General features: G+C 57.5%; 110 protein-coding genes, 1 tRNA gene and 1 riboswitch (2 of these 112 cut by a window edge). Of the genes, 59 read left to right on the forward strand and 52 right to left on the reverse strand.

The window, feature by feature from the left end; translation table 11 throughout:
- Positions 1-757, forward strand: the 3' portion of a protein-coding gene (locus tag ACYZTZ_RS03640) for a DMT family transporter (protein ID WP_461997239.1). The gene continues 128 nt to the left of window position 1, outside the view; only the last 757 of its 885 coding nucleotides appear in the window; the start codon falls outside the window, past its left edge; it ends in the stop codon at positions 755-757.
- Positions 758-899: 142 nt separating this feature from the next.
- Here the strand turns inward: ACYZTZ_RS03640 and ACYZTZ_RS03645 are convergent, their stop codons facing one another.
- The 3 genes from ACYZTZ_RS03645 to ACYZTZ_RS03655 are packed head-to-tail and all read right to left on the reverse strand — an operon-like array spanning position 900 to position 3460.
- A complete protein-coding gene (locus ACYZTZ_RS03645) occupies positions 900-1949 on the reverse strand; it encodes an alkene reductase (RefSeq protein ID WP_056739351.1) in 1050 nt (349 codons plus the stop codon).
- A gap of 21 nt (positions 1950-1970) precedes the next feature.
- Positions 1971-3137, reverse strand: a complete 1167-nt coding sequence (locus ACYZTZ_RS03650; RefSeq protein WP_008152916.1) for an MFS transporter — start codon at positions 3135-3137, stop codon at positions 1971-1973.
- Positions 3138-3139: 2 nt separating this feature from the next.
- On the reverse strand, positions 3140-3460 hold the full coding sequence (locus ACYZTZ_RS03655) for an ArsR/SmtB family transcription factor (RefSeq protein ID WP_056739353.1): 321 nt from the start codon (positions 3458-3460) through the stop codon (positions 3140-3142).
- Positions 3461-3630: 170 nt separating this feature from the next.
- Between ACYZTZ_RS03655 and ACYZTZ_RS03660 the strand changes: the two genes are divergently transcribed.
- Positions 3631-4203, forward strand: coding sequence for an acyl carrier protein phosphodiesterase (locus ACYZTZ_RS03660; RefSeq protein WP_461997240.1), 573 nt, complete (start codon positions 3631-3633; stop codon positions 4201-4203).
- A 78-nt stretch (positions 4204-4281) separates the two neighbouring features.
- On the opposite strand, the gene ACYZTZ_RS03665 is transcribed toward ACYZTZ_RS03660, so the two are convergent.
- Together ACYZTZ_RS03665 and olsB are read right to left on the reverse strand one after the other, a co-directional pair.
- Positions 4282-5076, reverse strand: coding sequence for a lysophospholipid acyltransferase family protein (locus ACYZTZ_RS03665; RefSeq protein WP_461997241.1), 795 nt, complete (start codon positions 5074-5076; stop codon positions 4282-4284).
- Positions 5076-5831: an L-ornithine N(alpha)-acyltransferase gene (gene olsB / locus ACYZTZ_RS03670; protein ID WP_008152922.1), complete on the reverse strand. Its 756-nt coding sequence runs from the start codon at positions 5829-5831 to the stop codon at positions 5076-5078. The genes ACYZTZ_RS03665 and olsB overlap by 1 nt, the downstream gene beginning before the upstream one ends.
- 154 nt (positions 5832-5985) lie before the next feature.
- Between olsB and ACYZTZ_RS03675 the strand changes: the two genes are divergently transcribed.
- The 9 genes from ACYZTZ_RS03675 to ACYZTZ_RS03715 all read left to right on the forward strand — a co-directional run bounded on the left by ACYZTZ_RS03675 (position 5986) and on the right by ACYZTZ_RS03715 (position 15393).
- Positions 5986-6873 carry an acyl-CoA dehydrogenase middle domain-containing protein gene (locus ACYZTZ_RS03675; RefSeq protein ID WP_461997242.1) on the forward strand — a complete coding sequence of 296 codons (888 nt, stop codon included), beginning with the start codon at positions 5986-5988 and terminating at the stop codon, positions 6871-6873.
- Positions 6874-7029: 156 nt separating this feature from the next.
- On the forward strand, positions 7030-8124 hold the full coding sequence (locus ACYZTZ_RS03680) for a serine hydrolase domain-containing protein (RefSeq protein ID WP_461997243.1): 1095 nt from the start codon (positions 7030-7032) through the stop codon (positions 8122-8124).
- Positions 8121-8450, forward strand: a complete 330-nt coding sequence (locus tag ACYZTZ_RS03685; RefSeq protein WP_461997244.1) for an amidase — start codon at positions 8121-8123, stop codon at positions 8448-8450. Before ACYZTZ_RS03680 ends, ACYZTZ_RS03685 begins: the two co-directional genes overlap by 4 nt.
- Before the next feature lie 153 nt (positions 8451-8603).
- Complete coding sequence (locus ACYZTZ_RS03690; RefSeq protein WP_461997245.1) at positions 8604-9779, forward strand: M20 aminoacylase family protein; 1176 nt, start codon at positions 8604-8606, stop codon at positions 9777-9779.
- A gap of 81 nt (positions 9780-9860) precedes the next feature.
- Positions 9861-11162: a citrate-proton symporter gene (locus ACYZTZ_RS03695; protein WP_461997246.1), complete on the forward strand. Its 1302-nt coding sequence runs from the start codon at positions 9861-9863 to the stop codon at positions 11160-11162.
- 4 nt (positions 11163-11166) lie between these two features.
- Positions 11167-12615 carry an amidase gene (locus ACYZTZ_RS03700; RefSeq protein ID WP_461997247.1) on the forward strand — a complete coding sequence of 483 codons (1449 nt, stop codon included), beginning with the start codon at positions 11167-11169 and terminating at the stop codon, positions 12613-12615.
- A gap of 69 nt (positions 12616-12684) precedes the next feature.
- On the forward strand, positions 12685-13455 hold the full coding sequence (locus ACYZTZ_RS03705; protein ID WP_140677485.1) for an IclR family transcriptional regulator: 771 nt from the start codon (positions 12685-12687) through the stop codon (positions 13453-13455).
- 188 nt (positions 13456-13643) lie between these two features.
- The gene (locus ACYZTZ_RS03710; protein WP_461997248.1) at positions 13644-14234 is read left to right on the forward strand and encodes a YceI family protein; all 591 of its coding nucleotides are present in this window, start codon (positions 13644-13646) and stop codon (positions 14232-14234) included.
- 1 nt (position 14235) lies between these two features.
- Positions 14236-15393 carry a phospholipase D-like domain-containing protein gene (locus tag ACYZTZ_RS03715; RefSeq protein ID WP_461997249.1) on the forward strand — a complete coding sequence of 386 codons (1158 nt, stop codon included), beginning with the start codon at positions 14236-14238 and terminating at the stop codon, positions 15391-15393.
- A gap of 107 nt (positions 15394-15500) precedes the next feature.
- On the opposite strand, the gene bglX is transcribed toward ACYZTZ_RS03715, so the two are convergent.
- Entirely contained in the window at positions 15501-17792 is a 2292-nt protein-coding gene (gene bglX, locus ACYZTZ_RS03720) for a beta-glucosidase BglX (RefSeq protein ID WP_461997250.1), read from the reverse strand.
- A 236-nt stretch (positions 17793-18028) separates the two neighbouring features.
- Between bglX and ACYZTZ_RS03725 the strand changes: the two genes are divergently transcribed.
- From ACYZTZ_RS03725 to ACYZTZ_RS03740, 4 genes are all read left to right on the forward strand, one after another.
- Complete coding sequence (locus tag ACYZTZ_RS03725) at positions 18029-18640, forward strand: LemA family protein (protein ID WP_046055770.1); 612 nt, start codon at positions 18029-18031, stop codon at positions 18638-18640.
- Between the two features lie 43 nt (positions 18641-18683).
- The gene (locus ACYZTZ_RS03730) at positions 18684-19439 is read left to right on the forward strand and encodes a TPM domain-containing protein (protein WP_150654923.1); all 756 of its coding nucleotides are present in this window, start codon (positions 18684-18686) and stop codon (positions 19437-19439) included.
- 33 nt (positions 19440-19472) lie between these two features.
- The gene (locus ACYZTZ_RS03735; protein ID WP_008152943.1) at positions 19473-20090 is read left to right on the forward strand and encodes a TPM domain-containing protein; all 618 of its coding nucleotides are present in this window, start codon (positions 19473-19475) and stop codon (positions 20088-20090) included.
- A 251-nt stretch (positions 20091-20341) separates the two neighbouring features.
- Positions 20342-21568, forward strand: a complete 1227-nt coding sequence (locus tag ACYZTZ_RS03740) for a class I SAM-dependent methyltransferase (protein ID WP_461997251.1) — start codon at positions 20342-20344, stop codon at positions 21566-21568.
- On the opposite strand, the gene ACYZTZ_RS03745 is transcribed toward ACYZTZ_RS03740, so the two are convergent.
- Positions 21558-22472 carry a DMT family transporter gene (locus ACYZTZ_RS03745; RefSeq protein ID WP_461997252.1) on the reverse strand — a complete coding sequence of 305 codons (915 nt, stop codon included), beginning with the start codon at positions 22470-22472 and terminating at the stop codon, positions 21558-21560. The two genes, ACYZTZ_RS03740 and ACYZTZ_RS03745, sit on opposite strands and share 11 nt — an antisense overlap.
- A 288-nt stretch (positions 22473-22760) precedes the next feature.
- Between ACYZTZ_RS03745 and ACYZTZ_RS03750 the strand changes: the two genes are divergently transcribed.
- Genes ACYZTZ_RS03750 through ACYZTZ_RS03760 form a run of 3 tightly spaced genes read left to right on the forward strand, consistent with a single transcriptional unit; the run spans position 22761 to position 24064 of the window.
- Complete coding sequence (locus ACYZTZ_RS03750) at positions 22761-23342, forward strand: DJ-1/PfpI family protein (RefSeq protein ID WP_008152949.1); 582 nt, start codon at positions 22761-22763, stop codon at positions 23340-23342.
- 14 nt (positions 23343-23356) lie between these two features.
- A complete protein-coding gene (locus ACYZTZ_RS03755; protein ID WP_008025707.1) occupies positions 23357-23662 on the forward strand; it encodes a ribbon-helix-helix domain-containing protein in 306 nt (101 codons plus the stop codon).
- 57 nt (positions 23663-23719) lie between these two features.
- Entirely contained in the window at positions 23720-24064 is a 345-nt protein-coding gene (locus ACYZTZ_RS03760; RefSeq protein WP_461997253.1) for a YegP family protein, read from the forward strand.
- A 143-nt stretch (positions 24065-24207) separates the two neighbouring features.
- On the opposite strand, the gene ACYZTZ_RS03765 is transcribed toward ACYZTZ_RS03760, so the two are convergent.
- Positions 24208-25095 carry a dihydrodipicolinate synthase family protein gene (locus tag ACYZTZ_RS03765; RefSeq protein ID WP_461997254.1) on the reverse strand — a complete coding sequence of 296 codons (888 nt, stop codon included), beginning with the start codon at positions 25093-25095 and terminating at the stop codon, positions 24208-24210.
- Positions 25096-25124: 29 nt separating this feature from the next.
- Positions 25125-25907 carry an aldolase gene (locus tag ACYZTZ_RS03770; RefSeq protein ID WP_461997255.1) on the reverse strand — a complete coding sequence of 261 codons (783 nt, stop codon included), beginning with the start codon at positions 25905-25907 and terminating at the stop codon, positions 25125-25127.
- 159 nt (positions 25908-26066) lie between these two features.
- On the opposite strand from ACYZTZ_RS03770, the gene ACYZTZ_RS03775 reads away from it, so the two are divergent.
- Positions 26067-26609 (forward strand): helix-turn-helix domain-containing protein, encoded by a 543-nt coding sequence (locus tag ACYZTZ_RS03775; protein ID WP_461997256.1) that lies wholly within the window; start codon positions 26067-26069, stop codon positions 26607-26609.
- Between the two features lie 87 nt (positions 26610-26696).
- Here ACYZTZ_RS03775 and ACYZTZ_RS03780 read toward each other — a convergent pair whose 3' ends face one another.
- Complete coding sequence (locus ACYZTZ_RS03780) at positions 26697-27716, reverse strand: DUF4917 family protein (RefSeq protein WP_461997257.1); 1020 nt, start codon at positions 27714-27716, stop codon at positions 26697-26699.
- Between the two features lie 156 nt (positions 27717-27872).
- On the opposite strand from ACYZTZ_RS03780, the gene yiaY reads away from it, so the two are divergent.
- Positions 27873-29021: an L-threonine dehydrogenase gene (gene yiaY / locus ACYZTZ_RS03785; protein ID WP_461997258.1), complete on the forward strand. Its 1149-nt coding sequence runs from the start codon at positions 27873-27875 to the stop codon at positions 29019-29021.
- On the opposite strand, the gene ACYZTZ_RS03790 is transcribed toward yiaY, so the two are convergent.
- Together ACYZTZ_RS03790 and ACYZTZ_RS03795 are read right to left on the reverse strand one after the other, a co-directional pair.
- Entirely contained in the window at positions 29018-30184 is a 1167-nt protein-coding gene (locus ACYZTZ_RS03790) for an MFS transporter (RefSeq protein WP_461997259.1), read from the reverse strand. The genes yiaY and ACYZTZ_RS03790 overlap by 4 nt on opposite strands.
- Positions 30185-30205: 21 nt before the next feature.
- Positions 30206-31441, reverse strand: a complete 1236-nt coding sequence (locus tag ACYZTZ_RS03795) for an aminotransferase class I/II-fold pyridoxal phosphate-dependent enzyme (protein ID WP_461997260.1) — start codon at positions 31439-31441, stop codon at positions 30206-30208.
- A gap of 239 nt (positions 31442-31680) precedes the next feature.
- Here ACYZTZ_RS03795 and ACYZTZ_RS03800 point away from each other — a divergent pair, with 239 nt between their 5' ends.
- From ACYZTZ_RS03800 to ACYZTZ_RS03815, 4 genes are all read left to right on the forward strand, one after another.
- Positions 31681-32589, forward strand: a complete 909-nt coding sequence (locus ACYZTZ_RS03800) for a LysR family transcriptional regulator (RefSeq protein WP_461997261.1) — start codon at positions 31681-31683, stop codon at positions 32587-32589.
- Positions 32590-32695: 106 nt separating this feature from the next.
- Complete coding sequence (locus tag ACYZTZ_RS03805) at positions 32696-33889, forward strand: CaiB/BaiF CoA transferase family protein (protein ID WP_461997262.1); 1194 nt, start codon at positions 32696-32698, stop codon at positions 33887-33889.
- A complete protein-coding gene (locus ACYZTZ_RS03810; protein WP_461997263.1) occupies positions 33886-34812 on the forward strand; it encodes a hydroxymethylglutaryl-CoA lyase in 927 nt (308 codons plus the stop codon). Before ACYZTZ_RS03805 ends, ACYZTZ_RS03810 begins: the two co-directional genes overlap by 4 nt.
- A gap of 187 nt (positions 34813-34999) precedes the next feature.
- Positions 35000-36331, forward strand: a complete 1332-nt coding sequence (locus ACYZTZ_RS03815) for an MFS transporter (RefSeq protein WP_461997264.1) — start codon at positions 35000-35002, stop codon at positions 36329-36331.
- Between the two features lie 78 nt (positions 36332-36409).
- On the opposite strand, the gene ACYZTZ_RS03820 is transcribed toward ACYZTZ_RS03815, so the two are convergent.
- Positions 36410-36898, reverse strand: a complete 489-nt coding sequence (locus ACYZTZ_RS03820) for a DMT family transporter (protein ID WP_461997265.1) — start codon at positions 36896-36898, stop codon at positions 36410-36412.
- A gap of 77 nt (positions 36899-36975) precedes the next feature.
- On the opposite strand from ACYZTZ_RS03820, the gene ACYZTZ_RS03825 reads away from it, so the two are divergent.
- Entirely contained in the window at positions 36976-37887 is a 912-nt protein-coding gene (locus ACYZTZ_RS03825; protein ID WP_461997266.1) for a LysR substrate-binding domain-containing protein, read from the forward strand.
- Positions 37888-37918: 31 nt separating this feature from the next.
- Here the strand turns inward: ACYZTZ_RS03825 and ACYZTZ_RS03830 are convergent, their stop codons facing one another.
- Positions 37919-38203: a type II toxin-antitoxin system RelE/ParE family toxin gene (locus tag ACYZTZ_RS03830; RefSeq protein ID WP_461997267.1), complete on the reverse strand. Its 285-nt coding sequence runs from the start codon at positions 38201-38203 to the stop codon at positions 37919-37921.
- Positions 38193-38432 (reverse strand): CopG family ribbon-helix-helix protein, encoded by a 240-nt coding sequence (locus ACYZTZ_RS03835; protein ID WP_223433530.1) that lies wholly within the window; start codon positions 38430-38432, stop codon positions 38193-38195. The genes ACYZTZ_RS03830 and ACYZTZ_RS03835 overlap by 11 nt, the downstream gene beginning before the upstream one ends.
- Before the next feature lie 166 nt (positions 38433-38598).
- Here ACYZTZ_RS03835 and ACYZTZ_RS03840 point away from each other — a divergent pair, with 166 nt between their 5' ends.
- The 6 genes from ACYZTZ_RS03840 (at position 38599) to ACYZTZ_RS03865 (ending at position 42740) form a co-directional block, all read left to right on the forward strand.
- On the forward strand, positions 38599-39333 hold the full coding sequence (locus tag ACYZTZ_RS03840; protein WP_461997268.1) for a PA3715 family protein: 735 nt from the start codon (positions 38599-38601) through the stop codon (positions 39331-39333).
- Between the two features lie 35 nt (positions 39334-39368).
- The gene (locus tag ACYZTZ_RS03845) at positions 39369-39701 is read left to right on the forward strand and encodes a hypothetical protein (RefSeq protein WP_461997269.1); all 333 of its coding nucleotides are present in this window, start codon (positions 39369-39371) and stop codon (positions 39699-39701) included.
- A gap of 112 nt (positions 39702-39813) precedes the next feature.
- On the forward strand, positions 39814-40452 hold the full coding sequence (locus ACYZTZ_RS03850; protein ID WP_461997270.1) for a LysE family translocator: 639 nt from the start codon (positions 39814-39816) through the stop codon (positions 40450-40452).
- 85 nt (positions 40453-40537) lie between these two features.
- Positions 40538-41887 carry a sensor domain-containing protein gene (locus tag ACYZTZ_RS03855; RefSeq protein WP_461997271.1) on the forward strand — a complete coding sequence of 450 codons (1350 nt, stop codon included), beginning with the start codon at positions 40538-40540 and terminating at the stop codon, positions 41885-41887.
- Positions 41888-42004: 117 nt separating this feature from the next.
- The gene (locus tag ACYZTZ_RS03860; RefSeq protein ID WP_010462447.1) at positions 42005-42163 is read left to right on the forward strand and encodes a KGG domain-containing protein; all 159 of its coding nucleotides are present in this window, start codon (positions 42005-42007) and stop codon (positions 42161-42163) included.
- Positions 42164-42236: 73 nt separating this feature from the next.
- Entirely contained in the window at positions 42237-42740 is a 504-nt protein-coding gene (locus ACYZTZ_RS03865; protein WP_046046166.1) for a DUF4142 domain-containing protein, read from the forward strand.
- A gap of 45 nt (positions 42741-42785) precedes the next feature.
- On the opposite strand, the gene ACYZTZ_RS03870 is transcribed toward ACYZTZ_RS03865, so the two are convergent.
- Complete coding sequence (locus ACYZTZ_RS03870) at positions 42786-43196, reverse strand: low affinity iron permease family protein (RefSeq protein WP_008152989.1); 411 nt, start codon at positions 43194-43196, stop codon at positions 42786-42788.
- A gap of 302 nt (positions 43197-43498) precedes the next feature.
- Between ACYZTZ_RS03870 and ACYZTZ_RS03875 the strand changes: the two genes are divergently transcribed.
- On the forward strand, positions 43499-44584 hold the full coding sequence (locus ACYZTZ_RS03875) for a type I restriction endonuclease (protein ID WP_461997272.1): 1086 nt from the start codon (positions 43499-43501) through the stop codon (positions 44582-44584).
- Positions 44585-44828: 244 nt separating this feature from the next.
- Here ACYZTZ_RS03875 and ACYZTZ_RS03880 read toward each other — a convergent pair whose 3' ends face one another.
- Complete coding sequence (locus ACYZTZ_RS03880) at positions 44829-45368, reverse strand: AidA/PixA family protein (RefSeq protein ID WP_461997273.1); 540 nt, start codon at positions 45366-45368, stop codon at positions 44829-44831.
- A gap of 124 nt (positions 45369-45492) precedes the next feature.
- A complete protein-coding gene (locus ACYZTZ_RS03885; protein WP_046046162.1) occupies positions 45493-45996 on the reverse strand; it encodes an inclusion body family protein in 504 nt (167 codons plus the stop codon).
- 440 nt (positions 45997-46436) lie between these two features.
- On the opposite strand from ACYZTZ_RS03885, the gene ACYZTZ_RS03890 reads away from it, so the two are divergent.
- Complete coding sequence (locus ACYZTZ_RS03890) at positions 46437-46766, forward strand: YXWGXW repeat-containing protein (RefSeq protein ID WP_461997274.1); 330 nt, start codon at positions 46437-46439, stop codon at positions 46764-46766.
- Between the two features lie 102 nt (positions 46767-46868).
- The gene (tam, locus tag ACYZTZ_RS03895) at positions 46869-47639 is read left to right on the forward strand and encodes a trans-aconitate 2-methyltransferase (protein WP_461997275.1); all 771 of its coding nucleotides are present in this window, start codon (positions 46869-46871) and stop codon (positions 47637-47639) included.
- A gap of 79 nt (positions 47640-47718) precedes the next feature.
- On the opposite strand, the gene ACYZTZ_RS03900 is transcribed toward tam, so the two are convergent.
- Positions 47719-48057: a hypothetical protein gene (locus ACYZTZ_RS03900; protein ID WP_056742598.1), complete on the reverse strand. Its 339-nt coding sequence runs from the start codon at positions 48055-48057 to the stop codon at positions 47719-47721.
- A gap of 442 nt (positions 48058-48499) precedes the next feature.
- On the opposite strand from ACYZTZ_RS03900, the gene ACYZTZ_RS03905 reads away from it, so the two are divergent.
- From ACYZTZ_RS03905 to ACYZTZ_RS03925, 5 genes are read left to right on the forward strand one after another with little or no spacing between them, the layout of a single operon-like run.
- Positions 48500-49972, forward strand: coding sequence for a cytochrome c oxidase subunit II (locus ACYZTZ_RS03905; protein WP_461997276.1), 1473 nt, complete (start codon positions 48500-48502; stop codon positions 49970-49972).
- 50 nt (positions 49973-50022) lie between these two features.
- Entirely contained in the window at positions 50023-51798 is a 1776-nt protein-coding gene (gene ctaD / locus ACYZTZ_RS03910; RefSeq protein WP_046046158.1) for a cytochrome c oxidase subunit I, read from the forward strand.
- Positions 51795-52487, forward strand: coding sequence for a cytochrome c oxidase subunit 3 (locus ACYZTZ_RS03915; protein WP_461997277.1), 693 nt, complete (start codon positions 51795-51797; stop codon positions 52485-52487). The genes ctaD and ACYZTZ_RS03915 overlap by 4 nt, the downstream gene beginning before the upstream one ends.
- Before the next feature lie 6 nt (positions 52488-52493).
- A complete protein-coding gene (locus ACYZTZ_RS03920; protein ID WP_461997278.1) occupies positions 52494-53207 on the forward strand; it encodes a heme-copper oxidase subunit III family protein in 714 nt (237 codons plus the stop codon).
- A gap of 13 nt (positions 53208-53220) precedes the next feature.
- Positions 53221-53538 carry a cytochrome C oxidase subunit IV family protein gene (locus ACYZTZ_RS03925; RefSeq protein WP_192406592.1) on the forward strand — a complete coding sequence of 106 codons (318 nt, stop codon included), beginning with the start codon at positions 53221-53223 and terminating at the stop codon, positions 53536-53538.
- Positions 53539-53569: 31 nt separating this feature from the next.
- Here the strand turns inward: ACYZTZ_RS03925 and ACYZTZ_RS03930 are convergent, their stop codons facing one another.
- The gene (locus tag ACYZTZ_RS03930; RefSeq protein WP_461997279.1) at positions 53570-54130 is read right to left on the reverse strand and encodes a magnesium transporter; all 561 of its coding nucleotides are present in this window, start codon (positions 54128-54130) and stop codon (positions 53570-53572) included.
- Positions 54131-54539: 409 nt separating this feature from the next.
- Positions 54540-54857 carry a helix-turn-helix domain-containing protein gene (locus tag ACYZTZ_RS03935; RefSeq protein ID WP_461997280.1) on the reverse strand — a complete coding sequence of 106 codons (318 nt, stop codon included), beginning with the start codon at positions 54855-54857 and terminating at the stop codon, positions 54540-54542.
- A 159-nt stretch (positions 54858-55016) separates the two neighbouring features.
- Between ACYZTZ_RS03935 and ACYZTZ_RS03940 the strand changes: the two genes are divergently transcribed.
- Entirely contained in the window at positions 55017-55949 is a 933-nt protein-coding gene (locus ACYZTZ_RS03940; protein ID WP_461997281.1) for a hypothetical protein, read from the forward strand.
- Positions 55950-56520: 571 nt separating this feature from the next.
- Here ACYZTZ_RS03940 and ACYZTZ_RS03945 read toward each other — a convergent pair.
- Both ACYZTZ_RS03945 and ACYZTZ_RS03950 read right to left on the reverse strand, forming a co-directional pair.
- Entirely contained in the window at positions 56521-58275 is a 1755-nt protein-coding gene (locus ACYZTZ_RS03945) for a relaxase family protein (RefSeq protein ID WP_461997282.1), read from the reverse strand.
- Positions 58272-58694, reverse strand: a complete 423-nt coding sequence (locus ACYZTZ_RS03950; protein WP_461997283.1) for a plasmid mobilization protein — start codon at positions 58692-58694, stop codon at positions 58272-58274. Before ACYZTZ_RS03950 ends, ACYZTZ_RS03945 begins: the two co-directional genes overlap by 4 nt.
- A 747-nt stretch (positions 58695-59441) precedes the next feature.
- Here ACYZTZ_RS03950 and ACYZTZ_RS03955 point away from each other — a divergent pair.
- On the forward strand, positions 59442-60983 hold the full coding sequence (locus tag ACYZTZ_RS03955; RefSeq protein ID WP_461997284.1) for a methyltransferase regulatory domain-containing protein: 1542 nt from the start codon (positions 59442-59444) through the stop codon (positions 60981-60983).
- Positions 60984-61200: 217 nt separating this feature from the next.
- On the opposite strand, the gene ACYZTZ_RS03960 is transcribed toward ACYZTZ_RS03955, so the two are convergent.
- From ACYZTZ_RS03960 to ACYZTZ_RS04040, 17 genes are all read right to left on the reverse strand, one after another.
- A complete protein-coding gene (locus ACYZTZ_RS03960; RefSeq protein ID WP_461997285.1) occupies positions 61201-62997 on the reverse strand; it encodes a replication endonuclease in 1797 nt (598 codons plus the stop codon).
- A gap of 159 nt (positions 62998-63156) precedes the next feature.
- Positions 63157-63453 (reverse strand): hypothetical protein, encoded by a 297-nt coding sequence (locus ACYZTZ_RS03965; protein ID WP_461997286.1) that lies wholly within the window; start codon positions 63451-63453, stop codon positions 63157-63159.
- On the reverse strand, positions 63453-63620 hold the full coding sequence (locus tag ACYZTZ_RS03970; protein WP_310395056.1) for a helix-turn-helix transcriptional regulator: 168 nt from the start codon (positions 63618-63620) through the stop codon (positions 63453-63455). Before ACYZTZ_RS03970 ends, ACYZTZ_RS03965 begins: the two co-directional genes overlap by 1 nt.
- Before the next feature lie 336 nt (positions 63621-63956).
- On the reverse strand, positions 63957-64253 hold the full coding sequence (locus ACYZTZ_RS03975; protein WP_461997287.1) for a hypothetical protein: 297 nt from the start codon (positions 64251-64253) through the stop codon (positions 63957-63959).
- Between the two features lie 22 nt (positions 64254-64275).
- Complete coding sequence (locus tag ACYZTZ_RS03980) at positions 64276-65547, reverse strand: tyrosine-type recombinase/integrase (RefSeq protein WP_461997288.1); 1272 nt, start codon at positions 65545-65547, stop codon at positions 64276-64278.
- A gap of 164 nt (positions 65548-65711) precedes the next feature.
- Positions 65712-65785 (reverse strand) — tRNA-Gly (locus tag ACYZTZ_RS03985).
- A 180-nt stretch (positions 65786-65965) separates the two neighbouring features.
- On the reverse strand, positions 65966-66850 hold the full coding sequence (locus ACYZTZ_RS03990; RefSeq protein ID WP_461997289.1) for an alpha/beta fold hydrolase: 885 nt from the start codon (positions 66848-66850) through the stop codon (positions 65966-65968).
- Positions 66851-67163: 313 nt separating this feature from the next.
- Positions 67164-67856: a pseudouridine synthase gene (locus ACYZTZ_RS03995; protein ID WP_056742585.1), complete on the reverse strand. Its 693-nt coding sequence runs from the start codon at positions 67854-67856 to the stop codon at positions 67164-67166.
- Between the two features lie 56 nt (positions 67857-67912).
- Entirely contained in the window at positions 67913-68107 is a 195-nt protein-coding gene (locus ACYZTZ_RS04000) for a cysteine-rich CWC family protein (protein WP_008153014.1), read from the reverse strand.
- Between the two features lie 6 nt (positions 68108-68113).
- The gene (locus tag ACYZTZ_RS04005; RefSeq protein ID WP_461997290.1) at positions 68114-69601 is read right to left on the reverse strand and encodes a sensor domain-containing diguanylate cyclase; all 1488 of its coding nucleotides are present in this window, start codon (positions 69599-69601) and stop codon (positions 68114-68116) included.
- Positions 69602-69884: 283 nt separating this feature from the next.
- Entirely contained in the window at positions 69885-71663 is a 1779-nt protein-coding gene (gene atzF, locus ACYZTZ_RS04010; RefSeq protein WP_461997291.1) for an allophanate hydrolase, read from the reverse strand.
- A gap of 25 nt (positions 71664-71688) precedes the next feature.
- On the reverse strand, positions 71689-75336 hold the full coding sequence (gene uca, locus ACYZTZ_RS04015; protein ID WP_461997292.1) for an urea carboxylase: 3648 nt from the start codon (positions 75334-75336) through the stop codon (positions 71689-71691).
- Positions 75337-75643: 307 nt separating this feature from the next.
- Positions 75644-76285: an urea amidolyase associated protein UAAP2 gene (locus tag ACYZTZ_RS04020; protein WP_076030050.1), complete on the reverse strand. Its 642-nt coding sequence runs from the start codon at positions 76283-76285 to the stop codon at positions 75644-75646.
- 11 nt (positions 76286-76296) lie between these two features.
- Positions 76297-77022 carry an urea amidolyase associated protein UAAP1 gene (locus tag ACYZTZ_RS04025; RefSeq protein WP_461997293.1) on the reverse strand — a complete coding sequence of 242 codons (726 nt, stop codon included), beginning with the start codon at positions 77020-77022 and terminating at the stop codon, positions 76297-76299.
- 12 nt (positions 77023-77034) lie between these two features.
- On the reverse strand, positions 77035-77823 hold the full coding sequence (locus tag ACYZTZ_RS04030; RefSeq protein ID WP_461997294.1) for an ABC transporter ATP-binding protein: 789 nt from the start codon (positions 77821-77823) through the stop codon (positions 77035-77037).
- Complete coding sequence (locus ACYZTZ_RS04035) at positions 77820-78635, reverse strand: ABC transporter permease (RefSeq protein WP_046046146.1); 816 nt, start codon at positions 78633-78635, stop codon at positions 77820-77822. Before ACYZTZ_RS04035 ends, ACYZTZ_RS04030 begins: the two co-directional genes overlap by 4 nt.
- 16 nt (positions 78636-78651) lie before the next feature.
- The gene (locus tag ACYZTZ_RS04040; protein WP_223432991.1) at positions 78652-79719 is read right to left on the reverse strand and encodes a putative urea ABC transporter substrate-binding protein; all 1068 of its coding nucleotides are present in this window, start codon (positions 79717-79719) and stop codon (positions 78652-78654) included.
- A 61-nt stretch (positions 79720-79780) separates the two neighbouring features.
- A riboswitch (guanidine-I (ykkC/yxkD leader) is annotated at positions 79781-79881 on the reverse strand.
- Positions 79882-80158: 277 nt separating this feature from the next.
- Between ACYZTZ_RS04040 and ACYZTZ_RS04045 the strand changes: the two genes are divergently transcribed.
- From ACYZTZ_RS04045 to ACYZTZ_RS04065, 5 genes are all read left to right on the forward strand, one after another.
- Positions 80159-80401 carry a hypothetical protein gene (locus ACYZTZ_RS04045; RefSeq protein WP_461997295.1) on the forward strand — a complete coding sequence of 81 codons (243 nt, stop codon included), beginning with the start codon at positions 80159-80161 and terminating at the stop codon, positions 80399-80401.
- Positions 80402-80568: 167 nt separating this feature from the next.
- The gene (locus ACYZTZ_RS04050) at positions 80569-81021 is read left to right on the forward strand and encodes a hypothetical protein (protein ID WP_461997296.1); all 453 of its coding nucleotides are present in this window, start codon (positions 80569-80571) and stop codon (positions 81019-81021) included.
- Positions 81022-81323: 302 nt separating this feature from the next.
- A complete protein-coding gene (locus ACYZTZ_RS04055; RefSeq protein WP_461997297.1) occupies positions 81324-82550 on the forward strand; it encodes a glycosyltransferase family 4 protein in 1227 nt (408 codons plus the stop codon).
- A 22-nt stretch (positions 82551-82572) separates the two neighbouring features.
- Complete coding sequence (locus ACYZTZ_RS04060; protein WP_461997298.1) at positions 82573-83430, forward strand: hypothetical protein; 858 nt, start codon at positions 82573-82575, stop codon at positions 83428-83430.
- Between the two features lie 2 nt (positions 83431-83432).
- Positions 83433-88955, forward strand: a complete 5523-nt coding sequence (locus ACYZTZ_RS04065; protein WP_461997299.1) for a calcium-binding protein — start codon at positions 83433-83435, stop codon at positions 88953-88955.
- A gap of 176 nt (positions 88956-89131) precedes the next feature.
- Here ACYZTZ_RS04065 and ACYZTZ_RS04070 read toward each other — a convergent pair whose 3' ends face one another.
- The gene (locus ACYZTZ_RS04070; protein ID WP_461997300.1) at positions 89132-90235 is read right to left on the reverse strand and encodes an enoyl-CoA hydratase/isomerase family protein; all 1104 of its coding nucleotides are present in this window, start codon (positions 90233-90235) and stop codon (positions 89132-89134) included.
- 132 nt (positions 90236-90367) lie between these two features.
- On the opposite strand from ACYZTZ_RS04070, the gene ung reads away from it, so the two are divergent.
- Complete coding sequence (gene ung / locus ACYZTZ_RS04075; protein WP_056742570.1) at positions 90368-91060, forward strand: uracil-DNA glycosylase; 693 nt, start codon at positions 90368-90370, stop codon at positions 91058-91060.
- A gap of 103 nt (positions 91061-91163) precedes the next feature.
- On the opposite strand, the gene ACYZTZ_RS04080 is transcribed toward ung, so the two are convergent.
- Genes ACYZTZ_RS04080 through ACYZTZ_RS04100 form a run of 5 tightly spaced genes read right to left on the reverse strand, consistent with a single transcriptional unit; the run spans position 91164 to position 96540 of the window.
- The gene (locus ACYZTZ_RS04080; protein WP_461997301.1) at positions 91164-92204 is read right to left on the reverse strand and encodes an AbrB family transcriptional regulator; all 1041 of its coding nucleotides are present in this window, start codon (positions 92202-92204) and stop codon (positions 91164-91166) included.
- Positions 92197-93711 carry a tripartite tricarboxylate transporter permease gene (locus tag ACYZTZ_RS04085; RefSeq protein ID WP_461997302.1) on the reverse strand — a complete coding sequence of 505 codons (1515 nt, stop codon included), beginning with the start codon at positions 93709-93711 and terminating at the stop codon, positions 92197-92199. The genes ACYZTZ_RS04080 and ACYZTZ_RS04085 overlap by 8 nt, the downstream gene beginning before the upstream one ends.
- Before the next feature lies 1 nt (position 93712).
- Positions 93713-94171 carry a tripartite tricarboxylate transporter TctB family protein gene (locus tag ACYZTZ_RS04090; RefSeq protein ID WP_056742564.1) on the reverse strand — a complete coding sequence of 153 codons (459 nt, stop codon included), beginning with the start codon at positions 94169-94171 and terminating at the stop codon, positions 93713-93715.
- A 59-nt stretch (positions 94172-94230) separates the two neighbouring features.
- Positions 94231-95208, reverse strand: coding sequence for a Bug family tripartite tricarboxylate transporter substrate binding protein (locus ACYZTZ_RS04095; protein ID WP_461997303.1), 978 nt, complete (start codon positions 95206-95208; stop codon positions 94231-94233).
- Positions 95209-95247: 39 nt separating this feature from the next.
- On the reverse strand, positions 95248-96540 hold the full coding sequence (locus tag ACYZTZ_RS04100) for an OprD family porin (protein WP_461997304.1): 1293 nt from the start codon (positions 96538-96540) through the stop codon (positions 95248-95250).
- 234 nt (positions 96541-96774) lie between these two features.
- On the opposite strand from ACYZTZ_RS04100, the gene ACYZTZ_RS04105 reads away from it, so the two are divergent.
- Both ACYZTZ_RS04105 and ACYZTZ_RS04110 read left to right on the forward strand, forming a co-directional pair.
- Entirely contained in the window at positions 96775-97446 is a 672-nt protein-coding gene (locus ACYZTZ_RS04105; RefSeq protein WP_008153060.1) for a response regulator, read from the forward strand.
- Entirely contained in the window at positions 97439-98824 is a 1386-nt protein-coding gene (locus ACYZTZ_RS04110; RefSeq protein ID WP_056742559.1) for a sensor histidine kinase, read from the forward strand. The genes ACYZTZ_RS04105 and ACYZTZ_RS04110 overlap by 8 nt, the downstream gene beginning before the upstream one ends.
- 117 nt (positions 98825-98941) lie before the next feature.
- Here ACYZTZ_RS04110 and ACYZTZ_RS04115 read toward each other — a convergent pair whose 3' ends face one another.
- Together ACYZTZ_RS04115 and ygfZ are read right to left on the reverse strand one after the other, a co-directional pair.
- A complete protein-coding gene (locus tag ACYZTZ_RS04115) occupies positions 98942-99763 on the reverse strand; it encodes an HDOD domain-containing protein (protein ID WP_461997305.1) in 822 nt (273 codons plus the stop codon).
- Between the two features lie 34 nt (positions 99764-99797).
- Positions 99798-100739, reverse strand: a complete 942-nt coding sequence (gene ygfZ, locus ACYZTZ_RS04120; RefSeq protein ID WP_461997306.1) for a CAF17-like 4Fe-4S cluster assembly/insertion protein YgfZ — start codon at positions 100737-100739, stop codon at positions 99798-99800.
- Positions 100740-100888: 149 nt separating this feature from the next.
- On the opposite strand from ygfZ, the gene ACYZTZ_RS04125 reads away from it, so the two are divergent.
- Positions 100889-101143, forward strand: a complete 255-nt coding sequence (locus tag ACYZTZ_RS04125) for an FAD assembly factor SdhE (protein ID WP_033054070.1) — start codon at positions 100889-100891, stop codon at positions 101141-101143.
- Positions 101127-101579, forward strand: coding sequence for a protein YgfX (locus tag ACYZTZ_RS04130; RefSeq protein ID WP_461997307.1), 453 nt, complete (start codon positions 101127-101129; stop codon positions 101577-101579). Before ACYZTZ_RS04125 ends, ACYZTZ_RS04130 begins: the two co-directional genes overlap by 17 nt.
- On the opposite strand, the gene nadB is transcribed toward ACYZTZ_RS04130, so the two are convergent.
- The gene (nadB, locus tag ACYZTZ_RS04135) at positions 101548-103164 is read right to left on the reverse strand and encodes an L-aspartate oxidase (RefSeq protein ID WP_461997308.1); all 1617 of its coding nucleotides are present in this window, start codon (positions 103162-103164) and stop codon (positions 101548-101550) included. The two genes, ACYZTZ_RS04130 and nadB, sit on opposite strands and share 32 nt — an antisense overlap.
- Positions 103165-103722: 558 nt before the next feature.
- Here nadB and rpoE point away from each other — a divergent pair.
- The 4 genes from rpoE to ACYZTZ_RS04155 all read left to right on the forward strand — a co-directional run bounded on the left by rpoE (position 103723) and on the right by ACYZTZ_RS04155 (position 107493).
- Positions 103723-104304 carry an RNA polymerase sigma factor RpoE gene (gene rpoE, locus ACYZTZ_RS04140; protein WP_007944079.1) on the forward strand — a complete coding sequence of 194 codons (582 nt, stop codon included), beginning with the start codon at positions 103723-103725 and terminating at the stop codon, positions 104302-104304.
- Positions 104305-104334: 30 nt separating this feature from the next.
- Positions 104335-104922 (forward strand): sigma-E factor negative regulatory protein, encoded by a 588-nt coding sequence (locus ACYZTZ_RS04145; protein ID WP_033054066.1) that lies wholly within the window; start codon positions 104335-104337, stop codon positions 104920-104922.
- Between the two features lie 8 nt (positions 104923-104930).
- The gene (locus ACYZTZ_RS04150) at positions 104931-105884 is read left to right on the forward strand and encodes a MucB/RseB C-terminal domain-containing protein (protein WP_461997309.1); all 954 of its coding nucleotides are present in this window, start codon (positions 104931-104933) and stop codon (positions 105882-105884) included.
- Between the two features lie 181 nt (positions 105885-106065).
- Positions 106066-107493: a DegQ family serine endoprotease gene (locus tag ACYZTZ_RS04155; RefSeq protein ID WP_461997310.1), complete on the forward strand. Its 1428-nt coding sequence runs from the start codon at positions 106066-106068 to the stop codon at positions 107491-107493.
- A 76-nt stretch (positions 107494-107569) separates the two neighbouring features.
- Here the strand turns inward: ACYZTZ_RS04155 and ACYZTZ_RS04160 are convergent, their stop codons facing one another.
- Positions 107570-109003, reverse strand: coding sequence for a M48 family metalloprotease (locus ACYZTZ_RS04160; protein ID WP_461997311.1), 1434 nt, complete (start codon positions 109001-109003; stop codon positions 107570-107572).
- A 98-nt stretch (positions 109004-109101) separates the two neighbouring features.
- Here ACYZTZ_RS04160 and ACYZTZ_RS04165 point away from each other — a divergent pair, with 98 nt between their 5' ends.
- Entirely contained in the window at positions 109102-109341 is a 240-nt protein-coding gene (locus tag ACYZTZ_RS04165; RefSeq protein WP_020300476.1) for a sulfurtransferase TusA family protein, read from the forward strand.
- Between the two features lie 31 nt (positions 109342-109372).
- Positions 109373-110443, forward strand: a complete 1071-nt coding sequence (locus ACYZTZ_RS04170; RefSeq protein ID WP_046046124.1) for an AI-2E family transporter — start codon at positions 109373-109375, stop codon at positions 110441-110443.
- A 134-nt stretch (positions 110444-110577) separates the two neighbouring features.
- On the opposite strand, the gene ACYZTZ_RS04175 is transcribed toward ACYZTZ_RS04170, so the two are convergent.
- A complete protein-coding gene (locus ACYZTZ_RS04175) occupies positions 110578-111051 on the reverse strand; it encodes a peroxiredoxin (RefSeq protein WP_008153083.1) in 474 nt (157 codons plus the stop codon).
- A 10-nt stretch (positions 111052-111061) separates the two neighbouring features.
- Positions 111062-111622 carry a glycine cleavage system transcriptional repressor gene (locus ACYZTZ_RS04180; RefSeq protein ID WP_008034925.1) on the reverse strand — a complete coding sequence of 187 codons (561 nt, stop codon included), beginning with the start codon at positions 111620-111622 and terminating at the stop codon, positions 111062-111064.
- Between the two features lie 329 nt (positions 111623-111951).
- Between ACYZTZ_RS04180 and dapA the strand changes: the two genes are divergently transcribed.
- Both dapA and bamC read left to right on the forward strand, forming a co-directional pair.
- On the forward strand, positions 111952-112830 hold the full coding sequence (gene dapA / locus ACYZTZ_RS04185; protein ID WP_046046122.1) for a 4-hydroxy-tetrahydrodipicolinate synthase: 879 nt from the start codon (positions 111952-111954) through the stop codon (positions 112828-112830).
- A gap of 17 nt (positions 112831-112847) precedes the next feature.
- Positions 112848-112914, forward strand: the beginning of a protein-coding gene (gene bamC / locus ACYZTZ_RS04190; protein ID WP_461997312.1) for an outer membrane protein assembly factor BamC. 1049 nt of this gene lie beyond the right edge of the window; only the first 67 of its 1116 coding nucleotides appear in the window; it begins with the start codon at positions 112848-112850; its stop codon lies off the right edge, out of view.

The following is a 112914-nucleotide window of genomic DNA, read 5'->3' on the forward strand; positions in this document are numbered from 1 at the left end:
GATCGTGATGGTGGTTTGGGCGCGCTACGTGGTGCACACCTTGTTGATGCTGGTGATTTTCGTACCGCGCAGTGGTTTTTTGGCGGTAGTGCGCACCAAGCGTCCCGGACTGCAGTTATTACGCGCCCTGTGTTTGATCGGCACCAGCTTGTTTTTCACCACCGGTCTGCGTTACATCCCCTTGGCTGAGGCCACGGCCGTCACCTTTCTTGCACCGTTATTAGTAACCGCATTGTCTGTACCGTTGCTGCATGAGCGGGTAACACGCAATCAGTGGCTGGCGGTACTGGGTGGATTTGTCGGCGTGTTGATCGTCGTGCGGCCCGGCGGCGCTCTGTTCACCCCGGCGATCTTGTTGCCACTGTGCTCGGCCTTGTGTTTTGGCTTCTATCAATTGCTCACCCGCCTGCTCAGCGGTATCGACAGCCCGACCACCAGCAACTTTCTGACCGGCATTCTCAACAGTCTGATCATGAGTGCGCTGTTGCCGTTCTTCTGGAGTACGCCGACGTTGCTGCACGGCCTGTTCATGATTGGCCTGGGCACTTGCGGCATGCTCGGCCACATGTTGCTGACCCAGGCCTTCCGCCATGCGGCACCGGCGATGCTGGCCCCCTTCAGTTACGGACAGATCCTGTTTGCCGGGATGTACGGGTATTTGATCTTTGACCATACCCCGGACAGCTTCGGCGTGATCGGGATTGCGGTGATTTGCCTCAGCGGTCTTGCGGTGGCCTGGGGACAGCGCAAGCGCTGACAAGATCGCAGCCTTCGATAGCGCCTGCATTATTCGAATGGCGTACACCCTGTAGCTGCCGAAAGCAGCGATCCTTTGATCTTCCATATGCAAAAGCCCCGGCTCTTTCGAGTCGGGGCTTTTGTGTTTCAAGGGGGGGCGCTTACAACACCGGGTAGTCGATGTAGCCGACCGGGCCCTTGGCGTAGAACAGTTCAGGACGCGCCTCGTTCAGCGGCGCATCGGCCTTCAACCGTGCCGGCAAGTCAGGGTTGGCAATGAATGGCACGCCGAAGGCCACCGCATCAGCCCTGCCGCTGGCGAGCCAGGCGTTGGCGCTGTCTTTGGTGAAGCGTTCGTTGACAATGTATGGGCCGCCGAATGCTTCTTTCAATTGTGGACCCAGGCTGTCGCCATCTTCTTTCTCGCGGGAGCAGATGAAGGCGATGCCACGTTTGCCCAGTTCGCGAGCGACGTAAGTGAAGGTCTCGGACAGGTTGTCGTCGCCCATGTCATGGAGATCGGCACGGGGCGACAGGTGCATACCAACGCGGCCAGCGCCCCAGATTTCGATCGCGGCATCGGTCACTTCCAGCAACAGACGCGCACGATTTTCCACGGAACCGCCGTAGTTGTCGGTGCGCTGGTTGGTGCTGCTTTGCAGGAACTGGTCGAGCAGGTAACCGTTGGCGCCGTGGATTTCCACACCGTCAAAACCGGCCGCCTTGGCGTTCTCGGCACCGACGCGGTAGGCGTCGACGATGTCGGCGATTTCAGCGGTTTCCAGGGCGCGTGGGGTTGGGAAGTCGGCCAGTGGGCGAACCAGGCTGACATGACCTTTTGGCTGAATGGCGCTCGGTGCGACCGGCGCTTCACCGCCCAGGTACGACCCGTGGGAAATACGGCCGACGTGCCACAGTTGCAGGAAAATCTTGCCGCCCGCGCCGTGGATCGCCTTGGTGACGTTAGCCCAGCCACGCACCTGATCGTTGGACCAGATACCCGGAGTGTCCGGGTAGCCGACGCCCATCGGCGTGACCGACGTGGCCTCGCTGAGGATCAGGCCGGCGGAGGCGCGTTGTACGTAGTACTCGGCCATCAGCGCGTTTGGCACGCGGCCTTCGTCGGCGCGGCAACGGGTCAGCGGCGCCATGATAATGCGGTTGGCCAACTCAAGGTCGCCCAGTTTGATCGGATCGAAAATAGTCGTCATGAAATAGCTCTCTTGTAGAGATCAGTTGGTAGCAGGGGCCAGTTCGGGATTGCCGCTCTGACGGAAAGTAATCAGGGTCACCAGCAGGGCGAGTACCGCCAGTGCGGCTGCCGCGAGAGGAACGCTGGTCAAGCCGAAACCGTGGGCGATGACGCTGCCACCGACCCAGGCACCCAGTGCGTTGCCGATATTGAAAGCGCCGATGTTCAGGGTCGACACCAGGTTCGGTGCGGCCTTGCCGTAGGTCACCACGTTCACTTGCAGGGCGGGCACGGCGGCAAAGCACGCGGTGGCCCAGAGGAACAGGGTGATTTCGGTAGGAATCAGCGCAACGCTGGTCCAGGTCAGTACGGTCGAGATCACCGCCATCGAGATAAAGACGCCGATCAACGTTGCGGCCATGCCTTTGTCAGCCAGCTTGCCGCCGATGATGTTGCCGACCGTCAGGCCCAGGCCGATGAGCATCAGGGTCCAGGTCACGCCTTTGGGCGAGACGCCAGTGACATCGCCGAGCAGCGGGGCGACGTAGGTGAACAGGGTGAATACGGAAGCTGCGAACAACGCGGTCATGCTCAGGGACAGCCAGATCCCGGCGCCTTTGAGGGCACGCAGTTCGGCGCGCATGTCGAGTTTCTCTTCATCGCGCTTGGCCGGCAGGAAGCGGATCAGGCCGATCAACGCGATCACACCAATCACGGTCACCGCCCAGAAGGTCGAACGCCAGCCGGCTTCCTGACCGAGCGCGGTGCCCAGTGGAACGCCGAGTACGTTGGCCAGGGTCAGGCCGGTGAACATCAGGGCCACGGCCGAAGCACGTTTGTTTGCAGGCACCAGACCTGCTGCCACCACCGAACCAATGCCGAAGAACGCACCGTGGCAGAGGGCGGTCACGACACGGGCGAACATCAGCACGTTGTAGTCGGTCGCCATTGCGCAGAGCAGGTTGCCGACGATGAAAATCCCCATCAACGCTACCAGCGCGGCCTTGCGCGGCAATCGAGAGGTGGCCAGTGCCATGAACGGCGCACCGATGGCCACGCCCAGGGCGTAACCGGTCACCAGCCAGCCGGCGCCGGGGATCGACACACCGAGGTCGGCCGCCACATCGGGCAGCAAGCCCATGATGACGAACTCGGTGGTGCCGATGGCGAAGGCGCTCAAGGCCAGAATGAGTAGCGAGAGGGGCATTGTTAATTCCTTGCCGGAGCGCTGAGCTCCTTGACGATGGCATCGAGGAACGCCTGAATCACGTCCTCGTTGCGTTTGAAGAAGTGCCATTGACCGGCTTTCTGGCTGCTGATCAGTCCCGCACGTTGCAAGTTCGCCAAATGGGCGGACACGGTCGACTGCGACAGGCCGCAGCGTTGATCGATCTGTCCGGCGCAAATGCCGTACTCGTGGTTGTGGATCTGTTCCGGGAACTGGGCTTTGGGATCTTTCAGCCAGATGAGGATGTCTCGGCGTACTGGGTGTGCCAGGGCTTTTATTATTTCGTCGAGGTCGATGGTCATGGTTTGGGCTCGTGATGAGTAAAACGCTATATCGCGATGAGGCGAACTTTAAATCGGTACTTCGCGATATACCAATATGATTTTGGTCTGACGACCTAGTAATTCGGTATATCGAGTTATAACGATATGTTGAGTGTAACGATACACAGGCGCAGTGCTAAGCTGCGCCCATGAACTATCTCGCACATCTGCACCTCGGTGGCCAGCGCCCCGGTCAATTGCTCGGCAGTCTTTATGGCGATTTCGTCAAAGGGCGGCTGCAAGGGCAGTTCGATCCGGAGATCGAAGCGGCCATCCAGCTGCATCGCAGCATCGATGTCTTTACCGACCGCCATCCGTTGGTGGACGTTTCGTTGTCACGGTTTTCCATGACCCGCAGGCGTTACGCCGGGATCGTGCTCGACGTGTTTTTTGACCATTGCCTGGCCCGGGACTGGACGCTGTACGCCGATCAGCCACTGGAACAATTCACTTCGGGGGTGTATCGGGTGTTGTCCGCCGAGGCGCAATTGCCGGAACGTCTGGCGCAGATCGCGCCGCACATGGTGGCCAATGACTGGTTGGGTTCTTATCGGGAATTCGCGGTGCTTGAGCAAGTGCTGCGGGGGATTTCACGGCGGCTGACGCGGCCCGAGGAACTGGCCGCAGCGATGCAGGAATTGCGGGTGTTGTATGAACCGTTAAGCGATGACTTCAGATTGTTCTATCCGCAGCTTCAGGATTTCGTGGCGCAGCGTGTGTAGCCAGGATCAAAAGATCGCAGCCTGCGGCAGCTCCTACAGAGATCGGCGTAGGAGCTGCCGAAGGCTGCGATCTTTTTTTCAGGCAGCGATCAACTCACCGGCACGTCGCGGTTCGGCAGGTTTGGCCACTTCCCCAAACAACGCCTTCTGCACCGCCTGCTGTGCCTCGAACGCCAATGCCGCACGCTCCCGACCTTCACACGCGATCGGCTTGAGCAAATGAATCTCCACCTCACCCCGATCATGGGCAAACAAGCGCATCAAGTGCGAGAGCAAATCATCATCGCCAATGAACGGCGCCAGTGAATCGAGCTTTCCGTCGCGCAGATAACGAATCGCCACCGGTTGCAACTTCACTTCGGAGTCGATCGCCGCAGACAGCAATCGACCGTGGAAAGTGCGCAACGAACGGCCATCGGTGGTGGTGCCTTCCGGGAACATCAGCAGCGGATGGTCCTGCTCCAGATGACGGGTCATCTGTTTGCGAATCAACTGGCTGTCGCCTGACCCGCGACGAATGAACAAACTGCCGGCCTTGGCCGCCAGCCAGCCCGCCACCGGCCAGGTGCGCACTTCGGCCTTGGACAGGAATGACAGCGGCGTGAGCATGCCCAGCAGCGGAATGTCAGTCCAGGACACATGGTTGCTGACCCAGAGCATCGGCGCCTTCGGCAATTCACCGTGCAGGGTCACGCGAAAGGGCAGGGCATTGCTCAGGCGCGCCATGAAAAATCGCGACCAGCGTTGGCGACGGACCATCGAATGAGCAATCCCCAAACGTTCGAACAACCCGAACAGACTGGCCATGCTCAAACCCAGCGCCACCACCACCAACACTCGCACAATCCGCGCGTACACCCGTAACTGACTCATCACACGGCCGCCTTGAAGTGCTTGGCATAACGCGGGCAGAGCTCGTCGCGCTTGAGCAGGATGAACACGTCGGCGACCTGGAAGTCTTCGTCCCAGCAAGGCTCGCCGCAGATCTTCGCGCCAAGACGCATGTAGGCCTTGAGCAGTGGTGGCATCTCTGCAATGACGTTGGATGGGATGTCGAGGCTCGGCAGCGGCTTTTTCGGTTCGGCCCGCAGGTGTTCAGTGCACAGGTAGCGTTCGCGCAGGCGCTGCATGATCGCGTGGGCCTGAATGCCGCCGTCCTGCATCGGGATGCTCGCGCAACCCATCAAGTAGCTGTAGCCGCCCTGGTTCAGCACTTCGGCCAGTTCGCCCCAGAGTACGGCGATGGTGCCGCCGTTGCGGTAGGCCGGGTCGACGCAAGTGCGGCCGATTTCCAGGATCGGGCCTTTCAGATGGACCAGGCCATGCAGGCTGAATTCTTCTTCGCTGTAGAACTTGCCCAGGCTGCTGGCGGCCGTGTGGTCGAGCAAACGGGTGGTCGCCACCAGACGCCCGGTGTTCAAGTCACGCACGCCGATGTGGGCGCAGTGAACATCATAGTCATCCATGTCCAGACCCAGCTCCGCGCCTTTCAGTTTGGCGTTGAATTCGCCGCTGAACACGTTGAAGCGCAAGGCCTGGGCTTCCTGCAAGGCCTCGGCGCCCACCAGGCGTTCGGCTTGCAGGCGGCGTTCATTGCCGGTGTCGCTGATGCGGGCGATCTGAGTCATTGCGAATCTCCGTACGGGCCGTTCACCCGTCGTGGGTTGCAGCCGATCGACTTTCTTTATGCAGCCGTGTTGTGCAAAGTCAGGCTATGTAGCCCCGGTGTCATCGCCATGAAGCTTTGGTGATGCTTATATGACAGCCCACGAGGAGCCTCTTATGCCCTGGCAAAACCTGCTGCGCCGCCGCGATCGTCTGCCCGCCAACCCGGATCTGGGCGAGGGTTTCGCGACCTTGTTGCACCAGTTGGGCAACGTCACGCCGTTCGAACTGGCGGTGGCCGGCGGGCGTTTGATGTCGACGCCGGGACTGGCGTTTCTGGTGGGCTATCAGGCGGCGTTGCGCGTGCTTTGGCCGAGCGCGCCGCTGAGCCTCGGCGCCTTGTGCGCGACCGAACAGCGCAGCCTGCGGGTGACGGACATGCAGACCCGTCTGCACGATTTGCGTCTGAGCGGGCGCAAGGATTTTGTCACCGCAGGCGATGCCGCTGATTGGCTGCTGATCGCGGCCCGCAGTGAAGCTCCCGACGAAAAACCGCGCCTGAGTCTGGCGGTGGTCTATCCCGATGAGCCGGGCGTGCGTCTGGAGAAACTGCCGGCGATCCCGTTGATGCCAGACATCAGCCATGGCCGGCTGTTTCTCGATAACGCTCAGTGCGAACTGTTGGCGGGGGATGGCTGGGATGCTTACATCAAACCGTTCCGCACCCTTGAAGACATCTATGTGCTGAGCGCCATGACCGCCTGGCTGTACGGCGTCGGTCAGGACAGCGACTGGCCGCAAGCCTTGCAACTGCGGTTGCTGGCGCTGTTGGCCGGGTGTGCGGAAGTCAGCCGGCAGGCGCCGAATAATCCGTCCGGGCATGTGTTGCTCGGTGGCTTGTTTGCGCAGTTCGATGGGTTCAAGGCTGAGGTGGCTCAGGCACTGGCCGATGGCCCGCAGCATTGGGCGGCGATGTGGCAACGCGATCAGGGCGTGTTGGATTTGGCGGCGGGTGCGCGGGGGAAGCGATTGGCCAAGGCTCTAGCGGGATCTTCGCTGGATTGACTGGCCCCTTCGCGAGCAAGCCCGCTCCCACATGGGACTGCATTTCAAATGTGGGAGCGGGCTTGCTCGCGAAGGCGGCCTGACGGGCGATACAAATTTCAAAACTGTCATCAACCGCGACTAGGCTCAGCAGGTTCATCCCTCCGAGCCCCCACCATGTCCAAAGGCTTGTCCCTGATTTTCGGGCTCCTGCTCAGCCTCTCGGCCCACGCCGAATACTGGCCTGCCGAGCAATGGTCGACCGGCCCGACAGTCACCGGGCCGGCGCTTCAAGCGCTGGAAACTTACGCCTTCCCACCCCGTGATGAGACCACCCGAAAAGGCATCCGCACTGACGCCTTGCTGGTGATCCGCGACGGTCAACTGATCTACGAACGCTACGCCGGCCCGACCACCGCCGACACCCCGCACCTGACCTGGTCCATCAGCAAAAGCCTGATGGCCACGGTCCTCGGCGTGGCCTATGGCGAAGGTCTGTTCAAGCTCCAGGACCCGGTGCAGAAATTTTATCCACCGCTGGAAAAGCACCCGACGATGACCATGGCCGACCTGCTGCATTGGGCCTCGGGGCTGGACTGGCAGGAAGACTATGAATACGCGCCGTTGAAATCCTCGGTGGTCGCGATGCTCTACACCCGCGGTCACCCGGACATGGCCGCGTTCACCGCCGATCACAGTGAATACGCCAAACCCGGTCAGGCATTCCGTTACTCCAGCGGTGACAGCAATCTGTTATCCGCTGCGCTGAAAACCATCGTCGGCCCGAGCCGTTATCCGGACTATCCATGGACGGCTCTGTTCGAGCCTTTGGGGATTCGCCACGCCGTTTGGGAAACCGACGCCACGGGGACCTTCGTCGCTTCATCCTATGCCTACCTCACCGCCAGGGATCTGGCCCGAGTCGGTCTGTTGATGGCCCGCGACGGTCGTTGGGGCGAGCGGCAGTTGCTGCCCAAGGATTGGGTCACGTTCAACCGCGAACCGTTCGCCCGCTATCAAGCCAATCAGGACGACGCCGTGCCCGGTGGCCATTGGTGGCTTAACCGCGCGGTGGATGGCGCGGCAAAACCCTGGCCCGCTGCACCCGCCGACACCTTCGCCGCGCTGGGCCATTGGGGTCAGGCGATGTACGTGATTCCCAGCGAAAACCTGGTGATCGTGCGCTACGGCGATGACCGCGACGGCAGCTACCGGCACAACGATTTGCTCAAACTCGCGCTCAAGGCATTTGCCGCGAAGGTGCAGCCATGAGCCGTCGCAGCTTTGTTCGTCGCCGACCGTTCAGCTCGCTGTTGTTGATCCTGGTGGTCGCCTTGCTTGGCTGGATCTGGCAGGAGCGCGTGGCGCTGTGGGCGTTCCCGGACATCATCAGCGCCTACACCGCCAAGGAATATTGTTCGTGCCGTTACGTGATGAACAACCCGGCCGAGTACTGCCACAGCTATGTGAAGCAGTGGCTGCCGACCAGTGGCTTTACCGATGACACTGCCAGCAAGCGCGTCACCGTCAGCGGCATGGGCCGCAGCAACAGCGCCGTGTGGATTGGTGAACGCCAAGGCTGCCGCCTGAATCCCTGAAACCCTTCTCAGGTTCCACGTGGTGGAACCACATTCGATTGTCCTCGCGTCGAACTCGCGGTTATCTGGCGGTGAGCGCGACCTGCCTTGATGTGTCGCGAAATCACTGCGAACAAAAAGAACGGGAATACACCCGGCCCGAGGACAATCGTCATGACCCGACATCAGCACATTCTTGCCTGGCTCAACGACGTGGCCAGCGACCTGCACGCCACACGCCAGGATATCCACGCCCACCCGGAACTTGGCTTCGAGGAAAACCGCACCTCGGCGCTGGTGGCCAAATCCCTCGCAGAGTGGGGTTATGAAGTTTACACCGGGATCGGCAAGACCGGCGTCGTCGGCGTCCTGCGCAACGGCAGCAGCGCACGCAAACTGGGGCTGCGTGCGGACATGGACGCCTTGCCGATCCTCGAGAATACCGGCGCGGCTTACAGCAGTCGGCATCAGGGCTGCATGCACGCCTGTGGTCATGACGGCCACACCACGATGTTGTTGGGCGCTGCGCGCTACCTCGCCGCGACCCGTCAGTTCGACGGCACCCTGACCCTGATTTTCCAGCCCGCCGAAGAAGGCCAGGGCGGCGCCGAAGCGATGCTCGCCGATGGCCTGCTGGAGCGGTTTCCCTGCGACGCGCTGTTCGGCATGCACAACATGCCGGGCTTGCCGGCCGGGCATCTGGGCTTCCGTGAAGGGCCGATGATGGCGTCCCAGGATTTGCTCACGGTGGTCATCGAAGGCGTGGGCGGACACGGCTCGATGCCGCATCTGGCGGTGGACCCGCTGGTGGCGGCGGCCAGTGTGGTCATGGCCCTGCAAACCGTGGTCGCGCGCAACATCGACGCGCAGCAGGCCGCCGTGGTGACCGTTGGTGCCTTGCAGGCCGGGGAGGCCGCCAACGTCATTCCGCAACAAGCCATCTTGCGCCTGAGCCTGCGCGCACTGAACGCCGACGTCCGCGAGAAAACCCTCGACCGCGTGCGCGCGATCATCGAATCCCAGGTCCGCAGCTTCGGTTGCAGTTCGAAAATCGAACATCGCCCGGCCTACCCGGTGCTGGTCAACCACGCCGCCGAAACCGAGTTCGCCCGGCAGGTCGGCGTCGAGCTGCTCGGTGCCGACGCGGTGGACGGCAACACGCCCAAACTGATGGGCAGCGAAGACTTTGCCTGGATGCTGCAACGCTGCCCCGGCGCCTACCTGTTCATCGGCAATGGCGTTTCGCGGCCGATGGTCCACAACCCCGCTTACGACTTCAACGACGACATCCTGCTGACCGGCGCGGCGTATTGGGGCGCGCTGACCGAGAGCTGGCTGAAGCCCGCCTGACGACCTCACTTTCTACTGCCGCTGGATCGGGCGCGCATCGTTGCGTCCGTTATCGCCCAACAGGTTTCTGGAGAGTTCCCCATGCAGACTTCGAGCACAGGCGTTTCGCGCACCCGGCAGGTGGTCGCCGCCGTTATCGGCAACGCCCTGGAATGGTATGACTTCATCGTTTACGGCTTTCTCGCGAGCATCATCGCCCGGCAATTCTTTCCGTCCGAGGACGAATACGCGTCGCTGTTGATGGCGCTGGCGACCTTCGGCGTCGGGTTTTTCATGCGCCCGGTGGGTGGCATTCTGTTGGGCATGTATTCCGACCGCAAAGGCCGCAAGGCCGCGATGCAGATGATCATCCGCCTGATGACGGTGTCCATCGCGTTGATCGCGTTCGCGCCGAACTACGCCGCCATCGGCATGGGCGCGCCGTTGTTGATCGTGGTCGCGCGGATGCTCCAGGGCTTCGCCACGGGCGGCGAATACGCCAGCGCCACGGCGTTTCTGGTGGAAAGTGCCCCCGCACACAAAAAGGGTTTGTACGGTTCCTGGCAACTGGTGGGGCAATGCCTGGCGGTGTTTTCCGGGGCGGGGATGGTGGCGTTGTTCACTCATCTGCTTTCCCCCGAGGCGCTGGATAGCTGGGGCTGGCGGATTCCGTTCATGATCGGTTTGTTGATCGGCCCGGTCGGGCTGTGGATTCGCAAGCACATGGAGGAGCCGGAAGAGTTTCTTGAGGCGCGCAAACAGGCCAAAGGCGCGAGCCCGAGCCTGCTGCAAGTGATCCGCGAACATCGGCGCAGCATTCTGGTGTCGATGGGCCTGGCGTGCGGCGCGACAGTGTCGTTTTACGTGGTGCTGGTGAACATGCCGACCTTCGCCCACAAGAACCTCGGCCTGCCGCTGGATCAGGTGCTGCTGGTGCAGATGCTCGCCGTTGCCGTGATGACAGTGATTATTCCACTGTCCGGCGCGCTGTCGGACCGACTCGGGCGGCGCCCGGTTTTGATGGCGTTCACTTTGGCGTTTTTCGTGATGGTGTATCCGCTGTACGTGTGGGTCGCGGCGGCGCCATCGGTGGAACGTTTGCTGGTGATGCAACTGTTGTTATGCAGCGCCATCGGTGGGTTCTTCGGCCCGGCGCCGACCGCACTGGCCGAACAGTTTCCGATCGAAGTGCGCTCCACCGGGGTGTCGGTGGCCTACAACGTCGCGGTCATGGTCTTCGGCGGCTTCGCGCCGTTGATTGTCACCTGGCTCAGCAAGGCGCTGGCGACCCCCGTGGCGCCGGCCTTCTATGTCCTGTTCGCTTGCGTGCTGACGCTGATGGGCACTTACTGCATGCACGAAGCGCCACGCGCTAAAAAATCCGAAGCACTTAATTTGAGGTGAAGCCTTGAGCATCAATCCGATTGTTGAAATGGACGCCGATGCGTTGTCCCGGGCGATTCACGCCCGCCGGGTATCCTGCCGTGAAGTGATGCAGGCCTACCTGGCGCAGATCGAACGCTTCAATCCGCAGGTCAATGCGCTGGTCTCGCTGCGCCCGGCCGAGGCGTTGCTGGCGGAGGCCGACGCCTGCGACCGGCAGTTGGATCAGGGCCAGTCCCGCGGCTGGATGCACGGCATGCCGCAAGCCATCAAGGACCTGGCGGCGACTGCCGGTTTGCGTACGACCATGGGCTCACCGCTGTTCGCCGAGCAGATCCCGCAACACGACGCGATCAGCGTGGCGCGGGTTCGCGACTGTGGGGCGATCATCATCGGCAAGACCAACGTCCCGGAATTCGGTCTCGGCTCGCAGACCTACAACAGCGTGTTCGGCACCACCACCAACGCCTACAACCCGACGTTGGTCGCCGGCGGCAGCAGCGGCGGGGCGGCGGTGGCGCTGGCGTTGCGCATGCTGCCGGTGGCCGACGGCAGCGACATGATGGGCTCGCTGCGTAACCCGGCGGCGTTCAACAATGTATTTGGTTTTCGTCCGTCACAAGGCCGCGTGCCTCACGGTCCTGCGCCGGAGGTGTTCGTCCAGCAACTGGCCACCGAAGGACCGATGGGCCGCAGCGTGACCGATGTCGCCCGCTTGCTCGGCACCCAGGCCGGCTATGACCCGCGCGTGCCGCTGTCGCTCACGCAGAGTCCGGATAGTTTTGGTGAAACGCTGGTGGCGGATTTCCGTGATGTGAGGCTGGGTTGGCTGGGGGATTACAACGGCTATCTGCCGATGGACGACGGCGTGTTGAGCCTGTGCGAATCGGCACTCGCGGACTTCGAAGCACTGGGTTGCCGGGTCCAGGCCTGCCAACCGGACTTTTCCATGGCGCGCCTGTGGCAGACCTGGCTGGTGCACCGACACTGGCTGGTGCAGGGCAGCCTCGGCGCGCTGTATGCCGACCCGCAGAAACGCGAAAAACTCAAACCCGAAGCTCAATGGGAGATCGAGGGTGGCCTGCGCCTGAGGGCGGCGGATGTTTACCAAGCGTCGGTCAGTCGCAGTGATTGGTATCGGGCCTTGAGCGAGTTGTTCGAACGTTACGATTTTCTGTTGTTGCCCACCGCGCAAGTGTTCCCTTTTGATGCACAAACCCCTTGGCCGCGCGTCGTCGGCGGGCAGTCCATGGACACCTATCACCGCTGGATGGAGGTGGTGATCGGGCCGACCCTGGCCGGTTTGCCAAGCATGAGTGTGCCGGTGGGATTCAGCCCGGCCGGGTTACCCATGGGCCTGCAAATTATCGGCCCGGCCCAGGCCGATCGGGCGGTGCTGCAACTGGCTTACGCCCATGAGCAACTGACGCAATGGGTCAAACGCCGGCCGCCGGGTTGTCTGCAAGACGACTGAGTTCACCGAGCAGGCCCGCATCTTGCTGCAAAAAGCGATCATCCATCCGGGCTAAGGGAGGTCGAATCCATGGACAGCAAGGCAGAAACCGGCAGCGTACGTTCCGTCGAGCGGGCGCTGGCCATCGTCGAACTGCTGGGCGAGCATCAGGCGTTGGGTCTGGAGGAGTTGCACTACCTGACGACACTGCCCAAGGCCACGGTGTCGCGGATGTTGCTGACTTTGCAGGAGCAGGGCTGGATTTATCGCGGTTTGAGCGACCGGCGTTATCGGCTGTGCGCCAAGCGTCTGTTCGGCGACAGTCAGCAGCGTTTCAAACGGCGACTGGTGGAAAGCGCCGCGCCGCTGTTGCTGGAGTTGAGCGAGCGCACCGGGCTGGTGGCGGACCTGTCGAGCTTCGATGGCGAGCGGGTCGAAGTCATGGAAAGCGCGATCCCCACGGTGCTGCGCAAGCGTTACCCGAACAACTGCCAGATCGTCGGCCAACACGCCAGCCTGTTTCATTCGGCCATGGGCCGGGCATGCCTGGGCGAACTGGACACCCAAGAAGTGGAGCGACTGGCCGGTCGTGAACGGCTGACCGATGAGAGCCTCTTCAGCGCCAGCGAGCAGGCGTTGCATCAGGGCTTCGGCCAGCGCACCGAAGGTTACTGGGAATACCCGGTGCGCCTGCCGTTCCTGATTCGGGCGGTGGCCTTGCCGCTCCATGCCGACGGCCGACTGGTCGGCAGCATGGCGCTGCACTGGCCAATGGATCAGGCACCGGTGGAACGGGTGTTGAGTCTGCACCTGAACAGCCTGGCCGCCACCATCGGCGATGTGCAGCACGCGTTGGCCTGACTCTTAAAAGATCGCAGCCTGCGGCAGCTCCTACAGGATCGGGTTCCATTCGTGGGCGCGCGATTGCATGGCCGCAATGCAATCCCATGTAGGAGCTGCCGCAGGCTGCGATCTTTTGATCTTCGCGGTTTGCAATGCGCTCACGGGCGGTTAAGGTTCCTGCAGGTTTATCTGCCCCACGAGTCTCTATGTTCAACCGCTTCCTCTGCAAAACCCTCGCCTTCCTGCTGCTGGCCGGTGCCACGCTGTCGGCCCACGCCGATTGGTATCTGGATGGCGAGTCCTCGCGGCTGTCGTTCATCAGCACCAAAAACACCAACATTTCCGAAGTGCAACGCTTTCTGGTGCTGCACGGCAAGGTCGATCCCAAAGGCCTGGCCGAGGTGGAAGTCGAGCTGGACTCGGTCAACAGTGGCATTCCGTTGCGCGATGAACGCATGCGCAAGGACCTGTTTGAAATCCAGACCTTCCCCGAAGCGCTGATCACCGCGCAGATCGATCTGCGGCCGATCAACGATCTGGCGCCCGGCGCGCAACTTGAATTGCGCCTGCCGCTGACCGTCAACCTCCATGGCAAACAACACGAATACAACGCCGAACTGCTGGCGACTCGTCTCGATGACCGGCGCTTCCAGGTGGTGACCCTCGAGCCGTTGGTGATCAACGCGGCGGATTTCGACCTGGCCCCCGGTCTGGAAAGTTTGCGCAAGGTCGCCGGTTTGTCGGCCATCAGCTTGTCAGTGCCGGTGAGTGCGGTACTGATTTTCACGGCGCGCTGACATGGCCGGCGCGATTTTTCCCTGGCGTGAAGGCAACCGTTTTGAACTGCTGATCGACGGGCCACAGTTCTTCCCGCGCATGTTGGTGGCGATTGCCCGCGCCGAAGAGCAGGTCGAACTGGAGCTTTACCTGGTGGAGGCGGGTGCCTGTGCCGAGGCGATGGTTCAGGCGTTGGTCCAGGCTGCCGAACGTGGCGTGCGCGTGCGCTGCCTGTTCGATGATTACGGCAGCCTCGCGTTCACCCTGACTTTGCGCCAGCGTTTGATGGCAGCGGGTGTGGAGCTGCGTTTCTACAATCGCCTGAGCTGGCGGCGCTGGTTGGGCAACTTCTACCGCGATCACCGCAAGCTGTTGCTGGTCGATCAGAGCATGGCCGTGGTGGGCGGCACCGGGGTGACCGATGAGTTCTGGACGCCGGGCGAAGACACCAGCGAATGGCACGAAGTGATGGTGGAAATCACCGGTCCCTTGGTCATCGACTGGCAATTGCTGTTCGACCGCCAATGGATCGCCAACCGCCATCGGCGTGCCTGGAAACCCGCTTCGCATTTTGGCTTGCCGCGTCTGCCACGCGTGCCGTCCATGGGCGAGGGCATGGGCCGGGTCGCCTATGCTGACGCCCGTCAGCACCGGGACATCCTGCAATCGTTGGTTCGCGCGTTGAACAGCGGCCAGCGACGGATCTGGCTGGCCACGCCGTATTTCCTGCCGACCTGGAAAGTCCGCCGCTCACTGCGCCGGGCTGCCGCCCGCGGTGTCGATGTGCGCCTGCTGCTGACCGGGCCGCGCACCGATCACCCGTCGGTGCGCTACGCGGGGCATCGCTACTACCCGCGATTGCTCAAGGCCGGGGTGACGATCTTCGAATACCAGCCGTGTTTCCTGCACCTGAAAATGGTCTTGATCGACGACTGGGTGAGCATCGGTTCGTGCAATTTCGATCACTGGAATTTGCGCTTCAACCTGGAAGCCAACCTTGAGGCGCTGGACCCGGGGCTGACGCGTGCGGTGGCGGCGAGTTTCGAGAGGGACTTTGCGCAGAGCCAGGAAGTCAGCCTGGAGGCATGGCAACGCCGGCCGCTGTGGCGGCGAGTGAAGCAAAGGATTTGGGGATGGGTGGATCGGCTGGTGGTGAATCTGCTGGATCGACGCGGATAGGGGTAGAGCAAGATCAAAAGATCGCAGCCTGCGGCAGCTCCTACAAGGTGTACACCATCCCAATGTAGGAGCTGCCGCAGGCTGCGATCTTTTGCTTTTCAGCGGTATTAAAGCAATTCGAAGCTCTGCTGCGTCACGTCCTGTGAATCCAGGCCGATCTCCACATTGAACTTGCCCGGTTCTGCCGCGTACTTGAGCTGTGTATTGAAGAACTTCAGGTCATCCTCGGTGATGGTGAAGCGCACGACTTTCTGTTCGCCGGCCTTCAGCGTGATTTTCTGGAAGTTCTTCAGTTCCTTGATCGGGCGGATCATCGAGCCGGTCACGTCCTGGATGTACAACTGCACCACGGTTTCGCCGTCACGCTTGCCGGTGTTTTTCACCATGACGCTGGCGTCGAGCTTGCCGGTTTTGTTCAGTGTGGTCGACGACAACGCCATGTCGCTCAGGCTGAAATCGGTGTAGCTCAGACCGAAGCCGAACGGAAACAGCGGACCTGTGGTGTCATCGAAATACTGCGAGGTGTAGTTGCCCGGTTTGCCCGGCGTGAACGGCCGGCCAATGCTCAGGTGGTTGTAGTAGGTCGGAATCTGGCCTACCGAACGCGGGAAGGTGATCGGCAATTTGCCCGACGGGTTGTAGTCGCCGAACAGTACGTCGGCGATGGCGTTGCCGCCTTCGGTGCCGCTGAACCAGGTTTCCAGAATCGCGTCAGCCTGATCCTTCTCTTCGAGAATCGACAGCGGACGGCCGTTCATCAACACCAGCACCAGCGGTTTGCCGGTGGCCTTCAGGGCCTTGATCAAATCGCGCTGGTTGGCCGGGATGTTCAGGTCGGTGCGGCTCGACGATTCGTGGGACATGCCACGGGATTCGCCCACCGCTGCCACCACCACATCGGCATCCTTGGCGGCTTTCACGGCTTCGTCGATCAGCACTTGGGCCGAACGCGGATCGTCCACCACTTCCGGTGCGTCGAAATTGAGGAAGTTCAGGTAATCCAGGACCTTCTTGTCACTGGTGATGTTGGCGCCACGGGCGTAGATCAGCGTCGATTGCGCGCCCAGTGCAGTGGTCATGCCGTCGAACAGGGTCACCGATTGCGCGGGTTTACCCGCAGCGGCCCAGCTGCCCATCATGTCGATCGGTGCCTTGGCCAGTGGACCAACCAGGGCGATTTTCGCGGTTTTCTTCAACGGCAGGGTTTCGCCCTGGTTCTTCAGCAACACCATGCTGCGACGCGCGACATCACGGGCCTCGGTGCGGTGCAGGCGGTTTTCGGCATAAGTGTCGACCGGGTCATCCTCAGCCTTGCCGATGCGCAGGTACGGGTCCTTGAACAGGCCCATGTCGTACTTGGCGGCGAGCACTTCACGCACGGCGTTGTCGATGTCGCTTTGCTGGATCTCACCCGCCTTCAACAGCCCCGGCAGCTCTTTGCCGTAGAGGGTGTCGTTCATGCTCATGTCGATGCCGGCCTTGATCGCCAGCTTCGCGGCTTCGCGACCGTCACGGGCGACGCCGTGTTTGATCAGCTCGAAAATCGCCCCGTGGTCGCTGACGGCCAGGCCTTTGAAGCCCCATTGCTTGCGCAACAGGTCGTTCATCAGCCAGGTGTTGGCGGTGGCCGGCACGCCGTTGATCGAGTTCAGCGCGACCATCACCCCACCAGCACCGGCGTCGATAGCCGCACGGTACGGTGGCAGGTAGTCCTGGAACATCTTGACCGGGCTCATGTCGACGACGTTGTAGTCGCGACCGCCCTCGACCGCGCCGTACAGGGCAAAGTGCTTGACGCTGGCCATGATGCTGTCGGCTGCGTTCGCGCCCGTGCCCTGGAAGGCTTTGACCATCACGCCGGCGATGCGCGACACCAGGTACGTGTCTTCACCGAAGCCTTCGGAAGTCCGGCCCCAACGCGGATCGCGGGAGATGTCGACCATCGGTGCGAAGGTGATGTCGAGGCTGTCCGCCGCAGCTTCCTTGGCGGCGATGCGCCCGGACAGGCCGATGGCGTCCATGTCCCAGCTTGAGGCCAGGGCTATCGGAATCGGGAAAATGGTGCGGTGGCCGTGGATCACGTCATAGGCGAAGAACATTGGGATCTTCAGCCGGCTGCGCATGGCCGCGTCCTGCATCGGACGGTTTTCCGGGCGGGTGATCGAGTTGAACGTGCCACCGATGTTGCCGGCGGCGATTTCCTTGCGGATCAGCTCCCGAGGCATTTCCGGGCCGATGCTGATCAGGCGCAACTGGCCGATCTTTTCATCGAGGGTCATCTGCTTCATCAGGTTGCTGATGAAAGCGTCCTTGTTTTCCAGAGGTGCGGGCGTCGTGGCGGCCAATACGTTATGACTGGCCAGGCTGACGAACAGGCCCAGCAAACACAGCTTCTTCATGAATAGTTTTCTCAAAAGCCTAAACGGCAGTGAATACGCGCCGGTCAGCCAAAATTTAGGGAGCGACTATTGTTGTTCAGGTAAATGCAGCACACTTCTGCGTGTTTTCGCGCTGGGGCATCTTTTAGCCCATTGGCTCGATGCAATCCAGTGGTGGCCGCAGATTATGCCCCAAGAGCCGGGTTCAAAGTTCGTAGGTTGTTTTTCAACGGAATGTGCAAGGGAGCGTCAACCAGATGAATGTACGACACCACTATCGGTCGAGCCTGCAGGTTGCAGCCTTGATGTTGCTGACCACGCTGCTGGCCGGCTGCGGCATCAACACGATCCCGACCCTCGACGAACAGGCCAAGGCCGCCTGGGGCCAGGTGCAGAACCAGTACCAGCGCCGCGCCGACCTGATTCCCAACCTGGTGGAAACCGTCAAGGGCTATGCCAAGCACGAAGAAGAAACCCTGACCGCCGTGATTGAAGCCCGGGCCAAGGCTACTTCGATCCAGGTCGATGCCAGGACCCTGGATAACCCGGAAAAACTCAAACAGTTTCAGCAGGCCCAGGATCAGTTGACCGGCGCCTTGAGCCGTTTGATGGTGGTGTCCGAGCGTTACCCGGACCTCAAGGCCAACCAGAACTTCCTGGCGTTGCAATCGCAACTTGAAGGCACCGAGAACCGCATTGCCGTGGCGCGTCGTGACTTCATCCTCGCCGTGCAGAAATACAACACGGAAATCCGTACCTTCCCCGGTCGCCTGTGGCACAGCGTGATGTACAGCGATTTGCCAATCCGCGAAACTTTCGAGGCCACCAGCCCCGATGCGGAAAAAGCGCCTCAAGTGAAGTTCCAGTAAGCGCCGCAAGGGGCTTGAAGCATCACCAAGGATGAGGTTGCCAATGCGTGTGTTGAAAGTTGGCCTGGTGCTGTTGCTCTGGGTGTTTGCCCTGACGGCGCAGGCTGCGTTGAAGTTTCCGGAACTGACCGGGCGGGTGGTCGATAACGCCCAGATGATCGAACCTGCGGTGCGTGAGCAACTGACGCAACAGCTTCAGGCCCATGAAAAAGCCACCGGCGAGCAGCTGGTGGTGGTCACGTTGCCGGATTTGCAGGGCACCGACATTGCGGACTTCGGTTATCAACTGGGGCGCTACTGGGGCATCGGCCAGAAGGACAAGAACACTGGCGCCCTGCTGATCGTTGCGCGTGACGATCGCAAGCTGCGGATTGAAGTCGGTTATGGCCTGGAAGATCGGCTGACCGATGCGCAGAGCTCGGTGATCATTAATCAGGTGATCACCCCGGCGTTCAAGACCGGTAACTTCAGCAAGGGCATCAGCGACGGGGTCGCGGCGATGCTCGTGGTATTGGGCGGCAATCCGCTGGATGAACCGTCCACGGTGTATGACTCCGGCGGCAATCAGGAAAGTGACTTCGTCTCACGGCATCCGGGGATCTTCGTGTTTCTGGTGATGCTGTTCATCCTGACGATGTTTGTCTGCCAGATGCTCGGGATCCTTCCCAGCGGCGGCGGTGGCCGAGGCGGTTCGAGCGGCGGGTTCGGCGGTGGAGGTTTTGGTGGTGGCGGTGGAGGCGGGGGCTTCAGCGGCGGCGGGGGCAGTTTCGGGGGAGGCGGTTCCTCGGGCGGCTGGTGATCACACAACAATAGCGAGTGGGCATTCTTAAACATGGCATTACTGACCGAACACGAACAACGCAAAGTCGCCGAGGCGATTGCCCGGGTCGAGCGCGACACCGACGCCGAACTGGTGACCGTGCTCGCGGCCCGCGCCGACGACTACGCGTACATCCCGCTGCTCTGGGCCAGTCTGCTGGCGCTGGTGGTGCCGGGTGTCGTGCATTACCTGACCGGCTGGCTGACCATGCACAGCTTGTTGCTGGTGCAATGGATCACGTTCATCGTGCTGTGCCTGGTGTTCCGGATTCCGAAAATCACCACGCACCTGATTCCGCGCTCGGTGCGTCATTGGCGCGCTTCAAACCTGGCGCGCCGGCAGTTTCTGGAGCAAAACCTCCACCACACGGTGGGCAGCACCGGGATGCTGATTTTCGTCTGCGAGGCTGAACGCTATGTGGAAATTCTGGTGGATGAAGGGATTTCGAAACGGTTGGACAACAAGAACTGGGATGGAATTGTTGCGGCGTTCACTCAGCAGGTGAAGCAGGGGCAGACGTTGCAGGGGTTTGTGACGTGTGTGGAGGCGTGTGGCGAGTTGCTCAAGGTGCATGTGCCGGTGACGCATGTGAGGAATGAGTTGCCGAATCGGTTGGTGGTTCTAGGCTGATCTCAGCAGCGACACATCCCTTGTAGCAGCTGGCGAAGCCTGCGTTCGGCTGCGTAGCAGTCGTGAATTCAGGCGCTGCGGTTATTCAGGCAAACCATGCATACCGGTTTTACGACGGCTGCGCCGCCGAACGCAGGCTTCGCCAGCTGCTACGGATCGCACCGTTCGGGAAATTACCCGTGCCCTCACTCCCTATCCCCCCTAAAATACCCGCCATTCCCTGATCCGCACCGTCCGAGGCCGTTTTTCCCATGTCTGTCACCGCCACTCCCGCCAGCCTCGCGCCGGATCACCATGCCCAGTTCATCGACTTGCTGCAGTCCAGCCTTGACCAGAACGCCTTCATCAAACTGGTGTTGGCCAAGTACGTCGGCACTGAAGTGGACTTGCAGCGGTTGATCATCAAGCAGCTGACGGTCAAGGATCAGCCCTGCCTGTCCTTCGTTTACCGCTACAAGACGCGCGACATCACCAAGAATTTGCCGATTGCCGAGGGCGTAGCGACCATCGCCGCACTCTTGCCGGCATCGTTCAAAAATGCGCATTTGCTGTCGTTGACGGATGAAGCTCAGCTGGAATACAGCAAAAAGGGCAAGTCTTCGCTGTTCAAGAGCAAACCTCAGCAATTGCGTGAAGTGCCATCCGCCGAGCACAACCGCGAGAAGAACCGCTTCCTCGACCTGAGCCGGCCGTTCCTCGCCGACCTCGGCGTGACCAACAAGCAGCACGAGCTGATCCCGGCGATGTCGCGCAAGTGGAAGCAGATCAACAAGTTCATCGAAGTCTTCAGCCATGCGCTGACCACCTCACCACTGGCGCTGGACAAGCCGGTTCAGGTGGCAGACTTCGGTTCGGGCAAGGGTTACCTGACGTTCGCGATCCACGACTATCTGCGCAACACCTTGAAAGCCGAAGGCGTTGTGACCGGCGTCGAGTTGCGCGAAGAGATGGTGGATTTGTGCAACGCCGCAGCCACAAAGCTCGAGCATCCGGGGCTGGTGTTCAAGTGCGGTGATGTGCGCAGCGTGGCGCCGAGCGAGCTGGACGTGATGATCGCGCTGCATGCCTGCGACATCGCCACCGACTATGCGATTCACACCGGCATTCGTTCCGGCGCCTCGATCATCATGTGCTCGCCGTGCTGCCACAAGCAGATCCGCCTGCAAATCCAGAGCCCGGCGCTGCTCAAGCCGATGCTGCAATACGGTCTGCATTTGGGCCAGCAAGCGGAAATGGTCACCGACAGTTTGCGCGCGTTGTTCCTGGAAGCCTGTGGTTATGAGACCAAGGTGTTCGAGTTCATCTCACTGGACCACACCAACAAGAACAAGATGATCCTGGCGGTCAAACGTGCCGAGCCGGTTGATCCGGCTCAGTTGTTGGTGAAGATTCAGGAGCTGAAGGATTTTTACCACATCAGCGAACATTGCCTCGAAACCCTGCTGCGGGCCGATGGGCTGCTGGTTGCTAAGGCTTGACCTGAATCCCTGCCGGTAGCGTGCCCGGTTGCGCCGGGCGCACGGCCGTCTTGCGTCCCAACATCACGGTCACGATCACCCCGGCGGCAAACAGCCAGGTGATCGGCTCGATGTGTTCGCCGAAGAACAGCGCCGAAAAAGCGATGGTAAAGAAGATCTGCAACAGCTGGATCTGACTGACCCGGGCGATGCCGCCCATCGCCAGCCCGGCGTACCAGGCGAAGAAACCGATGAACTGCGAAAACAGCGAGACGTAACCGAAGGCCCACCAGGTCTTGGTCGAAATCTCGCCCTGATGTTGCAGCGCCAGGTACACCACCGGCCCGATCAGCAACGGCGTCGACAGCACCAACGCCCAGCAGATCACCTGCCAACCGCCCATCTCCTTGGCCAATCGGCCGCCCTCGGCGTACCCCAAACCTCCCACGGCAATCGCCCCGAGCATCAGCAAATCACCGGCCTGAATGCTGCCGGCCCCGCTGATCAGCGCATAACCCAGCACCAGCGCGCTGCCCAGCGCGGCGCAGGCCCAGAAGGCTTTCGACGGTCGTTCGTGGGACAACCACGCGGCGTACAGCGCCACGCACAACGGCTGTAAGCCGTTGACCAGTGCTCCGTGAGACGCCGGCAAGGTTTGCATGGCCCAGGCGGACAACACCGGGAAGCCGAGGATCACCCCGGCAATCACCAGGGTCAGGCCTTTGACCTGTTTCCAGGTCGGCCACTTTTCCCGGCGCCACAGCAACAACATCGCCGCCGGAACCGCCGCGAACAGCGCACGGCCCAGGCCGTTGAGCAGCGGATGGAGTTCCTGCACGACGATCCGTGTGAAGGGCAGGGTGAGGCTGAAGATCACAACGCCGAGCAGGCCGAGGGCCATGCCGGTGTTTTCGCGCGAGGACATGATGGCAACCAGAATCGTGGGTGGCGGGAAGACCTTCATCTAGCCATAAACCGCAGGAATCGCTCTGTTACAGCTAGGCGTAGAGTTATCCGTACAGTTTGAGGACGCCATCGCGAGCAAGCTCGCTCCCACAGGGGAATGCATTCCAATGTGGGAGCGGGCTTGCTCCGGGCGGCGATCCGACGAAGAACGATAACGCCGTAGTAGCTGGTTATTACCCGACCCCGCAGATAAGGACTACTTTGAATACTCCTGCAGGCCCACGTATTTCCCAGAGGAGTCATCCCCATGGCGGCTAAAAAAATTCTGATGCTGGTCGGCGATTACGTCGAAGACTACGAAGTGATGGTGCCGTTTCAGGCGCTGCTGATGGTCGGCCACACGGTGCACGCCGTTTGCCCGGACAAAACCGCCGGTCAGACCGTGCGCACGGCCATCCATGACTTCGAAGGCGACCAGACCTACAGCGAAAAACCCGGTCACCTGTTTGCCCTGAACTTCGACTTCGCCAAGGTCAAGTCCGAGGACTATGACGCCCTGCTGGTGCCGGGCGGTCGTGCGCCGGAGTACCTGCGCCTGAACGAAAAAGTCCTGGAACTGGTGCGCGCGTTCGACAAGGCCGGCAAACCGATCGCCGCGGTGTGTCACGGTGCACAATTGTTGGCGGCTGCGGGGATTCTCGAAGGTCGCGAGTGCAGCGCCTACCCGGCCTGTGCCCCGGAAGTGCGCCTGGCGGGCGGTACGTTCATCGATATCCCGGTGACGGAAGGCCACGTACAAGGCAATCTGGCCACTGCGCCAGCCTGGCCGGCGCACCCGAGCTGGCTCGCCGGTTTCCTCGGGTTGCTGGGCACCAAAATCACGCTGTAACGAGGGACCTTTCCATGTGCGAGCTCTACGTCAAAGCCGATCCGATTCTCTACGAATCGCGCTCCCGCTCGCTGCGCATCTGCGGGGTGGTCACCACCCTGCGGCTGGAAAATCAGTTCTGGGACATCCTCAGCGAAATCGCCGAGGTCGACGGCATGACCACCAACCAGTTGATCGCCAAGCTGTATGAAGAGGTGATGGACTACCGCGGCGAGGTGGTGAATTTCGCCTCGTTTTTGCGGGTCAGTTGTACGCGGTACCTGAGTCAGCGACGGGTGCAGGCGCCGGAGTTATCGGTGGTGCGTGCGGTGGTGAAGTAGGACAGGTTGGTCTTTACTCTGAAGCGCGAAACCTCTCAATTGCCAAGGAGTAAGAGCATGTCTGGATGGTATGAAGTGAGCAAAAGCAGCAATGGTCAGTTCAAATTTGTACTGAAGGCCGCTAACGCGGAAACCATTCTGACCAGCGAGCTGTACACCACCCGCGCTGCCGCTGAGAAAGGCATCGTGTCGGTTCAGAGCAACAGCCCGAAGGATGAACGCTACGAGAAGAAAACCACCAAGGATGGCCATCCTTACTTCAACCTCAAGGCCGGTAACCACGAGATCATCGGTAGCAGCGAGGCTTACACCTCCACTGCCGCGCTGGAGAAAGGCATCGCCAGCGTGAAGGTCAACGGGCCGACCACGGTGATCAAGGACAAAACCTTGCCGCTGCTCTAAAACCACCATTCAAGTCCAATACAAATCCCCTGTGGGAGCGAGCTTGCTCGCGATGGCGGTCTGACGGTCAACATCTCTGTTGAATGTTATGACCTCATCGCGAGCAAGCTCGCTCCCACATTGGTTTTGTGTGTGCCGGAAGATCAGCGCAATGCTTTCAACAATTCCTGCAACTGTCTGGAACCCGCCTCGCCGAGTGGAAACACCGGCAACCGCGGATCGCCCACTTCCAGCCCGGTGGCGCGCAAGCCGGCCTTGATCGTTGCCGGTAAGCCACCCTTCAGTATGAAATCCAACAGCGGCAACTGGCGATAGAACAGTTCACGTGCCTTGCTCAGGTCGTTGGCCAATACCGCTTCATACAAATCAAGATTGAGCTGCGGGATCAGGTTCGGTGCCGCCGTGCACCAGCCTTTCGCGCCAGCCGCAAAGGCTTCCAGCGCCAATGGATTACAGCCGTTATAGAACGGCACCTGACCTTCGCCCAGCCGTTGCAGCTGGTGCATGCGCTGGATGTCGCCGGTGCTTTCCTTGACCATCGTCACGTTGTCCACGGCATTGAAAATCCGCAGGATCAGTTCCACCGACATGTCGGTGCCGCTGGTGGCCGGGTTGTTGTAGAGCATGATCGGTACGCCGATGTTCTCGCCGATGGCGCGGTAGTGGGCGAGGATTTCCGCTTCGCTGAGTTTCCAGTAGGACGTCGGCAGCACCATCACCACGTCGGCGCCGTGGGCTTCGGCGAAACGTGCGCGGCGCACCGCTTTGGCCGTGGTCAGGTCGGACACGCTGACGATGGTCGGCACGCGTTTGGCCACGTGCTTGATGCTGAACTCGCTGACCTGATCCCACTCCGCGTCGCTCAGGTAAGCGCCTTCGCCGGTGCTGCCCAGCGGTGCGATAGAGTGGACGCCGCCGTCGATCAGGCGGTCGATGGAACGCCCGAGCGCGTCGAGATCAACGCCTTCGCCGTTGGCGGTGAACGGGGTGATGGTGTAGCCGATGATGCCGTGAATGGTTGGGGTCGACATGGCGACTCTCCTCTTGAAAATAAGTGGTTTCAGTTCAGGCAATCGGCGTGTTGACGCAGGTTCTGCCGAGCGTAGTAGTTGAACGCGGCGCCATGGCGTTTGGGTTTCGAAATCCAGTCATGGGCTTCGCGGCCCAGCTCTGGCAGGATCGGCTTGATGGTCCCGGCGCTCATGGCCAGCAATTGCAGCTTGGCCGCTCGTTCAATCAGTTGCGCAATGACACAGGCCTCTTCGATGGTCGCGCCTGTGGACAATTGGCCGTGGTGCGAAAGCAGAATCGCCCTTTTGTCGCCCAGGGCGGCGGCAATCAGTTCACCTTCCTCGTTGCCCACCGGCACGCCCGGCCAGCCTTCGAGAAACGCGCAATCGTCGTAGAGCGGGCAGAGGTCCATGTGGGAAATCTGCAGCGGCACTTCGAGCATCGACAGCGCGGCAACGTGGGTCGGGTGCGTGTGAATGATGCAGTTCACGTCTGGCCGCGCGCGGTACACCCAGCTGTGGAAACGGTTGGCCGGGTTGGGCATGCCGTGGCCTTCAAGCACGTCCAGGTCTTCGTTGACCAGCAGCAGATTGCTGGCGGTGATTTCGTCGAAACCCAGGCCCAGTTGCTGGGTGTAGTAGGTGCCTGGTTGCGGCCCGCGGGCGGTAATCTGCCCGGCCAGGCCAGCGTCGTGGCCGTTCTCGAACAGAATCCGGCAGGTCAGCGCCAGCTTTTGCCGGTCGGTCCACGTATTATCCGCCAGGGTATTTTGCATCTGGGTCAGCGCTTGCTTGACCAGTTGCTCTTTGGGTAGTGCTAAGGTCTTGGCCATATCGGTGTCCTTTGGGTGGTTCAATGGACGTCGGATTTGCCGTTCACTCGTTGCTCGCAAGGTCATGGGTGAATGCAAATGACACAAGTGATGCTATATGACACTTTGTGTCATTAGCAAGGAACAATCGTTGCTCCCTTGATGGATTAATCGCTCTACATGTCTATCCGTTTGAAATTACTGAGAAAAAAACTCGGCGTGACGCTGGAGGCCTTGGCCGAAAAGTCCGGCATGACCAAGAGCTATCTGTCGAAAGTCGAACGCGGGTTGAACAACCCGTCGATTGCTGCCGCGTTGAAACTGGCCAAGGCACTGAACGTGAAGGTCGAGGAGTTGTTCTCCGAAGACAATGTCAGCCTCGACAGTTACAGCCTTGTACGCAGCGATGAGCGCCAGTCACTGGCGGCCAACGATGACAGCCCGGGTTACGCGGTGCTGGCCCATCAGGTCAGCGAACGCAGCCTGTTGCCGTTCATGATTTACCCGCCGACCGAGTTTGCCGACAAGACCTTCAAGGAGCATTTGGGGGAGGAGTTTCTGTTCGTTCACGAGGGGCAGGTGGAAGTGGACTTCATGAACGAGCGGGTGCTGCTCAAACGTGGGGATGCGCTGCACTTCAATGCGCAGAAACCGCACCGGATACGGTCAGTGGGCGAGGTTCAGGCGCAGTTGTTGGTAGTGGTGCATAGCGCCGAGGAATGAGTCGCCAGTTAAAAGATCGCAGCCTTCGGCAGCTCCTACGCCGATCTCTGTAGGAGCTGCCGAAGGCTGCGATCTTTTGATCTTGATTTAAAGCTCGACCGGAACCGTCAGCTTCGGGCTGCCGAGCGCATGCGTCTTCGAATCAAAAAACCGCAACTCACTCCCGGTCCCTTCAAACACCTTCGCGTAATGCCGCTTCTGGTGCTGAATGAACGCCTTGCTGCGCGGATAAATCGAGATCGCCACCACCTGCGGTTTCGCCTGGCGCAAGGCGTGGATGATGTGGCTGTCCTGCTCACCCAGGGCATGACCAAACAGGCACAGCCCGTCGCCATGGCCAAGTAACTGGTCGTAGCAGAACGACAGATAGTCCGAACTGCGAATGGTTTTGAGCTTGTCCTGCGCCGGACCTTCATTGACGAACAGCGGCACGTCGTCGAGGGTCTTGATCGTGTTGTTGATCGCGAAACTGCCGAGCAACGTGCCCTCGGTCGATATCAGTTTGCGCGCCGTGCCGTCCTGATTCCGCACCAGATGCAGCCCGCCATGCAGGTAAAGCAGCCGGGTTTTATCGGTCGCCGTGGCGCTTAGATCAAAGCTTGATTCTGCCCCCTGAAACAGGTCGCTGATCGCATCAGGCTGGTGCTGAGTCGCCCAGTAGTTGAGCAAGTCGTAGTTGGTGGTGAACACGGTCCGGTAGCGGCCCAGTTCCTGATTGATCGTCGCCAGTGTTGAAGGCACCACCAGCCGCCACGGGATGTGCACCGCGTGCACGGTGTTGATCAGCGCTTCCTTGATTGCGTAGTAACGATTGCGCGGTGCGGCGGAACTCACGGCCAAGGCCTTGTTGACCCGGCTGGTGGTTTTCAGCGCGCTGAGCACCTGCTCGAAGCTGCGCGTCTGCAGGGCGTCGAACACGCTCAGCTCGGACTGGCTCAAGGGTTTTTCTTCGACGGTACGGGCGTTTTCGAACAGTGAGTCGTAGCCGAAGTCGTCCCACACGGCACGGCTGGCGCCGTTGCCCACCAGCAGGCCGCTGAACGAGGCGGTGGCGCGCAAGGCGTTCCAGTCTTCAAGTTGGGCATCAACATCCTGGAAATCGGTCATTGCGGTCAAAGTCTCAAAGCAAAAGGTCTGGTGGGCGGCGACTTTATCACGACCAAGACTTGAGCCAGATCAAGTTACTTCATGACCGATAGGTCGATCCTGTGGGTCCCCGCTGGATCGGCGGTGCCGATTTGGCTTCAGCCAGGAGACTCGCTCATGAGCAGCACGTTTTTCATCCCCTCCGTGAACATCATGGGCATCGGTTGCCTCGACGAAGCCATGGACGCCATTAGCAAGTACGGTTTTCGCAAGGCGCTGATCGTCACCGACGCCGGGCTGGCCAAGGCGGGTGTCGCGAAGATGATTGCCGAGAAGCTGGCAATGAAGGACATCGAATCGGTGATTTTCGACGGCGCCAAGCCTAACCCGAGCATCGCCAACGTCGAGAGCGGTCTGGGTCTGCTGAAGGAGACCCGCTGTGACTTCGTGGTGTCCCTGGGCGGCGGTTCGCCCCATGACTGCGCCAAAGGCATCGCGTTATGCGCAACCAACGGTGGGCAGATTCGCGATTACGAAGGCGTCGATCAATCCACCCAACCGCAACTGCCGCTGATCGCCATCAACACCACCGCCGGCACCGCCAGCGAGATGACCCGTTTCTGCATCATCACCGACGAATCCCGTCACGTGAAAATGGCCATTGTCGATCGCAACGTCACGCCGCTGCTGTCGGTCAACGACCCGGCGTTGATGGTCGCCATGCCCAAGGGCCTGACGGCTGCCACGGGTATGGACGCACTGACCCACGCCATCGAAGCCTACGTTTCCACGGCGGCCAATCCGATCACCGATGCCTGCGCACTGAAGGCGATCACGTTGATCAGCAACAACCTTCGCCTGGTCGTCCGCGATGGCAGTGACATGGCCGCGCGGGAAAACATGGCCTACGCGCAGTTCCTCGCCGGCATGGCGTTCAACAACGCATCGCTGGGTTATGTCCACGCCATGGCTCACCAGTTGGGCGGGTTCTACGACTTGCCGCATGGTGTGTGCAACGCGGTCCTGCTGCCTCACGTACAAAGCTTTAATGCGCTGGTTTGCGCCGATCGCCTCACCGATGTCGCCCTTGCGATGGGCGCCGATGTTCACGGTTTCACCCCGGAAGCGGGCGCCCAGGCGGCCATCGTGGCGATCCGCAGCCTGTCTAAAGACGTGGAAATTCCCGCCGGTTTGCGTGAGCTCGGCGCCAAGCTCAACGACATCCCGATCCTCGCCACCAATGCCTTGAAAGACGCGTGTGGCCTGACCAATCCTCGCGTGGCGGATCAGCGCCAGATCGAGGAGATTTTCCGCAGCGCCTTCTAGGCCGTTTTGCGACCGGGCGCGAGCATGACGCAAAGCATCGCGCCCAACGCCAGCAAGGTACACAACAGAGAAAGCGGCCATGCTTGCGGGCTCGCGATCAAACTGGCGATCCCGCCAATAACGGCGGCCATCAGTTGATGAATGAAACCGCTCAACGCCATCGCATACGCACCGCCGACCGGCGAACCGTCATTGGCCAGGGACAGGCTGACCGGATAAGTCAAAGACTGACCGAACACCGCAACGCAATAGGGCAACCAGAACAGCAGCGCCACTGAAGTACCCGCCAGACTCCCCAGCAACATCACCGCGCTGCCGGCCAGCACCAGCCCTACGCCCGCCGTCATCAACCCGCGTTGACCGGTGCGAAGTACAAAGCCATTGACCGCCAAAGCCCCCAGAAAATAGGCCGCGCTGATCGGCCAGCCCAACAACCCGTATTCCACGGCCGACCAGTTGAACGGTCCTTGCAGAATCAGCGGCGCTGCGGTGTTGAACGCCACAATCACCCCGTACCCAAGGCCGCCGGTGAGGGCCGGCAACAGAAAGGCTCGATGACGCAAAATGCGCCAGTAACTCGGCCAGGCGGATGACGGGGCATTCTCCTCGGTCAGCATCGGGAACCTGACCCGGGCCACGACCAGCCCCATCATCAGACTCACACCCCCCAACAGGTAGAAAATCGCTGGCCAGTCCAGCGCCACCTGGATGATGGATCCCAGGTATTGGCCGATCCCCAGCGCCACCACAAAGGAAATCGAAATCCAGGACAACGCCTTGGCCAGCAGATCGCCGCGGAAACTGTCGCGGATCAGCACCCGGGCCATGACCGAAATACCGCTGGCGCCAATGCCCTGAACCAGTCGAAACGCCAGGAACGATTCAAGCGTCTGGCTCAGGGGCAGGGCCAGATTGCCCAACCCGTAGATACCCAGCGCGGCGAGCAGCACCGGTTTGCGGCCGATGCGCTGGCCCAGGCTGCCCCAGAACAACATCGGCAACGCCATGCCGATCAGATACACCGCCAGCCCCCAGGACACCTGCGAGGCGTCGGCGGACAGATCCCGGGCCATGTCCGGCAGCGCCGGCAGGTAAATGCTCATGCCCAATTGGGCGAGGAAAACCGTGCAGCAGGTGACGAGGAGGGTGGTGCTGCTCTTCATTGAATCTTCCCTGATTTCAGTTCAACAGCCGATGTCCCGGCCTTGAGTGCGTAAAAGCTCGGTAATGAGTTCACAAAAGTGTCGGATCAGCGTCGGTTCCATGTCGGCGCGCAGGGTGATTCTGATGGCGGCCTTGCCCTGTGCGACCACCGGGAAAAACACGGCCGAGGTGAAGAAGCCGTGATTGGCCAGTTCCATGGCGATGTTGTTGGCCAGCGCTGCTTCGCCGCAGTTGACCAGTCGAATGGCCATGTTGCTGTTGTGTTGATCGGTGCGGATGAGGCTGTCGAACAGCTGGATATTACCCTGAAGTTTTTCCTGCAACGCGGCAAATTCCGGCGTGCGATGAAGCAGGATGGACGCTCTGCCCGCGCCAATGGCTGCACTGTTCAGGCTTTGCGACCAATTGCTGGGGCCGCCGTAACGGGCAATGAGCCTCTTCTGCCGTTCATTGCCCAGCATCACCAGACCACCGCTGGCGCCAAACGACTTGGCCAGCGAGGCGACGATCAGGCAGTCATCCCCCAGGGTGTGCAACCTGGGGCGCACGAGGCCAGCGCCGAATGTTCCGACGGCGGACAGCGCGTGGGAATCGTCCAGATAGAGAAACAACCCATAGCGGTCCTTGAGATACAAAAGACTGTCCAGGTCTGCGACCCCGCCCATGCTGTAGGCACCGTCGGCGACATACGCGACGGAGCGGTGTTGCTGGCACTGCTTCTCGAGAAAATCCATGTCGTTATGAGGACAGGTCACGACCGTGGTTTCATCGGCGCAGGCGGCTTTGAGGTGATTCATCGAGTAGTGCGCCAACCGGTCGAAGACCATCACGGGAGGGCGGTTTTCCGTGAACACGCCGCTGGCCAGCAACGGCAGGATTCCGGCACTCGCCGCACTGCACGACAAGGTGCTCAGGCAGCTGGCGCCGAACAACTCGGACAGTTCGGTTTCGTACTGTTCCAGAATTGCCAGCTTGCAGCGGTTCTTTGAGTTGGCGACGCGCAGGGTGCCGGTTTCCCACAGGGTATTCATGGCGCCGTCGAGAATGTCGGGATGGTGATCCAGGCCCAGGTACGACGTCGTGCAGAAATGATGAAACGCGCGCCCGTGCTGATCGAGCATCCGGTTGGCACTTTTGATTTCGACGTTAAGCCCCGAAATTTTCCCGGCTTCAGCGCTCTCCCAATCGTGATCGGCCAACGCGATGACTTTGCGGTAGTTGGTGTAGCGGTTTGCCGCGAGTGCTGTCTGGTCCATTTGAAGATGACTTTCCTTGAGTGAAACGATCCATGGGGTTGTTGCAGTTCGTGTGTGTTTCCAGACTTTACAGAGCGCGGCGGAGGCTTTGAATCGGCTGTTTCCGGTACGGCTGAGTGTTACAAGAGATTTATGTGTAGGGCGATGCCTCGTGATGTTGTGGGCAATTTGCTTTGCCGAGTCACGTAGAAACCGGGCTATCCTGCCGACTCAGTCGAACAGAAGTCATCGAGCCCTCCATGCTGCACAAAAGCCTGATCCGCCGCCTCGACCTGATCACTCTCCAACTGTTTGTCGCCGTTCATGAGGAGGGCACGCTGACCCGTGCCGCCGCGCGTGAAGCCATCGCCGTGTCGGCGGCCAGCAAGCGGCTGATGGAGTTGGAAGAAGCGCTGGGCATCAGTTTGTTCGTACGCCAGGCCAAGGGCATGACCCTGACGCCGGCCGGTGAAACCTTGTTGCACCATGCCCGGCAGATGCTGTTCAACGTTGAGAAAATGGGGCTCGAACTGGGCGAGCACAGCCACGGTATCCGCGGCTATGTGCGGATGCTCGCCAACCTGTCGGCGATCATTCAGTTTCTGCCCGAAGACCTGCGAGACTTTTCCGAACGTCATCCTCAGGTCAAGACCGACCTCGAAGAACGCCCCAGCAGCGGGGTGATTCAGGGTGTGCTGGATGGTGTGGCAGACCTTGGGATCTGCTCCAGTGACAGCGACGTCAAAGGTCTGCACAGCGTGCTTTATCGGCAGGACAAACTGATGGTGTTGATGCTGCCCGATCATCCGCTGGCGAGTCGTTCCAGCCTGGCCTTCGCCGATACGCTGGACAGCGATTACGTCGGTCTGCATTCCGCCAGTTCGATCAACATGCGTACCCACGCGGCCGCGCGCCAGGCCGGCAAAGTGCTGCGTCTACGGATTCATGTACCGGGTTTCGACGCCATGTGCCGGATGGTCCAGGCCAATATGGGCATCGGCATCCTGCCGCAAAAGGCCTATGAGCTATTTGGTCGGGCGCTGGGCTTGCACGCGGTGCCGTTGACGGATGACTGGTCGGATCGCGCGTTGGTTCTGGTGGTGCGCGATGAAGCGGCGCTGTCGCCGGTGAGCCGGATGTTGTTCGAGCAGTTGCGTGGGGTGGTCTGAGCGTTCGCGTTTCGCGAACGCTCGTTGCCAACTGAAGGTTGGATTCCAGCCCCCGTGGTCCTCTAGCCTTGGCTCATATTCCAAGAACAACATGAGGTACCCCGCGATGACTGCCCCCTTGAGTGCAATCAAAGTGATCGAGATCGGCACGCTGATCGCCGCGCCGTTCGCCGCACGCATGCTCGCCGAGTTCGGCGCCGACGTGATCAAGATCGAAGCCATGGGTCAGGGCGACCCGCTGCGCAAATGGCGCAAGCTGCACGAAGGCACGTCGCTGTGGTGGTACTTGCAATCGCGAAACAAGAAGTCCCTGGCGCTGAATCTGAAATCCCCCGAAGGCATTGAACTGGTCAAGCAACTGGCGACCAGCGCCGACGTGCTGATCGAAAACCTGCGTCCTGGCGCCCTGGAGAAACTCGGTTTGGGCTGGGACGTGTTGCACGCCCTCAACCCTAACCTGACGCTGGTGCGTATATCCGGTTATGGCCAGACCGGCCCGTACCGCGATCGTCCTGGGTTCGGTGCGATCGGAGAGGCCATGGGCGGGATCCGCTACACCACTGGCACCCCCGGTTCACCCCCGGCTCGGGTGGGCGTTAGCCTCGGCGATTCCCTGGCTTCGCTGCACGCGGTGATCGGTGCCTTGATGTCGCTGCTGCGGGTCAAGACCGGGCAGGGTGGTGGGCAAGTCGTCGATGTGTCGCTGGCTGAAAGTGTGTTCAACGTCATGGAAAGCCTGGTGCCGGAATACGACATGCTCGGCCATGTTCGTGAGCGCAGCGGCGGGGCGTTGCCGGGCATTGCGCCGTCCAACACTTACCTGACGGCCGATGGCGCCTACGTGGTGATCGCCGGTAACAGCGACCCGATCTACAAGCGCTTGATGGACGTCATCGGTCGCCGTGATCTGGCCGATGCGCCAGAGTTTGCCCATAACGACGGGCGTGCCACCAAGAGCAACGTGCTCGATGCGGCGATCACTCACTGGACCAGCAGCCTGCCGATCGACGAGGTGTTGTCGGCGCTGGAAGCCGCCGAAGTCCCGGCCGGGCGGATCTATTCAGTCGCCGACATCGTCGCTGATCCGCACTATCAGGCGCGGGACATGCTGCTCAACGCCGACCTGCCCGGCGGCGCCACGGTGAAGATGCCCGGCATTGTGCCGAAAATGTCCGAGACGCCCGGTGGCGTTAACTGGTCCGGACCTACGTTGGGCCAGCACACCGACGACATCCTCGCGGGGCTGGGCCTTACGGGTTCGGACATCGAACGGCTGAAAGCTCAAGGGGTGGTGCAATGATCACTGATTTTTCCGAGGCCCTGATTGTTCAGGAAGTCTCCCCCCGCGACGGCTTGCAGATCGAGCCGACCTGGGTCGAAACCGTCGACAAGATTGCCTTGATCGATCAGCTGTCGCTGGCCGGCTTCAGCCGCATCGAAGCAGGCTCGTTCGTTTCGCCCAAGGCGATTCCGGCGCTGCGCGATGGTGAGCTGGTGTTCAAGGGCATCGTCCGGCAACCGGGGGTGATTTACGTCGCGTTGATCCCCAACCTGAAAGGCGCGCAACGGGCGCTGGCGACGAGGGCCGACGAGTTGAATCTGGTGATGTCCGCCAGCCAGACCCACAACCTGGCCAACATGCGCATGCGTTGCGAAGCCTCATTGGCCGCGTTCGGCGAGATTGTGCAATACGTTCGCGGGACGACGGTGCGACTCAACGCCAGCATCGCCACCACCTTCGGCTGCCCGTTTGAAGGCAAGATCGATGAGGATCGCGTACTGCAAATCGTCGAGGCTTATCAAGAGCTCGGGATCCAGGGCATCACCCTGGCCGACACCACCGGCATGGCCAATCCGCGGCAGGTTGATCGTCTGGTGCGGCGGGTCTTGCAGCGGGTTTCGCCGGCTGATTTGACCCTGCATTTCCACAACACTCGCGGGCTCGGACTGTGCAACGTGCTCGCCGCCTACGAGGCCGGTGCCCAACGCTTCGACGCGGCACTGGGCGGGCTCGGCGGTTGCCCGTTCGCGCCGGGCGCCTCGGGCAATATTTGCACCGAAGATTTGGTCAACCTGTGCGATGAAATCGGCATTCACACCGGCATCGATCTGCCGCTGTTGCTGCAACTGTCGCGAGGATTGCCCGCGCTGCTGGGCCACGAAGTGCCCGGTCAGTTGGCCAAGGCCGGACGCAATTGCGATCTGCATCCAAGCCCTTCCTGACCACACCGAATCCCCTGTGGGAGCGGGCTTGCTCGCGAATGCGGACTGACATTCAGCATTGATGTCGACTGATACACCGCCTTCGCGAGCAAGCCCGCTCCCACAGTAAAAGCATTCATCCCCGAGCCTCTCAACCAGACAACAAAAACAATCGGACACCTACGGGCAGTCTGCCTGGAGAACCATCATGAGCCTTAATGTACTGGAGGCGGGCGCGAGCCCGTCCGTTAGCCACGACGAAGAAAAAGCCCTGGTCAGCAAAGTCGCCTGGCGCCTGATGCCGTTGATCATGGTCTGCTACCTGTTCGCGTTTTTCGACCGCATCAACATAAGCTTCGCCAAGTTCCAGCTGCAGACCGACCTGAGCCTGAGCGACACCGCTTACGGCCTCGGCGCCGGGTTGTTCGTGGTCGGTTACGTGATCTTCGAAGTGCCGAGCAACATGATGCTGTACAAGGTCGGCGCCCGCCGCTGGATCGCCCGGATCATGATGTCCTGGGGCCTCGCCACCGCCGCCATGGTCTTCGTCAATAGCGAATGGCAGTTCTACGCGCTGCGCTTTGTGATTGGTGCGATGGAGGCCGGTTTTGCGCCGGGAGTCCTGTATTACCTGACGCTGTGGTTCCCGCAGCACTATCGCGGGCGCATCACGTCGATGCTGTTTCTGTCGTCGGCGTTTGCCGGTCTGGTCGGCGCACCGTTCTCCGGGCTGGTGTTGCAACACCTCGACGGCTTTATGGATATGCGCGGCTGGCACTGGCTATTTCTGCTGGGCGGCGTGCCTTGCATCGGCCTCGGCTTGCTGGTGCTGACCTTGCTCAAGGACCGCATCGAAGACGCCCATTGGCTGACGCCGTCAGAGAAAACGCTGCTGGCCAGCCGTATCGCTCACCATGAACCGCACAAGAGCGGCGGCTCGTTGCTCGCCGCGCTGCGGATTCCGGGTTTCCTGACCCTCGGGCTGATCTACTTCCTGATTCAGGTGGCGTCCTACGGCTTGAACTTCTGGGCCCCGCAACTGATCCGCAGCGCTGGCACCGAAAGCCCGGTGATGATTGGTTTGCTGACCGCCATCCCTTACATCTGCGGCGCGATCAGCATGGTGGTGATCGGACGGTTGTCCGACTCGACCGGTGAGCGACGCAAGTTTGTCGCAGGTTTAGTGGCGGTGGGCGCGGTAGGGTTCTTCTGTGCAGGGATCTTCGCTAACCACACGACCTTCCTGATTGTCGCGCTGGGCTTGCTCGGTGCCGGGATCATCGCGTCCATCCCGAGCTTCTGGACCCTGCCGCCCAAACTGCTGGCCGGTGCTGGCGCAGGGGCTGCGGGCGGGATCGCAGTGATCAACACCCTCGGCCAGTTCGGCGGCATTGTCAGCCCGGTGATGGTGGGGCGGATCAAAGACCTGACCGGCAGCACCACGCCGGCACTGTATGTCATCGGCGTCGCTGCGCTGATCGCCGTTGCGCTGCTGATGTGGGGATTGCCGCAGAAGCTGCGCACGCTCGACAAGTTTTAAAAGATCGCCGGCTACCCCAGCCCTTACATGGACCACGCATCCCTGTAGGAGCTGGCGCAGCCTGCGATCTTTTGATCTTCAAGACGTCGCAATGATCGCCTTTGCCGGCGAAGTACCGAACTGAATCAACACCACTCCAGCCATCAATAAAATCGCCCCAAACACCCGCGGCAACGTCATCTGCCGCTCCACCAACCCAAACCACCCGAAGTGATCCAGCACCAGCGAAGCAACCACCTGTCCCGCCAGCGCCAAAGCAATAAACCCCGATGCCCCAAGTTTGGGCAGCAACATCAGCGCCAGCGAAATAAAGCACACCCCAAACGCGCCACCGGTCCACATCCACAGCGGCGCCTTGCTGATGAACGCCAGCGACGGCAACGGCAGGCGCAGCGCCAACATAACCGGCAACAACACCACAATACTCACCAACAACGACGCGAGGGTCGCCCACAACGGATGGCCCAAACCGCGCCCGAGGTTGGCGTTGATCGCGCTTTGAAAAGGCACCACCGCCCCGGCTATCACGGCCAGCAGCAACAGCCCTGCCCAATGCAACGTACTCATGATGAATCTCCAACAGGTTTTGCTGGACTCTAGAGTATTCGTCGCGCAGATTTAAATTCAAAATAGCTATTCAGAACATGCATCAGATGAATGATCTTCGGCGCGTCGACCTCAATTTGCTGGTGATCCTCGACGCCTTGCTCAGTGAGCAACACGTGACCCGTGCCGCCGAGCGCTTGCACCTGAGTCAGCCGGCCGTCAGTCATGCGTTGGCGCGGTTGCGTGATCTGCTCGGCGATCCTTTGTTGGTGCGGGCGGGTGCCAGCCTCGTGCCAACCCCGCGAGCCCTGGAGTTGATGGCTCCGTTGGCCGAAGCCTTGGCTCAAGTGCAATCGCTGCTGGCACCGAATACCTTCGATCCGGCCACCGCCAAGCGCACGTTTCGACTGGCGATGTCTGACTATGGCGCTGCAATCATCCTGCCGGGGTTGATCCGGACCTTGCGCCGGGAAGCACCGGGCATCGATCTGCAAATCAGCCATGCCAGCCGCGAAGGCATGCTCGATGCAGTGCTCAACGGCGACATCGACGTGGCGGCAGGCGTCTTTCCAGAGTTGCCGAACGAGTTGCGCAGCACTCCGCTGTTCGAAGAGCACTACGCCTGTCTGGCAGACCGCAACAGCCTGCCCGCCGATGGCGTGCTCGACCTGCCGAGCTACTTGGCCCGACCCCACGTCCTGCTGGAAATGCGCGGCAGCGGCACCCCGGAAATCGAACGAGCCCTGACAGCCCTGCGTGAACGCCGTCGCGTGGCGATCAGCCTGCCGCACTGGAGCGTCGCCCCGGAATTCATCAGCGGCACAGACCTGATCCTCACCGTCGCTTCCCGAGGGTTGCTCAATATCGATGAGCAGTCGTTGATCGTGGTCCCGCCGCCGTTTCATATTCCGTCGTTTACGTTTGTGTTGGTTTGGCACAAGCGGCGGGGCGGGGATCAGGCGTTGAACTGGTTGAATGGGCGGATTGAGGAAGGGATCAGGCACGTATGACGTTCTATCCAGTGCCCTGATTTTGTAGTGTTTACCAACTGACAGGCGGAAGACGCCTGGTATGGAAGACCCTTAGTACCTGCAGGCGTCCTTGGCGAACTCGATAGGGAATTAGATAAGGTCGGTCTGGCAAGACCCATTCTCGAGTGCCGGGCAGACGGCCTTCACGGCCGGTTGCCGGAAAGCGCGCAAGGTGATCGACGCTGGCAAGGAGGGCTTGGACGAAGTCCGCTGCGGCTTTCGGATTCTCAATTGCTATATAAGCGGCTTCGTCATCGAGATTCTTTAATGCAGTACGCAGCCACTCAACGCGCATTGGCTGTCCACTTGTCGGCGATTGCATTCACTTCTTCCGGCGTTGCGAAGTCACCGGCATCGGCTTCTTTCAGCGCTTTCTGAATTTCTTCAATTTGCCAGGCTTCCCTCGCGAGATATTCACGCAGAGCATCCACTGCGAGAAATGACTTACTGCGACCCGTGGCCCTGGCAAGGTTGGCGAGCGTATCGGCTAGTTCGTCTGGTAAGCGCAAAGACATGACGGACATGACGGTCTCGATGTAGTGGTTTGTAATACAACATACTACCGCGTCATGCGGGGGGGTAGGCCACCCCCGTTCGTCTGCCGTAACAAATGATTGAACAGACCTACCGAGCCGGGGATAGTGCGCGGCTGAAATCGTCTGGTTTTTTGAAGTAAACAAGGAGCAGGGCATGACATTGAAGTCTGGATTGATAGGCAGTTTGGCTGCGTGCAGCCTGATAATGACGGCCCGGGTGTTCGCTGAATGCTCGCCAGCGCCGTTGAGTGACGATTTTGGTTTTTCCGTTTGTAAGGACTGGCCCGCTTATCCCGGCCTTACTCTTACTGCCACTTCGCAGCACGAAGCGAATCCGTCGTTCGACAGTTCGGGTCGTGACGGAATCTATGACCTCAGCCTTGCGGTCGTGTCGAGCAGTGCTTTGAAACCTCTGGCGTCCTTCCATCAGGCGTCTGCCTTCGTGTCTGACGCATTTGGTGTTGAAGACATTCAACTTGATACCGCGCGCTACACACTCACGCCAGAACTGCGAGCCTTTGGCGTACGGATCAGATTTGGCGGTTCTTCTCGCGCCAATCCCATGGCTGAAACCTGGCTGTCGCTCTATGTAAAAGAAGGCACTCAGTTGCGTCCAGTCCTGGACAGGCTCATCACAGAGGCGGAGAGCGGCGAATGGGACACCAACTGTGCCGGTGAGCGCTACAACACCGTTCGAACCCTCGAGATCGGCAAAACCAGCTCACATGGATTTGCGGATCTGATCGTCAAGTCGGTGGCCACCAGTATCATCGGCAAAGGCGAGGGAGAGGCTTGTGAATCCAGATCAATCACCGCTAAACCCGTGCTGACGACACTTCGATACAACGGCAAAGCCTATGTCCTGCCGCAAGGGTTCAAGGGCGTTTAAGTACTACGAGCGATTTGTGACGATCAGGGAAGGCTATGACTATAACCAGGAAACTGCTGAGTTCAATCGCCGTACTCGGCCTCATCATTGCTGCCGGCCAGGCTCAAGCGGGTTGCGAAGATGAGGCGCCATTCGGTCAGCGTTCATTCACGCTATGCAAGGTTTGGCCGGCTTATGACGACCTGACGATTGTTGCCACGTCGACGGTTACCCCGGACTTCGTAGATGCAGGTAATGACGGCGGGAATGTCGATCTGGAGTTGTTGGGGCGAACTGTGCGATGGCGAATCCAAAAATTGAAGACAACCCAAGTCACTCTCCGTTATGACGGTAAGCAATACGTCGTACCAGAAGCACTTAGCGGTTAATCGGTCGACAGCAGCCCTTTGCACGGTTGAAGTTCTTCGACGATCTGTAAGTCGGGTTCCGGGAACCTGAGATAGACTTGCGTGCATTCACCCCGGTTCAATAGGACTTCCAATGACCCCATCGCTGCTAATGGCTGTTCTCGCCTCGGGCTTTATCTACGGCATCACGCCGGGGCCGGGTGTGTTGGCGGTGTTCGGCATCGGTGCGGCGCGTGGTCGGCGGGCCGGGGCGGGGTTTCTCTGCGGGCATTTGCTGGGGGATGTGGTCTGGTGCAGCACCGCGCTGATCGCGATTGTCGGTGCGCGGGAAATCGGCAGTACTGCGTTCGATGTGCTGGGCGTGCTCAGCGGGCTGTATCTGCTCTGGCTCGGTCTGCGCGCGGTTCGTGCCCGTCGCAGCAGTGTCGAAGCGCCACAGGGCCCGGCGCGGCAGCCGTTCTGGCACGGCATTCTGTTTGGCCTGACCAATCCGAAGGCTTACCCGGTGGCGGTAGCGACTTTTACGGCGCTGCTGTCCAGCCGTGCCGAATTGCTGCACTGGTCGATGCTGCCGTGGCTGATTGTCCTGAGCTTCGTTGGCGGCCTCATGGCCTACGCTATCCTCATTGGCATTGTCGGGGCGCGGCAGGTGCGCAGCTTGTACCAGCGCCATGAGCTGTTGATCACCCGGTTGTGTGGGGTGATGTTTATCGGTTTCGCCATCAACGCCCTGGCGCATGCATTGCCGGGGCTGGTGACGAACAAGGCGTGAGGCTGATCGCAAGGAGGCGTCAGTTGTATTGATGGGGCATGGAGGGTTCTTTATTGCTGCATTGTCCGGACACGCTCACCGCACTATGGCAACCAGAAATTCCGCGCCGTTGGCGAGTTTCATCGATCTCTTGCTGGACGCCGTCTGTGCGGTCGACAAACAAGGTCGCTTCGTATTTGTCAGCGCGGCCTGCGAGCGTATCTTCGGTTATACCCCCGAAGAGCTGATCGGCCAGCCGATGATCGACCTGGTGCACCCCGCTGATCGTCAGCGCACCCTCGATGCCGCGCGGGAGATCATGGGCGGCGACCCCAAGCTCAATTTCGAAAACCGCTACCTGCGCAAAGATGGCCGCGTGGCGCACATCCTCTGGTCGGCGCGCTGGTCGGAGGTCGACCAACTGCGCATCGCCGTGGCGCGCGACATCACTGAGCGCAAGCAGGCCGAATCCCGGCAAGCGGCGTTGTATGCGATCTCCGAAGCGGCCCACGCGGCGGAAGATTTACTGGCGCTGTTCAAACGCATCCATTTGATTATCGGAGAATGGCTGCCGGCGCTGAATTTCTCCGTGGCGCTGTATGACGAACACTGTGCGCAGCTGAATTTCCCTTATCACGTGGACGATCTGGAGCCGCAACCCGAGCAGCCCGGAACGATCACCGGGCGCCTCTGCGCCGAGGTGATTCGCAGCGGCCAGCCGATTCTGCTGACACCGGATCAGGACAATTTGCCGGAAGGGTTTGAGGCGCTGGTCGCGGGACAGCATTCGCCTTGCTGGCTGGGCGTGCCGTTGAGTTCACAAAACGGCACCATCGGTGCGTTGATCGTCAAAAGCGTGCCCGGTGGTGAGCGCTACACCGAACAGGACAAGGAGCTGCTGCAATACGTTTGCGCCCAGGTCGCCACAGCGATTGAGCGCAAGCAATTGCATGCCAGGCTGCAGCGCATGGCCCAGTACGACCAACTGACTCAACTGCCCAACCGAGAGTTGCTGCGTGAACGGCTTAAAGACTCACTGACGCTGGCGCGGGCGGATTCCGGGCATATGGCATTGCTGTATGTCGACCTCGACCGTTTCAAGGAAGTCAACGACACCCACGGCCATGCGGTCGGCGACATGCTGCTGCAAGCTGTCGCCAACCGGCTCAAGGGCTGTGTGCGCGAAACCGACACGGTGGCGCGCATCGGCGGCGATGAGTTTGTGGTGTTGTTGCACAGCATCCACGCCTCGGAAGACGCCGACAGCGTGGCGGGAAAAATCCGACAGGTCCTGGCTCAACCCCTGCGTCTGGACGGTCACAGCCTGATCATCCAGACGAGCATCGGCGTTGCGCGATACCCCGACCACGGAACCGAAGAAAAGCAGTTGTTCCGGCATGCCGATGAGGCCATGTACGCCGCCAAGCGCCAAAATCATCAGCGCCTCGGGGCCTGAAAAATCTGCCACCGTTCGTCGCGGCGATTTCAACTTTTCTAAACCTTTGCGGTGATCGAAATTCTGATTCTATGCGGGCTCCTGCTCGCCGCGATCATCACCAAGAGGTAGAGAATCATGCCTAATTCAAGAAACTCGAACTCGGGAAACTTCGCCAACGATCGAACGAAGGCGTCTGAAGCCGGTCGCAAAGGTGGGAAAACTACCACCACGACTGTCGATAAAGACCCTGCGAAACCCGATATGGGCCGTAAAGGTGGTCAGAAATCGAAGTAGCGGTGAAGGTAGTTTTGATTGAGAGGCGGGAGCGTAAGCTCCCGTTTGAATTTTTTACGAGGAGGGCGCGACCATGAGCCGGATGGCCACCCGATTACGCAATGCCAGTTTTGCCACGTTGCTGGGTCTGTGCGCCAGCAGTGCCTTTGCCCAGTCCCCCGCCGAATTCATCAACGATGCATCGGCCAAAGGCATGGCCGACATCGAAGCCAGCCGCCTGGCGCACCAGAAAACCGAATCCAAAGAGGTCAAGGACTACACCATCGTCGTCATCAACGACCGCACCACCGCCAACCAGCATCTGGCGAAAATCGCCAAGCAACTGGATTTGCCGGTGGCTCCGCGCGAAGAGGTAGTCGATAAAGCCAAAGCCTTGATGCCGCAAGTGCAGGACGGCGCGAGCTTCGACCAGGCCTACGCGGCCAGTCAGGTGAAAACCACCCAGGAAGCCATCGAACAGCTTCAACAGGTAGCGCAGACCACCGACGTGCCTGAAATCAAAGCCTTCGCCGAAGAAACCCTGCCAAAATTGCAGAGCCATCTGCAAATGGCCAAGGCGCTGCAAGCCAGTCGCTAACCCACGAAGTACGCGGGTGACCTCGGGCCACCCGCGACGTCCCGATCAGCATTCATTCAAATCCTGCTTACCTTTTTCCTGGACGACGGTGCCGTCCAGGGAAATCGTTTCGCCCTCGCCAAGTTGCCGATACTGCTTTCTCAGCGCTTCCAACTGCTTGAGGTCCAGCGCCTCGAGCCCCAGCATCGCGTTCTGCGCCTCCTTCGTCACCCGCAGCAACTCATCGACCTTCAAATGCAAAATGTCCGTGTCGCGGTTCTGGGTGTTCTGGATCAGGAACACCATCAGGAACGTGATGATGGTGGTCGACGTATTGATGATCAGTTGCCAGGTGTCGTTGAAGTGAAAAATCGGCCCACTCAGCCCCCACAGAAAAATCAGAATGATCGCCCCCATGAACGTTTTGGGGCTGCCGGCCCACAGGGCAAGTTTCTGAGCGACTTTTGCGAATTTCATTGCCGTGTTCCTTATAGGGATGCGCCTGATTTTCAGACAGCACGGGCATGATGAAAATTCTGATTAAATTCTGGGTTCAATGAAAAGCCGGTAACTCGTACCTCGGTAGGTCGAAGTAGCTGACGGAAGGCTGCGACCTGGCGATCTTATAGGTCGAATTGACTCAGATATGGATGGAGGAAATCTCTGTTGTTCCCAATTCTTGGTTGGATTCTTTCTTTGTGCCGGTTTGTGTCTAGTATCAAAGGCAATCAATTTGCCAGCATGCAAACACACGGATCGAACCAGATAAGAGGCCACTCATGGAATTCTTCGAAAAGTTAGCAAGCTTAGCCGCCAAAGTTCGTTTGCAAGGCGCTGCCATTAAGACGGAAGAAGCGACCAAGAACGCGTTTGTCATGCCGTTTATCAGCACGGTGCTGGGCTACGATGTCTTCGATCCGACGGAAGTAACTCCCGAATTCGTTTGTGATATTGGAACGAAAAAGGGAGAAAAAATTGATTACGCAATCATGAAGGGGGGAGAGGTTCAAATCCTCATCGAGTGCAAAAAAATAGGCGAGCCGCTGCACATCAATCATGCCTCCCAGTTGTTTCGTTATTTTCACGTCACCAGCGCCCGAATTTCTATCCTTACCAACGGTCAGGTCTACAAGTTTTTCACCGACCTGGACGCGCCAAACAAGATGGATGAGAAGCCGTTTCTTGAACTCGACCTTCTGGATATCGACGAGTATTCCGTTCCCGAATTGGTCAAGCTCACCAAGTCAGCCTTCGATGTGGATTCGATCATCAGCGCCGCAGGTGAGCTGAAGTACGTCAGCCAAATCAAAAAGGTCATTGCTTCGCAGGTCAGCAAGCCTGATGACGACTTTGTGAAGGTGTTCGCATCGCGTGTATACGACGGGGTGATTACTCAGAAGGTCCGTGAGCAGTTCCATGAGCTAACGAGAAAGGCCGTGGTGCAGTTTCTCAACGACCAAATCAACGACAGGCTTAAGTCGGCCATGAGCGGTGCTATTCAACCAGCGTTGGCCTCTTTGCCGGTTTCTTCCAGTGGTACCGAGCAGCCGGATTTGCGGGACGAGTCTGAGGACAAGGTTCTGACCACCTTGGAAGAACTGGAGGGTTATCACATTGTCCGCGCCGTGGTTCGGTCTGTTGTCGATGCCAAACGAATTGTTCAACGCGACACCCAAAGCTACTTCGGCATTCTGCTCGACGACAACAACCGCAAACCTATCTGTCGTCTGCACTTCAATCGTTCACAGAAGTACATCGGGATTTTTGATGAAGAGAAAAATGAAACCCGGCACGCAATCAACTCGATAGACGATATCTACGAATACTCGGATCACTTGAAGAAGACTGTTGGATATTACGACTAGCCGAGCTTGCTCGGCGCGAAAAAAAACCGGCCATTGCGGCCGGTTTTTTGTGGGCATTTGATCAACAACGCGCGAACAGATATGCCCTCTCATTCAATTCAATAAAAAAACCGCCCTTGAGGCTAATGCCAATCAGTTAAGGAGCGACACAATCCGTAGCAGCAGGCTTCGCCAGCTGCTACGGATCGCGTTTTGGCTTAACTGATTGGCATTAGCCCTTGAGGCCGGTTTTTTAGGAGTCAATTCACTCCGCCAACTTCACGTCCACCGACCAACTGAAGTACCCCAATGCCTCGCAGCTTTTATTGATCAGCATGAATTTCAGTTCGCACGCCGCCACACCAGCCGCCAATTGCGTGCAGTGCCAGTAATGATCATCGGCCGTGTGGCTGCCCGGTTGGGTCGGGTTTTCGGGATTGGGTGCGGGGACTGTCAGGTTTGTGTGGATCACCAGTTCAGGTGGTGAAAGTACCCCGGCATCACCGACAGACATCTCGTAGAACACCACGCTGTGTTCAGCGAGCAAGCTGACGGTCCTGCCACGGATATGGAAGTTCTCGCCGTTACTGGCGATAAACGTCATAAAGCTGTCATTTGTAGTACTTTGTGTTGTTTTGTTGCCGCTGATGGCAAAGATGAAACCTTCCTCAATCCCGGTCGGGTTTTGCGGCTCAAGACTGGGTTGCGGATAACGTAAAAGCAGCGATTCGGCATCGACGACCAGCAGCACATTATTGGCTGGCGCGATACTCGTCGAGGGGGAGGCAATCGGTTCGGAAGTCATCATGGATTCCTTTCATGATGTTGATTCAAGACGGCAGCCGCATCAGTTCAAGCAAGACATCCCGTCCCGGCCGAAGCGGCAGCGAACTCGGTAGGCCCCTCGTCGCCAAGGGGCCTTGTCATCGTCAGTTACGGATGGTAATGAACGGATCCCACGAGCAGCAACCTACGATCTTGCAGTCGCGATCAACGATCAGGAAATGGAAGTGGTAGGTCACGCTACCGCACGAAAGTGTTTCCGAAGACCAGTAATGGTTGTCGACTTTCTGGCAGCTCGGAACCGACGGGTTGCTGGTGTTGGGAACGGCAACGCACGCTGTAGCCTTGCGAGGCGTGGGTGTGGAGATCAACTCGTTGCCGACATTGCCAATGAACTTGTAGAAAATCACTGCAGTCTCGAAGCTCTGCGACAGACTGGTTTCACGCCAGCGAATCAAGTCGCCTACCTGGGCTTTCAAGTTGAGTTCGCCACCGGCCTGGCCGCTGACCACGTTGTTCTGATTGGTCACCATGTACACATGATTGACGTCGATTAACGTCGGCGAGGCAGGGTTTTTGCTGATGTTCGGGTAGTTTTTCAGAATGGTTTCAGTGTCGATTGAAACAAGAACATCCGTGACTCGAGACATAGTAAAGCTCCTTGTTCATAGTGAATGCCTGGCATCTTCCAGGCACAACAACGCTTGCTTGCCTTACGGCCGTTGCGAACACACTACGGGCGGAACCCACCTGTCACGGGCATGAGCTGGCCTTGCTCCTTGCGTGCAAACTAACGGGTTCGGGTTCCTTCCGACGGGCCGCGATAGGACTATAGGTGCCATTTCAAGGCTGTCAAAATTGCTTTCCTGTCAGTTCGACGAACGGTCGATTTAGTTATGATTTCAGAAGATTTGGCGATAAAGAACGCGCATTCAAACTCTCGTTGTTATGTCGGTGCCAAGTCATACAAGTTCAGGTAATAGACAGATACGACCTGCTACAAGATCAATTAGCCAGGCAGGAGCGTGGCTGGAAAAGGGGGGATTTTTGCTGATTCACTCAATGCGGCGGTCAAGCCTGAGGAGGCAGCATGTGGTTACGTTATATGGCGTTATTGGCGGTGATGTTCGCAGCGTCCGGCTGTGTGCAGGAGCGGGTCGTTCATGAGCGGCGTCCGGTGCAGCATGAGTACGTTGAAGTCATTGCACCGCAGCAGCCACCGGAACGCGTAATCGAAGTAGAGCCTGTGGCGCGTCCGGGGTACGTCTGGTCCCGAGGATACTGGCGTTGGGAAGGTGGGCGTTATGTCGCTGTTCATGGCCACTGGGTGCCGGAACGACCGGGCTATCGTTATGTGCATCCCCACTGGGAGCAGCGCAATAATGGCTGGTATTGGCAACGAGGGGGTTGGGTCAACTGACATCTTTCGCCATAGGTCGGATAGGGCAGGGCACATCGGTTGGCGTATCGTAGCGAACCGTTATCTGCCCTGCCCATGACAACGCACCGACAGGAGAACGCAATGAGTTGGTCCGCCAAACAATACGTCGCCTTTGAAGATGAACGCACACGCCCCGCCCGTGACCTGCTGGCCGCGATTCCTGCTGTGGACGCGCGCTTGGCAATCGACATCGGTTGCGGCCCCGGTAATTCGACCGAGTTGCTGGTTGAGCGCTTCGCCAATGCCACGGTGCGTGGCTTGGACAGTTCGACCGATATGATCGAGGCCGCCCGCAAGCGCTTGCCGCAGGTGCAATTCGATACGGCTGATATTGATACCTGGAACGAAAACGGCCCATTTGATGTGATTTTCGCCAACGCGGTATTGCAGTGGGTTCCCGACCACGCGAAGTTGATACCTGCACTGGCGAGCAAACTGGCGCCCGGTGGCAGTCTGGCGATCCAGATGCCGGACAATCTCAACGAACCTTCGCATCGCTTGATGCGCGAGGTTGCAGCCGATGGCCCATGGGTTGGCAAACTGGCAGGCGCCGCCGGGCAGCGGACGGAGATGGCAGATGCCAGTGGTTATTACTCGATGCTGCGAGCCCACTGTTCCCGTGTCGATGTGTGGCGCACGACTTACCATCATCCACTTTCTGGCGGCGCGTCTGGTGTGGTCGAGTGGTTCAAGGGCAGCGGATTGCGGCCGTTTCTTGATCCGCTGGATGAGGCGGAGCGAGCGCAGTATCTCAAGCAGTATCAGGCGGCGATCGAGCTGGCTTATCCGACGTTGGCCGATGGTTCAGTGCTGCTGCCGTTCCCACGGTTGTTTATCGTCGCGACCCGCTGATGTGTTAGTGAAAAAGGGACAGACCGCGCTCTTTTCGTCTGTCCCTTTCGCGCACTAATGGCCGAGTATCCTGTCGTAGCTAATCAATCAACTGATCTATCAACACCGCGTTGCTATAGACCAAGCTTCCATCACTTGCGCGATGCCCGACCAGATGGAACTGACCACGCTCGTTGTGTATATAGACGCGCATCTGGCAGTCGGACAAAGGGTCGTATCCCTCTGGCAATTTCAACTCCAGTGTGTCCATGTCGACATCGACCATGGCTTCACGCTCATGGGTCTTCTGCAGGCGTTCTTCAGCGTCCTCCAGACCCTTATGGAGGGGACCATCGACGTAAAAATGGATTTCACCCATCGGGGTCGACTTTTGTTGTCCGTTGACTTTGCACCAGCCTTCGATCGTCAAGGCACTCATGACGAAATCTCCGTTGTGGACGGCTGGACGCTGTCGCTCTTGGCCGTCATTTGTCTGACCGCTATGCATAGGCGAGGATCTTTGCGGGCGCTTTTAGCCGATCTTTGCCTTGCGTAATCAGATTTTAATTATAGCTGGCAACCGGGCCTCGCTTGCTCGACGTGTCGTCCCGGGATATGTGTTACTGAATAGTTACAGCTATATATAGCGAATAGATTTCAAGTGATCAAGTTGATGCTGAAGTTGGAATATCCAGGCAGCAAGGCTTTCCAGGAAAAGCGCTTGTTCCGGCCATGAACTATACTTCCTGCGGACTTTGCCACGAAGATAGGTGGTATTTGTCTAGCCTGTTTTGGCGTCAGATTAGTATTTGATTTGACGATGTTGTTCTGTGGCGATGCTTAGGCATACCGATGAGTAACAGGAATAGGATGAAAGCAAAATGGCAATGGCAATTATTCTTGTACTAATCGTTATTGCATCAGTGCTGTTCCATATATTAGCGCCTTGGCATGCGGCACCGGCAGCTTCCAACTGGGGGTCCATAGACACCACCCTGTTCATCACCCTGATCATCAGCGGAATATTTTTCATCGCCATCACCGTATTCATGGCGTTGGCCGTGATGCGTTTCCGTCACAAGGAAGGTGCCAGGGCGGCCTACCAGCCAGAAAATAAAAAGTTGGAAACATGGTTAATTATCGTGACCTCGGTAGGTATTGCCGCGATGTTGGCGCCAGGTCTGGTTGTTTACAGTGACTTTGTCCGGGTGCCGAATAATGCTTATGAACTTGAAGTGGTCGCCCAGCAGTGGCAGTGGGCCTTTCGATTTCCCGGCCAAGACGGAAAACTGGGCAAGTCGGATATCAAGTTTGTTGATTCCACCAATCCCTTTGGTCTTGACCCCAAGGATCCTGTTGGGCAAGACGATGTACTTATCATAAGCAATGAAGTTCGCCTTCCGCTCGATAAGCCGGTAAAAGTTTTACTGCGCTCTAAAGATGTGCTGCACGATTTCTATGTACCACAAATGCGCAGCAAGATGGACATGGTGCCAGGGATGGTGTCGTACTTTTGGTTTACACCGACTAAAACCGGGAAGTATGAAGTCCTTTGCGCTGAATATTGTGGCGTCGGCCATTACAACATGCGCGGCCATATGATCGTGGAGGAACAGGACGCCTTCGATCAATGGCTGAACAGCCAACCGACTTTTGCGCAGACATTAACGACTGCTGCCAAGCCCAGTCGGGACAGCGTGCTGAAAAAAGGCCGCATGCTGGCCGAAAACCTCGGCTGCAGTGCCTGCCATAGCCAGGATGGCAGTGCCAGCCTCGGCCCGGGATGGAAGGGTCTGTACGGCCGCACTGAACAGCTTGCCGATGGCACCAGTGTGCTGGTCGATGAGGCCTACCTGAAAGAGTCGATCCTCGATCCGAAGGCCCGATTGGTACAGGGCTACCCGCCGGTCATGGTGACCTATACTCTCAATGACGATGAACTGGGCGCACTCGTCGTCCTGATCAAATCACTGGGTGCCGCGCAGCAAGACAATGAACCTTCTGCCAGCGAAGCGTCGGGCCCAGGTGACGACTTGGCGACGCAGGGGCAACAGCTGGCTCAGTCGCTCGGCTGTCTGGCCTGCCACAGTGTCGATGGCAGCAAGGGCGTCGGCCCCAGCTGGCAGGGCCTGTATGGCGAGACCGTAACCCTTGCCGACGGTTCGACGATAAAGGCCGATGAGGGCTATATAAAAGAGTCGGTTCTTAATCCCGGAGCCAAAATCGTCAAGGGCTACGCAGCCGTCATGCCGGCCTTTACCCCGAGCGACAAGGACCTGAACGCACTGATCGCTTTTATCAAATCCAAAGCAAATGCCGACGCTGATGCAAGCAAGGCGCAGCCAGGGAAGTAGCCGTAAAGCAGCCAGGAATGCACCGAAACTTCGAACCGGAGGATGACGTGATGGCCTATGCGGAGCAAGCCGAAACAGAAGCACTACACGAACCCAAAAGCTTCCTGACCAAATATGTCTGGAGTCAGGACCACAAGGTCATCGCCATTCAGTATTCCTTGACGGCTTTGTTCGTGGGCGTTATCGCCGTGGTGTTGTCCGGCTTGATGCGCATACAGATAGGCTTCCCCGGTACTTTGGCGTTCATGGACGCCAGTACTTACTATCAGGCGATGACCATGCACGGCATGATCATGGTCATTTATTTGCTGACGGCCTTGTTTCTGGGGGGCTTCGGTAATTATCTGATCCCGCTGATGGTGGGCGCCCGCGACATGGTCTTCCCCTATGTCAACATGCTGAGTTACTGGTTCTACCTGCTGGCGGTAGTGGTGTTGCTCTCCAGTTTCTTTGTACCGGGCGGCCCCACCGGTGCGGGCTGGACGCTCTATCCGCCACAGTCCATTTCTCAGGGGACACCGGGAGTCCAGTGGGGCATCGTCCTGATGCTCGTCTCACTGGCGATTTTTATTGTCGCAGCCACCATGGGCGGGTTGAACTACGTCACCACGGTGTTGCAGGCGCGCACGCATGGCATGACATTGTTTCGCATGCCGCTCTCCGTATGGGGAATCTTCATGGCCTCGATTATGGCCTTGCTGGCCTTCCCGGCGTTGTTCGTCAGTGCGGTCATGATGCTGTTTGACAAGCTGTTGGGCACCAGTTTCTTTATGCCGGCGATGGTCTCGCTGGGGCAGCAGCTCGATCACCAGGGTGGCAGCCCGATCTTATTCCAGCACTTGTTCTGGTTCTTCGGCCACCCGGAGGTTTACATCGTTGCTCTCCCTGCGTTTGGTCTGGTCTCCGACTTGATCAGCACGCATGCGCGTAAAAATATCTTCGGCTACCGAATGATGGTGTGGGCCATTATTGCGATTGGTGTACTCAGCTTTGTGGTCTGGGCGCACCATATGTATGTCAGTGGAATGAACCCGTACTTTGGCTTTTTCTTCGCCGTCACCACCTTGATCATCGCGGTGCCGACCGCACTGAAAGTCTACAACTGGGTGCTGACCCTGTGGCGCGGCGACATTCATCTGACCGTGCCGATGCTGTTTGCCCTGGCCTTTATCGTCACCTTCCTGGTCGGCGGTCTGACCGGCTTGTTTCTGGGCAATGTGATCGTGGATATTCCGCTCTCGGACACCTATTTCGTTGTGGCTCATTTTCATATGGTGATGGGTGTCGCGCCGGTGCTGGTGGTGTTCGGCGGCATTTATCATTGGTTCCCGAAAGTCACCGGGCGCATGTTGAACGACACCCTGGGCAAGCTGCATTTCTGGATTACCTTTCTGGGCACCTACGCCATCTTCTTCCCCATGCACTACCTCGGTTTCCAGGGCATGCCACGCCGTTACTACGCCTATGAAAACTACGCGTTCATCCCGCAGTCGGCGCAAGAATTGAATGCCTTCATTACGGTGGTCGCATTGACCGTTGGCGTTTCCCAGCTGCTGTTCCTGTTCAACCTGGCCTGGAGTGTATTTAAGGGCAAGCCCGCAGGCAGTAATCCCTGGGGCGCGGCCAGTCTGGAATGGCAAACGCCGAACACCCCGCCGATACACGGTAACTGGGGAGCGAAGCTGCCGGTCGTGCATCGCTGGGCCTATGACTACAGTGTGCCGGGGATAGAGCAGGATTTCGTTCCGCAAACAGTCTCCGCCGAGGAGTTGGAGCAGATGCGGCAACTGAGTGCCGGAACCAAGATAGCGGACGTTAAAACATGAGCAGGTTGCTATTGAGAAACGCCGACGGCGCTGACCCCGGCGGCAGCTGGAATCGCGATCCGGAGGGTATTCAGGCCGGAGAGGGTGCCGATCGAAACCAAATCGCAAGAATAGGCCTGCGCTTGTTTCTGGCCGTGGTGAGTTCGTTGTTCTTTCTCTTCTTGCTCGCCTTTATCGCCCGTTCACAAATGACCGACTGGCTACCCCTGACAGAGCCTTTGGCGCCGTTAGCCGATCTCTCGCAGCTATGGCTGAATTCGGCTTTTCTGGTATTCAGTTGCATCGCACTGCAGTGGTCGCGTATGGCCGCCCGAAAGGCGCGACTGGGTGCAACTGTGATTGGTTTCGCATTGGGGGGTGTATTCGCCATTGCTTTTCTGGCGGGACAGCTCTGGGTCTGGCAGCAGTTTGTTGCCTGGGGCTACTTTCTCGCCAGCAATCCGGCCAACAGCTTCTTTTACCTGTTGACCGGCCTGCATGCGCTCCACCTGCTGGGCGGGCTGATAGCCTGGGGCATAATCGTTGCTAAATTCCTGCAGCGCGTGCCATTGCCGCAACTCAGCGCCAGCGTAGAGCTGTGTGCAATCTATTGGCATTACTTACTGGGTCTTTGGTTCGTGCTATTCGCTCTGCTGACCAGCACGCCGCAAACCTATGAAGCCATCGCGAGATTCTGCGGCCTGAGGTGAAAAGCCATGGCAACGCACCCACTTGCCCCAGGCGAGTCCAGTTCATCCAATCCACCCAGCTTGCCGCCGCCAGAAGGATGGCAGGGCATCGCCAGCGACTGGTCCTCGGATAAGGAGGCCTTCAAGCAGGTCCCTTGGGGCAAGGCGATGATGTGGATATTCCTGCTCAGCGATACTTTTATATTCACCTGTTTTTTAACCGGCTACATGTCGGTACGCATGACCATCACCACCGCCTGGCCGAACCCCAGTGAAGTGTTCGCATTGACGATTGGCGGTAGAGAAATCCCACTTATTCTGATCGCCATCATGACCTTTGTGCTGATCAGTAGCAGCGGCACCATGGCCATGGCCGTCAATTTCGCCTATCGCCGTGATCGTGCGAAAACCACTGCCCTGATGCTGGCGACCGCTGCCTTGGGGGTGACCTTCGTCAGCATGCAGGCATTTGAATGGAGCAAGCTCATCGCAGAAGGCGTGCGTCCCTGGGGGAACCCTATGGGGGCGGCGCAGTTTGGAGCCAGCTTTTTCATGATTACCGGTTTCCATGGACTGCATGTGTCAATCGGCGCCATCTACCTCAGCATTGTGGCGATGAAAGTATTTCGGGGAGATTATGAGCGCTCCGGAAACTATCAGAACGTCGAGATAGCCGGGCTTTACTGGCACTTCGTGGATTTGGTGTGGGTGTTTATTTTTGCTTTCTTCTATTTATGGTAGAGGAGCACGGGTGATGGCACATGCTCAAGGTCAGCAACATCCAATCAGCTTGTACCTTAAAATTTGGGGGCTGTTATTCGTCCTCAGCACGATGTCGTATCTGGTCGACTATTTCCACTTCCACGGCTACCTTCGGTGGTCCCTGATTATCACGTTCATGTTGTTGAAGGCAGGTCTAATTGTCTCCATCTTCATGCACATGGCCTGGGAGCGGTTGGCCATGGTCTACGCCATATTGGTGCCACCGTTGTGTTTGCTGGTACTCGTCGGACTGATGGCCACCGAGGCGGACTATGTTTTCCTCAGCCGGGTCATTTCCTTCGGCCAATAAGCAGCGTCTGGATGGCCTCAGTCTCCAGGAGCTAACCCGATATCACTCGCTTGAACTGATGCCATTTGTGCTGCCAGGCTACTGTCCAGTGGGGGGCGGCCGCTCCCGTGCCGGCGATCTCCAGCATTGGATGATGTTCGATAACCCCGTCCAATACCGACTCCTGGCCCGGCTCGACATCTACGAAGAAAATATGTTTTCCCTCTGCTACCACCTGTTTAAAACTGCGGAAGTGGGTGTTAGGCACTTGGATACCAAAAAAACCGCCTTCCCAGATGCAGAAGCCACATACAACAATGGCAAGAAAGATAAAGGGCATCCAGCCTGCGGCGGATTCGGTCCAGCCCAGCCAATAGGCGCCGCCAAGAACCAGCGCCGCGAGTGGCACACCGATCACTGCACCAATTTCGCCAGAGTGGACAACATCCTGTTCCATTAACGAGTTAACCTCGTGAAGGTGATGTTGTTCAACATCGGCAACGTGTTCACTGAACACATGAATTTGTTCGGAATTGATGCCGCTGGCTTCCAGCTCATTTTCAACGGCTTCAAGATCGTCGAGATTGTTGCTGATGTAATAGTGTCTATTCATGCCACACCTCCCATCTCGTGCTTGCCGTAGACCTCCTTTGTCTTGCAGCTGCCAGTCGAGATTTACAGTCGGTATCAGTACCCGTGGGCACGTTGGGCGCTTCATTCAAGCCATAAAAAAGTATAGCACTGCATATCATTCAGGCATGGGGACGGGAAGTATGCGGTCTGATGCTCCCGGCAGGTTCCCCGGCACCCCAAATTCCGGGCACAAAAAAACCGGCCACAACGGACCGGTTTTTTGTGTTCCTGCGTCTCCCGTCAAAACCTCCTGACGTGAGACCAAAATTCGATTGGAGCGGGTGAAGGGAGTCGAACTGGCATTATAAATCAATCACTTATATCTAAAAAAATATACAAACATACATGTGACTGTACAGCGAGCATGGAATCCGACGAGCGGTAGTCTCTCAGGTTTGGCGAGAGCCTTTGGCAAGCTGTTCGACTAGCTTCAGCACGCTTTCCCGATCAGTTCCTTTCAGCGAATGAAATAACTTGAGCAACTGTGCTTCGTCGTCATCCACGCAGTAGAAATAAGCCATCGGTAAATCCAGGACTGTTGCGATCTGTTGAACAGTACCCACCCCGGCCTCGTGCACGCCTTTTTCATATTGATTCATACGAGCTGATGCGCTTGCTGGCTCAATTCCAGCTTCTATACCAAGCCTTTCTTGACTCAGACCTGCTGCTTTTCGCGCTTCCTTCAATCGCTTGCTGAATATGCTCAATTTCTCTAACCGCAAAAGCTAAGAGAGTCTTAGATTTTCGTTGACGCCTTGCTAAGACTTACTTAGGATCGCGAGCGCAGTGGCTTTTTGATGTCGTTTCTTTGCGGCAGAAGGTAGCCATGGGCTACCATCAGTTTTTTCGTGAAAAAGGAAATTGCGATGTTAGGAATGATGATTGGTGCGGCAATTGCGATAGCGCTTATGTTGCTAAAACGCGACATTTTCAGATGGTATGGCTGTTTAGTGGCAGCGTATTTTGGCTTACTTCTGATCACTGAAGCGATATCGCCATTAAAATCGCAGATATGGTTTCTAGTAGGTACTTTTTCCGGTTATTCAGTAATCAGTGCCTTTGATCTTATCGTGCGACCAATCCTCAGCAAACCTCTCGCATACAAAGATTTCGTCATTACCCATGGCTACGTAACGAATTCGCGGTCTGTGAACACGTATCATTCCAATACCTCTGTAAACGTAGGAACTTTCGGAGATATTAATGCTAGTACTGATCACTACTCCGTAGAACACAATGCCATGGCGATCAAAAAAGTCGATGGCGAAATGATTACGGTGCAAGGAACATTCAATAGCGGAAGGGCTAAAATTGGTGAAGAGGTCGTCTTCGGTGGTCAGAATGGAAGGAAAGAGTACTGCTTCTACAATGTAACAACAAAGCGAGGCGATTCACAGTCGCTGGTCAAGCCTGTAGAGCTGATACTATGCGCACTATTACTTTGTATTCCTTTTATTTCGGAGATTGCACTGGCATCGTTTTTTGTAGGGGTTACCATCGGAAAGCAACCTAAGAGTCTTGTATCAAGCGGAGCAATGGAGATGGAGCTAAGACATCTGGCATTCGCATTGTCTTACCATTTCATTGCTGCAGTTATCGCTCTATATTTAGGAAAAGTCGACTCAATAGAGGCTGGGTTTTCCGCATATTTTTATATTATCTCCCCCGTCACTTTAATTCATTTAGCATTATGGTGGCTGGACTATGCGCGGTTTGAGAAATTCATTTCTGGGAAAATGAACGAGGCGATTAAACTACATCACTCATCCGCACAGATGTCGAAATCAGAAGTCGCCTAGTGTCAAGGGCTATTGGTGCTGGTCGCGGTCTATAGTCGCACATGATCGGGCCGCAGCTGGGCGGCTGGTTGGCCAGCTTTACCGGCCAGCCAGGCGATCGTGTGTGGCGGACAAGCGCAGCGCGTCAGGCTCTTGCTGTCGCAGATATTCCCCCTGGCCAACCCTCTTCGTCGCCCTTGATTCTCGAAATCAAAAAATAGGGATATCGATTGCGACGCGCAGCGGCGCATGAGCCCGCCGACCCCGGCCCGGGGGACGTCCTGTCGGGGGCGGAACCCCGACACCGGGGCGCCGAAGAGGCGCGATCTTGCTTTCCCCGCCGGGCTAGCCTTGCCCGGCGAGAAGGGCATATGGTGTTTCAGTAATTTAATCATCGCTGCACATTTCAAAAAGCTCACAATGAGTGACTTGGGCAAGTTTGATTTGCGTTTGTGCTGTCGCTGTACAAATTATGTTGATTTCAACTTTTCTAACAAAGTCCGTTACTATTGCGGGGCTTGCATATTCCTCCGGCAGCTCTTCGGAAATATTGACCTGTAATCGAGCATTTCCGCACTTCAAGCAACGTGTTTTATTGGATAGTGGGTGAGCTGTCAAATGCAGTTTTTCCAGGAGTTCCTTGCGTTTCGTTAGTGATACTTTGTCCATCATCTCTAGCCTCATCGTTTATTTTTGTTTTTAGTGCAAAGCCAAATTTTCGATTGGGATTTTTAACAGCCGATATAAAAAGTTTCTCCTCCAGCTTATCTAGCTTCGGCGCAACCGCCTTGGGCGTTTCTATGAGCGATGACAGGTCGGAGCGCAGTCCAGTGCCAGACTGTGCCTTTCGCATCGCCCCCAGCGGCGTCAGAATTCGCTGTTCGACCCGCCCCTGTTGCTGATCCAGGGCTTTGAGATAACGCATGTCATCACGTAGTTGGTTGATGTGCTCGCTGATCAATCGTCGGTTGGAAGCAAAATCACTGCCGTAGCCATCCTGGCTCAAAAAATTGCGCCCGCTGTAAGTGCTCAAGTTGAATTTGAACAGCACGGAAAAGCCTCTGGTAAAGGCTTGGCGGAAGGCCTCTGCCGCTTCCTGCTGCTGCTTGAAGAACTTGCGCGACTGCGCCATCACTTCATCCGCGCCCTGGCGAATCGCGTTGTGCAGCTTGCGCCTGAGTTCATCAGCCACTGGATCCCCGGTTTTGATATCCGCCACCTCCATTTCGGGGTTGCTTGCATCGGCCAGGGCATCAATCTGCGTTTGGTCGAAGCCCCGAATCAACGGGTTATTGGCCACAAAATCGCGAGCAGCAGTCCGAGCCCGAGGGCTGAAAGTATCAAGATCGTTTTTAACTGCCTTAAACTCTTCTGACAGTTCTCCAAGTCGTTTTGCAGAGAGACCGTCAAGCCGACTTGTTCGTTCAGCTGATCCGTTAGTAAGTTTATGTCGCCCTTGAGTTTCCGCTGTCCGTTCAGCAAGCGCCTCACTGTATCTGGATTCAGACCCAGCTCGGCGAGCTTCGAATCGCGCAACTGCTTTTGCAGACCGTTGTTTAATTTGCTCAAAAGATCGTTCGCCATACAGCTCTCCTTTTAATCTGGCTGCTTTGTTCATTTCCGGAAATTTGAAGGAAAAATAATCCGCGCCCTTCCTTGTGATTTTTGCTCCGCAACTTTCAAGATACTTGAACATGTCTTCGCGACTGCCGATGGCCTGGTTATCAATCAGTGTGTTGATTGCTGCCACGACTTGTTTTTTGGCATCACTCTGGGGATCAAAAGGTTTAATCACTACATTGCGAGAATATTTCGGGTCACGGGGATTTTGCAGCCCGTATTTTTCGCACATATGATCGATAAACGCGTCGTTATGCTCAACAAAGGTTTTATTGCTCCCAGCTCCGCGCTTACCGTCATAATTTGGTGGAAATGGATTAAAATATTTGCCGCTTTCAGCGTGCACACGCGGTGCGATGTAGTGCATTTCCAGCCGATCCAGGTGCCGGTGCTCGACCATACAAATCAGCCGACTGTCTTCGCGATCGATCCCAGCAAAGGCAAAGTCCTTGAACTCAGCAATGATCTGTTCCTTCATCCCCGGCGTGGCATCGATCAACGCCGTTTCCTCTTTTGAAAAGCTCAGCACGCCAGACGTGTACTTGTGTTTAAAGTCCAGGCTTTCGCACAGCGCACGGATCACATCCGGATCACCATCCAGCAGTACCGGCGCCGGCTCTCGCAGCTTCCACTCCTCGGCAACCTCATCGTAATAATTCGGATCGAGAAAGTAGTCGATCGCCGCTCCAGCCCCAGTTGTGCTGTATTTCGACAGGCCGTGAATCATGATTTCACCGCCTTCTTTTTCCGCTGGGCCGTGCGAAATTGCCGAGCTGTTGGCATCAAATGCTGTGCTTCTGTGGAACTTACCGCCGCCACGCGCTCAATATCCTCACGAATAATGTTCACGCTGTGGATCAAGATCGCCGCGTCGGCTTTTTCTTTGTAGATGTTTGCGTGTTTCGAAAGCATGTTCAAATTGCTGTTTATGCGAGCAAGCCAGACATTCAATTCTCTGATCTGTTGCGGCAGGCCAATGCTCACTTCGACGGTCGCATCCGTAATCAACTTGCTGATAAATTGACTGACATTCATCTCTGCCGATCGGGCTTTTTCATTCAGCAGCTTACGCTGCGACAGAAGCACTTGCGCATTGATTTGAACCATCTTGTCAGCCACCACAGGCTGTTTTTCTGCCTCGCTCATGATCCCTCCTGGGATTCTTCTTTTGATCTTGCTGTTGCTCTTAAAGGGGCATGGGGGAACCCCATCGGATTCAAGGCAGAGCCTTGACAAGGTCGGAAAATGTCGCAGACTATTTTTCGAGGAGCCTTGTTCATTTATGAGCTCAAGAGTATTGTTAATGCATAGCTGTCAAATGTTCAATTGGCAGTTCTGGGAGAGTTAATTATATTGAGGTTTTATGAGTGAAATTTATTTCGGAAGCGTAGCGCTATTTTATTCAGCTGGCGATACGCTTGAGCCAGATGCAAGTTACGACGGAAAAAATGCAAGGCAAGAGCAAACAAAGCGCTCAATAGCGTGCCTGCGGAACTATTTTAAGGAGCATTCTGTTGCACCTACGTTATCAAAGCGCACATCAATCGAAAGCGCAGGATCTTCAGTCGATAAGTTTTTTGGAAGATAACTTAGGAACGATTCACATAACGCTTGATTTTTTCTGGCTGGTTGGAGTAGGCGGCATCATCACGGCGGTGATGAGTATGAGAAAGGATCTTCTATTCAAAGTCCTAGGGAATTAGGAGCTCACCCGGGTAATGGTTTACGCCATTTTTCTGCAGATGCAGCGCTCTTGAATGGCTGGTGAATTTTAACCAACTCACTAGTTTTTCATTTTAAAACATCAGCATGCGTGATTTTTCGCTTGTGACTCAGAGCCATTTTCTCTTATAAAAGACATCTTTTTAGCCCTCTCGTAAAAGGATGTAAACCATGAGCAATGCTTGGAACGAAGGTTATTTCACGGACGAGGATTACGTCTACGGGTACTGCCGAGAAGTGAATCCAGTGTTCCAGCGTTACTGCTTGTTGCTGCGTGGTTTTGCCAGCCTGGAAAGCACTGATGCCCATCACTGCGAACTGGGCTTTGGTCAGGGTGTCTCGATCAATATTCATGCCGCCGCCAACCCAGGGCGCTATGTTGGTACGGACTTCACCCCGACTCAGGCGGCGCATGCCAGCGAGCTGGCGGCCTCCTTTAACAGTGATGCCCGGCTGTATGACGATAGCTTCGAACAACTGCTGACCCGTGAGGACTTGCCGCAATTCGACAGCATCAGCCTGCATGGCATCTGGGCCTGGGTCAGCCGCGAGAATCAACACCTGATCGTCGAATTCGCTCGTCGCCACCTCAAGCCCGGTGGGCAACTCTACGTGGATTACAACTGCTCCCCAGGTTGGTCGCCTATGGCGCCGCTGCGCAAGCTGCTCAGCCTGCATGACCAGTACGCCTCTGCGTCATTACGCTCAGCCGATCGCGTCGACGCCGCCTTGCAATTCTCCGAGGCACTGCTTGCAGCCAATCCCCAATACGCAGAAGCCGCTCCAGGCTTGAGCGCCAGGCTACAAAGCATCGCGGGTCAGAATCGCCAATACGTGGCCCACGAATACTTCAACCGCAACTGGGACTGCATGTACTTCACTGACGTGGTGGATGCGTTCGCCCCCGCCAAGCTGGACTACGCCACCACGGCGGTACCGCTGGACACGGTGAATCCGCTGAACCTGAGCGATGAAGGCATTCAGTTTTTGGAAGGCATTGAACACCCGATTTTGCGCGAGCAGGCGCGTGACTACTTTGTGAACCAGCATTTTCGCAAAGACCTGTACATGCGCGGCGCTCGCCGACTGGCTGCCTCTGAACAGCGTTCCCGCCTGCTCAACACGCGCTTTGTGATGGTGCAGGTGGTGGACAGTGTTGCCAGCACGATCGTTGGCGCTGCCGGCGAAGCTACGTTGACCGCTGACATCTATGGCCCGGTTCTCGACGCACTCTCAGCCAAGGCTTACGCTCCAAAATCGCTGCGCCAGCTGCTAGCGGCTGTTACCCCGATGACGTTTGACGCGCTTCAGCAGGCTGTCAACGTGCTGGTCGGCATGGGGGCGGTGGCACCCTGCCAGACCGAAGCGGATGAAAAGCTGGTGGTGGAACGCTGCGGTCTTCTCAACCTGCAGTTGTGCAAACGTTCATTGTTCAGCAATCAAATTCAAACCTTGGCGAGCCCGGTCACGGGCGGGGGTGTTTCGGTCAGTCGCTTCGACCAGCTGTTCCTGATCGCAATGATGCAAGGCAAGAAACAACCGACTGAATGGGCGCAAGTGGCGTGGGGCGTCATGAGCGAACATGGCGAAGTCTTCGTCAAGGATGGCCAGCCCCTGACCAGCGCTGAAGAAAACATGGTCGAGCTGGTTGAGCAAGCCAAAGCGTTCGCTGAAAAAACGTTGGTCGTCCTCAAAGCGCTGAAAGTCGCCTGATCATTGCGCTGCAAGCCCTCGCCGTCCGGTGGGGGTTCAAGCATGCGGTTTGTTCATATAGGTTAGTGCTGATCTTGGGATGTTACATCCCAGGCCTTCATGCAGCCTCGTTGTGGGGTAGATGGATGCGTAGCATGATGGAAGATGACAATAACGAATATTCATTATTTTCTTGAACTCAGCTGGGGAATGGGCCCTAGCGCCGCGAAGATGAATATCAAAGGCGTGAGAATGCTGTACGTGTCTGTGCGGCGATTTCAGAGCTTTTCCGTAACGCCTGCAGTCGATGTGTGCAAAGTGCTCTGAAAACGCTGCAGGCGGCGTTCCAGGCCCTTTCGCGAGGTGGGTAACCGAGGCGCTTGAGTACAGCGGAATAATCTGGGCCTTCCGGGAGAAACTGCCATTGCTCAGAAGGCAGTTTGGATAATCGTTGTATGCATGTGCTACACCAGCGCGGTGGCCTCAGAGCATTAGCGAATGTTCGGGCTTCTGCTTCTCTTGAATAATTAATAACAATTGTGACCTGTTCTGTCTCCTTACGTCTCAACTTGTCCGCTTGCTCCTGGCTGATGTCTTCGCACAAACCTGCAATTTGCACAGACTGCTCATCCAGCTCATGCTTTATTGATCTTGCGGTGAAGATTGCTTCACCGTATTTGTTCTTTCCCTCTTCTTTTTCAAAGCTAAGCTTATCTGAATCATTCTCAAAAAAATGGACGCGGGCCGTTAATTGGCTCTCATTCCTATCATCTAGATCCATAGGAGGATGGATTTGCTCGGCCAGTTGCTTTATATGTGCCGGTGCATCGGGATCTTTTGCCACCCGTTTAAGTGCTCTCTGTTTTCCTGTGGCGCACTTGATACCGAAAAAAGCATATTGTCTCGCGCCCATGGCACGGATGGCGCATTTGTACCTGGTGGCAGTGTCATCGTCTTCACCCGCTAATGCTTTCAGCACGTATCCAAATATATAAGATGAAGGGGTGGCGGTATCATCACTTGTCTTTTCAATAATGCGGACAATATCGCGCTTATTATTCGCAAAATAGTCTTTACGATCTATGTACAGTCTTTCTATTGAATCTTCAATGGCTTCCAAAATTTCTAGTTCTTGATTGAAGAAAATTGCTATGTGCCAATGCGGGCATCCATCTTCATGAACCTCGACCACCCGAAATCCGAAATAATCCCCGCTTCTTCTATCAACACCAATATTATCTAGAGCGTCCAATATCGAACGCCAATCCTTTTGCAGAGATTGGTTAGCCTCTCTGGCACTCGCCCCTGAATACTTATCCCTTCCAACCTTCGGGTTTGGATGGAACTCTGGAGACGCTGTTAGCGTGATAAAGGCGCAGCCAAATTGATTCTCCTCCGCGATTTTCTCAAGAGCTTTGATGTCTAAAAATAATTCGTTAAGTCTGTTTTTTCTTGCTCCATCGGCCACGTCTAGCAAGTTGAATACAAATGGATCAGAACTATTATTGCGGATTATCTTGTTACAGCTCTTCAGGAATTTATCTGTTTTCTCCTTGCGTTCTTTATGCATTTTGATCGTTCTGTCAGAACAGCACACTTGAGTGGGGCTCTTGCCGCCAAGCTCTTTATTTATATGTGCTATATGTTCTCTCTTTTCATCGGCCAGTTTGATGATTTGCCTGCGCCACCATTTTTTATCGCTTATTCTGAGTGCCAGTGAATCGGTAGTCGAATTTTTAGATTTTTTTACCTTTATATTAAACGGTAGATCGTCAATGATGAGTTTCTTTTGATTGCCATTTGCAGGCAGCAGTGAAAATCTATACGCGGCGGCGATTTTATGCGCGAGACGAACAAGCTCATCATTCGAAAAATAGATTATTTCTTCGATAGCGGGAAGTGCTTCTGAGGGCGGGGTGTCGGTCTTTTCATATATCTCGTTTCCGTGGTCGTCAAACCCACGGAAAAGTATTTCGCTGTATTGTGTTTCTAGCAACTGCTTCGGGAGAAGTCGGTTGGGAGTGGTGGTGTACATTTTATTATTCTTATTATTCTTATTATTCTAAGCCGCACTAGGCGGCGTTTCTGCTTCTAATCCGCTCCGGGCGGTGAACGGATCAATTTTTTCAGACCACCTATCCGGCGGGCCACGCTATTAGAGTTTCAGTCGATATCCAGTGTGGATATGCACGTGTTACAAGGCTTCTCCTTGAAGTTTAGCGATCTGTTCCAGAAGATTGGCTTTAGCTTCTTTCAAAAGCTTGAGCTGTTCTTTTTCACGAGTTATCCGCTTCTGTTCTATCCATACTTCTTCTTCAATCCGATTGATTAATTCGCGGCTGGCACTCATAAAGTATTCACTGGCGTCTTTGTCCGTCAAATCTTTGATAAGATCGGATAGCTCATTTAGCTTTGACTCCCAGTCCTCAATAATGCCTTGAGTTATGACGTTTTTCTTAGGCTTCCCCAGTTCGCAGACATGAGTGAACATTATTTTACGCTCCTGTTGTTAAAGTAAGTTTCGATATCGCTTTTTCTCCAGCGGCTGGACTTCCCAAACTTCAAAGGGGCAGGAAAGCCTTGGCTTTTGATTGAGCGATAAATTGTTGCTCGGGAGAGTTTTAGCTCTTTTTTGAGATCTTCAAGTGTCATCAGCATTGTTCGTCTCCTGCGACGTTTTGTTGTTGCTGTATGTAGATTTAAAGATCGATAAACTTACGTCAAGCAGTATTTTTTGTTGTACGACACTGCCCGGAGTATTCAACAAAAGACACCGCTGCGACTGTTCATAAGCGCTTGAAAATACTAGGGAAGCCGGTGTCATCCAACGTTTGTACGTAATAAGAGAATTTTTAGATTTTTACTGGACGGAAGAGAAAGCAACGGGGGAGTTTGACGTTTACTTTGGTTGTCCGAGATTGCCCCGAGTTTTCGTCGGAGCAGTTTTAATGACGTTGTCTGACACTGCCCTGGATTTTTTGAAAGGGCAGCAGGTTACACGTATAATTTTGTACTGATGGCAGCTTCGCAAATATTGACGAGTCCTCTTTTGAGTCTTTCGAGTGCCGAAAAGTTTAGCTTTTTTTCGAGTAAACTGCTGGTGTCGTAAATCTCAAACTCAAAAATATCAAGTTGTCCCTTTGAGTTTCTGAAGTACCCGAATTCGATACGAACGTTGTCTTCTTGTGAATTTCCCTCTGCATCTGACTCCTCATGGAGCATGTAAATTTTTGCTACTGCCAAGGTGTGCCCGGATTCTGCGCGATTCATTTGGCTGAGTTCAATGTTCATTCGTGTTAGCTTCCAGTCTGGTTTATTTATTTTTTGATCTTGCTGCTCTTCTCTTAAAGTCGGATTTTTGATTCGGCGTCAAACCTTCTTTTAATGCGTCGAGGTAATCGCAGTACCATTGCATCATTATTTCCCTGTTCTTGAGATGAGTTGCTTTGTCATAGACCTCCCTCAGTCCCGGTTTCTTGTGTGCTAGCTGCATTTCCACCCAATTTTCCGGCCAACCGTGTTCGGAGAGTAAAGTCGTTGCTGTGTGACGTGATCCATGACCTGTCATTCGGTCTTTATAGCCCGCACCTGCAAAACATTTGTTAACTGTATTGTCCGACATCACCAAACTTTTCGATCCTTCGGAAGGGAATAGATATTTAGATTTGCCGGTGATGTTTTTTAAGTGATTTAAAATTGAGATTACTTGACTGCTCAAAGGGACTAGATGCTCGCGGCCCATTTTCATTTTGCTATCAGGGATGCACCAGATTTTTTTATTAATATCAAATTCTGCCCACTCGGCTTTCCTGACCATACCTGGTCTGGATGCTGTATAGATAGTCAACCAGGCAGCACTTTTTACAAGGATGCGGCTAGGCGAAGCCTCAAGAGCTTTCAGAAAGTCAGGAAGTTGATGTTCGAGCAGGTGGGGATACTGCTTTTCCGGTGGTTGTACTGATGCGATATCCAATAAATTGCTTGCCGGATTGTTTTCACACTTACCATTTGCTATCGCATATCCAAAAATCTGATTAAGCCAGCTGCGGACTTTTTTTGCAGTGTTATGAGCCTGTCTGAGCTCTATCGAGTTCTGTAGTTCGGCACAATGCTTGCGAGTGATACTGGAAATCGGTAATTTCCCAAGTGCTGGCAGCATGTCATTGTCTAGCGCATATTTCATGGACTTGAGCGTTTTTTCTGCTCTGCCGTCGGCTGACTTTTTGGCATACCAAGCCTCGGCAATGCTCTCAAAGCTGTTTTTTATGGCTTCGCTCAGTTCAGATTTTTTTTGCGCTCGATGCAGCACAGGATCAGTTCCCGATGCGAGTAATCTGAGCGACTGCTGCGCCTTTTCGCGGGCTTGTTCGATGTTCACATCGCGATAGCTGCCCAGGCCGTGCCAGCCCCATTTCCCATCAGATTTTTTATATCTCAGCTCCCAGCGTTTGCGCCCGCTGGGGCTTACTACGATGTGAAGCCGCTCTGCTCCACCGTAGTTTTCCCGGTACTCCTTGTCCTCGGGCTCCAGGGCATCGATGACAGTCCTGGAGAGGGGTCGCCTTTTTATCTCTGATCGTTTCATGTTTGTGTATGGTCTGGTTCGAAGTTTTCGAGACCGTACACGAGGCTGTACAGAAAAAATAGGGCTGCACAGAGACGCCCGGAAATCGCGGGAGATTACCAGGATGCTAAGTCATTGATCTATAACGAGTGGTGAGACGTCAGGAGACTGGTGGAGCGGAGGTATGGAGCGGGTGAAGGGAATCGAACCCTCGTTATCAGCTTGGGAAGCTGGAGTAATGCCATTATACGACACCCGCTCAGAGCGGCTGACTTTGTACCAGATGTGGGCGTGGAAATGAAGTTTTTCTTTGCGTGGGACGGCTTTAGCGCAACTGAAACAAAGCAGAGACCGCATGACGGTCTATCGCGGGCAAGCCTTGCTCCTACAGGAATGCATTCAACACTGTAGGGCGAAGCCTGCTCGCGATGACGCTGTTTCAGATGGCCAATGCATGTTGGTCCTGGACGTAGTGATAACGCGGTCGACTTTCGTGTTGCGAAGGTTTCAAGAAGCCCAGCAATGCGTTGCGGCTATCTCGGCAAGCAGCTTTGTGTTCCATGTCGAGAAAGTGGCCGGTGGCCTGCAGGGTGGTGAAAGTAGCGTGTTGCACATGGTTGGCGAACAGTTGAGCGCCGTCGGTAGCGGTGTACTCGTCCCATTCGCCGTTCATGAACAGCACCGGCACGTTGATTTTCTCCGCGGCTTTGAAGAAGCACTGGCGATCACTCTGCAGCAGATCGCTGATGTGGAAATGCATCTGCCCGTATTCATGCTCGGCCAGGGAACTGACGTGCCGATAATTGAAGCGCTTGAACAGTGTCGGCAGGTGTTTGCCGATGGTGCTGTTCACCAGGTTGCCGACCCGGTCACCGTCCCGGCTGCCGAGGTAATCGATGCCGCGCTCGAGGTAGTCGAGCATGTGCGCGTTGATCTCCGGAGAGAACGAGCTGACCACGGCTTTTTCGATGCGTCGCGGCTGGTGGGCCAGAGCGACCAGGGTCGCGGCGCCACCCCAGGAAAACGACAGCACGTGTTCGGCGGCGAAGTGGTCGATCAGCTCCAGGAGGATCTGCCCTTCGATTTCCTTGGTCAGCAATTTCTCGTGCAGGTTGTGGGCTTTCGACTTGCCCGCGTAGGGCTGGTCGTAGCAGACCACATTGAACTGCGGGTGAAGGTTTTTCACGGTTTGTGCAAACGACGCAGTCGTGGCCATCGAGCCGTTGACCAAAATAATGGTCTTCTCTGCGGCGTCTGCGCGATAGAACTCCGTGTAAACCCGATACTGACCCTGTATATCCAGCACAGCGATTTCTGGCCTCATGTCATAAGACTCCTGGCAAGCGGGTATGCGTGCAAATCAGATTGCACGAGCTTTGTGACAGGTAGGCATACGCCTGGAATTTGAGAGGCCCATGTCGATCCATTGCAGTCCGGTCGACGGGTATTGTTATTGGCGGGCAGTCTGCCGGGGGAAGGCGGAACCTGAGGGTTCTCTACCGGCAAAAAGTTTCTTAGAAGTATGTTGTGACTCATCGGTCACATTTCGGCCGACGTCCTGATTCAAGCAGGGGGCACGTCATCACGCAAGTATCTTTGGCAAATTGTCCGACAACTTCTGCTGAGCGGTCGCCTGCTTAGATCAATTGAATCTCTTCGGTGCGTAATGCGCGGTACTCGCCCGGTTTCAGGGCACTGTCGAGCACCAGCGGGCCCATGCTTTCGCGGTGCAGGCGCAGCACCTTGTTGTCGAAATGGCCGAACATCCGCTTCACCTGATGATAACGGCCCTCGACGATGCTCAGTCGTGCGGACGTTGCTCCGAGTACGGCCAGCTCGGCGGGTTGGGTGGTGAGGTCTTCAAAGGCGAAGTACAGGCCTTCGGTGAATTTCAATGCGTATTCCGGGCCAATCTCTTGCTCGGTTTCTACGTAGTAGACCTTGGGCAGTTTGGTTTGCGGCTGGGTCAGGCGTCGCGACCAGCTGCCATCATTGGTGATCAGCATCAGGCCGGTGGTGTTGAAGTCCAGGCGCCCGGCGATGTGCAGGTCCTCCTTGTCCGGCTCATGGATCAGGTCGAGCACGGTCGGGTGTTGCGGATCGCGGGTGGCACTGACGCAGCCAGACGGTTTGTGCAGCATGAAGTAGCGTGCAGGCTTGCCGACTTGCAGCAGCTCATCGTCGACTTCCACGCGGCTGAATTCCAGTACGTCGGCGTGAGGGTCGCTGACGATTTTTCCGTCGATCCTGACGCGCTTTTCCACCAGCAACAGACGCACCTGCTTACGGTTGAAGCGCGGCAGGTTGCTGAGGAAACGGTCAATGCGCATGACGAGGGATCGGTAGGGAAGGGGCGCGTATCTTACGTGATCGGTTGTGCGGTTGCTTACAGCTGCGCCTCGACTTGCGCGCAGCGTGGGCACAAACAGGATTTGTCGCGCAGTTCGGGCGGCAGTGCTTCGAGTACCGCCGGGTCGATGCTGACGCCGTAGCACCAGCAGGCCCGATCGGCGGTTCGCGGGTCGGCCAGAGTGCAGTCGTTGGAGGCGCCGCAGGCCGGGCAGAAATCTGGCTTATTCATGTAGGGTTATTCATAACTGGAGTGAGGCATTTCCACGCAGGTGCGGTTACGGCCGGCTTGCTTGGCCCGGTACATCGCATGATCAGCCCTCGAGAGCAGCGTGTGCAAGGTGTCATCGGTCTGCAGGGTGGTCAGGCCGATGCTCACGGTCAGCTGCAAAGCCTTATCGTTGTAGGCATAACGCTGTTGCTCGACATGCTGACGAATTTTCTCGGCGACCATCAGACCGGTCTCACCGTCAGTGTCCTTGAGTAGCACGATAAATTCCTCCCCGCCCCAACGGCAGACGATGTCGGAGTGCCGCAGGCAACTCTCCAGATCCCGTGCAAAGCCGATCAGCACCTGATCGCCGGCAAGGTGCCCGTAGGTGTCGTTCAAAACTTTGAAATGGTCCAGATCCAGCAGCAACGCGGTCAGCGGTTTGGGCTCGCGCTGGGCTTCGTGCATGGCTTGCGCCGCCAACAGATCGAAACCGCGGCGGTTCGGCAACTCGGTCAGGCTGTCGAGGATCGCCTGGGCCTGGATTTTGCCCTGGTAGCGCTTGATCACCCGGTTGAGCAGGGCCAGCACAATCAGCGTGACGATCAGGCAGATCAGCAGGTTAAGGTACAGCGACTGGCGGATTTCACTGAGGGCGCCGTCTTCACGTTTGTCGACGAACAGGTACCAGTTCAGCTCCGGGATGAACCGTACGTTGAGGAAATGTCCCTGGCCTTGGACGGAATATTCGTAGCTACCGCTGTGAGGTTTGGGCAGTTGGCTGACCAGGTCCTTCATGCTGTCGAGTTCGCCGAGCCTCTGCCCGATCTTCGCGCCTTGTGGGCCGCCCTCGGCCCCGGTGAGCACCAGGCGCCCGAAGTTGTCGACGAAGTACACGCTGCGCTGGTAACGCTGCTGATACTTGTCGATCAGCTTGATCACTGCATCGACCGTCAGACCGACACCCGCTGCGCCGATGAAACGGTTGTTGTAGTCGTAGACCTTGTAGTTGATGAAGAAGGTCAGGTTGTCCTTGTTGGCAAGGTCCGGGTCGACATTGATCTCGTAGGGATCGGCCATGTCTCGTACGCGGAAATACCACGCATCGCGGGGTTCAGTGACTTTGACCTGTTTGAGTACGCCCTTGGCGTGGTAGTAGGTGAGGCTGGTGTTGGAGACAAAAAATGCGGTGTAGGCGCCGTAGTGGGTCATGACCTCGTTGAGGTAGCGGGTCATTTTTTCGGGGTCTTGCTCGCCGTTTACTACCCAGTCACGCATGAAGGTGTCGCGGGACATCATCGAGGAAATCAGGATCGGTCTGACGAGGTCTTTCTGGATTTCCGAGTAGACCGTGTCTGACGTCAGCGGCAGTTCGGTGTTGATGATGTTGTCGCGTATCGACGCTCGCGAGGCGTAGTAACTGAGGAAGGACGTGGCGAGAAAGCCTGCGCCCAGCAACGCGATCAGCGTGAGGACCAACGAACGTTGGGAATACAGCGGCGAGCGAAGCGGCATGACGATTCCGTTGGCAGTGACCCGATGGCAGGCATTCTAATGGCACCGCCGGGAAATAACTGCTGCATTTGTGGGGGGAATGGTGTCAGTAGGGCCACCCCTCACCCCAGCCCTCTCCCCACGGGGGAGAGGGGGAAAGGGGGCCGATCTCCATGCTTCTCAAACCTGAGTTCGACTTCGAAATTTCAGGTCGCAGCATTTCGTTCAAGCACCTCGGTCAGTCCCCTCTCCCTACGGGCGGTCCGACGTTTCGGGAGGGTTAGGGTGAGGGCGCGATTCCGGCTCAGACACGAGTCCCAAGATACGCACGCCATCCACCAAGGTGACTAATGTCCACCGCCCCCTCCAACCCATACGCTTCACAAATAAACCCACTCTCCCAACGCCCATCCGCCAATTGCACTTTGCCCAATCCCAGCGGTGCCGGTATCCCGGTCAAAAACGAACCTAACTCACGGCTCGGCAGTTCCCAAACCTCCACCGCAATCGCCACACCCCCGTCCTTCACGCGAACCATTCCGGGGCGAAACGGCGGGCCACCGGCCAAGGCATACAGTTGATAATCCGGCGAGCTGAACGTCGTCTCGACCCGTCGAGCCCCACGCTGCTTGAGCTGCCAGTTCAGCGCCAACCCATCCAGATGCGCACCACACACCACCAGCCGCGCCCGGTCATTACGCGCGGTAGCCGTCGGCGCAGGCGCGAGCAAACCTTGCTGGCGCTGCAAGGCATCCGCCACACCCAACAAATACTGATCAGTGAACGCCCGTCCGAACAACGTCACACCCCAAGGCAAACCATTGCCCATGAAACCGCTGGGCACGGCGACGGCGGCGTAATCGAGCAGGTTCATGAAGTTGGTGTAGTAGCCCAGTTCCGAATTGCGCAACACCGGCTCGGCGTCCAGTTCCGCCAGCGTGACGGGGCGGCCGAGGGTGGGTGTGAGCACGCAATCGAGGCCGTCCAGCGCCTCGTCGCACAGGGCTTTCAGGGCTTGAAGCCGGTACTGGGCGCGGAAGGTTTGCACGCCGTTCACCGCTGGAGCCTTGGCTAACACCGCGCGAATCACCGGCAGTACAGCTTCAGGATTTTGCTCCATCAATTCGCCGGCGACGCTGTAGCGCTCGGCCACCCACGGGCCTTCATAGAGCAAACGCGCCGCTTCAAGGAACGGCGACAAATCCAGCTCCACCGCTTCACCGCCCAAAGCATTGAGCTGATCGATGGCATCACCAAACAACAGCGGGCCTTCAGGGCAGCCGAAGAACTCCAGATCCTGAGCACGCGGCACGCCAAAGCGGAAGGGGCGAGGGGCACCAAACGCCGAGCCGTCATTCCACAACGGATTAAGGCGGCTGTATTCATCGCGGGGATCAAGGTGCGCAGTGAGCGCGAGCAACTGACTGGCTTCCCGAGCAGTCGCGGTGAACGTGGTCACGCAATCGAGGGTGCGACAGGCCGGAACCACACCCGCCGTTGAGATCAACCCTTTGCTGGCTTTCAACCCCACCAGATTGTTCAGCGCCGCCGGCACACGCCCGGACCCCGCTGTGTCCGTGCCCAGAGAAAAACTCGCCACGCCGAGCGCCACCGCCAGTGAAGACCCGGCGCTGGAACCGCCCGATGGATACTCCGGCAACACGCTGTTCGGGCACGCACCATACGGCGAGCGACTGCCGTTAAGCCCGGTGGCGAATTGATCAAGATTGGTCTTGCCCAACGGAATCGCCCCCAGCGCCAGCAACTGCTCGACGATGGTCGCCGAACGCTCCGGCACATAGGCAAATGCAGGGCACGCCGCGGTCGTCGGAATGCCCGCCAGGTCGATGTTGTCCTTGATTGCAAACGGCACGCCGTACAGAGGCAGGCTTTCGATATCGCGACCGTCGAGTGCGGCGAGGTACGGTTCCAGTTCTTCAACACTGAGTAAGTGGATGAACAGGTGATAGTCCGGGTTCAGCGCCGCGGCTTTATCGCGCAGGCTCAGCAGCAGTTCACGGGGCGTGATATTGCCGATGCGATAAGCGCTGCGCAGGGCGTCGAGTTGCAGATTGATGTTCATGGCGTTAATCCTTTTCAAAGTGGGTTCACTCAAGTTCCAGCACCACGACGCGCTGTCCGGCGCGCACTGCCGAACCCGGTTGCACGCGAATCTCGCGGACCACCCCGGCCATGGGGGCGAGCAATGGGATTTCCATCTTCATCGACTCCAGAATCACCAGCACATCACCCGCGGCAACCCGGCTGCCGGTTTCAACCTGAACCTGCCAAAGGTTGCCGGCGATGTGGCTGTCGACGCTCTGTTGACCGCTGGCCAGCGGTGCGTCGTCGGTCACTTCCGGGACCAATTCTTCGCTGTCGAAATGCGCCTGGCCACTGGCGATCCAGCGCTCGCGCTCGGCGTTGAACGCACCTTTTTGCTGATCGCGAAACGCGGCAATGCTCTCGGCTTCCTTCGTCAGGAAGGCTTGGTATTCCGCCAGATTCAGCTGACTGTGCTCGATGTTCAGATCGAAGCGCCCGAGGGGAAAATCCCGTCGAATGCGCAGCAGTTCATCGGCACTGACCGGGTAGAAACGGATCTGATCGAAGAAGCGCAGCAACCACGGTTTGCCATCGAATGCGGCGACCTCGCGATAGCGATTCCACATCTGCAACGTGCGGCCGACGAACTGATAACCGCCAGGGCCTTCCATGCCGTACACGCACATGTAAGCACCACCGATGCCCACCGAGTTTTCCGCGGTCCAGGTGCGGGCCGGGTTGTATTTGGTAGTCACCAAACGATGACGCGGATCGAGTGGCGTGGCGACCGGCGCACCGAGGTAGACGTCGCCCAGGCCCATCACCAGGTAGCTGGCGTCGAACACCGTGCGCTGCACTTCGTCGAGGTTTGGCAGGTCGTTGATGCGGCGGATGAACTCCAGATTGCTTGGGCACCACGGGGCGTCCTTGCGCACGGTGGTCATGTATTTTTCGATCGCCAACTGGCAGGCCGGGTCGTCCCAGGACAACGGCAAATGGACGATGCGCGAGGGCACTTGCAGGTCCTTGGCGGCGCACACGGCGTCCCATTCGCCGGCAACGATGCCGAGCAGATCGGCCAGCGGCAGTTGTTCGGGTTGGTAGTGCACTTGCAGCGAGCGGATGCCAGGTGTCAGGTCGATGACGCCGTGCAGGTTTTGGCTTTCCAGTGCTTGCATCAAGGCGTGGGCGCGGAAGCGCAAGACCAGGTCAAGTTCGGGGGCGCCGATTTCCAGCAGCAGATGAGTGTCCCCCGACAATCTCGCCACCAGCCGCGTATTCCCCTGACCCAAATCCAACACAACAGGCGACACAATCCCCTGTGGGAGCGGGCTTGCTCGCGAAGGGGCCGTGTCAGTCGACATTGATGTATCTGACACACCGCTTTCGCGAGCAAGCCCGCTCCCACAGGGGGTATTGCATTTCAAGGCGAGATTGCGGGCGGTCTTCAGGTCGACGGGGAGGAACTGTACTTTGTCCCCAGCCTTGAGCTGGCCCAGCTGCCAAAGATCCGCCTCGATCACCGTCACCGGGCAAACAAACCCGCCGAGGCTAGGGCCGTCTGGACCGAGGATAACCGGCATGTCACCAGTGAAATCCACTGCACCAATGGCATACGGATTGTCATGAATATTCGACGGATGCAGACCCGCCTCGCCACCATCGGCACGCACCCATTCAGGCTTCGGCCCGATCAACCGCACACCGGTTCGGCTGGAGTTGAAATGTACTTCCCACTGGGTGGCGAAGAAAGTGCCAATGTAGTTTTCGGTGAAGTATTCCGGTGCGCCATGAGGGCCGTAGATCACCCGGATCTGCCGCAGAACGGGCAACTCGGTGACCTGTTCTTCAGCCAGTTGTTGACCGGCGCGGCGGTCGTTCAAAGCAGGGAGATGCAACACGTCGCCGGCTCTCAATGCGCGACCACCATGCCCACCAAACTGGCCGAGGGTGAAGGTGCTTTTGCTGCCCAGATAATCCGGCACCTGCAGGCCGCCGCGCAGGCACAGATAGCTGCGGGCGCCGGCACCGGCAATCGTTCCAAGGCTCAAAGTAGCGCCCGCCGGTACCAGCAAAACCGTGTTCATCGGCGCCACTTCACCATTAAGGGTCAGTGGAATCACTGCCCCGGTCACCGCCACCACCGCGTCGCAATTGAAACGCAGCAGCGGTCCGCTCATGGTGATTTCCAGCGCCGCGGCGCCTTCGTCGTTACCCAGCAAAAGGTTGCCCAAACGCAACGCGCGACTGTCCATCGGCCCTGACGGCGGCACGCCCACGGCCCAGTAACCGAGGCGGCCGGGATAGTCCTGAACGCTGGTCTGAGTACCGGCGCTGAGCACTTCAAACGTGTTGGCCTGATACACCAGACCTTCCAGGCAACGGGTCCACGGCTGACCACTGGCGAAGGGCACATCGAGCAGAATCTGCCGCAAATAATCGCGGTTGGTTTCCACCCCATAGAGCTGGCTGTCGCCCAGCGCCTGATGCAGATCGGCAGCGGCTTCTTCGCGGGTCGGCGCCCAACTGATGACCTTGGCGATCATCGGATCGAAATACGGTGGAATCTCGCAACCGGCCTCGACCCACGTGTCGATACGCAGGTGTTTGCCATCGGCGGCAGGGAAGTTCACGGCGGTCAGCAAGCCTGGGCTCGGCTGAAAATCGCGACCCGGATCTTCGGCATAAAGCCGTGCCTGAATCGCATGGCCGCAGGCTTTCAAGTCTCGGCTCAACTCGCTCAACGGCGGCAAATCACCGGCTGCCAGTTCGACCATCCAGCGTACCAGATCCACACCCCAGACTTGCTCGGTGACGCCGTGCTCCACCTGCAAACGGGTGTTCACTTCGAGAAAATAGAAACGCTGAGCCTCGCTGTCGAAAACGAATTCAACGGTGCCGGCGCTGCGGTAATTCACCGCTTTCGCCAGTTTGATCGCCGCCGTACACAGCTCCTCCGCCATGCCCTCGGGGAGGTTCGGCGCCGGGGTTTCTTCGAGGACTTTCTGGTTGCGCCGCTGCACCGAGCAGTCGCGCACGCCGAGGGCAATCACTTCGCCCAGGCCGTCGCCGAACACCTGCACTTCCAGATGACGGGCGCGCTGGATGTACTTCTCGATGAACACCCCGGCGTCGCTGAAGTTGTTCTGGCCGAGGCGTTTGACGGCCTCAAAGGATTCGCTCAATTCGGCAGCGCTACGGCACACGCGCATGCCGATGCCGCCACCGCCGGCGGTGCTTTTGAGCATCACCGGGTAGCCGACCTGTTCGCCGGCAGTCAGCGCTGCGTCGAGGCTGTCGAGCAACTCGGTGCCTTCGAGCATCGGCACGCCGTGTCGCTTGGCCAAGGCGCGCGCGGTGTGCTTGAGGCCGAACACTCGCAGCTGTTCTGGCGTCGGGCCGATGAAGGCGATGTTGGCGGCTTCGCACGCTTCGGCGAACGCAGCGTTTTCCGAGAGGAAACCGTAGCCCGGATGGATCGCCGTGGCGCCGGTGGATGTGGCGATGGCGAGGATTTTTTCGACGGACAGATAGGTGCCGGCGGCTGCGCCTTCACCGAGGCTGTGGGCTTCATTGGCTTGCAGGATGTGCAGGCTGGCGGCATCGGCTTCGGAATACACGGCGACGCCTTTGACCTGCAATTCACGCAGGGTGCGCAGAATGCGGCAGGCTATGGCGCCACGGTTGGCAATCAGGACTTTTTCGAACATGGCATAACCCCCGGAGGCGATAGCGCATCAGCCTCGACCTGGGATGCGGGCCGTCCCGCAGTTTTTCGATAAGCGCCAGGGTCGTCCCCGACGGCAGAATCACTTCACTCCAAAACACCACCGAACCCCTGTGGGAGCGGGCTTGCTCGCGAAGACGGAGTGTCAGTCGACATTAATGTTGAATATGACGGCCCCTTCGCGAGCAAGCCCGCTCCCACATTGGATTTAGGGTGTTCTTACTTTTTTAGGCACTGGCCTGAACGGGCCTGACACAGGGTGAACAACCATCTACGCAACCGCACGAATTTCAGTTCCATACCAGCAGCTCCGCAGGTGTCGGGTTGTAGGCGTTGCACGGATTGTTCAGTTGCGGGCAGTTGGAGATCAGCACGATCACGTCCATCTCGGCCCGCAGGTCGACGTACTTGCCCGGCGCCGAAATCCCGTCTTCAAACGTCAGCCCGCCATCCGCCGTAACCGGCACGTTCATGAAGAAGTTGATGTTCGGCCCGATGTCGCCCTTGCCCAGTCGCCCGTCGTGGACGCAGGCGCGCAGGTAGTTGTCGCGGCAGCTGTGCATGTAGCGTTTCTCCAACGCATAACGCACGGTGTTGCTCTCTTGCGCGCAAGCGCCGCCGAGGGTGTCGTGACGGCCGCAGGTGTCGGCGACGATGGTCAGCATCGGCTTGCCGAGGTTGGAATAGAGCACGCTGCCGGTGCTCAGGTAGACGCTGTTCTGCCGGCGCAACGTGCGTTGTACGTCATAGCGTTCCTTCGGATTGGCAACGCTGTAGAACAAGGTGTCGACGGCCTGGTTGCCTTCCAGATCGAGGATGCGCAAGGTCTGGCCGGCCTTGACCTCCATCAACCATGGCTCGCCGGCCGGGATGGTGGCGCGGTAGATCGCGGTTTCGGGCAACTGTTGAGCGGTAGCGATTGCGAGTGACATGGCAGCGATCCTCAGGCGAACAGACGGTCGGTGTTGATGAAGCCGCGCTGGTTTTCCGGGCGCGAGGTGCGGCAGTGTTCGGCGACGCTGGCGTCGGCGTTCATCCAGCTGAGCTTCAGCGGTTTCGGCGCGTACTCAGGCGAAGGGTCCATCGGATGTTGCAGCGCAGTGAGCACCACCAGCGTGTCCATCGGCGCATACAACTCGATGTAGTCGCCGGCCCTGGAATTGCCTTCGACGAAGTGAAAACGCCCGGCCTCATCGACGTTCACCCGGCTGAACAAATTGAGCGTCATCAGCAAATCGGACAGGCCCAAACCCCACTTGCCCAGCTCCACCAATAGGTTGTCGGTGCCGTTGCGGAAGAAGCCGTTGCGCAGTTCCTGATAGCGCCCCGCGCCGTATTTTTCCGCGACCTCTTCAGCGCAGAGCACACCACCGAGGCTGTCGCTCCAGCCGCAGGTGTCGGCAGTGATCGCCGCCAGCACGCGGCCCATGTCCGAGTACAGGCAATGGCCGGTGGTGAGCTTGGCCGTGTGTTGGCATTTGAGGCTGTCGGGCAGGTTCAGGCGTTCGGTTTTTTCATTGGCATTGAGCAACGTCAGGCTGACGTTGGCGCCACCGCGCAGGTCGGTCAGGCGCAGCAGTTGGCCGCGTTTCAACACGAAGGAGCGATGGCCGCCGCCGGGGAGCATTTCTTCGGCGAAGGGCGGGAACAGTTGGGTCGAATCAGTCATTTCAAAAATCCTCTAAGCGGTACGAAGCGTGCCTGCCAGCTCAGCCGGCAAGGCATCGACGGCGGCACGGCTGGTGCGGCGGTCGCTGTTCAAAGGGATGTCGTAAGTGATCCGCGCGCCATAGGCGCCGGGGGCGTGCGGGTCGACGCGGACCTTGTCGAACACCAACAGGCGAGTGCCGAGGCTGAAGCCTTCGGACAGGTCGTGGGTGACCATGAACACCGTCAGTTGCGTCTCGCGCCACAGCTCCAGCAGCAGGCCGTGCATGTCTTTGCGGATGCCTGGATCGAGGGCGCCGAAGGGTTCGTCGAGCAGCAACACGCGCGGTTTCATGATCAGCGCCTGGGCAATCGCCAGTCGTTGTTGCATGCCGCCGGAGAGCTGCGCCGGGTACTTGTCCAGCGAGTGTCCGAGGCCGACTTTGTGCAGCAACATTGAGGCTTGTTCGCGTGCGTCTTTTTTAGCGCTGCCAAACAAGCGTCCGAGCAGAGGCGAACGTGGCAGTTCGAGGCCGAGGGCGACGTTGTCCAGCACCGTTAAATGCGGGAACACCGAGTAGCGCTGGAACACCACGCCACGGCTGGCATCCGGCTCGCCGGCCAAGGCCTGGCCATCCAGCAGAATCTCGCCGCGACTGGCGCGCTCCTGCCCGAGCAGCAGCCGCAGGAAGGTCGACTTGCCGCAACCCGACGCACCAACCAAGGTGCAGAACTCACCTTCGTTAACGCTCAGGTTCAGCCCTTCGAGCACCACCTGATCGGCGTATTGCTGCCAGACATTTTTGACTGTGATGAAACTCATGCGCGGGCCCCCTCATACCAAGGGAACGCCCGTTGGGTCAGGCGTTTCAGGCCCCAGTCCATCAGCCAGGCGAGCAGGGTGATCCAGACCACGTACGGCAGAATCACGTCCATCGCCAGGTAGCGGCGCACCAGGAAAATCCGGTAACCGAGGCCGTCGGTGGAGGCGATGGCTTCGGCGGCGATCAGGAATAACCACGCCGAGCCGAGCATCAGCCGCAGCGAGATAAGCAGCCGTGGTAGCAATTGCGGCAGCACCACGCGCAGCATCAGCGTCCAGGTCGAGGCGCCGAGGGTCTGGGCCTTGATCAGCAACTCCACGGGAATTTCCCGGGCGCGTTGTTCCAGATCACGGGCCAGGCACGGAGTGATGCCGATCACGATCAGCATCACTTTCGACAACTCCCCCAAGCCGAACACGATGAACAGAATCGGCAGAATCGCCAGCGGCGGCACCATCGACAGCACCGTCAGCAACGGCGACAACGGCGCGCCAAACAGCGGCAGGGTACCGGCGGCGATGCCCAGGCACAGCCCGGCCAGCGCGCTGATACCGAGGCCGATGGCCAGGCGGCGCAGGCTGGACGCGGTGTCTTGCCACAACAGGTATTCACCGGTGCGGCTGTCGGCGGTGAACGCCAGGCGTTTCACCGCGTCAGTCATCTGCACGGCGCTCGGCAACAGCTTGTCGTTGGGGTTGTCCGTCAGCCGCTCGGCCGAGCCCATGAAGTAGGCGAACAGCACCAGGGCGAATGGCAGGATCACCAACAGCAGGCGACTCGGACGATCCGGGTGGCGATTGATCAGGCGCATGGCCAGGTCCTCCTGATTACAGCTTGGCGTCGGCGGCCATCTGCACGTAGGTCGGGTCGAAGCGCAGCTTGAGGTTGGTCTTGTCGCCGCTGGTCACGCCGTTGGCGAACGCCATGCCGACCGCGCTGGTGTCCTTGGCGCCTTCCCCCAGCAAGCCGTGCTGGAAGGAGAACTCGGCGACTTTGCGCATGGTTTCCGGCAGTTGCTTGCTGGTGGAGAACGCCAGGGCTTCTTTGGGGGTGGCGAACAATTTGGTGGTGTCCAGTTGCGACTGGAAACCGGCCAGATCGGTGCCGGAAGCTTTGGCCATGTGTTCGAGGGCGGTTTTACTGGCGGCGTTTTTGGCGTTCATCAACTCGACCACTTCGAACCAGGCGCCGGTCAGCGCTTTGCCCAGCGCCGGGTTGTCTTTGAGGGTCGATGAGTTGACCACCATCATGTCCATGATTTCGCCGGGGATCTGGCTGGAGTTGAACACTTCGGTCACCGCAGGTTTGGCCTTGATGTCCGAAAGCATCGGGTTCCAGGTGGTGACAGCGTTGACCTGATCGGTGTTGAAGGCCGCCGAGATGTCGGCGTCGGAGGTGTTGACCACTTTCAGGTCTTTCTCAGTCAGATCGACCGAATCCAGCGCTCGGGCCAGCAGGTAGTGGGAGACAGAGAGCTCCACCAGATTGACGTCCATGCCTTTGAGGTCGGTGACTTTCTTGCCGTCGCCCTTGAGCACGATGCCATCGTTGCCGTTGGAGAAATCGCTGACGATCAGCGCGGTGCTGTCGACGCCGCCAGCCGCCGGAATGGTCAGTGCATCCATGTTGGTCATGGTGCAGCCATCGAACTGGCCGGCGGTGTATTGGTTGATGGATTCGACGTAGTCATTGAGCTGCACGACATCGATCTTGATGCCGTACTTCTTCGCCCATTTATCGACGATGCCTTGGCTGCCTGCGTATTCCCAGGGCATCCAGCCGGCGTAGATGGTCCAGCAGACGCTGAAGTGGTCTTTCTGGGCGGCCTGGGACGAGACGCTCACGAAGGCTGCGAATGCAGCGGCGAGCAGGGCGGGTAAACGAAGCTTGAGCATGGTGGTTCTCCAGTTGATCAAGGGCGGGCAGGAGTCAACGCGGCACCGCGAACGGTGGCTTGTCTCCCGGGCTTTTGTCCCGCCGTGTAACCTCAACTGGAGGTCGCCAACTCTCGGACCAGCCACTCGCCTTAGCGAGCCGGAACCCTAGTCAGCCATTGCAAATTGTGGTGCCGCGAACCTGTGATGACTCCTGCACGTGTTTGCTAAAGCGAGAGCCGTGCCAAGTCGGCTTGAGCGCTCTAGCGTGGGCGATTACGCAGTTGGCGCGTTGGGAAGAGGTGGCGGCGCTGCCTTGTGATGGTGCGTGGGTGCACCGCAATGGATCGGGTCGGCCGCTGATCTGAAGGTCCAGGCGGCTCGGCACTCGGCGCAGCATCGCCAGTCAAAACAGGTGTCAGCCGGCCTGTTCCGGTTGTGGGTCTTTCAGGAGGCCGCCATGTTTCGTCGACTGTTGTTTGGTGTTGTTCTCGGCCTGGGATTGTCCGGCTGCTACTACTACGCTGGTGGTTACGATGTGTATTCCGAGCCTTATTACTACCCCGGCTATTCACCCTATTCCTACGATTACGGACCGCGCTATTACTACGGACCGCGCTTTTATGGTGGCTATCGCTACTACTATTGGGGTGGGCACGGGCCAGGTCATTACGGTGGTGGATATCGCGGTGGCCACCATTAATCAGCGGGTGAATGGATGAAAAACCTTTCATCGGCGACTTGTTTCAATGTGTTTCAGGAACGCACCAGATTTGGAAAACGATGTCTGATCTTTCGACAGTCACCGAATAATTGACTGTCGCCTGCCAGCGTCGCTGGTGTGGCTCACTCGCGGTCCAGGAGGCCGCCATGTATCTGCGAATTCTTCTGATTGCTGTATTGGGATTGTCTCTTGGTGCATGCGTGCCTTATTCCGATGGAGGAGCCAGCTACTACAGTTCCGAGGTCTATACCTCGCCAGCCTATTATGACGGCGGACCTTACTATTCAGGCGGCGGCGGTTATTACACGCAACCACGCCGGTACTACGCCCCGCCAGCGCGGTATTACCAGCCAACGCCGCGGTATTACTATCAGCCGCGGGTTTATCAACCGGCACCACGCTATTACCAGTCGCAACGAGGCGACTATCGGGCCCATCAGAATCGCGGCTGGGATGGCCATGACCGTGGCGGTTGGGACGGCCGTAACCGCGGTGGAAACAACGACTATCGCGGCGGCAATGGCGGACGCGACAACCGTGGCGGAAGGGGCGACCACAACGGTCGCGGCGATCACGACGGCCGAGGCGGCCACCGGTAGGCCTCACAAAAACCTCTACAAAAAAGCGGCGCATCAAGCGCCGCTTTTTTTTGGCTGCGTCAGGCATGGATCCTTGGGTCGTGACTGGTGTTTGGAGGTGAAGCCCTCAACGGAATCGTACGGCTGGTGGCGGGAACGCCCCTACTCGGTTCGAAAAATCACTCGTCTTGCCCATCTCCTCGGGTGTTCTCGGAACCCTCCTACAGTTTTATTTCTGCGCATTTGTTAGCGTTCGTATATTCATATTGATGTTGGAAAACTTCAGTTTATGGGGGTATCTAAGGAAAGAAGCCACTCAAATTATGAATCTACTTATTATTCATCAAAACTTTCCCGGTCAATTTCGGCATGTTGCCTTGGCGGCGCAGAGTCGCCCGGACATCGCAGTGACTGCGATAGGGCGGGATACCGCTCCAGGAGTTCATGGGGTAAAGCTTCTTCGATATCGACCTATAAGAAAAACATCGAATTTTGCTCATCCGTATTTGCATAAATATGAAGAGGCGATATTTGATGGGCAACAAGTTTTGGGGGTGTTGAAAAGGCTCAAACAAAAGGGTTATTGCCCCGATGTGATACTCGCCCATCCGGGATGGGGTGAAACACTGTTCGTTAAGGATGTATATCCTGACATTCCGCTCATTCATTTCTGTGAATATTATTATCATTCAAAGGGTGCGGATATGGAGTTCGATCCGGAATTCCCATGTCCCGTAGATGCATCATCAAGGCTTCGTCTCCTGAATTCGATGCATCTTTTGAACCTTGAGCAATGTGATGTTGGAATTTCGCCAACACATTGGCAGCGCAGTCTGTTCCCGCCAATTTATCACTCTAAAATTCATGTGATTCATGAAGGTGTCCCTTCGCAATCTTCCGAGCCTGTGCCTGCCTCTGTAAAGCTACCCAGTGGGCATGTGATAAAAGCCGGCCAATCAATCGTGACGTACGTTGCCAGAAACCTAGAACCCTATCGTGGTTTTCATAGTTTCATGAGGTCCATTCCATACATTCAAGCCAAGTGCCCAGACGCCCACATCGTAATAGTAGGAGGAGATGGCGTAAGTTATGGGCGTATGCCTATAGGGTATGAAAACTGGCGCAGCAAAATGCTGGCTGAATTAAAAGTGGATCTTTCCAGAGTGCATTTTACCGGCAAACTGCCTTATGAAACTTATAGGAGTATTTTGCGGGTTTCAGTAGTTCATGTTTATTTGACTTATCCCTTCGTTCTGTCTTGGTCATTGCTTGAGGCTATGGCGTCTGGATGTGTCGTTATAGGTTCCGATACCGCTCCAGTCAAAGAGGTAATTGTTGACGGTGTAAATGGATTGTTAGTGGATTTCTTCGATAGTGAATCGATAGCAGGAAAAGTTTGCAATGTTCTAAGGTCTCCTGGTGATTTTAGGCTAATTAAAAGATCTTCGGATTTGACAGCGAGCAAGTTTGATGTAAAGCATGGTGTCAAAGTCTATTTTGAGATTTTTGATCGCGTGATGTCTGGTTGTTGTTCTAGATTGGCTGTTTGATCATTTTAAAATGGAGTTTGAAATGCATAAATTGTTTCGCAAGGGCGTAAGTCGGTGGTGTAAGGCGATACTGAAGTACGGTTTGGTTTTGGCTCTGTGTTATTGGGTCGTGGATTTTTATATTGAATGGGGGCGCATGGCAGAAGCAAGAGAACGTCATTATCAGGAATCAAAAAAATGTAGTCAGAAACTTGCCGGTATGGAGCACGTTCCTATATTGGGAGGGGGGCTCCTTGATAGAACTAAAATACCAGGGTTCCATTTTGGTTCTTCAACGAGGGACGGGCTGTGTATTGCAGATGTTCTTGAGGGGTCTTTTTGGTGGACGGGTACTGAGCTGCGCACAGAATATCAGGAGAGCGGGAAAGAGCCTTCATCTAGTTGGGGGCATTTCAATGTGGCGGCTAGGCTATACACCAGAAAGCCATCCACCGAACCATACAATATGGGATTTAAGGTTGTTGATTGGCCTGAAGAGCTGATTGTGAAACTCAAAAATTATCCAGGCTTGGAGCTTTGGCTTAATGAGCGGCCTCCTAGTATTAAGAATGAGTTCTCAGTTACAGACTTTGTAATACGTGACTGGCGCCGACGTGACGGAACACCGCGCACGATATCGTGTGACGGTTTGGGCTCCCCGAGGAAGAAAACTTTAGAAAGTGGGGTAAGTAAGGCGGATCTATTGAGGTTTAATAAATCGCAACTGCAAAATTTAGATTTTGGTGATTTGAATGCCTATTGTACGGTCGGATTGCATGATTTCGATTTTGCAGGTGGGGATGCTCGTATAGGAACCGGTACTGGTTCGTTACGTGGGGCTCCCATAGCGCTTCGATTGCTTAGTGAACATCTTTCGCGTTCCATAATTACAGGGAAGTAACTATGAGCTATGTTTTTAGTGTCTCAGAGCAAAAAATAATTTTCGATGCTGTCAGTATATGCAATGGGATGGAGTTCGATTCGGAAAAAGAACGGTACAAAGAAGTAGCGATGGAAGGTAAGAATTGCGCACCTTTCTATCAGGCGTTATCAGATATTATTGGTGATAAGCTTTCCGGTCGAGTTGTTTTTGATGAAACCATTAAGCGGACTTTAAAAAGTGCCAAGCTCTGGCTTGATGTGGCGATTGATGCCAATGGAGGAAACGGTGCTTACTCTGCTCTAATTCGTGCCTATACGTTGCGGCAAGGACAACTGAGGCTGAATGAAGCATTTAGCGCTGATTTGATGCAACAAGCGTCTAATGGGGTGGCAGTCAATTTTGTAAATGCTTTGATTCACGGGTCGGTTAAAGATAATTTGGCACCGTGGACCGTACCTTTAATTAGCCAAATCGCTTCCATCGATGCAAGAGCCGTCGGTGAAATATTGTTCGAAGACGTAAGTGATGCACCAGACACTGCTTCAAGTCGTAATTCAGGATGGTCGGGGACAATCGCGTTCAGTCTGTTGGGTGGGGAGTTTCCCTATGAAACGTGGAGGTTAATATCGGCAGGTGATCCCGGGTCGGAAATAAAAGGCAGTCATGAACAAGCAAAGGTTAATAGAGTCGATGATTTTAAGAACATCCTGTTTGCCATAGACTCATACAGTGTGGCGCTTGAAGCGGTGATCAAAAATTTTGGCAGGAATATTTTTGATAGCTTGTTTTCAGTTGCGCCAGAGCAGATAAATGTGGCGCTTAGTAGTGGAAGTGTTAATCCGTTAATCCAGTATGTGGTTAAAGGAACGCCTATTTTGCCAGTGGTTAATCTGATATTAAGATACGGTGCGAATGCCTTCTTTGACATGTTTAGACGAACCTACGAAGGTGACGCTACTTTTACGGCGACCACGGATGAAACGTTTGCTGCTAACGCCTATACATTTTTCTCATCGCTCTCACCGAGTCAATCCCAAAGCATTGTTGCCAAGACGATTGGGGAATACGGCAGCGCTTCGGAGTGGGGAGTACTAGCCGCCGCGGATACGTCTACCGGCCAGGCAGTACGTAACTCTCTCAAACACCTGAGTGAAATAGTTATAGAAAGAGGCGAAGGTTTTTCAGGTTGTGGTCTGGAACTCTATGACTCGAAAACTGGCGAAGGTGTCATTACGGAACAATGGCTATTTGATCGCGCAGACATGTTAGGCCGCCTGATAGCCAGAACCAACGGATCATTTGGTGAAAACACGGCTCAGAAGTTCTCTTACTCAGATCTCGCATCAGGTAAACAGGCGGCAATGGCTACAGGGGTTTCAAATCCTCTGGTTATGTTTGGCGATGATGGAGGCCGTTCGTTCAGCGGTGGAACAAATATCGACCATCTCTATGGTGGTGCGGGCAATGACACGATCAACGGCCTGGATGGGAATGATCATATTGACGGTGGTCACGGTAACGACTCGTTAACGGGTGGAGATGGGAATGATGCGCTGCACGGGATGTCCGGTGATGATGTATTAGTGGGTGGAAAAGGTAACGATATTCTGATTGGCGGGGCAGGCAATGATCGATATGAATTTTCGAGTGGCGATGGAGTCGATCAGATTTTCGATTTTAACGCCGATGGTCAGATACTTATCAATGGCCTTCCGATACCTCTCCCAAAACGTAGCAGTCCTCTGAGTAATACCTGGATTACTGAAGATCGGACCATTACTTTAACCCTCATCGAAGAACTCACTGAAAAAACACTTAATATTAAATACGGTAAGCATGACCTGGTTGTTATAAAGCACTACACGCCAGGAATGTTGGGCATCCAACTCCCGGATTACAAAGGTCAGCCCATTCCGAGACCCAATCTAACCGTAATGGGTGATTGGAAAGCAAAAGATACCGATCCAGATGTTCCCGGTGATCAGTTCTCTTACGATGAACTGGGCAATGTTGTGGTGATGCCGAATGTAAAGCAGAGAAACAAGGCCGACATGCTGCACGGATCGCCGAACGATGACTTGCTCATTGGGCTTGGCGGACCTGATCGGTTATTCGGTCGCGCCGGAAATGATCGTTTGTTTGGAGATAAGCAAACAACTATCAAAAAAGCGATGGCGGGTGGGGCAGTTCTCGGGGGAGCAAGCCGTGGCGATTGGCTAGATGGGGGGCTAGGCGATGATCTACTGATTGGCACCCCATCCCCAGACGTGCTGCTTGGCGGAAACGGACTAGATACGCTTATTGGCGGGGCGGGCGACGATTATTTATCGGGTGATGATGTGACCGCTGGTCTGGCGGAAAACTGGGACTTTAAAACCATTGACGTCCCTCTTGGCAATGGTGTTATCAGCAGGCGTGGCGTCCTTTCCAATGCCTCCTCCAGCAATGCCGTGGAGGGTGGTGACGACATTCTTTATGGTCAAGGTGGTCAAGACTTTATGACGGGTGGCTGGGGCGACGATTTGCTCGATGGCGGAACCGGGAATGATGTGATGAGCGGTGATCAGGGAAATGACACCCTTCGCGGAGGCAGCGACGACGACATTTTGTTGGGAGACAACCTCGACTGGGCTCGAGGGCTCCAAAGCAGAAACCATGGAAACGATTTGTTAGACGGTGGGGATGGCAATGATGAACTTGCCGGTAATGGCGGCAGCGATGTGTTGTACGGCGGTCTCGGTAACGGCTATTTAAAGGGGGATGATCCCGTCCTGCAGGGTATTGAGGGTAATGCCGCAGATTATTTCGGCAGTGATTTTCTGGATGGTGGTGCGGGTGACGACACCCTCCAAGGTGGCGGTGCTGATGATTCACTTTATGGTGGTGCAGGTAACGATAATCTATCTGGCGATTACACCGATCACCCAGTTCGTTACCACGGTGATGATTTTCTTGATGGCGGTGTTGGTGATGACACGCTTTTAGGCATGGGTGGCTCCGATACGCTGGTAGGGGGACAAGGGAATGACGCCCTGGATGGAGATGAGCACAACCTGGAGGAGGGGGGAACTAATGATGACTACATTCAAGGAAATGCCGGAAACGACACGCTCTGGGGAGGCTTGGGTGCCGATACACTTTACGGAGGTGCTGATGATGACATCTTGCTTGGTGATTATGAGCTAAGACCCGAAACGGAACATGGCGCAGATTATCTTGATGGCGGTGCAGGTAACGACACGCTGCTAGGCGGCGGTGGAAACGACACTTTATATGGCGGTGCAGGTGGGGACTATCTTCGCGGTGGTCCCGGTAATAATGTTTTTGGAGGAGGCAGCGGCAACGACTATCTGGATGGGCTAGACGGCGATGATATTTATCATTTCGGCGCCGGAGATGGTGTCGACGTTATCGCAGATACGGGCGGAAACAACATCATAAAATTCGGACCTGGCTTTACTGCAGATAATTTAAAAGCTGACATTATTGTTGTTGATGTTGGTCCAGTATTACGAATGTCCAATGGTTTGGGTGACGCCATTCGGATCCGGGATTTTGAAAAGTGGCAGAGTTCATCTTTTAGTTTTAGTGACGGTTCTGTTTTAAGTTTTCAGGGCGTTATGAAAATAGTCCAAGGGCCGGTAGACGTTTCGTCTTTGGCAGAAACATCTCTGGTAGGAGGTGCAGACGGAAGTAGCACGCATAATGCTGCGGTCGATACTCCTCGCCTTAAAGGTGATAATGACAAACTGTGGGGCGAAGAGTTTCTGGCGAACATGAAAAAGCGCCGCTCGGCATTTATACTCGCATCGGGGTTCGTGCTAAATGCTCAGGGAGCCTGGAGCAAAAGCCATATTACTGATAACGAGTACAGCTACCACGAAAAAACTAATTTAATTGTTGAAAGCTTCCAGGCAGGATCCTTGTCGGAAACTCCGGATCGAATGAGTCTTGTTTCTGGTAGAGCAGTACTCAGTGAGAGATCCTCAAATACAACGTCCCGCACTGAGTCAATACCTTCAGTGGAGGGCGGACTGAAATATACGCCAAAACAAGAGCCGCAATACTATCCCTCTGGCTCAAGCTACAGTGGGTTTGCTTTAAGTGCTGGTGAAGTTGTCATCGAAAATAAAAGCGTCACAGGTGTCATTCAAGGTTGGTATGTTTATCCTGCTGGCAGCTTCGAAGATGGTGCAGTTAGTTACAAGCAGTTCAGTTGGGATGCCACGACTGAAACCATTAGGCACCAAGTTGTTCAGGGCGATGATGCTGGCGGTAGAGTAAATCTCGAAGGCGGCAATATTTTTCATGGCGGGACGGGCGATGATTTAGTCGTCACCGTTAAGGATCCCGACGTTAATTATGGTGAACATGAAGGTAAGACACCCGGTGCGTTTCTTTCAGGCGGGGCAGGAAACGATACGCTGCTTGGATCAGACGGCGCGGATTATTTAGTCAGTGGCTCAGGGCATGATTGGCTTTACGGTGAGAACGGTCCTGACACTTACATAATAGGCGCGCATGCTGGAGCGACTACCATTATTGCGGATATGTTAAGCCCTGTTTTTCTGCGTCCTGAAGTTGGGGTTGCTGGGTGGGAATCTGAGTCCGGACCAGACGATACTGATACCGTTAGACTTCCGGGTGGGATAACTCTTGAACAGTTGCAATTAAGTTGGGGTACCGTATTGGTTGAGGCGGTCAATATAGAGTTATCACCAAATCCACAGCGCGGCACCTATCGCAGTCCACCTCGAGGGCTGATGCTGTACTCAACGCTTGATATTTCCTGGGGTAAGGAACAACAGGTTCGTATTGTATTGCCGAATGCAAGTGATCTTGGTGGCTCTGGTATTGAAGTTATAAAGTTTGCAGATGGTACGACCATTCGTTTGGAACAGCTTATCGCTAACAGCAAATTAGGTCCTGCTCCTGATAGTTACCATAGCGGCATTTTGGTGGTCGATGCTCCTTTGGTCAGATCTTCTCGTGATAATAAAGCGCTTCCTCTCGTTGGTGGTCGAGGTGATGACACTTTGAGTGGGGCAGGTGAGATAAGAGGCATGCAGGGAGATGACTCGATCTCGGGCGGTCCAGGAGACGATGTTCTTTGGGGAGGGCCGGGTGACGACACTCTAGCAGGTGGCGCGGGTAATGACGTTTACAAATATGACGGGCTGGGAAGAGATTTGATTGTTAATGCATCTGGCGGTATTGATGGAATTGATTTTACGGATTTCGATGTGTCCATCCTTCAGCTGAAATTTCACCGCGATAATGATGATCTCGTCGTAGTGGTGAATTATGGTTCGTCTCCGAAGATACGAGCGGTTAATCATTTTTTAGGAGGCGATGCCGCGATAAGTTTTATAAGAGTACAAGGAGTGGATAGAGTTCCTCAAGACTACACGGCGGACCAACTTGTTGATCTTCTACACGCTTTGCCCCCGCTAAGGGATGCGGAGGACATCTTGTTGCGTAATGACGATGAAGCGTTGCAGGCAGCGAAGGAAATAATACAATTTTATGGGCTTAACGGTTAATTATTACTTCAATGCCAAACAGGTGATGACTACAAACAATTTCTCCGCTTGCGGTAGGAGGCTCGTTCCGGGAATAGGGTAGGGACGAAGTGCAGTTAACAACGTGTACGAGCATGGTTTGCCCGCGATAAGCCCTTGAGATAGCCATCGCGGGCAATGCCCGGATTTCAGTATTCCTACAGATCGGCCAGAGGATGCCGGCCTTCCCAGGCCTTGTGAAAATGCGCATCTACCACCGCATCCGGCAGGTTATTGATGTCTGGCCAGTGCCAATGCGGTTTTTGATCCTTGTCGATCAATCGTGCGCGCACGCCTTCGCTGAATTCAGGATGACGGCAACAGTTGAGGCTCATGGTGTATTCCATCTGAAAGACTTGAGCCAGCGACATGTGCCGGGCGCGGGCGATCTGTTCCCACACCAGATGAGCGGTCAGGGGCGCACCTTCGCTCATGGTTTTCGCGGCACGGCTGAGCAGCAGATCCGTGTTGTCGCGCAGCTGGCTGATGGCCTTCCAGGCGCAGCGCACGTCACTGACATCCAGCAGCTCATCGATCTGCTGGCGTCGTGGCAGCCATTGGGCTTCGGGCATTTGCGCGATGGCTTCCTGCTGCAGGGCTTTGAGCAGACTGTTCAGCTGCATCGGCGTCTGTTCCTGCCAGTTCAACTGCAGCAGGCCTTCCATCAGCTCTTCCTGCTGTTCATCGAGCAGGAAACGGTCGGCCAAGTCGAGATCGATCGCATCGCGACCGTTCATATGGGCGCCGGTCAGGCCGAGGAACAATCCGAGCTTGCCGGGCAGACGCGACAGAAACCAACTGGCCCCGACATCCGGGTACAAACCGATACTGATCTCCGGCATCGCCAGGCGGCTGCTCGGCGTGACAATCCGGATGCCCGACGCTTGCAGCAGCCCCATGCCGCCGCCGAGCACATAGCCATGCCCCCAGCAGATCAGCGGTTTAGGGTAAGTGTGCAGATTGAAGTCCAGGCGATATTCCGCCGCAAAGAAATGCGCGGCCAGCGGCGGCACTTCGCCGGGATGGGCGCGACAGGCTTCCACCAGGCTGCGGACTTCACCGCCGGCGCAAAAGGCCTTGGCGCCGTTGCCGCGCAACACGACGCAGACGATTTGCGGTTCTTTGGCCCAGACGTCCAGTTGATCGCGCAAGGCGTTGATCATCGGCAGTGACAGGGCATTGAGGGACTTTTCGGCATCCAGGCTGGCGACTCCGATGCGTGCGCCGTCGGTGCCAGTGAGTTCTTCGAAGTGCAGATTCATCGTGACCTCGATCGGGAATTTGAGCGTTCAGTATGATCGCTATGTAGGAAAGTGCCGGATCTGCGTCAGATCAATTGACAAGCGTGATGGGCTTTCCTAGGGTTCGCCCCATTGTTTTTGCCGGATGTAACCATGACTGCTGACGACCGTATCAAACTCGAACCGAGCTGGAAGGAGGCACTGCGTGCCGAATTCGACCAGCCCTACATGGCAGAGTTGCGCAATTTCCTGCAAGAGGAGCGCGCGGCCGGCAAGGAAATCTACCCTCCAGGACCGATGATTTTCAACGCGCTCAACTCGACGCCGCTGGATAAAGTCAAAGTTGTCATCCTCGGCCAGGACCCGTACCACGGTCCGGGACAGGCCCATGGCTTGTGCTTCTCGGTGCAACCGGGCGTACCGGCGCCGCCGTCGCTGGTGAACATCTACAAAGAGTTGAAACGCGATCTGAACATCGACATCCCGACCCACGGTTGCCTGCAAAGCTGGGCTGACCAGGGCGTGCTGATGATCAACACCACCATGACCGTGGAACGCGCCAACGCCAACGCCCATGCGGGCAAGGGCTGGCAGTACTTTACCGATCGGATTATCGAAGTGGTCAGCGAACACCAGCCACATCTGGTGTTCCTGCTGTGGGGCGCGCATGCCCAGAGCAAGCAGAAACTGATCGATGCCACCAAGCATCTGGTGCTGACGTCGGTGCATCCGTCACCGTTGTCCGCCTATCGCGGCTTCCTCGGGTGCGGGCACTTCAGTCGAACCAATAAGTTTCTGGAACAGAATGGCGAAACGCCGATCGAATGGCGGTTGCCGCCAGTTTGATGCGTTGACCGAGTTGGCCCCCTTCGCGAGCAGGCTCGCTCCCACAAGGATCACGCGAACCCTGTGGGAGCGAGCCTGCTCGCGAAGGGGGCGACTCGGTCTTTCAGACAGAATCCGGCTGCCGATTCCAATACTTGAACAACGGCTCCGCCAAAAACAACACAAACAACAAGCGCATCACCTGCATCGCTGTCACCAGCGGCACTGACAATTGCAGGGTTTCCGCCGTCAGGCTCATCTCCGCAATCCCGCCGGGCATCATGCCCAGTGTCAGCGAACGCAAATCCAGATGGGTCAACGCACTCAACCCCAGCGCCGCCGCGGTGGCGATCAGCATGGTCAACACCGTGCCAATCAACGTCCGCCCCATAAACGATGGCGCACGCCGGAAAAACTGCCGATTGAAGTGGCACCCCAACCCGCTGCCAATCAGCCATTGGCCGATCTGGCTGCCGCCGTTGGGCAAACTGATGTGCAGATCCCAGCCAATACTCACCGCCGCACTCACCAGCAACGGCCCGAACAGCCACGGATTGGGTTGACGCAGACGCTCCCAGAGCCAGGCGGCGAGGGCGCCCGCCGGGAATAGAAGTGCCAGCCAGCGCCAGTCAACGGAAGTGGCATGGGCCAGCGGTGCACCGTCACCCAACAAATACTTGAACGCCGCCGGCACACACAGCACCACCACCAACACCCGCAGACTTTGCCCCGCCGCAACACGACTGAGCACCGCGCCGTTACGCGCGCCGAGGTTGACCATCTCCCCGGAGCCGCCCGGCATGCTGGAAAAGAACGCGGTCGCGCGATCTTCACCGGTACGCCGCATCAACCAGACCCCGACCACGGCCGACAGGCTGGTGACCAATGCACCGAAGAAGATCAGACCGAAGTGGCTCAGGACCTGCTCCATCACCACCGGGGTGAAGTGCAGGCCGATGCCGATGCCGACAATCCACTGGCCGCACTTGCGGCCGCCAGGGATTTCCGCCAATTGCCAGGGTGTCAGGCAACGCACCAGGATGATCGCCAGCAACGAGCCGACCATCCACGGCAGTGGCCAGCCGATCTGGCTGGCCAGGTAACCGCCCAGCAGACCGACCAGCGGGGTTCCCCACCAGGCTTTGAAGGGTATTCGATCAGACATCGGCAATAACGCGCCGGGCGACCGAACGTTTGCGCCAGATCCGCAGGATCGGCATGAGCAGCATGATTGCAGTCAGTACCCAGACACCGAAGGTGATCGGGCTCGACCAGAGGATTTCCAGTGCACCGTTGGAAATCGACAGGGCGCGACGCAGGTTCTGCTCCATCAAACCGCCGAGGATGAAACCCAGCAGAACCGGCGACAACGGGAAGTCCAGCTTGCGCAGGATGTAGCCGAAGATGCCGATGCCGATCATCAGGAACAGGTCGAAGGTGGTGGCATGCACCGCGTAGACGCCGATCCCGGTAATGATCGCGATCACCGGCACCAGCGCCCAGTTCGGCACGGCAAGGATGCGCGTGAAGATGCGGATCATCGGAATGTTGAGGATCACCAGCATCACGTTGGCGACGAACAACGACGCGATCAGGCCCCAGACAATGTCCGGTTGCTGTTGGAACAACAGCGGGCCCGGGGTGATGTTGTACAGCGACAGCGCGCCGATCATCACTGCCGTGGTACCCGAACCCGGAACGCCGAGGGTCAGCATTGGCACCAGGGCACCGCAGGCAGCGCCACCGATAGCGGTTTCCGGAGCCGCGAGGCCACGCATGTCACCTTGTCCGAAAGTGCCATTGGCGCCGGCGATACGTTTCTCGGTCATGTAGGCCACAGCGCTGGCCAATGTCGCGCCGGCACCCGGCAACACGCCCATGATGAAGCCCAGCAAACCGCAACGGATGTTCACCACGAACACCGCCGAGGCTTCCTTGAAGTTGAACATCATGCGCCCGGTGGCTTTCACCGCTTCCTGGCCGCGATGAGTTTTTTCCAGCAACAAAAGGATTTCACTGATGGAGAACAAGCCCAGTACCAGCACAACGAACTGAATACCGTCCGTCAAATGGATGTTATCCCCGGTGAAACGGTACACGCCGCTGTTGGCATCGATCCCGACGCTCGATAGAAACAAACCGATCAGCGCGGCGATAAAGGTCTTCAGTGGTCGATCACCGGCCATGCCGCCGAGACAGACAATCGCAAACACCATCAGCACGAAGTATTCCGCAGGTCCGAAGGCAATCGCCCATTTCGCCAACAGCGGGGCGAACAGCACCATGCCGCACGTCGCGATGAACGCACCGATGAACGAGCTCCACGCCGACAGCGACAGCGCCACACCGGCCAGGCCTTTGCGGGCCATCGGGTAACCGTCGAGGGTGGTCATGACGGTGGAAGCTTCGCCCGGGATGTTCAGCAGGATCGAGCTGATCCGGCCGCCGTATTCGCAACCCAGGTACACCGCCGCCAGCAGGATCAGCGCCGACTCCGGTGGCAGGCCGAGGGCGAACGCGATCGGAATCAGCAACGCCACGCCGTTGATCGGGCCCAGCCCCGGCAACAGCCCGACGACGGTGCCGATCAAGGTGCCGCACAGCGCGGTCACGAGGTTGTACGGGGTCAGCGCGACGCCGAAGCCCTGACCCAAATAGCCAAGAGTATCCATATCAGTTCTCCAGAACGTCGAGCACGCCCAGCGGCAGTGGCACGTCCATCACCTTGTCGAACAGCAGATAAAGACCGATAGCCATCAGGCTGATGATCACCGTGCTGGGTAGCCAGCGGCCGCCATACAGGCGTGCCATGGGGATTCCAATCAGAATGCTGGCGACGATGAAACCAAGGGGTTCGAAGGCCCCGGCAAACACCAGCAACAGCAGCACGCAGATGCCGATTTTGATCAGGGTTTCGCGGTCCAGTTTCGGGTCGTCGTCGCTGTGCACGATCGGCGTCGGCCGAAACACCATGTACAGCAACGCCAGCCCCATCAGGCCGAGCATCAACAATGGAAAGGCGCGCGGCCCCACCGGTTCGTAGGAAAAAGCCGCTTGATACGGCCAAGCCATCAGCGCCAGGCCAACACAGACCAGCAACAGCGCCGAAGCGAAAATGCGTTGTAAGAGCATGAGAAACTCCTGTGCCACGACCCCGCAGAACGGGGGCCGCAGCCGCTAGACAGAGGCGATCACTGAATCAGGCCGAACTCTTTGGCCAGCACTTTGTAGTCCGCGACCTGCTTCTTCACGTAGGTGTCCAGCTCCGGGCCGGTCATGGCGAACGGGAACAGTTCACGCTGATCGCGCAACTTGGCGAACTCTTCGGAAGCCAGCAGCTTGTCGAAAGCGTCTTTCCACCAGGCGTAGTCTTCGTCGCTGACCTTTGGCCCGAGGTAGAAACCGCGAACCACTGGCCAGACGATGTCGTAGCCTTGCTCTTTGGCGGTCGGGATGTCTTTCATTTCCGGCTCGTCCAGGCGCTTCTCGGAGAACACGGCCAGCAGGCGCATGTCACCGCTCTGGATGTGCGGCATGGAGTCGGAGATGTCGGTGCTGCCGACCTGGATGTGGCCGCCGAGCAGGGCGGTGGCGATTTCACCGCCGCCTTCGAGGGCGACGTAACGCAGGTCGCGCGGGTTGATCCCGGCAGCCTTGGCGATCAGGGCGGTCTGCATCCAGTCCTGGCTGCCGACGGTGCCGCCGGAGCCGATCACCACTTTGCTCGGATCTTTCTTCAACGCCTGAACCAGATCGTCCAGGGTCTTGTAAGGCGAATCGCTTTTCACCGCGATGGCGCCGTAGCTTGTTCCAACCGCCGCCAGCCAGCGCACGGCGCTTTCATCGAAACGGCCGAACTTGCCTTGGGCCAGGTTCAACAGCGAACCGCTGGACCACGCTACCAGCGTGCCAGCGTCGGCTGGACGCTGAGCGACCACCGCGTTGTACGCCACCGCGCCGACACCGCCGGGCATGTAGGTCACGCGCATCGGTTTGGTCAGCAGTTTCTGATTCACCAGCGCGCTTTGCGCCAGTTTGCAGGTCAGGTCGAAACCGCCGCCGGGCGAGGCCGGGGCGATGCATTCCGGGCGTTTGGGTTCAGCGAGCAATTGGCCGGCGAACAGCAGGGCGCTGGCAGTGAGAGCAACTTTACGCATTGACAGGTTCATTCAAGTCTCCTTGGGAGTTGTTGTTATAGGTGTACTGAATTACCAAAGGGCAACGCTATAGCTCACCAGCAGACGCACTTCATCGGCATCGCGAGCGGAGTAGTTGGAGCGGTAAGTGGCATTACGCAGGCGCACGGCGACATCCTTGAGCGCGCCGCTTTGTACGACGTATTTAATCTCGGAGTTGCGTTCCCACTCTTTGCCTTCGTCACCGTTCTTGAGCTTGATGTTGTCACCGCTCACGTAACGGCTCATGAAACTCAGGCCGGGAACCCCAAGCCTGGCGAAGTCAAAGTCGTAACGTGCCTGCCAGGAGTGTTCTTCGGCGCCGGCAAAGTCGTTGATCTGAACGAAGTTGACCAGGTACGGGTCACTGCCATCGACATAAGGGAACGCGCTGTCGCCGGACATGTGCTGATAACCGGCGCTGAATTTATGCCCGCTCAAGGCGTAGCTCACCAAGCCGTTGAGGGATTTGTTGTCGATCTTGCCGCCACGGGCCGCGCCCTGGTCATCACTGATGGCCAGGCGCAGATCGGTGCCGAAAGTACCGGGGCCGAACGGTTGCGATGCGACAACACCGAGGAAGTGCTGGTTGTAGACTTCATCAAGTTGCGCGAAGTGGTAGCTGCCGGTGATTTTGTCGGTGAACTTGTAGTCCAGGCCGCCAAAGTCGAAATGCTTGCCGGCTGCGGTACCAGCGAAGCGGCTGTTCTTGTTGTTGAGGGCGATGTCCTCGAAGTCGGTGCTGTCGCGGTCCTTGGCTTTCTCCAGACGCCCGCCGGTGAAGGTCAGGTTCTTGATCTCTTTTGAGGTCAGCAGGCCGCCTTCGAAGGTCTGCGGCAGAATACGCCCATCGTTGGCTTTGAGGATCGGCAATTCCGGAAACAGGCTGCCGATTTTCAGCTCCGTGGCGGAGATTTTCACTTTGCCGGTCAGGCCGAGCTTGGAATATTCATCCGCCGCGCGACCGTCGTCATGGGTTGGCAGCAGGCCGGTGCCGGTGCGGTCGGGACTTGAATCGAGTTTGACCCCCAGCATGCCCAGCGCATCGACACCGAACCCCACGGTGCCATCGGTGTAACCCGATTGCAGGTTGAGCATGAACCCCTGAGCCCATTCGTCCCGCTTGGATTGCTGGGCGCTGGTACCGTCGCGAAAGTCGCGGTTGAAATACATGTTGCGGGTTTCGAGGGTTGCCGTACTGTCTTCGAAGAAGGCAGCCTGACTCAACGGCGAAAAGCCGGCGAGGGCGGCGGCACTGACAAGGGCGGTGTGGCTGAGGCGGGAAAAGCGAGCAGGCGGGCAAGCCTGAAGCTGCATGGACAGCATCTTGAAGTACTCCGTTTATTGTTCTTATTGGCGAAAACGCTTCGAGGCGTTTTTCGTACGCTATGTGCGGTAGCGACGGGCAGTCGAAACTGTCCGTGGCTGGACTCTAACGGGCCAACCTTTCGCTAACCTTTCAGAAGACTTTCACGGTTCTCGGGCTTCACAGCGGCGGTTGCGGCTGTAAACTCCGCGCCAAAGAATGGCGTCGACCATCCCTGAATGAGGTAAAGATCCATGCGTGTTCTGCTCGTCGAAGACCATCTGCAGCTCGCTGAAAGTGTCGCCCAGGCGCTCAAGAGCACCGGGCTGACCGTGGATGTGCTGCACGACGGCGTGGCGGCCGACCTGGCGTTGAGCAGCGAGGAATACGCCATGGCGATCCTCGACGTCGGGCTGCCGCGCATGGATGGATTCGAAGTGCTGGCGCGCCTGCGGGCACGGGGCAAGAATCTGCCGGTGTTGATGTTGACCGCCCGCAGCGACGTCAAGGATCGGGTCCACGGCCTGAACCTCGGCGCTGACGATTACCTGGCCAAACCTTTCGAACTGACCGAACTCGAAGCCCGGGTCAAAGCCTTGCTGCGCCGCAGTGTGCTCGGCGGTGAACGCCTGCAGCGCTGCGGTGTGTTGGCCTATGACCTGGACACTCGGCGCTTCACCCTCGGCGAAGAGTTGCTGACCCTGACCTCCCGCGAGCAGGCAGTGCTCGAAGCCCTGATCGCCCGTCCCGGTCGAGTGATGAGCAAGGAGCAACTGGCCTCGCAAGTATTCGGTCTGGACGAAGAGGCCAGCCCCGACGCCATCGAAATCTATGTCCATCGCCTGCGCAAGAAGCTAGACGGCCAACCGGTGGTCATCGTGACCTTCCGCGGTCTCGGCTACTTGCTGGAAAGCCGCGATGCATAAGCCCAGCAGCCTGCGCTGGCGGTTGCTGTGGAATCTGGCGTTGTTGCTGGTGGTGTTGATGTTGGCCAGTGGTTTGAGCGCTTACTGGAACGGTCGCGAAGCTGCCGACACCGCCTATGACCGGACCTTGCTGGCCTCGGCGCGGACCATCGCGGCGGGCGTCTCCCAGCGCGACGGCTCGCTGAGCGCTGACGTGCCGTACGTGGCCCTCGATACTTTTGCGTACGACAGCGCGGGGCGGATTTTTTACCTGGTCAACGACATCAATCAGAAACTGATCTCGGGCTACGAAAACCTGCCGCCACCGCCGCCGGGAACGCCGCGCACCGATGACTATCCGGCACTGGCGCGTTTCTATAACGCCAAATACCAGGGCCAGAACGTACGCGTGGTGAGCCTGCTCAAACCCGTGAGTGATCCGAACATGAACGGCATGGCGGAAATCCGCGTGGCGGAAACCGATGAGGCGCGGGTCAGCATGGCCCGCAGCCTGGCAGCCGACACGTTGCTGCGTCTGGGCATGCTGGCGATCGGTGCGTTGTTGCTGGTGTGGTTTGCGGTCAGCGCCGCGTTGCGTCCGCTGGAACGCTTGCGCACTGCGGTGGAAGAGCGTCAATCGGACGATCTGCGGCCGTTGCCGTTGGTGGAAGTGCAGCACGAATTATGGCCGCTGGTGCGCGCGCTCAATCACTTCACCGAGCGCCTGCGCGGGCAGTTCGAGCGTCAGGCGCAGTTCATCGCCGATGCCGCCCATGAACTGCGTACTCCCCTGGCGGCGCTCAAGGCACGACTGGAACTGGGCTTGCGCTCGACCGAACCGGAAACCTGGCGCAATACGTTGGAAACCGCCGCCCAAGGCACGGACCGATTGACCCACCTTGCCAATCAATTGCTCTCGCTGGCACGGGTCGAAAATGGTGCCCGGGCCATCGCCGAGGGCGGCGCGCAGTTGCTTGACCTCAGTCAACTGGCGCGCGAACTCGGCATGGCCATGGCACCGTTGGCCCACGCACGCGGTGTGGCGCTGGCACTGGAAGCGGACGAACCGGTGTGGTTGCGCGGCGAGCCAACGCTGTTGAACGAACTGTTGAGCAATCTGGTGGATAACGCGCTGGCCCATACGCCGTCGGGTGGCAACGTGATTCTTCGGGTCACGGCACCGGCCGTGTTGGAGGTCGAGGATGACGGCCCGGGCATTCCTCTTGAAGAGCGCGATCGGGTGTTCGAACGCTTTTACCGGCGCAACCAGCAGGTGGCCGGTTCGGGGTTGGGACTGGCGATTGTCGGTGAGATCTGCCGCGCGCACCTGGCTCAAATCAGTCTGCACGATGGCGAACAGGCGGGGTTGAAGGTGCGGGTGAGTTTTATTGCCGGGTAGTTTTGTGGTGTCTGGACTGGCCCCTTCGCGAGCAGGCTCGCTCCCACATTGGTCCTGTGAACACAGATCAAATGTGGGAGCGAGCCTGCTCGCGAAGGGCACGACGCGGTTTCTTGATCAGTAGAACATCGACCGCGACTCTTCCAGATCGCGGCACATCCCCTCGTTCTCCGGATCAATCCCCAGCTTTTTGAACGCCGGCACGCTGAATGCGTCGATGCGCGCGAGGGGGTGGTCAGTGTCTTTGTGGCAATACAAGCTGGCCACCTGCACCAGATCGACATAGTCGACCCGATCGGACTGTCGATTGAAGTCCAGATAAAGCCCCGGCACCTGTACCAGCATCTCCGGAAACTCCCAGACCCTGAGCAGTTTGTCGCCGAGCAGTGGATGAATGTGATCGATCACATGGTTGAGGCTGACCGGGTCAGCCAGCAGTTCATAGTGATCTTCGGCGTAGGTCAGGATCGGCAACACACCGATCTGATGCACCAGTCCGCCAAGGGCTGCCTGATCGGGCTTGAGTTGCGTGTACCTGCGGCACAATGCATAGCTGATCCCGGCGATTTCCAGGCTTTTGCGCCAGACATCGCGCATTTTCTGTTCCACCACCTCGGAGCGGGCATGGAAAATCTGTTCCATGACCAGACCGATGGCCAGGTTGCTGCTGTAATTGATGCCCAATCGAGTGATTGCCGTGTGCAGGTCAGTGACTTCCTGGGTCGCGCGCAACAGCGGGCTATTGACCACTTTGATCAGACGCGCCGACAGCGCGGTATCGCGGCCGATCACTTTGCTCAGGGTGCTGACACTGATTTCCGGGTCTTCAGCGGCCTTGCGAATCTGCAGGGCCACTTCCGGTAACGTTGGCAGAACCAGGTCATCGTTATCGATGGCCTCAACCAAATCCTGTTGGACCTTTTCCGCCAGCTCACTCATTTCGTTTCTCTAGGTATTGCGACAAATGCTGCTGTTAACGCTGGATTTCGCGATCGCGATCCAGTTCGTAAGGCAGGTCGAGCAGGTGCAGGGCTGGCCCTTCGAGCGCGCCCAGATGGATATCACCCCCTTCCGCTGCTTCAGCTTGCAGCACGGCCAGGAGTTCAATATTTTGCCCGGCGTTGGCGGCCAGCACCACTTCGCCGATAGAGCTGCCGTGGGTAGGGGAAAACAATTGTGTGCCAGGTGCAGGCAACTCGTTGGCATCCAGTTTCAGGCGATACAAGCGGCGCTTGAGTTTGCCCAGGTACTGCATGCGCGCGACGATTTCCTGGCCGGTGTAGCAACCTTTCTTGAAGCTCACGCCACCCACGGCTTGCAGATTGAGCATCTGCGGGATGAACAACTCGCGAGTGCTCGGCATGACCTGACCGATCCCTGCGCGGATCTGGCCCAACAGCCATTGATTCAGATCGCCTTCGGTCAATACGGCGGACAGTTTGCCCTTGATGAGGTCGGCCTGCTCGGCGGCGACCCAGAGTTCGGCGCGGTCCGGCGAGACGCGAATGGCGATCAGGCCGTCATTGCGCGCGACGCTGTCGGTGTCGGCCGGAAGCTCGAGACCGAGACTGATCAGTGCCGCATCGCCATGGCCCACGCCGAAGCGGACCCAGGCGGCGCTTTCGTCGGTCAGTTTGGATTTGGAAAACACCGCGTACTTTTTCAGGTCCGCCAGTTGCGGTTCCAGCAGTTCGGTGGCCATGGCCATCAGAACGCCGTCGCCTTCCAGCAGGATGCGGAAACTCGACTGCATCCGGCCCTTCTGCGTGCAGCGGGCGCCGAGGCTGGCCTGGGTGTCACTCAGGTAATTGAGGTTGCAGGTCAATTGGCCTTGCAGGAATTTGCCGGCATCCGCGCCGCGTACTGCGAGAACGCCTTCGTGAGACAGGGTGCAGAAAAAAGCAGAATCGGCCATGGGTCATCGCAGGGTAAAGAGTCTGGGGGACATCATAAGGGTGCGCTCTCGAAATGGGTAGTTCACAAAGGATCGTTGGTGGCCGACCAAAGCCGAGTGTTCGACTCTGCCTGGGGCTGTATACTTGCCGCCTATTTGAGGAGCGCTCCATGGTCGAAGATGTTGAACTGAATCGCCTCTACTGGCACAGCCGCCGCGGCATGCTTGAGCTTGACGTGTTGCTGGTACCGTTCGTGAAAGAGGTCTATCCGCACCTCAATGATGTCGACCGCGATTGCTACCGCAGGCTGCTCGAATGCGAAGATCAGGACATGTTCGGCTGGTTCATGGAACGTGCCGAATCGGAAGATCCGGAGCTTCAGCGCATGGTTCGCATGATCCTGGATCGTGTCCAGCCCAAGTAATGCGTTCGAATGCCGCTGGCATGCCTCACGGCAATTGCTGGCGGCGTATCTTCTGGCCCAGCTGTTCGCGCTGGGTTCGCTGTGCCTTCTCTCTATTCCGGTCTGGGCCTGCCTGCTCGGCGCTTTTTGCTGTCTGGCTCACGGCGCTTGGGCGTTACCGCGACAGATTCTGCTGACACACCCAAGGGCATTTCGCGGCTTGCGTCGCAATGCCGATGGCTGGCAGTTGTGGAGTCAGGAGGAGGGTTGGCAATCGGTGCAGCTACGACCGGACAGCCTGGCGCTACCTTTGCTCGTTGTGCTGCGTTTTCGGCTGCGGGGCGAACGACGAGTCAGGGCGATTTGTGTGCCTCGTGACTCGCAGGCGGCGGATCTGCACCGGCGCCTGCGGGTTCGGCTCACGTTCAGTCGACGTAGGTGGGCGGCACCAGAATAGTGTCCAGGGCAACCGGCAGCATGTTCGGATAGTCGAGGGTGTAATGCAGGCCACGACTCTCCTTGCGTTCCATGGCTGACTGGATCATCAGCTCGGCCACTTGGGCCAGGTTACGCAATTCGATCAAGTCCCGACTGACCTTGTAGTTGCTGTAGAACTCGTCGATTTCATCGAGCAACAGACGCACGCGGTGCTGTGCCCGTTGCAAGCGCTTGTTGGTGCGCACAATGCCGACATAGTCCCACATGAATCGCCGCAGTTCGTCCCAGTTGTGCGCAATGATCACGTCCTCGTCGGAGTCGGTGACCTGGCTCGCATCCCAGACGGGCAGGGCGATCGGAATCGAAACCTGTGGCAGCTGTTCAAGAATGTCCGCCGCCGCCGAACGCGCGTAAACGAAACACTCCAGCAACGAGTTGCTGGCCATGCGGTTGGCACCGTGCAGGCCGGTGAAGCTGGTTTCGCCAATGGCATATAGCCCCGGCACGTCGGTGCGACCCTGCTGATCGACCATCACGCCGCCGCACGTGTAGTGCGCCGCCGGAACCACCGGAATCGGTTGCTTGGTGATGTCGATGGAGAATTCGAGGCAGCGCTCGTACACCGTCGGGAAGTGAGTCTTGATGAACGCTTCCGGCTTGTGGCTGATGTCCAGATAGACACAATCGACGCCCAGGCGCTTCATTTCATGGTCGATGGCCCGGGCGACGATGTCGCGTGGGGCCAGTTCGGCGCGAGGGTCGAAGCGTTGCATGAAGCGTTCGCCGTTGGGCAGCTTCAGGTGTGCGCCTTCGCCGCGCAGGGCTTCGGTGATCAGGAAACTCTTGGCTTGCGGGTGATACAGGCAAGTGGGGTGGAACTGGTTGAATTCCAGATTCGCCACCCGGCAGCCCGAACGCCAGGCCATGGCAATGCCATCACCGCAGGCGCCGTCAGGGTTGCTGGTATAGAGATAGACCTTTGCTGCGCCACCCGATGCGAGGATCACGAAGCGAGCGCCGTAGGTGTCGACTTCACCGGTCCCGCGATTGAGGACGTAGGCGCCGAGGCAGCGATCACCTTCAAGGCCCAGGCGCTTTTCGGTGATCAGGTCGACCGCGACTCGCTGTTCCAGCAGTTCGATATTCGGTCGTTGCCTGGCCTTGTCGAGCAAGGTTCTGAAAATCGCTGCGCCCGTGGCATCGGCGGCATGGATGATGCGCCGATGGCTGTGGCCGCCTTCGCGGGTCAGGTGGAACTCGAATCCGCCATCTTCGGTGCCGGACTGTTCATCGCGGGTGAAGGGCACACCTTGGTCGATCAGCCATTGAATCGCCTCTTTACTGTGCTCGACGGTAAAGCGCACGGCGTCTTCGTGGCACAGGCCGCCGCCAGCATTGAGGGTGTCATCGACATGTGATTCAACGGTGTCGGTGTCATCCAGGACGGCAGCGACGCCACCCTGGGCCCAGAACGTCGAGCCGTTGGCGAGGTCGCCTTTACTCAGTACGGCGATGCGCAAATGATCGGGCAAGGTCAGCGCAAGGCTCAAACCGGCAGCGCCGCTGCCAATGACCAGAACATCATGTTGAAACTGTTGGCTCATTTCAGGATTCCGCTCAAAGCGACCCGGGTCGGGGTTGGCGCAAGACACCTGGATCGGCGAGTCAAGACAGCCACACAGCCCACTAGTATATAGAGGGGGGGAGCGGCACAATAGCGAGCACACATGGCATTGTGAAACTACTGTGACGGAAAATACCTGACGCTTCGTCGGATGGTTTTTCGGCCGGTTCGGCGACAAGACGACTGTATCAACGATTTAACAGTCTTTTTCTATTCACGGTTGCACAATGTCAGTCTTGCGCAGCTATAAATATTTGGAACTTTTGCCAAAGGCCCAAGATCAATAGACCGTTGCCTGATTCAAGGGACAGTGTCGGCTTCAACGCGGGATCTGTGATTTGATCCTTGCCGGCGAATCCGATGACAAGATTATTCGCGCAGCCGGGTTGACCCGCGCTGCGCTTTTCGTGCGTGCCAAATCAGAGCCCGCAGGAAACTTGCTTGGAGGGGGAGAACTTTTGCGAAAAGCCCGAGTCTATGTTTGCAAGTCTGGTCGTTTAGTTATGCAAGCCTCCTCCGAGCTTATCGAGGAGTGTTCATGCTAACCCAGGAAGAGGATCAGCAGCTGGTCGAACGCGTTCAGCGCGGCGACAAGCGAGCTTTCGATCTGCTAGTGCTGAAATACCAGCACAAAATTCTCGGGTTGATCGTGCGTTTCGTGCACGACACCCATGAAGCCCAGGATGTGGCGCAGGAAGCCTTTATCAAGGCGTACCGTGCACTTGGAAATTTTCGCGGGGACAGCGCGTTTTATACGTGGCTTTACCGCATCGCCATCAACACGGCGAAAAACTATCTGGTTTCACGCGGCCGTCGGCCGCCGGATAGCGATGTCAGTTCCGAGGATGCAGAGTTCTACGATGGCGATCATGGCCTCAAGGATCTCGAGTCGCCAGAACGTGCATTGCTGCGGGATGAGATCGAAGGCACCGTCCATCGAACCATTCAGCAACTGCCAGAAGATTTGCGTACGGCTTTAACTTTACGTGAATTCGATGGTCTGAGTTACGAGGACATTGCGGCCGTCATGCAGTGTCCGGTGGGTACCGTGCGCTCCCGGATTTTCCGCGCTCGGGAAGCCATCGATAAAGCCCTGCAGCCGTTGTTGCAGGAAAACTGAGACAGCGGCGACAGCCAAGAGAGGAACGCCATGAGTCGTGAAGCCCTGCAGGAATCGCTGTCCGCAGTGATGGATAACGAAGCGGACGAATTGGAATTGCGTCGGGTATTGAATGCCTTTGACGATGTTGAAACCCGTGATACCTGGGCTCGTTATCAAATCGCTCGGGCAGTTATGCACAAGGATTTGCTGCTTCCACGTCTGGATATCGCTGCGGCAGTCTCTGCTGCGCTGGCTGACGAAGCTGTACCTGCAAAAGCCTCCCGTGGTCCATGGCGCAGCCTGGGTCGTCTGGCGGTCGCTGCTTCGGTAACCCTCGCCGTACTGGCAGGTGTTCGTCTGTATAACCAGGACGAGATCGCCGGGGTCGAACTGGCTCAGCAATCCAGTCAACCGGGTCTGGCCGTTCCTCAGGTCAAGGGTCCAGCTGTATTAGCAGGCTACAATGAGAGTTCGGAAGCCACTGGCCCTATGGCCAACGGCGTATTGCAAGGTCAGCCAGGCTGGCACGATCAGCGTCTGCCAGGCTACTTGCGCCAACATGCTCAACAAGCTGCACTGAAAGGTACTGAGAGCGCTCTGCCTTACGCTCGTGCAGCAAGTCTGGAAAACCGTTAAGGAGGATCATGCGCGCCATCCCTCTACTTACGCTTCTGCTCGGTGGCTGGTTTGTTGTTCCAGCCCATGCTGATGAAGCCCAGGACTGGTTGACCCGTCTGGGCCAAGCCGAGCAACAGCAAAGCTTTCACGGTACATTCGTCTACGAGCGTAACGGTAGTTTTTCTACCCACAACATCTGGCACCGCGTCCAGGATGGCAAGGTCCGCGAGCGTTTACTCCAGCTCGACGGCTCGGCACAGGAAGTCGTGCGCATTGATGGGCGTACTCAATGCGTCAGCGGCATTCTGATAGCTGGGCTTGGAGATTCCCCCAGCTCCTCTGCTCGTGCACTCGATCCACAAAAGATAAAGAATTGGTACGACCTTGCCGTCATTGGCAAGTCGCGTGTGGCCGGGCGTGCGGCAGTAATCGTTTCACTGACACCTCGCGATCAACACCGCTACGGTTTTGAATTGCATCTGGATAAAGAAACCGGCCTGCCTCTCAAATCATTGCTTCTGAATGAAAAAGGGCAGTTGCTGGAGCGATTCCAGTTCACACAACTCACCACCGATGATCCGTCCGACAGCGACTTGCAGCCTGGCGCCGATTGCAAAACAGTTGCCCTCGACAGCGACAAGGCTTCTGCAATCAAGGCGGCGCAAGTATGGCGTTCGGACTGGTTACCGCCTGGTTTCGAGCTGACCAGCAGTACCTCCCGCAAGGATCCAGAGACCAAAACCCAAGTCAACAGTCTGATGTATGACGATGGTCTGGCCCGTTTCTCGGTTTTCCTTGAGCCGTTGAATGGCGCAACAATTACTGACACTCGCACCCAGCTGGGGCCGACCGTTGCAGTTTCCCGACGCTTGACTACCCCGCAAGGCGAGATGATGGTGACCGTGGTCGGTGAGATTCCGATTGGCACCGCCGAACGGATTGCGCTATCCATGCGCAGCGACGCCACTGCAACCAAGTAGTGAGCTGAAATCGAAATGTTTGGTGAGCATTTCAACTTGCAAATATCCCCGATTTTTTCTATAGGTCAGAGCCCCTCGGCTCTGGCCTTGTTTGTTGTTCCCGGAACAAAAATACCGGCGTATCGTTCCCGGTGTTCCTTGCTCCATATCGCTTAACCATGCTCGTCGTAACGGGAGCCGTATGTCGATACCACGCTTGAAGTCTTATCTCTCTATTTTTGCCACCGTGCTGGTGCTTGGTCAGGCGGTCGCTGTTCAAGCGGCCGAGTTGCCTGACTTCACACAGTTGGTCGAGCAGGCCTCGCCCGCGGTGGTAAACATCAGTACCACGCAGAAACTGCCGGATCGCAAAGTGAACGAGCAGATGCCCGACCTTGAAGGCTTGCCGCCCATGTTGCGCGAGTTCTTCGAGCGCGGCATGCCGCCACAGCCTCGTACGCCACGCGGTGATCGTCAACGCGAAGCCCAATCCCTGGGGTCGGGCTTCATCATCTCGCCTGATGGCTACATACTGACCAACAACCATGTAATCGCCGATGCCGACGAAATTCTCGTTCGTCTCGCCGACCGCAGCGAATTGAAGGCCAAGCTGATCGGCACCGATCCACGTTCCGACGTGGCGCTGTTGAAAATCGAAGGCAAGGATCTTCCGGTCCTGAAACTTGGCAAATCCCAGGATCTGAAAGCCGGCCAATGGGTCGTGGCGATTGGCTCGCCATTCGGTTTCGACCATACCGTGACCCAAGGTATCGTCAGCGCCATCGGTCGCAGCCTGCCGAACGAAAACTATGTGCCGTTCATCCAGACCGACGTGCCGATCAACCCGGGTAACTCGGGTGGTCCTCTGTTCAACCTGGCCGGTGAAGTGGTGGGCATCAACTCGCAGATCTACACCCGTTCCGGCGGCTTCATGGGCGTGTCGTTCGCGATCCCTATCGACGTAGCCATGGACGTATCCAATCAGCTCAAAAGCGGCGGCAAAGTCAGCCGTGGTTGGTTGGGTGTGGTGATTCAGGAAGTGAACAAGGACCTGGCCGAGTCGTTCGGTCTGGAGAAGCCAGCCGGCGCGCTGGTGGCTCAGATCCAGGATGACGGCCCGGCTGCCAAGGGTGGCCTGCAAGTAGGGGACGTGATCCTGAGCATGAACGGCCAACCGATCGTCATGTCCGCCGATCTGCCACACCTGGTGGGCGCGCTGAAGGCCGGCTCGAAGGCTGATCTGGAAGTGATTCGTGAAGGTAAGCGCAAGAATGTCGAGTTGACTGTCGGCGCTATCCCGGAAGAAGGCAAAGAGCTGGATGCACTGCCGAAATCCAGCACCGAGCGCAGCAGCAACCGGCTGGGTGTTTCCGTGGTCGAGCTGACGGATGAACAGAAGAAAACCTACGACCTCAAAGGCGGCGTCGTCATCAAGGAAGTCCAGGACGGTCCTGCTTCTCTGATTGGCCTGCAGCCAGGCGATGTGATCACTCACCTGAATAATCAGGCAATCGGTTCCACCAAGGAGTTCACGGATATCGCCAAGGCGCTGCCGAAGAACCGCTCGGTGTCGATGCGGGTTCTGCGTCAAGGACGCGCCAGCTTCATCACCTTCAAACTGGCTGAATAATCCGGTTGTCGGCTGAATAAAAAACCGCCTCGAAAGAGGCGGTTTTTTTATGTCTGCAATTTTTTTCTGACAAGCGTCAGCCCATCATGTCCTTGATCATGCGCTCTTCCTCCATCAGCTCACGCTGCCGTGCATCGATCCGCGATGACAGCGGGAAGTTGGTGCCTGCCTTGCGCTTGGCGAAGTCCAGTTGCTGAATGGCCTGACGGTAATCCCCGACCAGGGCGAAATACTCGGCGCGGGCCTGATGCAGGCCGATGATGTTGCCTGACAGGCCGCGAGTCTCGGCCACCATGTACCAGACGTCCGGATCGTCAGGACGGCTCTTGAGCAGATTCTCCAGTGCTTTTTCTGCGTCGGGCGCACGGTTCTGTTTGAGCAGCAGGTCAACACGCACCGAATTCAGCGGATAGTTGCCGGGATACTGCGTCAACATCCGGTCAACCCGGGACTGGGCGTCCGGCAGACGATTGTTGGTGATGTCCAGATCGACCTGCGCCAGGTTGTAGATGATCTCGTTCGGCGACTTGGCCAGCAGCAACTTGAGGTTTTCCCGTGCCTCATTCAGCTGGCCGCCCTTGATCTGGGCGATGGCCAGGCCATAGCGAGCGACATCGTTTTTCGGGTTTTCTTCAAGCTGGGCGCGAAAGCGTTTGGCGCCCAGGCCAGGTGTTTCTTCATAGATCAACTGGACGCGTGCACGAATCAGCTGATAACGCATCGTGTCTTCGATGCCGCCGGGTTTTGCCTGTTCGGCGCGGTTGCGCGTGTCAGCGATCCGCGACTCGGTCACCGGGTGAGTCAGCAGAAATTCCGGTGGCTTGGCGTCGAAGCGGTATTGGCGCGCCAATCGCTCGAACATGGTCGGCATCGAGCGCGGGTCGTAACCGGCCTTTTCCAGGTTGAGGATGCCGATGCGGTCAGCTTCCTGTTCGTTCTGGCGAGAGAAACGCCGCTGTTCCTGAACGGCCGCCGCCTGCGTACCCGCAATGGCCGCGATCCCGGCGTCGCCGGCGCCAGCTGCGGCAATCACGATCCCGGCCAGCAGCGCGGCCATCATCGGCACCTGCATGCGCTGTTGGGCTTCGACGCCACGGGCGAAGTGGCGCTGCGACAAGTGAGCCAATTCGTGAGCGAGTACCGAGGCGTATTCGCCTTCGGTCTGGGCATTGAGGAACAAGCCGCCGTTAACCCCGACAATGCCGCCCGGTGCCGCGAAGGCGTTGAGTTGCGGGCTGTTGATCAGGATGAACTCCAGGCGCCGGTCATTGACCTGGCTGGTCTCGACCAGCCTGTAGACGCTGGATTCGACGTAGTCCTTGAGTTGCGGATCGTTGAGCTGTGAAACCTGGCTGCGCAACAGCGCCAGCCAGGCACGGCCCAACTGATGTTCCTGTTGCGGCGAGACGATGGCAGAACTGGCGTCGCCGAGTGACGGCAGGTCGTCGGCGAAGCCCGGTGAGGCGAGCAGGCAAGCGAGCGTCAGCAGGGTAGGGCGCAAAAAAGTCATGCACAAAGCCTTAGTCGACAAAGACCTTACTGTAGCCGGACACTACGCTTCGGACCAGATATTCTAGCCACTCGACCACCTGCCCCCGGAGTGATGCAATGACCGACGCTGTAGCCCATGACGCCGAACTCGACGCCAGCGGCCTGAATTGCCCCTTGCCGTTACTAAAGGCCAAGCTGGAGCTCAATCGACTGGCCAGCGGCGCAGTGCTGAAGGTAATCGCCACCGATGCGGGCTCGCAGCGCGACTTCCGCACCTTTGCCCGATTGGCGGGTCATACGCTGCTTCGTGAAGAAGATGAAGCGGGTGTTTACCGCTACTGGTTGAAAAAAGCCTGAATTCTGCTGCGTTCGTTTCTAAGGATTATTGATGTTCAAAGTGTTACGCGACTGGATTCAGCGCTACTTCTCCGATGAAGAGGCCGTGGTGCTGGCGGTCCTGCTGTTTCTGGCGTTTACCGCCGTGCTGACGCTGGGCGGCATGCTTGCGCCCGTGCTGGCCGGGATGGTGCTGGCGTATCTGATGCAAGGGTTGGTCGTCACTCTCGAACGCCTGCGCATGCCGGGCGGGGTGGCAGTGGGGCTGGTCTTTGCGTTGTTCATGGGGCTATTGCTGGTGTTTATCGTGGTTGTGGTGCCGTTGCTCTGGCATCAGTTGATTACGCTGTTCAACGAGTTACCCGGCATGCTCGCCAAATGGCAGTCGCTGTTATTGCTGCTGCCCGAGCGCTACCCGCATCTGGTGTCCGACGAGCAGGTGCTGCAAGCCATCGAAGTGGCGCGGGGCGAGATTGGCAAGTTCGGTCAGTGGGCGCTGACGTTCTCGCTGTCGAGTCTGCCGCTGCTGGTGAACATCATGATCTACCTGGTGCTGGTGCCGATCCTGGTGTTTTTCTTTCTCAAGGACCGGGAGATGATCGGTCAGTGGGTGCGGGGTTACTTGCCCCGTGAGCGGGCGCTGATCACCCGCGTCGCTCACGAGATGAACCGGCAGATCGCCAATTACATTCGCGGCAAGGTCATCGAGATTTTCATTTGCGGTGGCGTGACCTACATCGGTTTCGTTGTTCTGGGCCTCAACTACGCGGCACTGCTGGCATTACTGGTGGGCGTGTCGGTGGTGGTGCCTTACGTCGGCGCAGTGGTGGTGACCGTGCCGGTCATGCTGATTGCGCTGTTCCAGTGGGGCTGGAGCGATCAGTTCATCTATTTGATGGCGGTCTACGGGATCATCCAGACGCTGGATGGCAACGTGCTGGTGCCGCTGCTGTTCTCGGAGGCGGTCAATCTGCATCCGGTGGCGATCATCTGCGCGGTGTTGTTGTTTGGCGGGCTGTGGGGCTTTTGGGGGGTGTTCTTTGCGATTCCGCTGGCAACCCTGTTCAAGGCCGTACTGGATGCGTGGCCGCGCAAGGAGCCAGAAGTCGCGCCGCTGCTTTAACAGCTAGCCAGAATGGAGGGTGGGGCTGATGGCCTCATCCCGAGCAAGCTCGGTCCCACATTTGATCTGTGTGAACACAAAACCAATGTGGGAGCGAGCTTGCTCGCGATAGCGTCCGAGAGGACACCAAATGTTCAGGCTTTGTTTAACGCCTGAGCGGCAGCCAGAACAGCATCCACATGGCCCGGCACCTTCACTCCGCGCCATTCCTGACGCAGCACGCCGTCCTTGTCGATCAGGAACGTGCTGCGATCAACGCCCATGTATTCCTTGCCGTAGAGCTTTTTCAGTTTGATCACGTCGAACTGCTGGCAGAGTGCTTCTTCCTTGTCGCTGATCAGCTCGAAGGTGAACGCCTGCTTGGCCTTGAAGTTTTCGTGTGATTTAAGGCTGTCGCGGGACACGCCGAAGACTTCTGTGTTGGCGGCTTTAAACGCATCAAGCTGATCACGAAAGCCCTGACCCTGAGTGGTGCAGCCTGGCGTGCTGTCCTTCGGATAGAAGTAAATCACCACCTGCTTGCCTTTGAGGCTCGCGAGGTTGACGGTCTGCCCGCTGGTGGCGGGTGCTTCGAAGTCGGCAACCGGTTGGTCGATGGCAACGGCCATGAAAGCTTCCTTACATTGGGTTTTGTGGGCGCCACGGTTCGATCAGGGCATCCAGGTTTAGCGCGTCTGCGAAATCCAGGAACTGATCGCGCAGCCAGCTGATTTGCACGCCGGCCGGCAAGGTCACGGTAAACGTGGCATTGAGCATGGTGCCGCCGGTTTGCGGAGCCTGATAGGTGTCGCAGGTCAGGTTCTCGAGCTCGACGTTGTGGTCCATGAAGAACTGACACAGCTCGTTAATGATGTCCGAGCGGTAAGCCGAGCTGACATAAGCGACGTATGGCAGGGCTTGAGGACGATTCTCCAGCGCGGCGCTGCGTACCACATTCACCGTAAAGGCGTGCTTCTTGGCGAGACTCGGCAGGCTGCCTTCGAGGCGCGCCAGGGCGTCCCAGCTGCCGGAGATCTCGAGGATCAACGCACTGCACTCGCCATGACGCGTCAGGCGAGAAGTGACCACGGCGCAGCGGTTTTCATGGCTGGCGCGGCACAGGACGTTAGTCAGCTCCATGGGGTTGGCGCCGAGGGCACTGATGACAAGGAATTGTTCGCGAACTGTGGGGGTGGACATGCAGCATTCCTAAAGCGATGAGCGGTCGATACTTCTACGGGCTTTTTTTACCGGGAGCGAGCCTGCGGATGCGAATTCAAAAAACCCGAGCCGCAAGGTTGCAACGTGCTCCAGAGTGGCAAGAGCGAGGGGTGGCAACGCTGGATCGGGGCTTGTGATGCCGAAAATGGAGGCTGGAACCCGGCGTACGAGCTTATCAGTACCGATCAAAGTCTGAAGGGTAGCGAAAAGCAGCGCCAAGGGGAATGGCAGCAGCGCAGTACTTCGCTTGTACAAGCATCTTGGCGCCAGTACCATTACCGCTCTCTTTTTCCGGCAGGAGCGGTTTCATGATTGCGGGCAGTATGGTGGCACTGGTCACACCCATGGATGCACAAGGGCGTCTTGACTGGGACAGCCTCAGCAAACTCGTGGACTTCCACCTTGAAAACGGCACCCATGCCATTGTCGCGGTCGGTACTACCGGCGAGTCGGCAACCCTCGATGTAGACGAACACATCGCCGTCATCAAGGCCGTGGTCAAGCAGGTCAATGGCCGCATTCCGGTCATCGCCGGTACCGGCGCCAACTCGACCCGCGAAGCCGTAGAACTGACCCGCAACGCCAAAGAGGCCGGCGCCGACGCCTGTCTGCTGGTCGTTCCGTACTACAACAAGCCGACCCAGGAAGGTTTGTACCTGCACTTCAAGCACATTGCTGAAGCGGTCGACATTCCACAGATCCTCTACAACGTTCCTGGCCGCACCTCCTGCGACATGCAGGCCGAGACCGTGATTCGCCTGTCCACTGTGCCGAACATCATCGGTATCAAGGAAGCCACCGGCGACATGAAGCGTGCCAAGGCAATCCTTGATGGCGTGAGCAAGGACTTCATCGTGCTGTCCGGCGATGATCCGACCGCTGTCGAGCTGATCCTGATGGGCGGCAAGGGCAACATCTCCGTCACCGCCAACGTCGCCCCGCGCGAAATGGCTGACCTGTGCGAGGCCGCGCTCAAGGGCGACGCCGAGACTGCACGGGCAATCAACGAAAAATTGATGCCGCTGCACAAGGATCTGTTCATCGAAGCCAACCCGATTCCGGTGAAGTGGGCTTTGGTCGAAATGGGCCTGATGCACGAAGGCATTCGCCTGCCGCTGACCTGGCTGAGCGCACCTTGTCATGAAACGCTTCGCACGGCCCTGCGCCAGTGCAGCGTCCTGGTTTAATTGAGGAAGTACTACGCATGAAGCGATTGGCCGGACTTTCCGCACTTGCCTTGATCATCTCCAGCACCAGTGGCTGCGGATGGG

Source organism: Pseudomonas sp. LB3P58, from assembly GCF_054897895.1.

Bases quoted from the DNA above. Each gene is read 5' to 3' on its own strand.
- ACYZTZ_RS03645 (WP_056739351.1), bottom strand. From the start codon at position 1,949: ATGACGACTATTTTCGATCCGATCAAACTGGGCGACCTTGAGTTGGCC.
- ACYZTZ_RS03650 (WP_008152916.1), bottom strand. From the start codon at position 3,137: ATGCCCCTCTCGCTACTCATTCTGGCCTTGAGCGCCTTCGCCATCGGC.
- ACYZTZ_RS03655 (WP_056739353.1), bottom strand. From the start codon at position 3,460: ATGACCATCGACCTCGACGAAATAATAAAAGCCCTGGCACACCCAGTA.
- ACYZTZ_RS03660 (WP_461997240.1), top strand. From the start codon at position 3,631: ATGAACTATCTCGCACATCTGCACCTCGGTGGCCAGCGCCCCGGTCAA.
- ACYZTZ_RS03665 (WP_461997241.1), bottom strand. From the start codon at position 5,076: ATGAGTCAGTTACGGGTGTACGCGCGGATTGTGCGAGTGTTGGTGGTG.
- olsB (WP_008152922.1), bottom strand. From the start codon at position 5,831: ATGACTCAGATCGCCCGCATCAGCGACACCGGCAATGAACGCCGCCTG.
- ACYZTZ_RS03675 (WP_461997242.1), top strand. From the start codon at position 5,986: ATGCCCTGGCAAAACCTGCTGCGCCGCCGCGATCGTCTGCCCGCCAAC.
- ACYZTZ_RS03680 (WP_461997243.1), top strand. From the start codon at position 7,030: ATGTCCAAAGGCTTGTCCCTGATTTTCGGGCTCCTGCTCAGCCTCTCG.
- ACYZTZ_RS03685 (WP_461997244.1), top strand. From the start codon at position 8,121: ATGAGCCGTCGCAGCTTTGTTCGTCGCCGACCGTTCAGCTCGCTGTTG.
- ACYZTZ_RS03690 (WP_461997245.1), top strand. From the start codon at position 8,604: ATGACCCGACATCAGCACATTCTTGCCTGGCTCAACGACGTGGCCAGC.
- ACYZTZ_RS03695 (WP_461997246.1), top strand. From the start codon at position 9,861: ATGCAGACTTCGAGCACAGGCGTTTCGCGCACCCGGCAGGTGGTCGCC.
- ACYZTZ_RS03705 (WP_140677485.1), top strand. From the start codon at position 12,685: ATGGACAGCAAGGCAGAAACCGGCAGCGTACGTTCCGTCGAGCGGGCG.
- ACYZTZ_RS03710 (WP_461997248.1), top strand. From the start codon at position 13,644: ATGTTCAACCGCTTCCTCTGCAAAACCCTCGCCTTCCTGCTGCTGGCC.
- ACYZTZ_RS03715 (WP_461997249.1), top strand. From the start codon at position 14,236: ATGGCCGGCGCGATTTTTCCCTGGCGTGAAGGCAACCGTTTTGAACTG.
- bglX (WP_461997250.1), bottom strand. From the start codon at position 17,792: ATGAAGAAGCTGTGTTTGCTGGGCCTGTTCGTCAGCCTGGCCAGTCAT.
- ACYZTZ_RS03725 (WP_046055770.1), top strand. From the start codon at position 18,029: ATGAATGTACGACACCACTATCGGTCGAGCCTGCAGGTTGCAGCCTTG.
- ACYZTZ_RS03730 (WP_150654923.1), top strand. From the start codon at position 18,684: ATGCGTGTGTTGAAAGTTGGCCTGGTGCTGTTGCTCTGGGTGTTTGCC.
- ACYZTZ_RS03735 (WP_008152943.1), top strand. From the start codon at position 19,473: ATGGCATTACTGACCGAACACGAACAACGCAAAGTCGCCGAGGCGATT.
- ACYZTZ_RS03740 (WP_461997251.1), top strand. From the start codon at position 20,342: ATGTCTGTCACCGCCACTCCCGCCAGCCTCGCGCCGGATCACCATGCC.
- ACYZTZ_RS03745 (WP_461997252.1), bottom strand. From the start codon at position 22,472: ATGTCCTCGCGCGAAAACACCGGCATGGCCCTCGGCCTGCTCGGCGTT.
- ACYZTZ_RS03750 (WP_008152949.1), top strand. From the start codon at position 22,761: ATGGCGGCTAAAAAAATTCTGATGCTGGTCGGCGATTACGTCGAAGAC.
- ACYZTZ_RS03755 (WP_008025707.1), top strand. From the start codon at position 23,357: ATGTGCGAGCTCTACGTCAAAGCCGATCCGATTCTCTACGAATCGCGC.
- ACYZTZ_RS03760 (WP_461997253.1), top strand. From the start codon at position 23,720: ATGTCTGGATGGTATGAAGTGAGCAAAAGCAGCAATGGTCAGTTCAAA.
- ACYZTZ_RS03765 (WP_461997254.1), bottom strand. From the start codon at position 25,095: ATGTCGACCCCAACCATTCACGGCATCATCGGCTACACCATCACCCCG.
- ACYZTZ_RS03770 (WP_461997255.1), bottom strand. From the start codon at position 25,907: ATGGCCAAGACCTTAGCACTACCCAAAGAGCAACTGGTCAAGCAAGCG.
- ACYZTZ_RS03775 (WP_461997256.1), top strand. From the start codon at position 26,067: ATGTCTATCCGTTTGAAATTACTGAGAAAAAAACTCGGCGTGACGCTG.
- ACYZTZ_RS03780 (WP_461997257.1), bottom strand. From the start codon at position 27,716: ATGACCGATTTCCAGGATGTTGATGCCCAACTTGAAGACTGGAACGCC.
- yiaY (WP_461997258.1), top strand. From the start codon at position 27,873: ATGAGCAGCACGTTTTTCATCCCCTCCGTGAACATCATGGGCATCGGT.
- ACYZTZ_RS03790 (WP_461997259.1), bottom strand. From the start codon at position 30,184: ATGAAGAGCAGCACCACCCTCCTCGTCACCTGCTGCACGGTTTTCCTC.
- ACYZTZ_RS03795 (WP_461997260.1), bottom strand. From the start codon at position 31,441: ATGGACCAGACAGCACTCGCGGCAAACCGCTACACCAACTACCGCAAA.
- ACYZTZ_RS03800 (WP_461997261.1), top strand. From the start codon at position 31,681: ATGCTGCACAAAAGCCTGATCCGCCGCCTCGACCTGATCACTCTCCAA.
- ACYZTZ_RS03805 (WP_461997262.1), top strand. From the start codon at position 32,696: ATGACTGCCCCCTTGAGTGCAATCAAAGTGATCGAGATCGGCACGCTG.
- ACYZTZ_RS03810 (WP_461997263.1), top strand. From the start codon at position 33,886: ATGATCACTGATTTTTCCGAGGCCCTGATTGTTCAGGAAGTCTCCCCC.
- ACYZTZ_RS03815 (WP_461997264.1), top strand. From the start codon at position 35,000: ATGAGCCTTAATGTACTGGAGGCGGGCGCGAGCCCGTCCGTTAGCCAC.
- ACYZTZ_RS03820 (WP_461997265.1), bottom strand. From the start codon at position 36,898: ATGAGTACGTTGCATTGGGCAGGGCTGTTGCTGCTGGCCGTGATAGCC.
- ACYZTZ_RS03825 (WP_461997266.1), top strand. From the start codon at position 36,976: ATGCATCAGATGAATGATCTTCGGCGCGTCGACCTCAATTTGCTGGTG.
- ACYZTZ_RS03830 (WP_461997267.1), bottom strand. From the start codon at position 38,203: ATGCGCGTTGAGTGGCTGCGTACTGCATTAAAGAATCTCGATGACGAA.
- ACYZTZ_RS03835 (WP_223433530.1), bottom strand. From the start codon at position 38,432: ATGTCCGTCATGTCTTTGCGCTTACCAGACGAACTAGCCGATACGCTC.
- ACYZTZ_RS03840 (WP_461997268.1), top strand. From the start codon at position 38,599: ATGACATTGAAGTCTGGATTGATAGGCAGTTTGGCTGCGTGCAGCCTG.
- ACYZTZ_RS03845 (WP_461997269.1), top strand. From the start codon at position 39,369: ATGACTATAACCAGGAAACTGCTGAGTTCAATCGCCGTACTCGGCCTC.
- ACYZTZ_RS03850 (WP_461997270.1), top strand. From the start codon at position 39,814: ATGACCCCATCGCTGCTAATGGCTGTTCTCGCCTCGGGCTTTATCTAC.
- ACYZTZ_RS03855 (WP_461997271.1), top strand. From the start codon at position 40,538: ATGGCAACCAGAAATTCCGCGCCGTTGGCGAGTTTCATCGATCTCTTG.
- ACYZTZ_RS03860 (WP_010462447.1), top strand. From the start codon at position 42,005: ATGCCTAATTCAAGAAACTCGAACTCGGGAAACTTCGCCAACGATCGA.
- ACYZTZ_RS03865 (WP_046046166.1), top strand. From the start codon at position 42,237: ATGAGCCGGATGGCCACCCGATTACGCAATGCCAGTTTTGCCACGTTG.
- ACYZTZ_RS03870 (WP_008152989.1), bottom strand. From the start codon at position 43,196: ATGAAATTCGCAAAAGTCGCTCAGAAACTTGCCCTGTGGGCCGGCAGC.
- ACYZTZ_RS03875 (WP_461997272.1), top strand. From the start codon at position 43,499: ATGGAATTCTTCGAAAAGTTAGCAAGCTTAGCCGCCAAAGTTCGTTTG.
- ACYZTZ_RS03880 (WP_461997273.1), bottom strand. From the start codon at position 45,368: ATGACTTCCGAACCGATTGCCTCCCCCTCGACGAGTATCGCGCCAGCC.
- ACYZTZ_RS03885 (WP_046046162.1), bottom strand. From the start codon at position 45,996: ATGTCTCGAGTCACGGATGTTCTTGTTTCAATCGACACTGAAACCATT.
- ACYZTZ_RS03890 (WP_461997274.1), top strand. From the start codon at position 46,437: ATGTGGTTACGTTATATGGCGTTATTGGCGGTGATGTTCGCAGCGTCC.
- tam (WP_461997275.1), top strand. From the start codon at position 46,869: ATGAGTTGGTCCGCCAAACAATACGTCGCCTTTGAAGATGAACGCACA.
- ACYZTZ_RS03900 (WP_056742598.1), bottom strand. From the start codon at position 48,057: ATGAGTGCCTTGACGATCGAAGGCTGGTGCAAAGTCAACGGACAACAA.
- ACYZTZ_RS03905 (WP_461997276.1), top strand. From the start codon at position 48,500: ATGGCAATGGCAATTATTCTTGTACTAATCGTTATTGCATCAGTGCTG.
- ctaD (WP_046046158.1), top strand. From the start codon at position 50,023: ATGGCCTATGCGGAGCAAGCCGAAACAGAAGCACTACACGAACCCAAA.
- ACYZTZ_RS03915 (WP_461997277.1), top strand. From the start codon at position 51,795: ATGAGCAGGTTGCTATTGAGAAACGCCGACGGCGCTGACCCCGGCGGC.
- ACYZTZ_RS03920 (WP_461997278.1), top strand. From the start codon at position 52,494: ATGGCAACGCACCCACTTGCCCCAGGCGAGTCCAGTTCATCCAATCCA.
- ACYZTZ_RS03925 (WP_192406592.1), top strand. From the start codon at position 53,221: ATGGCACATGCTCAAGGTCAGCAACATCCAATCAGCTTGTACCTTAAA.
- ACYZTZ_RS03930 (WP_461997279.1), bottom strand. From the start codon at position 54,130: ATGAATAGACACTATTACATCAGCAACAATCTCGACGATCTTGAAGCC.
- ACYZTZ_RS03940 (WP_461997281.1), top strand. From the start codon at position 55,017: ATGTTAGGAATGATGATTGGTGCGGCAATTGCGATAGCGCTTATGTTG.
- ACYZTZ_RS03945 (WP_461997282.1), bottom strand. From the start codon at position 58,275: ATGATTCACGGCCTGTCGAAATACAGCACAACTGGGGCTGGAGCGGCG.
- ACYZTZ_RS03950 (WP_461997283.1), bottom strand. From the start codon at position 58,694: ATGAGCGAGGCAGAAAAACAGCCTGTGGTGGCTGACAAGATGGTTCAA.
- ACYZTZ_RS03955 (WP_461997284.1), top strand. From the start codon at position 59,442: ATGAGCAATGCTTGGAACGAAGGTTATTTCACGGACGAGGATTACGTC.
- ACYZTZ_RS03960 (WP_461997285.1), bottom strand. From the start codon at position 62,997: ATGTACACCACCACTCCCAACCGACTTCTCCCGAAGCAGTTGCTAGAA.
- ACYZTZ_RS03965 (WP_461997286.1), bottom strand. From the start codon at position 63,453: ATGTTCACTCATGTCTGCGAACTGGGGAAGCCTAAGAAAAACGTCATA.
- ACYZTZ_RS03970 (WP_310395056.1), bottom strand. From the start codon at position 63,620: ATGCTGATGACACTTGAAGATCTCAAAAAAGAGCTAAAACTCTCCCGA.
- ACYZTZ_RS03975 (WP_461997287.1), bottom strand. From the start codon at position 64,253: ATGAACATTGAACTCAGCCAAATGAATCGCGCAGAATCCGGGCACACC.
- ACYZTZ_RS03980 (WP_461997288.1), bottom strand. From the start codon at position 65,547: ATGAAACGATCAGAGATAAAAAGGCGACCCCTCTCCAGGACTGTCATC.
- ACYZTZ_RS03990 (WP_461997289.1), bottom strand. From the start codon at position 66,850: ATGAGGCCAGAAATCGCTGTGCTGGATATACAGGGTCAGTATCGGGTT.
- ACYZTZ_RS03995 (WP_056742585.1), bottom strand. From the start codon at position 67,856: ATGCGCATTGACCGTTTCCTCAGCAACCTGCCGCGCTTCAACCGTAAG.
- ACYZTZ_RS04000 (WP_008153014.1), bottom strand. From the start codon at position 68,107: ATGAATAAGCCAGATTTCTGCCCGGCCTGCGGCGCCTCCAACGACTGC.
- ACYZTZ_RS04005 (WP_461997290.1), bottom strand. From the start codon at position 69,601: ATGCCGCTTCGCTCGCCGCTGTATTCCCAACGTTCGTTGGTCCTCACG.
- atzF (WP_461997291.1), bottom strand. From the start codon at position 71,663: ATGAACATCAATCTGCAACTCGACGCCCTGCGCAGCGCTTATCGCATC.
- uca (WP_461997292.1), bottom strand. From the start codon at position 75,336: ATGTTCGAAAAAGTCCTGATTGCCAACCGTGGCGCCATAGCCTGCCGC.
- ACYZTZ_RS04020 (WP_076030050.1), bottom strand. From the start codon at position 76,285: ATGTCACTCGCAATCGCTACCGCTCAACAGTTGCCCGAAACCGCGATC.
- ACYZTZ_RS04025 (WP_461997293.1), bottom strand. From the start codon at position 77,022: ATGACTGATTCGACCCAACTGTTCCCGCCCTTCGCCGAAGAAATGCTC.
- ACYZTZ_RS04030 (WP_461997294.1), bottom strand. From the start codon at position 77,823: ATGAGTTTCATCACAGTCAAAAATGTCTGGCAGCAATACGCCGATCAG.
- ACYZTZ_RS04035 (WP_046046146.1), bottom strand. From the start codon at position 78,635: ATGCGCCTGATCAATCGCCACCCGGATCGTCCGAGTCGCCTGCTGTTG.
- ACYZTZ_RS04040 (WP_223432991.1), bottom strand. From the start codon at position 79,719: ATGCTCAAGCTTCGTTTACCCGCCCTGCTCGCCGCTGCATTCGCAGCC.
- ACYZTZ_RS04045 (WP_461997295.1), top strand. From the start codon at position 80,159: ATGTTTCGTCGACTGTTGTTTGGTGTTGTTCTCGGCCTGGGATTGTCC.
- ACYZTZ_RS04050 (WP_461997296.1), top strand. From the start codon at position 80,569: ATGTATCTGCGAATTCTTCTGATTGCTGTATTGGGATTGTCTCTTGGT.
- ACYZTZ_RS04055 (WP_461997297.1), top strand. From the start codon at position 81,324: ATGAATCTACTTATTATTCATCAAAACTTTCCCGGTCAATTTCGGCAT.
- ACYZTZ_RS04060 (WP_461997298.1), top strand. From the start codon at position 82,573: ATGCATAAATTGTTTCGCAAGGGCGTAAGTCGGTGGTGTAAGGCGATA.
- ACYZTZ_RS04065 (WP_461997299.1), top strand. From the start codon at position 83,433: ATGAGCTATGTTTTTAGTGTCTCAGAGCAAAAAATAATTTTCGATGCT.
- ACYZTZ_RS04070 (WP_461997300.1), bottom strand. From the start codon at position 90,235: ATGAATCTGCACTTCGAAGAACTCACTGGCACCGACGGCGCACGCATC.
- ung (WP_056742570.1), top strand. From the start codon at position 90,368: ATGACTGCTGACGACCGTATCAAACTCGAACCGAGCTGGAAGGAGGCA.
- ACYZTZ_RS04080 (WP_461997301.1), bottom strand. From the start codon at position 92,204: ATGTCTGATCGAATACCCTTCAAAGCCTGGTGGGGAACCCCGCTGGTC.
- ACYZTZ_RS04085 (WP_461997302.1), bottom strand. From the start codon at position 93,711: ATGGATACTCTTGGCTATTTGGGTCAGGGCTTCGGCGTCGCGCTGACC.
- ACYZTZ_RS04090 (WP_056742564.1), bottom strand. From the start codon at position 94,171: ATGCTCTTACAACGCATTTTCGCTTCGGCGCTGTTGCTGGTCTGTGTT.
- ACYZTZ_RS04095 (WP_461997303.1), bottom strand. From the start codon at position 95,208: ATGAACCTGTCAATGCGTAAAGTTGCTCTCACTGCCAGCGCCCTGCTG.
- ACYZTZ_RS04100 (WP_461997304.1), bottom strand. From the start codon at position 96,540: ATGCTGTCCATGCAGCTTCAGGCTTGCCCGCCTGCTCGCTTTTCCCGC.
- ACYZTZ_RS04105 (WP_008153060.1), top strand. From the start codon at position 96,775: ATGCGTGTTCTGCTCGTCGAAGACCATCTGCAGCTCGCTGAAAGTGTC.
- ACYZTZ_RS04110 (WP_056742559.1), top strand. From the start codon at position 97,439: ATGCATAAGCCCAGCAGCCTGCGCTGGCGGTTGCTGTGGAATCTGGCG.
- ACYZTZ_RS04115 (WP_461997305.1), bottom strand. From the start codon at position 99,763: ATGAGTGAGCTGGCGGAAAAGGTCCAACAGGATTTGGTTGAGGCCATC.
- ygfZ (WP_461997306.1), bottom strand. From the start codon at position 100,739: ATGGCCGATTCTGCTTTTTTCTGCACCCTGTCTCACGAAGGCGTTCTC.
- ACYZTZ_RS04125 (WP_033054070.1), top strand. From the start codon at position 100,889: ATGGTCGAAGATGTTGAACTGAATCGCCTCTACTGGCACAGCCGCCGC.
- nadB (WP_461997308.1), bottom strand. From the start codon at position 103,164: ATGAGCCAACAGTTTCAACATGATGTTCTGGTCATTGGCAGCGGCGCT.
- rpoE (WP_007944079.1), top strand. From the start codon at position 103,723: ATGCTAACCCAGGAAGAGGATCAGCAGCTGGTCGAACGCGTTCAGCGC.
- ACYZTZ_RS04145 (WP_033054066.1), top strand. From the start codon at position 104,335: ATGAGTCGTGAAGCCCTGCAGGAATCGCTGTCCGCAGTGATGGATAAC.
- ACYZTZ_RS04150 (WP_461997309.1), top strand. From the start codon at position 104,931: ATGCGCGCCATCCCTCTACTTACGCTTCTGCTCGGTGGCTGGTTTGTT.
- ACYZTZ_RS04155 (WP_461997310.1), top strand. From the start codon at position 106,066: ATGTCGATACCACGCTTGAAGTCTTATCTCTCTATTTTTGCCACCGTG.
- ACYZTZ_RS04160 (WP_461997311.1), bottom strand. From the start codon at position 109,003: ATGACTTTTTTGCGCCCTACCCTGCTGACGCTCGCTTGCCTGCTCGCC.
- ACYZTZ_RS04165 (WP_020300476.1), top strand. From the start codon at position 109,102: ATGACCGACGCTGTAGCCCATGACGCCGAACTCGACGCCAGCGGCCTG.
- ACYZTZ_RS04170 (WP_046046124.1), top strand. From the start codon at position 109,373: ATGTTCAAAGTGTTACGCGACTGGATTCAGCGCTACTTCTCCGATGAA.
- ACYZTZ_RS04175 (WP_008153083.1), bottom strand. From the start codon at position 111,051: ATGGCCGTTGCCATCGACCAACCGGTTGCCGACTTCGAAGCACCCGCC.
- ACYZTZ_RS04180 (WP_008034925.1), bottom strand. From the start codon at position 111,622: ATGTCCACCCCCACAGTTCGCGAACAATTCCTTGTCATCAGTGCCCTC.
- dapA (WP_046046122.1), top strand. From the start codon at position 111,952: ATGATTGCGGGCAGTATGGTGGCACTGGTCACACCCATGGATGCACAA.